This window comes from Burkholderia semiarida, assembly GCF_029268935.1.
Classification (GTDB): Bacteria; Pseudomonadota; Gammaproteobacteria; order Burkholderiales; family Burkholderiaceae; genus Burkholderia; species Burkholderia semiarida.
Genome location: NZ_JAHLCL010000005.1, coordinates 458,463 through 573,805, shown reverse-complemented (window position 1 = coordinate 573,805; position 115,343 = coordinate 458,463). Strand labels below are relative to the sequence as shown.

Sequence of the window (115,343 nt, the reverse complement as noted above, 5' to 3'; positions counted from 1 at the left end):
AGCGAGCCGGCCGGCCCGGCGCATTCGTCGGTGCGCGACGCATACCAGAAGCTGCGCCGCGAAATTCACCTGGCCGTGCTCGAGCGCGTGGAGCTCGAGCGCCTGTCGCGGCTGCATCAGGATCAGGTCCGCATGGAGATCGGCTCGCTGATCGCGCGCATCCTCGACGAGGAGCGGATGCCGGCGAACGACATCGAGCGGCGCCAGCTCGCGATCGACGTGTACGACGAGATGTTCGGCTTCGGCCCGCTCGAGGCGCTGCTGCGCGACCCCGGCATCTCCGACATCCTCGTGAACACCTATCGGCAGGTCTACGTCGAGCGCTGCGGGCAGCTCGAACTGACCGACGTGACGTTCTACGACGACGCGCACCTGATGAAGGTGATCGAGAAGATCGTGTCGCGCGTGGGGCGCCGCATCGACGAATCGAGCCCGATGGTCGATGCGCGGCTGCCGGACGGCTCGCGCGTGAACGCGATCATCCCGCCGTCCGCGATCGACGGGCCGCTGATGTCGATCCGGCGTTTCGCGGTCAACCCGTTGAAGATGGACGACCTGGTGCGCTTCCACAGCCTGACGCCGCCGATGGCCGAGCTGCTCGACGCGCTGTCGCGCGCGAAGGTGAACGTGCTGGTGTCGGGCGGCACGGGCAGCGGCAAGACGACGCTGCTCAACATCCTGTCCGGCTTCATTCCGCGCAACGAGCGGATCGTGACGATCGAGGACGCGGCCGAGCTGCAACTGCAGCAGCCGCACGTGCTGCGGCTCGAAACGCGTCCGCCGAACATCGAGGGCAAGGGCGAGATCACGCAGCGCACGCTGGTGCGCAACGCGCTGCGGATGCGCCCGGACCGGATCATCCTCGGCGAAGTGCGCGGCGCCGAAGCGCTCGACATGCTCAACGCGATGAACACGGGCCACGAAGGCTCGCTCGCGACGATCCACGCGAACACGCCGCGCGACGCGCTGACGCGGCTCGAGAACATGGTCAGCGTGTCGGGCCTGACGCTGCCGCCGAAGACGATGCGTCAGCAGATCGCGTCGGCGATCTCGGTGGTCGTGCAGGCGGCGCGGCTGACCGACGGCAAGCGCAAGATCGTCAGCATCCAGGAGCTGACCGGGATGGAAGGCGACATCATCAACATGCAGGAGATCTTCACGTTCAAGCGCACGGGCGTGGACCGCGACGGCTCGGTGCGCGGCCACTTCTGCGCGACCGGCGTGCGGCCGAAGTTCGTCGAGCGACTGCAGGCGTTCGGCATCAACCTGCCGGATTCGCTGTACGACCCGTCCGTGCGTTACGAAACGGACTGACGACAGGCGCCGTGTGCTGCCGGGGAGGCCTCATGAATGCGATCTTTTACGGTTTTGTGATTCTTACCTTCGTCGCGGTCGTGCTGTCGATCGAAGGCATCTATCAATGGTGGAACGCGCGGCACGGCACCGCCGCGCGCCGGATCGAATCGCGCATTCGCGCGATGTCGGCCGGCGGCAACGTCCAGCAGGAGCGGCTGTCGATCCTGAAGAAGCGGATGCTCGACGAGTCGAAATCGTTCGACCGGCTGCTGCTGCGCATGCCGCGCGTGCACGCGCTCGATCTCGTGATCCAGCAGTCGGGCCTCGACTGGACGCTGCCGAAGCTGATCACGCTCAGCGCGACGTTCGCGGCGTTCGCGTGGTTCGCGGCGAGTTTCGCGCGCTTGCCGCAACTGGCCGCGGTGCCGATCGCGCTCGTCGCCGGCTGGATGCCGATGGCGTACGTGCTGCGCTGCCGCGCGCGACGGATGCGCAAGCTCGAGCGGCAGTTGCCGGACATCTGTGACATGATCGCGCGCGCGCTGCGCTCCGGTCATTCGTTCACGAGCACGCTCGGGATGGTCGGCGACGAGTTTTCCGAGCCGATGGGCGGCGAGTTCCGCGTCACGTTCGACGAGGTCAACTACGGCGTGTCGCTGCACGACGCGCTGATGAACCTCGCGACGCGCGTGCCGGTGCAGGACCTGCGCTACTTCGTGATCGCGGTGCTGATCCAGCGCGAGACGGGCGGCAACCTGGCCGAGCTGCTCGACAGCATCGCCGGGCTGATCCGCGAGCGCTTCAAGCTGTTCGACAAGGTGCGCGTGCTGTCGGCGGAAGGGCGGCTGTCGGCGTGGATTCTCGGGCTCTTGCCGTTCGGCACCGCGGCGGTGATGGCGCTGCTGAACCGCGAATTCCTGTCCGTGCTCTGGGAGGATCCCGCGGGCATCCGGATGGTCGGCACGATGCTGGTGTCGATGCTGTTCGGCCTGTTCTGGATCCGCCGAATCGTGCGCATTCGCGTCTGACGCGCGCCGAATAACGAACCGTTGCGAGGTTGTCATGCAAAACCTGAGCGTGGTCCAGGCCGTGATGCTGGGCGGCTTGTTCATCTTCGTGGCCGGCGGCGTGCTCGTCGCGATGCTGCTGTTCGCGCCGCGCAGCATCCAGCGCCGAATCGAGCAGGCCGGCGGAGCCGGGGCGGGCGCCGTCGCCGGCCCGGGCGACGGCGACGACATGGCGTCGCGCTGGGTCGCGAAGCTGGTCGAGCTGTCCACCCCGATCTCGAAGCTGTCGGTGCCGAAGGAAGGCTGGGAGAGTTCGCCGCTGCGCATCCGGCTGATGAATGCCGGCTGGCGCAACCAGAGCGCGGCCGCATTGTATTTCACCGCGAAGACGGTGCTCGCGCTCGGCCTGCCGTGCGCGGCGCTGCTGGCGCTGATCACGACGTCGCTCGGCGACGAGCGCGCGCTGCTGTCGCTGATCCTCGTCGCGCTCGCCGGCATCGGCTACTACATCCCGAACGTCGTGCTGTCGCAGCGGGTCAAGGTGCGCCAGCAGAAGATCTTCGAGGATTTCCCGGACGCGCTCGACCTGCTGACGGTGTGCGTCGAAGCGGGGCTCGGGCTCGACGCGGCGCTGATGAAGGTGAGCGAGGAACTGCGGTTTCGCAGCGAGGTGGTCGCGAGCGAACTCGATCTGCTGCTGCTCGAGATGCGCTCCGGCTTCACGAAGGAAACGGCGCTGCGCAATCTCGCGCTGCGCACCGGCGTGGAGGACATCGAATCGTTCTGCGCGATGCTGATCCAGGCCGACCGGTTCGGCACGAGCATCAGCGAATCGCTGCGCGTGCTGTCGGACATGCTCCGCACGCGGCGCCGGATGCGCGCGGAGGAACGCGCGGCGAAGATCGCGCTGAAGCTGCTGTTCCCGCTGATCTTCTGCATTTTCCCCGCGCTGATGGTGGTGCTGCTCGGCCCGGCGATGATTCACGTGTATCGCGTGCTGCTGCCCACGTTCGTCGGCATCGCGCAATGAGCGATGCACGGATGCGGCTGCGTTCGCATCGATACAGGCTACGTGTGCCGGCCTCCGGTCCAATCGGCGGCCGGCACCGCGACAGGCTTCATGGAGGCTCCCTCCCCAGGCGGCGCCGCGAGACAGATCGACCATAGCGGCGACAATGCATCCTGGACCCATGGTCGATCATGGAACAAGCCGTAGTCCACCGCCTTCACGGCTGCCCCCTACTGCTAACCGTTTGACACGGCGTGCGCCGGATCGGGGCGGCCGGCGCGCGGTGCGTCACTGAAAATGATGCACGTAGCGCAGTACCATCCGCGTCCCCTGGGGCCGGTTGCGCGCATACGTCTCGAAGTACGCGTTGAACAGCAGGTGATCGTGCGGCGAGAAGCTGACCATCGCCCCCGGCCCGATCGCGAATACCGCTTCCCGCGTGCCCGGCACCTCGTGCCCGTTGGCCTTCATGTCGGTGGTCTGGCGCAACCAGTAGCCGTTGAGGCCCAGCCGCAGGCCGGGCCGCACTTCGTACTCGGTCGCGAAGTTCACGTGGATCGCCTGGCCGGCCTGCGTCGACGTCACGTCGGGCCCGAGTGCCGTGGCCGGCCGATGGTTGGTCGCGTTCCACAGATAGTGCAGCCGCCACGATACGGTCCATTTCGGCGTGAGCCACAGCGTCGCCGCCCAGTACGGATCGAACGACCAGAAATGGCTGCCCGGATTGATCGCGCGCGACGGATCGTACGCGCCGGTCGGCACGATGAACTGGAATTCGACGCGCTGCGCGAAGCGCGGGCCCTGCGCGCCCATCACCGGGTCGAACTGGACGAACGGGCCGATCAGCAGATCGCCGAAGCCGGCGCGCGCATTCAGCGCGACGTTGCCGATGCCGTCGTCGGTCCGCGCGGACGCGATCCACGGCAGGATCACGTCGAGGCCCGGATGCATGCCGGCGAACGTCAGCGGCGACTGATAGACGAGCTGGCTCAAGCCCGCGAACAGGTCGATGTCCTGCTTCGGCAACCCGACCTTGTTGCCCGCATTGTCGTTGACGCGGCCGGCCGTGTAGTACTGCAGGTATTGCGTGCCGTACCAGCCGGCGCCGGCCGGCGGCATGCCGTCGAGGAAACTCGTCATGCCGAGGTTGACGGCCGGCAGGTCGGCCGCAAGGGCCGGCGCGTGGCCGGCGAGACCGACGAGCGCGAAGCCCGCGGCGACGAGCAGGCGAGAGCCGAATTTCATGTTCACCACCTCCTGGATATTATTTGTATGTACTAATCAAAACGCGCGCGAAAGATCGGGGTGATCGGCGATCGCGCGATACTGGCCGGCATGGAACACGAGCGGCGCCTTGCCGAACGCGTCGAATTGCTCGATCTCGCCGATGAAGAGCAAATGATCGCCGCCTTCGTAGTGGCCGACGTTGCGGCACACGAAGCGCGCGCTCGCGCCGTCGAGGCAGGGCACGCCGCCGCTTTCCGACTCCGCGTGCGGCACGCCGTCGAACTTGTCGGCGCTGGGCGTCGCGAAGCGGCGCGACAGGTCGATCTGGTCGTGCGCGAGGATGTTGATCGCGAAATGGGTCGCCGCGACGAAATCCGGGCGGCTCGGCGCGACCTTGCGCAGGCTCCACAGCACGAGCGGCGGATCGAGCGACAGCGACGAGAACGAATTCGCGGTGAGCCCCACCTTGCGCCCGTCGGCCGCGCACGTGGTGATCACGGTGACGCCGGTCGGGAACTGTCCGAACGCGGCGCGCAACTGCATCGGGTCGAGGGCCGGACGGTCGGTAACGGTCGTTTCCATGACGGTTACTCCGCTCGCACGCTGTGTTGCCGGATCAGCGCCGCGCACGCCGACGGCTCGAACCACCACGGCGAGAACCGGCGCGGATCGTCGAAGCCGTCGACGATCACCTTGGCAAGCGACGGCGACTGGCCGGCCGCGCCGAGCAGTTCGAGGATGTGCGGCGGCGGCGGGGTGAGCAGCGAGTTGGTCCAGCGCACGACATGCTGCGCATAGGCCCAGTAGCTTTCGAACGTCTGCTGCATCCAGTCTTCGCCGAACGGCGCGGCGTCGCGCGCGACGATCGCCGCGAAATACGCGTTCGCGCATTTCGCGGCGTTGTTCGAGCCCTGGCCGGTGATCGGATCGTTGACCACCACCGCGTCGGCCATCCCGAACACGGTGCGGCCCGACGGCAGCCGGAAGAACGGCTTGCGTACCGTCGGCGCGAAGCGCCCGGCCAGCGTGCCGTTCGGATCGGTAAGCTCGACGTCGCGGCAGCGCTCGAATTCCCACGGTACGTACTGCTGCAGGAACGACAGGCTCCGGTCCAGATGCTGCTCGGGCGTCTTCACGTCGGCCCAGCAGTCGAGCGGGCCGCCCGGGATGCCTTCGAACACCATGATTTCGCACGGGCCGGTGGTGGTCAGCGCGGGAAACACGAAGTACTCGCCGATGCCCGGCAGCAGGTTGAAGCGCACGCGCGAATACGGCTCGCTCGGCGTCATCCCTTTCACGTAGGTGAGCGCCAGCGCGCGCTGGGGGCGGTCGAACGGGCTGCGCGCATCGTCGCGGCCGAGCAGGTTGACGATGTCGCCCTTGCCCGCCGCGAGCAGCACGAGGTCGTGGCTGCTCGCGAGTTCATCGAGTTCGGGCACGCCGATGTCGCCGATCCGCACGTCCGCGCCGCGGCGGCGGACGCCGTCGAGCCAGTCGGCCATCTTCACGCGCTGGTCGACCGACTGCGCGTAGCGGGTCAGCCGCGACGACCAGTCGATCACCTTGCGGCCGTTGCCGTCCGGGTGCGGCACCGCGATGCCGATGCCTTCGACGGACGGGCACGCTTCCTCCCACGTATTCAGGCCGAGATCGCGCTCGATCTGCAGCGACGTGTGGAACATGCACTGGCTCGACATGACCTTGCCCGAGCGGATCTGCTCCGCGTCGCGGTTGGTCGCGAGCGTGACGTGGTAACCCTGGTCGAGCAGGGCGAAGGCAAGTTGCAGGCCGGACTGGCCGGCGCCGACGATAGCGATGCGTCTCATGGGAGTGTCCTTGGTTGGCCGTGTGGCGGCCGGAATGATTGCGTGAAGGGGCGGCGCGAAGCGGTCATTCCGCGAGCCGCGGAATCGCCGGTACCGCCTGTTCGGGGCCCATCGCGGCATAGCCGCCGTCCACCGCGTAGTCGGCGCCCGTCACGAAGCTCGCGGCGTCGCTGCACAGGAACGTGACGACCTGCGCGACTTCCGACGGATCGCCGACGCGGCCGAGCAGGTGGAACGGCGCGGCGACGCGATCGGTCTTCGCGCGGTCGCCGTGCGTCAGCTCGTCCATCACGCGCGACCAGGTCCAGCCCGGCGACACCGAGTTGACGCGAATGCGATCGGGCGCGAGATCCATCGCCATGCTGCGCGTGAGCTGTCGGATCGCGGCCTTGGAGGTCGGATACAGCCAGCGGCCGGTCTGCGCGCACTGCGCGGAGATCGAGCTGAAGTTGACGATCGCGCCGCCGCCGCGCCGGGCCATGTGCGGATGCACGGCCTTCGCGAGCATCGCCGCCGACACGACGTTGACGTCCATCGCCGCGAGCCAGTCGTTGCGGGTCGCGTGGATGCCGTTGTCGACGTAGCTGCACGCGAGGTTGACGAGCACGTCGATCGCGCCGAACCGTTCGACGATCGTCGCGATCGCGCGCTCGATCGCGCGGTCGTCGGTGATGTCGAGCGCGAGGAACAGCGCCCGTTCGCCGAGCGATGCGGCAACGCGTGCGCCGTTGTCCGCATCGAGATCGAGGATCGCGACGCTCGCACCGGCGCGGCTCAGGTCCTGCGCGACCGCGGCGCCGATCAGCGTGGCGCCGCCGGTGACGAGCGCGACTTTGCCAGCAAGGGCATTCATGGGGTGTCTCCGGGAATCGTGGGGTGAGGATGGGGCCGCGTCAGCGCGCCTTCGTCGACGGTGCGCTGTCGTGCCAGCGGCGCATCAGGCCGTTGGACGGCACGGTTTCGTCGAGCAGCTTGCGGGCCGTGTCGACGCCGGCGACCGGCAGGCCGGACGGGTCGAGCAGGCCGATCTGCACGAGCACGCTCGCCTGATCCCAGTAAATGTGCTCGTGATAGAGCTTGTCGCCGCGAAACTTGACGATCGCGACGAGCGGAATCTCGACGCGCTTGCCGGTCGGCGCGACGCCCGGCAGCATCCAGTCGATCTCGGTGGTGTGCGTGAAGCGGAACAGCAGCTCGTCGACGATCTGGCTCGCGCCGATCGTGCGCGAGATCGGCGTGATCGTCGTGTCGGGCGGGTTCGCATGCACGAAGTGATGCGTGTAGAAGCGCTTGAGCTCGTCGTGGCCGACGCCGCCCGTCAGCGTCGGAATATGGTTGACGTACGGCTCGGCGACCATCGTGGCCATCGTCGCGTCGACGTTGCGCGTGTCGAACTCGTGCTTCAGGTGCGTTTCCCACAGCGCGGACAGGTCGTAGTGCGGGCCGAGCGCGGCGCGGAACGCGGCGATCGCGCGCTGGTGAGCCATGACCGCGGCGGCCTTGTCGAAATGATCGCCGCCGGCGCGGGCGAACGCGTGATCGACGCCGGGGTAGACGTACACTTCGACGCCGTCGCGGCCCGACAGCGCATCCGCGATGCGCTGCTGTGCGTCGGGGGGGCAGAAGCGGTCCTGCGCGGCGATCTGCAATACGAGCCGCCCGCGCAGGTGCGCCGCTTCGTCCAGCGCATGCTCGATGCCCACGCCGTAGTAACTGACCGCCGCGGCCACGCCCGGCAGCCGGCACGCGGCGAGATAGGCGAGCTTGCCGCCGAGGCAGTAGCCGAGCACGCCGGCCTCTCCCGTGCATTCCGGCCGCTGGCGGAGCATGTCCAGCGCGGCGCCGATGTCCTCCACGCCCTTGTTTTCGTCGAATTCGCGATAAAGGGCCATCGCGCGCTCGAAATCGGCCGCCGCGTAACCGAGCTCGATCCCCGGCGACTGGCGCCAGAACAGGTCCGGCACGAGCACGGTATAGCCTTCCTCGGCGTAGTAGTCGGCCACGTCGCGCATCGTCGCGTTCGCGCCGAAAATTTCGTGACAGAGCACGATGCCCGGCCCGGTTCCGCCGGCCGGCGTGCTCAGGTACGCGCGGAACGCGCCGCCGTCCGGCGATGGAACCTCGATGTGACGTCCGTTCATGTGTCCCTCCATGCTGTGGGTTTCGGTGACGGGCCCAGTATTGGCGGACGAAATGCGCGCTTCTATCCGCTTTCTTCGGCCGTTATCCGCGAACTCCGGAAACCTGCGACAGCGGCCGCGGCGGGCCGGCGGGCCTCGGCGGACCGCGGGTATGTGCGGATGCGGACAGCCCGCACAGTTTTCTACGATGCGCGAACGGTCCGCTTCTTGCGTGGCTTGGGCTGGACTTGCGTGTTTCGCGGGACGGACTGTCCGGATACTGCGAGCGCTGTCCGGATCGTGCGACGGATTCCCCGAGATCGGGAATGCGTGCACGGCGCGAGTGCGATCGAGCACGACGGGAGAACTTCGATGGCGCAATTTTCCGAAACCGGCTGGCTGGCCGACGCCGCCTGTTTCAATCACGACACGCTGCTGCTGGAGTCGAACGACGTCGACGAGGTGCGCGCGCGCGTCGCCGACGTGTTCAAGCCGCACCGGCTCACGCCGACCGGCGAATCGCGCGCGCTGCACAGCTGCATGCATCATGCGCGCTGGGGCAACCTGTCGTTGAACCTGCTCGATTACGGCGGCGGCGTCAGCATCGAGCCGGGGCCGCTCGAACATTTCTTCCTGCTGCAGATTCCGCTGCGCGGCCACGCCGAGATCGAATGCGGCGCGACGCGCTTCGTGTCGTCGCCGGGCACCGCGTCGCTGCTTTCTCCGACGCTGCCGCTGAAGATGCGCTGGGGCGATGCGTGCCCGCAGGTCATCCTGCGCATCGAGCGCGAAGTGATGGAGCGCCACGCGCAGCGGCATTTCGGCGACGACCGGCGCGCGAGCGTCGAATTCGAACCGGAATTCGACCTGGCGTCGCCGCAGGGTACCTGTCTCGCGCAATTGCTGCCGGTGCTCGCCGGCGCGATCGCGACGGACGCGCATCCGCTGCGTCATCCGCTCGCGTTCGAGCAGCTCGAATCGACGCTGCTCAACCTGCTGCTGCACGGCCACCCGAACAGCGCGCGCAACGGCACGCGACACGTGCCGACGGCGCTTGCGCCGTTCTACGTGCGGCGCGTGGAAGAATACATTCGCGCGCATCTCGACGAGCCGCTGACGATCGAACGGCTCGCCGAACTCGCGGGCGTCAGCCCGAGCACGCTGTTCGCCGGCTTTCGCCATCGCCACGGGATCACGCCGATGGGCTTCGTGCGACAGTTGCGGCTGCAACATGTGCGCGAGGAACTGCTGGCCGGCGACACGTCGGGGCTCGCGTCGGTCACCGACGTCGCGCTGAAATGGGGCTTCGCGCACCTCGGGCGGTTCGCGATCGAGTACAAGCGGGCGTTCGGCGAATCGCCGTCGGCGACGCTCAGGATGCGGCGCGGGCGGAGTTGAACGCAACGGCGGGAACGATGCCCCGCCGCCGCGCCGGTCGGTGCGGCGGCTGGTCCGGAGGCGCGTGCCGTGCCGCCTAGGTCACCGTTCCTTTCTTCAGTTCGTCGATGCACGGGATGCCCGCGCGCCGTTTCGGCCGCAGGAATTTAGGCACCGTGCTCGCCTGGCCGACGCCTGCGTGGCTTTGATCGGTCCTCGGCTTCGACGCGACCGGCTTGGCCTTGCGCGGCATCCGGCAGCCGCCGGCCGGCAGGTCGCCGTATGGGTCCTCGTCGACGGCGGCCGCAGGGGCCGCCGGCATCGCGGGGGTGGCCGATGCGACCCGCATCGGCGCGAACGGTAACGCATGCAGCCGCTCGCCCGTCAGCACGAACGCACCGTTGGCCACCGCCGGCGCGATCGGCGGCACGCCGGCGTCGCTCAACCCGGTCGGCCGAGCGTCAGACGGCACGAAGAAGACATCGACCGGCGGCGCTTCCTGCATGCGCACGGGCGGATAGTCGGCGAAACCGGCGTTGCGGACGGCGCCATGGTCGACGTCGATCGCAAAGCCCGGCTTCGTCGTGGAGAGGCCGAACAGCGCGCCGCCCTGAATCTGCGCTTGCGCGCCGGTCGGGTTGACGATGCGGCCCGCATACACGCCGGCCGTCACGCGATGCACGCGCGGCTGCTGCGCTTCGATCGACACGTCCGTGACGTATGCGACGACCGAACCGGCCGTTTCGTGCATCGCGACGCCCCACGCGTGCCCGGCCGGCAGCGTGCGCGTGCCGTAGCCGGACTTGTCGACGGCCAGCGCGAGCGCCTGGCGATGGGGCGCGTGCTCGGGGCCGGCCAGCCGCGCCATCCGGTAGGCGACCGGGTCCTGCCGCGCCGCGTGCGCGAGTTCGTCGACCAGCGTTTCCATCACGAACGCAGTATGCGTATGGCCGCCCGAACGCCATGATTGGACCGGCACGTCGGCGTCGGTCTGATGGACCGATACCTGCATCGGGAAGCCGTACGGGTTGTTCGCGACGCCTTCGGTCAGGCCGGGATCGGTGCCATGCTCGAGCATCGTCGTGCGCTCGAGCGGCGAGCCCTTCAGCACCGACTGGCCGACGACGACGTGCTGCCAGTCGCGCACGGCGCCGCTGCCGTCCACGCCGATGTCGACGCGATGCAGCACCATCGGGCGGTAGTAGCCGCCGCGCAAATCGTCCTCGCGCGTCCAGATCGTCTTGACCGGGCCGAGATGGCCGGCCGCGAGATACGCGGCGGACACGCGGGCGGCTTCGACCACGTAGTCCGACGTGGGGGTCGAGCGCCGGCCGTAGTCGCCGCCCGACGTCATCGTGAAGATCTGGACTTTCTCCGGCGCGACGCCGAGCGCTTTCGCGACCGCGGCGCGATCGGCCGTTTGCAGCGACGAGCCGCCCCAGATCTTGATCCCGCACGCGCAGTTCGCCGGCCCGACGTCGACCGTGCAGCTGAGCGGCTCCATCGCCGCGTGGGCGAGATACGGAAATTCGTAATCCTTCGCGATTCGCGTGGCCGCCGGCGGCGCGCCGCCGGCGTCGGCCGTGCGCACCAGGGTTCCCGGCGTGCCGGCGAGCTGTTTGTACGCCTGCATCTGTTCGGCGGACGTGACGGTCGAGCCAGCGTCCTTCCACGTGATCTTCAGCGCATCGCGGCCGAGCTTGGCCGGCCAGTAGCCGTTCGCGATGACGGCCACGCCGGTGCCGCCGCGATCGGTCTGGATCTCGACGACCTCGACCACGCCCTTGACGGCTCGGGCCGCCGCCGCGTCGTAGCTCGCGACCTGCCCGCCGAAGCGCGGCGGGCGCGCGACCAGGGCCACCTTCATGTCCGGCAGGCGCCAGTCCATCCCGTACTTGAGCGTGCCGTCGAGCATCGGGCGTGCGTCGATGCGCGGTGTCGGCTTGCCGATGAGGCGAAACTGGTCCGGCGACTTCAACGGCACCCGCCGCGGTACCGGCATCGCCATCGCGGCGGGCGCGAGCTCGCCATAGGTCGCGCGGTAGCTGCCGGACGTGACGACGCCATTCGCGGTCCGGCACGTGGCCGGATCGACGTTCCAGCGTTGCGCGGCCGCGGCGACGAGCATCGCGCGGGCGGATGCGCCGAGTTCGCGATATTGCGTGAACGAGTGATTGACCGACGTCGAGCCGGCCGTCATCTGGATGCCCGTTACAGGGTCCTTGTACGGCTCGCCAGCGGGCGCGAGCACGGTGCGCACGTTGCGCCAGTCGGCATCGAGTTCGTCGGCCAGCGCCATCGGCAGCGCGGTGCTGACGCCCTGGCCGGACTCGGTGCGGTTGACGGCAACGGTCACGGTGTTGTCCGGCGCGATGATCAGGAATGCTTGAGGTGGTGAAAACTGCGGGGCTTTGCCCGCTTCGGCCGTGGCCCGGGTCGGCGCGATGCCCAGCGCCAGGCAGCCGCTTGCCGCCATCGTGAGCTTCAGGAAGCCGCGCCGGCCGAGTTTCGGAGAACCTGTTCCGGCGGCCGGCGAAGCGTCGGAGTGGGGGGTGTCGGTGCTCGCCGGGCGCCCGGCAGTGCGAGTACGCATGGTCAATGTCTCCCGGCAGGCTCAGGCAAGCGCGCCGGCCGCATCGTGAATCGCGGCGCGGATGCGCTGGTAGGTCGCGCAACGGCACAGGTTGCCGGCCATCGCGCGGTCGATGTCGGCATCGGTCGGCGCCTTGTTGCTCCGCAGCAGGCCGGCCGCACTCATCATCTGGCCGCTCTGGCAGTAGCCGCATTGCGCGACGTCGTGCCGGATCCACGCGTCGAGGACCGCCTTGCCGACCGCATCGTCGGCGAGATGTTCGGATGTCGTGATGCGCGCGCTGCCCACCGCCGACAGCGCCAGCGTGCAGCTTCGAGCGGGGCGGCCGTCGACGTGAACGGTGCAGGCGCCGCAGTCGCCGGTGCCGCATCCGAACTTGGTGCCGGTCAGCCCGAGATTGTCGCGCAGCACCCAGAGCACCGGTGTCGACGGATCGGCATCGATCTCGGCCGGCCGGTCGTTGATGTTCAACGTCACCATCGTGAAGTTCTCCCTTGGACACCTCGTTATCGTTCGAGAAACCAAACCGCTGCGCGGCGGATGTGAATTCATTAAAGCAGATTGGCGAATAAATCAGTGTCCCTGAAACTGGTTTTTTTCCTTTCTTAATAATTTCCCTGCTTCGGTTAAAGCGTGAAATTAACATCCATCATACGAATCGATGAATATTCGAGAAAGATTGTTGAGTTTTGACAAAAATATGTTTATCGCGTGGAAAACGTTTGCGGGTCGTGTCTATATTTGTCTCGAGATCACACCGGGAGGCTTATGGACCGGATATTGGGCGCCAGAAAACCTGTACGCGAATCATTCGCAATAGGGTTGATTCGGCGTCCGGTTATTCAGTGTTCGTTTACGACGACAGAAGGGGTTGATGGAAATGGAGCACAGCGCGTTCGTCGTTTGATCTGTACAGGTACAGATGCCATGCGTGCGGATTCACGAGTCAGCGTGTGCTTTACCTCCGTGAAGCAGGAGTCTCCAATAACTGAAAAAATTACCGGGCAGGGGTCAAAAGTAAAAGATGCCGATTAAATAATACTGGTTGATTAATTCCTGATTGTTTTTAATTCGGCCATCCGCATCGGACTGATGGCGGGGCGGCGTTTTTCCAAAAAACATCGAATGGCGTATTCCGGTATTTGCCTCCGGCATTTTGAATGCGTGGACGGAATACCCGCTGTCGTCGATTCTCTTATGGGAAGGTGTGATTATGCGTATGCGCATGGGATCGAACAAAAAGCGCGCGGAAGCACGTCCGAAGCTCCTCGTTCCGACCGGCGTGCTGGTCGCGCTGGTCGGCGCCGGGATCGTCCCCGTCGACGCGCTGGCGGCCTGCACCGGAACCACGACCGTCAGTTGCAGCGGAGCCAGCACGTCCTATTCGAACGGCGCGAACAATCTCAACCTGACCGTCGAGCCCGGCGCGACCGTCTCCGTGGTGCCGTTGATCGGCGGCACCGCGCTGTCGCTGACGGGCAGCGGCGTCACGCTGACCAACAACGGCAGAATCGACCCCGCATTGTCCGGCTTGAGCCTCGTGTCGAACGGCACGGTGGTCGGCAATATCGCGTCGGCGAGCACGGTCAACGTCACGAACGCCAGCTCGGGCGTGATGATGGGCTCGACGAGCTCGCTGCTCAACGGCCCGGCGTTGACGGTGTACAACGGCATCGGCGGTACGACGAACATCACGAATGCCGGCACGATCGGCACGACCGGCCTGCTGGGCTTCAGCGCGGGGCCCACCGCGCAGGTCGTCACCACGTCGGGCGGAGCGCAGGCCAACTTCACCAACGCGAGCGGCGGCACGATCAACGGTTCGGTGGTGCTCGCGCCCAGCGGGACGGCGGGCGCCGGCAACACGTTCACCAACGCCGGCACCGTGACGGGCAACGTGTCGCTCGGCGCGTCCGCCGGCACGTCGAACACGTTCAATGCGCTGACCGGATCGTCGGTCGGGCTGGGCGTCGATGCCGGGCTGGGCGGCAACAATACGCTGAACCTGCAACTGAACACCGCGACCGGGAGCCCCGCGAGCGGCGCCATCGCGGTCGATACGTACGGCAATTTCACGCATCTCGCGGTTCAGGGCGGCACGTGGAACATCACCGGCGCGTCGAGTGCGGCCGACGCGTCGCTGGCCGGCGGCACCGCGATCATCAACAACAGCGCGGGGCTGGGCGTGGGGACGATCGTCGCCGGCGGCGGCACGCTGGAGGCCGGCGCGGCCGGCCTCAACCTCCTCAACGACGTGACGCTCGGCGCGGGCTTGACGGTGGACGGCGCGACCGGGCTCGCGCTGTCGGGTACGATCGCCGGCGGCGGCGCGCTGAACGCGAGCGGCACCGGCACGCTCGCGCTGAACGGCGCCAATTCGTTCACGGGAGGAACGAATCTGACGGGCGGCGGCGGGCTCGTCGTCGGCACCGGCACGGCGCTCGGCACGGGCGCGCTGAACGTGAGCGGCGCGGGCGGCACGCTCGGCACCAGCGTCGGCGGCACGTTGCTCGGCAATGCGGTGAATATCGATACCGGCGTGACGCTGGGCCTGACCGGTTCGGCCAACCTCGGCCTCGGCGGCACGATCGCCGGCAACGGCAGTCTCGCGCAAAGTGGCACGGGGACGACGACGCTGCTCGGCGTGAACACGTTTTCGGGCGGCACGGCGCTGAGCGGTGGCGGACTGATCGCCGGCAATGGCGCGGCGCTCGGCAGCGGCGCGCTGCATGTGACGGGGGCGGGCGGCGCGCTGGCGACGAATGTCGGCGGCACGCTGCTCGGCAATGCAGTCAATCTCGATGCAGGCGCCACGCTTGGCCTGAACGGCGCGGCCGATCTGAGCCTCGGCGGTGCGATCGGCGGGAACGGCGGCCTCGCGCAAAGCGGCACGGGCGTGACGACGCTGCTCGGCGTGAACACGTTTACGGGCGGCACGGCGCTGAGCGGCGGCGGGTTGATCGCCGGCAATGGCGCGGCGCTCGGCACGGGGGCATTGAACGTGTCCGGCGCGGGCGGCACGCTCGCGACGAGCGTCGGCGGCACGCTGCTCGGCAATGCAGTCAACCTCGGCGCGGGCGCGACGCTCGGCCTGAACGGCGCAGCCGATCTGAGCCTGGGCGGCGCGATCGGCGGGAACGGCAGCCTGGCGCAAACCGGCGCCGGCACCACGACGCTGCTCGGCGCGAACACGTTTTCAGGCGGCACGGCGCTGAGCGGCGGCGGATTGATCGCCGGCAACGGCGCGGCATTGGGCACGGGCGCACTGAACGTGGTCGGCACGGGCGGCACGCTCGCGACGAACGTCGGCGGCACCGTGCTGGGCAATGCAGTCAACCTCGGCGCGGGCGCGACGCTCGGCCTGAACGGCGCAGCCGATCTCGGCCTGAGCGGCGCGATCTCGGGCGCGGGCGGCCTGGCGCTCGGCGGTACCGGCGCGACGACGCTGTCCGGCGCGAACACGTTCACGGGCGGCGCGAGCCTGACGGGCGGCGGCAGCCTGATCGTCGGCGGCGGCACGGCGCTCGGCGTAGGCGGCGCGTTGAACGTGAGCGGCCTCGGCGGTTCGCTGAGCGCGGATCTGGCCGCCGGCGCGGCGCTTGCGAACGGCATCAACCTGAACGGCGCATCGTTGACGCTGAACGGTGCGAACGACCTCGGCCTGAGCGGCGCGATCGGCGGCACCGGCGGCCTCGTGCTGAGCGGCACGGGCACGACGACGCTGTCGGGCGCGAACACCTTCGGCGGCGGCACGACCCTGAGCGCCGGCACGCTGCTCGCCGGCAGCAATACGGCGCTGGGCGCCGGCGCGCTGAACGTCACGGGCACGGGTGGCGCGTTGGGCGCGAGCGTGAGCGGCACCACATTGGGCAACGCGGTCAACCTCGGCACGGGCGCGACGCTCGCGTTGACCGGCGCGAACGATCTCGGCCTGAGCGGCACGATCGCCGGTAACGGCGGTCTCGCACACATCGGCTCGGGCATCACGACGCTGCTCGGCGCGAACACGTTCACGGGCGGCACGACGCTGAGCGGCGGCGGCATCCTTGCCGGCAACGGCAGCGCACTCGGCACGGGCGCGCTGAACGTGACGGGCGCGGGCGGCTCGCTCGGTACGACCGTCGGCGGCACGGTGCTCGGCAACGCGATTCAGCTCGGCGCGGGTGCGGCGCTGACGGTTGGCGGTGCGAACGATCTCGGGCTGAGCGGGATCATTTCCGGTACCGGCGGCCTGTCCGTGAACGGACCGGGCACGACGACACTCACCGCGGCCGAGACGTTCACTGGCGGCACCACGATCGGCGGCGGCACGCTGGCGATCGGCGCGGGTGGCAGTCTCGCCGCGTCGAGCCCCGTGAACCTGACGGGTGCGAGCGCGCAGTTCAGCATCGCCGGCGCGACCACGCCGCAGTCGATCGGCACGCTGTCGGGCGTCGCGGGTTCGGCGATCGATCTCGGCGCGAACAACCTGACGCTGGCCGGCAGCGGCAGCGGCGTCTTCGCCGGCAACATCGGCGGGGCGGGCGGGCTGACGCTTTCCGGCACCGGCTCGCAGGCGCTCACCGGCAACAACACGTATGCGGGCGGCACGGCGCTGACGGGCGGCAGCCTGCTCGTCGGCAGCGGCGCGGCGCTCGGCCTCGGCGCACTCGATGTCGACGGTTCGGCTTCGCTCGGCGCGAGCGTGCCGGGCGTGACGATCGGCAACGCGATCAATCTCGGTACCGGCGTCACACTGGGGCTGAACGGTGCGAACGATCTCGGCCTGAGCGGCACGATCGCCGGCAACGGCAGCCTTGCGCAAACCGGCTCGGGCACGACGACGCTCGGCGGCACGAACACGTACACGGGCGGCACGACGTTGAGCGCCGGCGGGCTGATCGCCGGCAACGGCAGCGCGCTCGGCACCGGTGCGCTGAACGTGAGCGGCGCGGGCGGGACGCTCGCGACGAACGTCGCCGGCACCGTGCTGGGCAATGCGGTGAACCTCGGCGCTGGCGCGGCGCTGGGGCTGAACGGCGCGGCCGACCTGAGCCTCGGCGGCGTGCTGTCGGGCGCCGGCAGTCTTGCGCAAACCGGCACCGGCACGACGACGCTGCTTGGTGCGAACACCTTCACGGGCGGCACGACGCTGAGCGGCGGCGGGCTCATCGCGGGCAACGGCAGCGCACTCGGCACCGGCGCGCTGAACGTGACGGGCGCGGGCGGCACGCTCGGCACGAGCGCGGGCGGCACCGTGCTCGGCAATGCGGTGAATCTGGGCGCGGGCGCGACGCTGACGGTTGGCGGTGCGAACAATCTGGGCCTCGGCGGCGCGATCTCGGGCGGCGGCAATCTGTCGGTGAACGGCCCGTCGATCACGACGCTGACCGGCGCCGGCACGTACACCGGCAACACGACGATCGGCAACGGCAGCACGCTGGCGGTCGGTGCGGGCGGCAGCCTGTCGGGCGCCAGCCTGTTCGATCTGGCCGGCACGGGGGCGACGCTCGACCTGAGCGCGGCCACGTCGCCGCAGACGACGGGCGGGCTGGTCGGCACGGCCGGCGCGGCGGTGAATCTCGGCGGCAATACGCTGACGCTCGGCGGCGCCGGTAACGGCACGTTCGGCGGCACGATCGGCGGTGCGGGCGGGCTGACGCTGTCCGGCACCGGCACGGAGACGCTGACCGGCGCGAACACTTACACGGGCGGCACGACGATCAACGGCGGCACGCTGGCGATCGGCGCGGGCGGCAGCCTCGCGGCAGGCGGCGCAGTGAATCTGGGCGGAGCCGGTGCAACGTTCGACCTGAGCGGTGCAGCGCTGCCGCAGACGATCGGCGCGCTGTCGGGCGTGGCCGGTTCGACGGTGAATCTCGGCGGCAACGGCCTGACGCTCGGCGGCGCCGGCAGCGGCACGTTCGGCGGCACGCTCGCGGGCGCGGGCGGCAGCCTGACGCTGGCGGGCACGGGCACCGAAACGCTGACCGGGGCCAACACGTATACGGGCGGCACGAACCTGACCGGCGGCGGCACGCTGGTCGCCGGCAGCGGAGCGGCGCTCGGTACCGGCGCGTTGAACGTCGCCGGCGCGGGCGGCACGCTGGCCGCGAGCGTTGCCGGCACGACGCTGAACAACGCAGTGACTCTCGGCACGGGCTCGGCGCTGACGCTCGGCGGCACGAACGATCTGGGCCTCGGCGGCATCATCGCAGGCGGCGGCAGCCTCGCGCAAACCGGCAGCGGAACGACCGCGCTCACCGGCGCGAACACCTACACGGGCGGCACGACGCTGAGCGCCGGCGGCCTGTCGGTCGGCGACAACCTGGCGCTCGGCACGGGCGCACTCAGCGTCACCGGCAGCGGCGGCACACTCAACGCGAGCACGGCGAACCTGCTGCTGGCGAACGCCGTCGATCTGGGCGCCGGCTCTGCGCTGAATCTCGGCGGCGCGTTCGACTTCGGCTTGAGCGGCATGATTTCCGGCGCAGGCGGCGTGGTGCAGTCCGGCTCGGGCACGACCACGCTCGGCGGCGCGAACACCTATGGCGGCGGGACGACGTTGAGCAGCGGCGGGCTGAGCGTCGGCAGCAATACGGCGCTCGGTTCCGGCGCATTGAACGTGACCGGCAACGGCACGCTGAACGCGAGCGTGAGCGGCACGACGCTCGGCAACGCGGTCACGCTCGGCGCGGGCGCGACGCTCGGGCTGAACGGCGCGAACGATCTCGGGCTGAGCGGCACGATTTCCGGCAGCGGCGGCCTCGCGCAGACCGGCGCGGGCACCACGACGCTCACCGGCACGAACACCTATGACGGCGGCACCACGTTGAGCGGCGGCGGGCTCATCGCCGGCAACGGCAGCGCGCTCGGCACGGGCGCGCTGAACGTCACCGGCGCGGGCGGCTCGCTCGGCACGAACACGGCAGGCACGACGCTCGGCAATGCGGTGAATCTCGGCGCGGGATCGACGCTGACCGTTGGCGGTGCGAACGATCTCGGGCTGGGCGGCGGGATCTCGGGCAGCGGCGGCCTGTCGGTCAGCGGCCCGTCGACGACCACGCTCACGGGCGTGAACACCTATACCGGCAACACGACGATCGGCGGCGGCAGCACGCTGGCGGTCGGTGCGGGCGGCAGCCTGTCGTCGGGCAGCGCGCTCGATCTCGCCGGCACGGGCGCGACGCTCGACATCAGCGCGGCGACCACGCCGCAAACGAGCGGCATGCTGTCCGGCGTAACGGGCACGAACGTGAACCTCGGCGGCAACACGCTGACGCTGGCCGGCACCGGCAACGGCACCTATGCGGGCACGATCGGCGGCACCGGCGGGCTGACGATGTCGGGCGCCGGCACCGAAACGCTGACCGGCACCAACACGTACACCGGCGCGACGACGATCAACAGCGGCACGCTGGCGATCGGCGCGGGCGGCAGCCTGTCGGCGAGCAGCCCGGTGAACCTGGCCGGTGCGGGTGCGACCTTCGACGTCAGCGGTGCGACCACGCCGCAGACGACGGGCACGCTGTCGGGCGTGGCGGGTTCGACCGTGAACCTCGGCGGCAACAACCTGACGCTCGGCGGCACGGGCAACGGCACGTACGGCGGCACGATCGCCGGCGCGGGCGGCAGCCTCACGCTGTCGGGCAGCGGCACCGAAACGCTGACCGGCAACAACACGTACACGGGCGGCACGAACCTGACCGGCGGCGGCACGCTGATCGCGGGCGGCGGTTCGGCGCTCGGAACGGGCGCGCTGAACACGAGCGGCGCGGGCGGCACGCTCGGCACGAGCGTCGCAGGCACGACGCTGACCAATGCGATCAATCTCGGTTCGGGCTCGACGCTGACGGTCGGCGGGGCGAACAACCTCGGGCTCGGCGGTGCGATCGGCGGCAGCGGCAATCTCGCCGTGACTGGTCCGTCGACGACGACGCTCACCGGCGCCGGCACGTACACCGGCAACACGACGATCGGCGGCGGCAGCACGCTCGCGGTCGGCGCGGGCGGCAACCTGTCGTCGGGCAGCGCGATCGATCTCGCCGGCGCGGGCTCGACGCTGGACGTGAGCGCGGCCACGTCGCCGCAGACGACCGGTACGCTGTCCGGCGCAGCGGGTTCGGCGGTGAATCTCGGCGGCAATACGCTGACGCTCGGCGGTTCGGGCAACGGTACGTTCGGCGGAACGGTCGGTGGCACGGGCGGGTTGACGCTGTCGGGCACCGGCACCGAAACGCTGACCGGCAACAACACGTACACGGGCGCGACGACGATCAACAGCGGCACGCTCGCGATCGGCGCGGGCGGCAGCCTGTCGGGCAGCAGCCCGGTGAACCTGGCCGGTGCGGGCGCGACGTTCGACGTGAGCGGCGCGACCACGCCGCAGACGACGGGCTCGCTGTCGGGCGTGGCCGGCTCGACGGTGAACCTTGGCGGCAACAACCTGACGCTCGGCGGCACGGGCAACGGCACGTACGGCGGCACGATCGCCGGCGCGGGCGGCAGCCTCACGCTGTCGGGCAGCGGCACCGAAACGCTGACCGGCAACAACACGTACACGGGCGGCACGACTCTCGCCGGCGGCGGCACGCTGATCGCGGGCAGCGGTTCCGCGCTCGGCACGGGGGCGCTCAACACGAGCGGCGCAGGCGGTACGCTGGCCGCGAGCACGCCCGGGACGACGCTTGCCAACGCGGTGAATCTCGGCAGCGGCTCGACGCTGACGGTGGGCGGCGCGAACGATCTCGGCCTCGGCGGCGCGATCGGCGGCAGCGGCAACCTCGCGGTGAATGGTCCGTCGACGACGACGCTGTCGGGCGCGAACACCTACACCGGCAGCACGACGATCGGCGGCGGCAGCACACTCGCGGTCGGCGCGGGCGGCAGCCTGTCGGCTGGCAGTGCGATCGACCTCGCCGGCACCGGCGCCACGCTCGACCTGAGCGCCGCCACTTCGGCGCAGACGACCGGCGCGTTGTCGGGCGGCACGGGCACGAACGTCAACCTGGGCGGTAACACGCTGACGCTCGGCGGCGCAGGCAGCGGCACCTATGCGGGCGTGATCGGCGGCACGGGCGGCCTGACGTTGTCGGGCACCGGCACCGAAACGCTGACCGGCACCAACACGTACACGGGCGCGACGACGATCAACAGCGGCACGCTCGCGATCGGCGGCAACGGCAGCCTGTCGTCGAGCAGCCCGGTCAGCCTGACGACGGCCGGCGCGACGCTCGACCTGAGCGGCGCCGCGTCGCCGCAATCGACGGGCGCGATCTCGGGCGTGGCGGGTTCGACCGTGAACCTGGGCAACAACAACCTGACGCTCGGCGGGTCGGCCAGCGGCACGTACGCGGGCAACATCGCCGGCACGGGCGGCGTGACGATGTCGGGCACCGGCACGGAGACGTTGACGGGCAGCAATACGTACACGGGCGCCACCACGATCAACAGCGGCACGCTGGCGATCGGCGCGGGCGGCAGCCTGTCGGGAACGACACCCGTGAGCCTGACGGGTGCGGGCGCAACCTTCGACCTGAGCGGCGCGACGACGCCGCAGACGACGGGCACGCTGTCGGGCGTGGCCGGCTCGACGGTGAATCTCGGCGGCAACAGCCTGACGCTCGGCGGCACGGGCAGCGGCACGTATGACGGCACGATCGCCGGTGCAGGCGGCAGCCTGACGCTGGCTGGCACGGGCACCGAAACGTTGAATGGCGCCAACACGTACACGGGTGGCACAAGCCTGACCGGTGGCGGCACGTTGATCGCGGGCAACGGCTCGGCGCTCGGCACGGGTACGCTGAACACGAGCGGCGCGGGCGGCACGCTCGGCACCAGCGTGGCCGGCACGACGCTGACCAACGCGGTGAACCTTGGCGCGGGGTCGACGCTGACTATTGGCGGTGCGAACGACCTGGGCCTGGGCGGCGCGATTTCCGGCAGCGGCAACCTCGCGGTGAATGGTCCGTCGACGACGACGCTTACTGGCGCCAACGCGTACACCGGCAACACGACGATCGGCAACGGCAGCACGCTGGCGGTCGGCGCGGGCGGCAGCCTGTCGGGCGGCAGCGCGGTCGATCTGGCCGGTGCGGGCGCGACGCTCGATCTGAGCGCGGCCACGACGCCGCAGGCGACGGGTGCGTTGTCGGGCGTGTCGGGTTCGACCGTGAACCTCGGCGGCAATGCGCTGACGCTCGGCGGTTCCGGCAGCGGCACGTACGGCGGCACGATCGCGGGCGCGGGCAGCCTCACGCTGGCGGGCACGGGCACCGAAACGCTGACCGGCACGAACACGTACACGGGCGGCACGAGTCTGACCGGCGGCGGCACGCTGCTGGCCGGCAACGGCTCGGCGCTCGGCACCGGTGCGGTGACGACGAGTGGCGCGGGCGGCTCGCTGGGCACGAGCGTGGCCGGCACGACGCTGACCAACGCGATCGATCTCGGCGCGGGTTCGACGCTGACGGTCGGCGGCGCGAACAACCTCGGCCTTGGCGGCGCGATCTCGGGCAGCGGCAATCTCGCGGTGAACGGCCCGTCGACGACGACGCTCACCGGCGCCGGCACGTACACCGGCAACACGACGATCGGCAACGGCAGCACGCTGGCCGTCGGCGCGGGCGGCAGCCTGTCGGCGGGCAGCGCGCTCGATCTCGCGGGCACGGGGGCCACGCTGGACCTGAGTGCCGCGACGACGCCGCAGACGACGGGTGCGCTGTCGGGTGTGTCGGGTTCGACCGTGAATCTGGGCAGCAACACGCTGACGCTGGCCGGTTCCGGTAACGGCACGTATGGCGGCACCGTGGCCGGCACGGGCGGTTTGACGCTGTCGGGCAGCGGCACGCAAACGCTGACGGGCACCAACACGTACACCGGGGCGACGACAATCAACAGCGGCACGCTCGCGATCGGCGCGGGCGGCAGTCTGTCCGGCAGCAGCCCGCTGACGCTGACCGGTGCGGGCGCAACGTTCGACGTCAGCGGTGCGACCACGCCGCAAACGACGACCGCGCTGTCGGGCGTCGCGGGTTCGACGGTGAACCTCGGCGGCAACAACCTGACGCTCGGCGGGGCGGGCAGCGGCACGTTCGGCGGCACGATCGCCGGCGCGGGCGGCAGCCTCACGTTGTCGGGTACGGGCAGCGAAACGCTCACGGGCGCCAACACCTACACGGGCGGCACGAACCTGACGGGTGGCGGCACGCTGATCGCGGGCAGCAACACGGCGCTCGGCACGGGCGCGCTGAACACCGGCGGCGCGGGCGGCACGCTGGCCGCCGGCACGCCGGGCACGACGCTGACCAATGCGGTGAACCTCGGGACGGGGTCGACGCTGACGGTGGGCGGCACCCATAGCCTCGGCCTGAGCGGCCCGATCTCCGGCAGCGGCACGCTCGCGCTCGGCGGCCCCGCGACGACGACGCTTTCCGGCGCCAACACCTACACCGGCGGCACCAGCGTCACGGGCGGCGGCACGCTGGTGGCCGGAACGTCGACCGCACTCGGCAGCGGCACGCTGACTGTGGGCGGCAACGGCGGCACGCTCGGGACCAGCGTGCCCGGCACGACGCTCGCCAATGCCGTGAATCTCGGCACGGGTTCGACGCTGACGGTGGGCGGCGCGAACAACCTCGGCCTGAGCGGGCCGATTTCGGGCGGCGGCAACCTGGCGGTGAGCGGCCCGTCGACGACGACCCTCAGCGGCGCGAACGCGTACACGGGCGGCACGACGATCGGCAACGGCAGCACGCTCGCGGTCGGCGGCAGCGGCAGCCTGTCGGCCGGCAGCGCGCTGACGCTGGCCGGCAACGGCGCGACGCTCGACGTCGGCGCGGCCACGACGCCGCAGACGACGAGCGCGCTGTCGGGCGCGGCAGGTTCGACCGTGAATCTCGGTGGCAATACGCTGACCGTGGCGGGTCCGACGGGTGGCACCTTCGGCGGCACGATCGCGGGCACCGGCGGCTTCGCGGTGCAGGGCGGCGGCACGCAGACGCTGACCGGCGCGAACACGTACACCGGCGGCACGACGATCGGCAGCGGCAGCGCGCTCGCGCTCGCCGGCGCAGGCAGTCTCGCGCCGACGAGCCCGGTGATTCTCGCGGGCAGCGGTGCGACGCTGAACCTGGCGGCTGCGGCCGCGCCGCAGGCGATCGGCACGTTGTCGGGTACGACCGGCTCGAACGTGAATCTCGGCAGCACACCGCTGACGGTCAACACCGCCGGCACCAGCACGTTCGCCGGCACGCTGTCGGGTACCGGCCCGCTGACGCTGGCCGGCACGGGCGCGCAGGTGCTGAGCGGCACGAACACGCTGTCGGGGCCGACCGCCGTGACGGGCGGCACGCTCGCCGTCACCGGTTCGCTGGCCAACTCGCCGGTGACGGTCGGCAACGGCGCGACCGTCACCGGGACGGGCACGATCGGCGGCCTGGTCGTATCGGGCGGCGGCACCGCATCGGTCCTCCAGCTCGGGCAGCCGCTGAAGGTCGCGGGCAACGCGACCTTCCAGCCCGGCTCGACGCTGCAGGTCGGCGCCACGCCGCAACAGAGCGGCGGCCTCGACGTGACCGGCTCCGCCGCGCTCAACGGTGGGTCGGTACAGGTCGTCGCGGCGACCGGGCAATACCAGCCGGGCAAGCTCTACACCATCGTGAATGCCGGCGCGGGCGTGCAAGGGCAGTTCAGCGCGGTGAACTCGACGTATGCGTTCCTCACGCCGACGCTCACGTACAACCCGGCGCAGGTGCTGATGTCGCTGGCGCCGAACGGCACGCCGTTCTCGTCGGTCGCGACGACGCCCGACGGGCAAGCGGTGGCGGGCGCGGTCGGCACGCTCGGCGCCGGCAACCCGCTGTTCGATACGGTGCTGACGTCGGATGCGCCGACCGCGAACCGCGCGTTCACGCAACTGGCCGGCGATCTGTATCCGAGTACGCGAAGCGTGCTGCTGTCGGATAGCCGCTACGTGCGCGACGCGGTGCTCGATCGTGCACGGCTCGGTTCGCAGCCGGGCGGGGCGCTCTGCGGATGCGAGGCGCCGGTGTCGGCGGACGATCACGCGGCGGCGCTCGACCGGCGCATGGCCGCGGAGAACGGCTGCACGCCGGCCAAGTCGTACAAGCCCGCGGTGTGGGGCCGACTGTACGGCTCGCATAGCCGGTTCGACGGCGACGGCGTCGCTTCGATCGATCGCAACCTGTACGGCTTCATCGTCGGTACGGATGCGGAAGTCAGCAGCCACTGGCGCGTCGGTATCGCGGGCGGCGCGTCGCGCAGCCAGCTCAATACCGACCAGAACGAGTCGGCGAAGGTCAACGGCGGGACGATCGCGCTGTACGCCAGCGGCCGATACGACGCGTGGAACGTGCGCGGCGGCGTGTCGCAGTCGTGGTACCGCGTGCATAGCGCGCGCAATCCGTCGTTCGGCAGCTTCGCCGATCACGATACCGCGAGCTACGACGCGAGCGCGACGCAGGTGTTCACCGAGATCGGCTACTCGACGGCGATTCGCAACGTCGCGCTCGAACCGTTCGTCGGGCTCGCGTATGCGAGCCTGCACACCGGCGGCTTCAAGGAGAACGGCGGCGCGGCGGCGCTGCAGGGCGATTCCGACACGACGGGCCTCGGCTTCTCGACGCTCGGCGTGCGGGCGTCGACGGACGTCGCGGTCACGACGAAGGGCAAGATCACGACCTTCGGCACGATTGGCTGGCGGCATGCGTTCGGCAACACGCAGCCGGGTTCGACGCTGTCGTTCGCGAGCGGCGGCGCACCGTTCAGCGTGGTCGGCGTGCCGATCGCGCGCGATGCGGCCGTGCTCGAGGTCGGTGTCGATGCGGCCGTGACGAAGAACCTGTCGATCGGCCTGTCGTATAGCGGCCAGCTCGGCGGCAACATCAGCGATCACGCGCTGTACGGCAATCTGCTGTGGAAGTTCTAAAGGGAGGGCGGCGGCCGCTTGCGATGAAGTCGTCGTGAGCGGCCGATCGTTTGTCGATGGTTCGATGAGGGTGGGTTTTCAGATTCGCATTACAGAAGTTTCGTGATGCGAATCACTTTTCAAGAAGTACGTCACGTGGTGTCTGGTATCCCGTTGTATCAGCCTGTTTTAACTTGTTTCAACGCCTTGCCGTATCGGGCAATCCGCGAACGATTCGCGCCGCCTTCGGGCGACGGGGTCCATGCGTCATCGCTCGAGCTGTTCCGCGGTTTTCCAACCGAAATGAGGTTATTCATGAAAACGAAAACGAATGTGAAACTGACAGGCATCGCCTTGTCGGTCGCGGCTTTGTTCAGCCTGGCCGCCACGGCGTCTCAGGCGGGGGTGCTGGCTTCTCCGCTGGGAAGTGTCAGCAAATCCGACGGCCTCATCGTCGGAGGCGGATTGCCCGCGCCCGGGGAACTCGTCGGTACCGTGACGGGATGGGGGAACGGAGTGGTGACGGTCGGCAACCCGAATGCAGGCGGTATCTCGATCGGGCTGGCGGGGACCGGGACGGGAAGCGCGACCATCGATATCGGTAGCGGATTGCTCGAGCCGGTCGCCGGGGTGGCCGGTACGGTGACGGGGGCGTTGGGCGGTGTCGGTAATCCGACCGGTGGGCTTGGTGGTGTGGTTGGCACGGTAACCGGCGCACTGGGCGGCATCGGTGGCGGCGGGACCGGTGGTCTCGGCGGCATTGTCGGCACGGTGGGCAACGCGGCAAGCGGCGCAGTCGGTACGGTGACGGGCGCCTTGGGTGGTGTCGGTAATCCGACCGGTGGGCTTGGTGGCGTAGTTGGCACGGTTGGCGGCGTCATCGGAACGGTAGCGAACACGGCAACAGGTGCAGTCGGAACGCTGACTGGCGCACTGGGTGGTGTCGGCGGTGGCGGGGCCGGCGGTCTCGGCGGCGTTGTCGGAACGGTGGGCAATGCGGCAAGCGGCGCAATCGGTACGGTGACGGGTGCCTTGGGTGGTGTCGGTAATCCGACCGGTGGGCTTGGTGGCGTCGTTGGTACGGTAACCGGCGCACTGGGTGGCATCGGTGGTGGCAATCCGACGGGCGGGCTTGGCGGCGTCATCGGAACGGTAGCGAACACGGCAACAGGTGCAGTCGGAACGCTGACTGGCGCACTGGGTGGTGTCGGCGGTGGCGGGGCCAGCGGTCTCGGCGGCGTTGTCGGAACGGTGGGCAATGCGGCAAGCGGCGCAGTCGGTACGGTGACGGGCGCCTTGGGTGGTGTTGGCAATCCGACCGGTGGTCTCGGTGGCGTTGTTGGCACGGTAGCGAACACGGCAACGGGTGCAGTCGGAACGCTGACTGGTGCCCTGGGCGGTGCCGGCGGCGCGACCGGTGGCCTCGGTGGTCTCGGCGGCGTCGTTGGCACGGTCGGCAACACGGCAACCGGTGCAGTCGGAACGTTGGCCGGCGCAGTGGGCGGTGTCGGCGGCGGCGCGACCGGTGGCCTCGGTGGTCTCGGCGGCGTTGTTGGCACGGTAGCGAACACGGCAACCGGTGCAGTCGGAACGTTGGCCGGCGCAGTGGGCGGTGTCGGCGGCGGCGCGACCGGTGGCCTCGGTGGTGTCGGCGGCGTCGTTGGCACGGTCGGCAACACGGCAACCGGCGCAGTGGGAACGTTGGCTGGCGCAGTGGGCGGTGCCGGCGGCGCGACCAGCGGTCTCGGCAGCATCGTGGGCACGGTCGCCAATGCCGGCACTGGCGTCGTCAACGCCGTCACCGGTGTCGCAGGCAACGGCGGCGCGCTGATCACGCCGATCACGAGCATTGTCGGCAATCTCGGCGGCTCGCTGCCGATCGGCGCAGCCACCGGTGCAATCGGCGCAACGTCCGGCGCGATAACCGGCATCGCCGGCAGCGGCACGGCGGCCATCACACCGATCGCCTCGACCGTCACGTCGCTGATCGGATCCGCCACCGGCGGCGCCGGCAACGTCGTCGGCTCGGGAACCGGCGTCCTCTCCGGCGCAACCGGTGCGACGGGATCGCTCGCGACGGTCACCACCGGCCTGGCAGGCTCGCTCGCGCACACCGTGACCGGCACCGCCGGCGCGGTCGCCGGAACGCTTCCGGCACTCAGTGTCGCGCTCAACGGCGGCACGGCAGCCGGTGCGGTCGGCGGGGTGACGAACGCCGCCGGGGCGCTCATCTCCGGCGGTGCGACGATCGCCAACGCGGCGGTGCAATCGGTCGGTTCGGCCGTCGGTTCGGTGGCCGGCATCGTTCCCGCGCTGGCGGTTTCGCTGAACGGCAATTCCGCGCAAGGGGGTGGTAGCGCGTCGGGCGGTCTGCTGGCGCCCGTGACGTCGCTCGTCAGTTCGCTCACCGTCCCGGTGATCAAGAAGTAGTCGACGTCGATACCGCGGCCGCCGCATGCTCGGGCGGCCGCGAATCTTCACGCGTCACGCGCGTCGCCCACGACCCCGGCGGAACGACGAATCGTCTCGAATCGCGCGGCGCCGTCTCGGTGACGCGTCCTTTTGTGTTTCGGGGAACTGCGGCATCGGATGCGGCCATCCCGCACTTCCCGATCTCTTCCCGTCCGCATCGGTTTGCCGCGCATCGAAGGTCGCGATGTGCCGCTTTCCGCCGTCGTCGTCGAATGAGAGAACGGAACCCGCGCGACCGACGCCACGTCGTTCATTCCCGACGCATACGCCGCATGCACAAGCGCGTGCGTATCGAACCGTCAGTCCGGCGCCGTCCCGGTCGATTCGCGCACGACGAGCTCGGGCGCGCCGATCGTATGCACGGCCACGGCCGGCTCGATTCCGTCGATCATGTCGAGCGTCAGCGCGATCGCCCGCGCGGCGATCTGCGCGGTCGGGAACCGCACCGTGGTCAGCGCGGGACGGAACTGGTGGGCGAGCTGGATATCGGTCATGCCGACGACCGACAGATCGGCCGGCACGCGCAGGCCGAGATCGGCGGCGGCCTGCATCGCGCCGATCGCCATCAGGTCGTTGGTCGCGAACAGCGCGGTGAGGCCAGGCTGCTCCCGCAGCAACGCGGCGGCCGCTTCGTAGCCGCCTTCGATCGAGTCGTGCGCCGATACGGTCGTCAGCGCATTCGCGGGGTGGCCGCGTGCCGCGAGTTCGTCGGCGAAACCGCGCAGCCGCACCGACTGCGGACCGCCCGACCCCTTGCCGACGAGCGCGCCGAACGCCCGATGTCGCAGCCCGGACAGATGCGCGGCCGCCAGCGCGCCCGCCGCCGCGAAATCGACGGTCACGCACGGCAGCGTACGCGACGCATGCACGTGTTCCCACATGCACAGCACGATCGATGCGCCGTGGCGCGCGATGTCGGCGAGTTCGGCTTCGGCGAGATCGGTGTTCATCACGATCGCACCGGCCGCGAGCGTCCCCGCGATCCGCTCGAGGTAGTTGCGGGTGATCGCCGGATCGTCGTCGGTATTGGACACGAGCAGGTAATGGCCGCGCTTGCGCGCCTCGCGCTCGGCTGCCAGCACGAATTCCGGATAGAACGGGTTCGTGATGTTCGACAGCATCAGCGCGAGCGTCGACGTGCGGCCCTCGGCGAGCGCGCGCGCGGTCAGGTTCGGCCGGTAGCCGAGTTCGCGGATCGCCGCCATCACGCGTTCGACGGTCGCCGGCTTCACCTTCTGCGGATTGCGCAGCACGTTCGAGACGGTCGCCGCCGTGACGTTCGCGCGCTGCGCGACTTGCGCGAGCGTCACCATACGCGGCCTCCGATCGGCCGGCTGGCGTGATGCAGCGGAAGTGAAGCGGGAGAGTGTCTGCTCATATTCTGGGAGTGCGTCCCACAAGTTGCACGGGGACAGCCGATACGCTAATTTCTCGATACATCAGAGGAAGGAGACGACATGGTACGGCGAAGCGGGCGAATCGCGCCATTAAAATTTAAGCGTTTAAATTTTCCGATCCGATGCGTGTGACGGACGACTGGAGAGCGCGATGACCGCCATTTCAATGAAGGACGTCTCGAAGCGCTACGGCGACCATGCGCCGGTGCTGCGCGACGTGAACCTCGAGATCGCGTCGCACGAATTCTGCGTGTTTCTCGGTCCGTCGGGCTGCGGAAAATCCACGCTGTTGCGGATGATCGCCGGGCTCGAGGACGTGACAGAGGGCGAGCTGCGGATCGGCGGCGCGCGGATGAACGACACGCCGCCCGCGGAGCGCGGCGTCGCGATGGTGTTCCAGAGCTATGCGCTGTTTCCGCACATGACCGTGTTCGACAACATCGGTTTCGGGTTGCGGATCGCCGGCACGCCGAAGGACGAGATCCGCCGCCGCGTGACCGAGGCCGCGCGTGTGCTGCAGCTCGAAGCGCTGCTCGATCGCAAGCCGAAGGCGTTGTCCGGCGGGCAGCGGCAGCGCGTCGCGATCGGCCGTGCGATCGTGCGCGAACCGCGCGTGTTTCTGTTCGACGAGCCGCTGTCGAATCTCGACGCGACGCTGCGCGGCCAGACGCGGGTCGAAATCGCGCGGCTGCACGCGCGCTTCACGCAATCGAGTTCGGTCTACGTCACGCACGACCAGATCGAGGCGATGACGCTGGCCGACCGGATCGTGCTGCTGCATGCGGGCGACGACGTCGCGCGCTTCGGCAGCATCGCGCAGGCCGGTGCACCGCTCGAGCTGTATCACCGGCCGGCCAACCGCTTCGTCGCGGGCTTCATCGGCTCGCCGCGGATGAACTTCCTGCCGGCCGTCGTCGAGGCGGGCGAGGTGCACGGCTGCCGGCTGACGCTGGAAGGCACCGGCGAAACGCTGACGCTGCGCGATCGCGCGTTGCCGCGCCACGTCGGCCGCGGTGCGCGCGTGACGCTCGGGATTCGTCCCGAGCACCTGCTGCTCGCCGCGTCCGGCGATGCCGGCTTGCCGTCGATCGTGCGCGACATCGCGCTCGTCGAGCAGCTCGGCGAAGCCGCATACGTGCATCTCGACCAGCCCGACGGTGTGCCGCTACTCGCGAAATTGCCGGGGCAGGCCGCGTTGCGGCGCGGCGAACGGCATGCGTTTCTCGTGCCGCCGTCGAGTTGCCATCTGTTCGACGAAGCCGGCATCGCGTTGCCGGCCATTCACGCCGAAGCGGCGTTCGCGTAGCGGCGCCATGCCGACCGGCCGCGTGCGACGCGGCATTCAACACACCAATATCAGGAGACAACGATGAGACTTCGTGCGAGCCGACTGCTGCTTGCCCTGACGACTGCCGCGGCGTGCGCCGCGGGCGCAGCCGACGCGGGCACGCTGAAAGTGAACGTTGCCGCGCGCGGCAACCAGCGCGCGACGTGGCAGGCCGCGTTCGACCAGTTCCGCAAGGCGAATCCGGATATCGACCTGAAGGTCAGCTACGTCGGCGAGGAGGCGTACAAGGTGCAGATGTCCGGCTGGCTCGCGACCGATCCGCCGGACGTGCTGAGCTGGAACAACGGCGAGCGGCTCGCGTATTTCGCGAAGCGTGGGCTGATCGAGGATTTGAGCGCGGACTGGCAGAAGAACGGCTGGAACGACACGTATGCGTCCGTCAAGCAGTCGTCGACCTACGGCGGCAAGCTCTACAGTTTGCCGCTCGGCTATGACGCGTACGGGCTGTTCTATCGCAAGGACCTGTTCGAGAAGGCCGGCATTCACGGCGAGCCGGCCGACTGGCCGCAGTTTCTCGACGCGTGCCGCAAGCTGAAGGCGGCCGGCATCGCGCCGATCGCGGTGGCCGCGCGCGATGCATGGACGCTCGCCGCGTGGTTCGACTACCTCGACCTGCGGATCAACGGCTATGCGTTCCACCAGAAGCTGATGGCCGGCGACGTCGCCTATACCGATCCGCGCGTGCGGGCCGTGTACGCAGCATGGAAGAAGCTGATCGACGACAAGTATTTCATCGACAACGCATTGTCCTACGACGTCGATTCGCTGAGCCCGCTGATCGTCAACGGTCAGGCCGCGATGACGCTGATGGGCACCTGGTATTCGGCAGGACTGCTGAGCGCGACGCGCAACCCGATCAGCTTCTTCCGCTTTCCGGTGATCGACGCGTCGGTGCCGCTTGCCGAGGACGGCCCGGTCAACGTGCTGATCGTGCCGGCGAAAGCGCACAACAAGGCCGATGCGCGACGCTTCCTCGCGTTCATGGGGCAGCCGGCGGTCAGCGGCGAGTTCGCGAAGGGGATGGGGCAACTGCCGTCGAACAACAAGGCGCCGGAGCCGCAGGACCCGATCTCGAAGATCGGATTCCATACGCTCGCGACGACGCCGGGCGGCATCGCGCAGTTCTACGATCGCGACATGACGAAGGAAATGGCGGACGAGGGGATGAAGGCGATGCAGCAGTTCCTGTCCGATCCGACGCAGCTCGATGCGATCCTGCAGCGCCTCGAGCAGACGCGCAAGCGCATCTACCGGAAGTAATGCGCCGCGCGGCCGGGCCGGCGAGGATGTCGGCCCGGTGCTGCGTCGTCACCGTCACGTTCGTTTCATCGAAGGTCATCTCATGTCAATCAGCCTGTCCGAAAGCGCCGCGCGCCGCGATGCCGGCCCACGGCGGCCTGCGCGCGCGTCGCTCGCGCGGCGGCGCAATCGCGCGGCCCTGTGGTTCGTGCTGCCGGGTTTCGCGCTCTTCACCGTGTTCGTGCTGTACCCGATCGTCAGCAGCATCTGGCTGAGCTTTCATCAGTGGGACGGGATGACGCCGATGACGTTCGCCGGACTCGACAACTATCGCGAGCTGCTGCAGTCCGATACGTTCACCGTCGCGCTGAAGAACAACGTGTTGTGGCTCGCGCTGTTCCTCGCCGCGCCGCCGCTCGGCCTCGCGCTCGCGCTGTACCTGAACCAGAACGTGTTCGGCATCCGGCTCGTGAAGTCGCTGTTCTTCGCGCCGTTCGTGCTGCCGGGCGTCGTCGTTGGCCTCGTGTTCTCGTGGTTCTACGACCCGACGTTCGGGCTGCTGAAGCTGATCGTCGGGCACGGGATCCCGGTGCTCGGCGATCCGCGCTATGCGACCTACGGCGTGATCGTCGCCGCGCTGTGGCCGCAGATCCCGTTCTGCATGATCCTGTACCTGACCGGGCTCACCGGCATCAACGGCGAGATCGTCGAAGCGGCGCGGATGGAAGGCGCGCGCGGCTTCACGCTGCTGTGGCACGTGATCCTGCCGCAACTGCGGCCCGCGACGTTCATGGCGGTCGTGCTGACCGTGATCGGCGCGCTGCGCAGCTTCGACCTGATCTCGGTGATGACGGGCGGCGGCCCGTTCGACAGCTCGACCGTGCTCGCGTACTTCATGGTCGACCAGGCGATCAAGTACTACCGCGAAGGCTATTCGGCCGCGATCGCCGTCGTGCTGTTCGCGATCATGCTCGTCTATATCGTGTGGCAGCTGCGCAAGCTGGTGCGCGTCGAATCGTAAGGATCGCAAATGTATCCGATGCCCGTGTCCCGCTGGGGACGTCCCGCCCGCCTGCTGTACCGGCTGTCGCTGCCGTGTGCGCTCGTGCTGTGGCTCGTGCCGCTGCTCGCGGTGCTCGTCACGTCGATCCGCTCGACCGACGAGATCATGGCCGGTCATTACTGGAGCTGGCCGAGGCAGTTCGCGCTCGTCGACAACTACGGCGCCGCGCTCACGCAGACGCCGATGCTCCACTACTTCTCGAACAGCCTCCTGATCACGGTGCCGTCGGTCGCCGCGTCGATCCTGCTCGCGTCGCTCGCCGGGCACGCGCTCGCGAACTACCGGTTCCGCGGCAATCTCGTGCTGCTCGGGCTGTTCGTCGCCGGCAACTTCGTGCCGATCCAGATCCTGATGATCCCGGTGCGGCAGATCATGCTCGCCGTCGGCCTGTACAACACCGTATGGGCGCTCGTGCTGTTCCACACCGCGTTCCAGACCGGCTTCTGCACGCTGTTCCTGCGCAACTTCATCCGCGAGCTGCCGTTCGAGCTGATCGAGGCCGCGCGCGTCGAGGGCGCGTCCGAGTGGGCGATCTACTGGCGCGTCGTGCTGCCGCTCGTGCGGCCCGCGCTCGCGGCGCTCGCGATCCTCGTGTTCACGTTCGTGTGGAACGACTACTTCTGGGCACTGTGCCTCACGCAAGGCGACGACGCGGCGCCGATCACCGTCGGCGTCGCCGCGCTGAAAGGGCAGTGGACGACCGCCTGGAACATCGTGTCGGCAGGCTCCGTGCTCGCCGCGCTACCGTCGGTGCTGATGTTCTTCGCGATGCAGAAGCACTTCGTCGCAGGGCTCACGTTCGGCGCGACCAAGGGCTGACCCGTCCATCCTCTTTCTCCAAGGAATCCACGATGCACCTCGGCGTTTGCTACTACCCCGAACACTGGCCGCGCGAACAATGGGATCGCGATGCGCGGCGCATGGCCGAACTGGGCCTGACGCGCGTGCGGATCGCCGAATTCGCGTGGAGCCGGATGGAGCCGGAGCCCGGCCGCTACGACTGGGCATGGCTCGACGACGCGATCGACACGCTCGCACGCCAGCAGTTGAAGATCGTACTCGGCACGCCGACCGCCGCGCCGCCGAAGTGGCTCGTCGATCGTCATCCGGAGATTCTGCCGGTGGGTGTCGATGGCGCGGTGTGGCAGTTCGGCTCGCGTCGCCATTACGACATCGCGAGCCCCGTGTATCGCGAGCACTGCGTGCGCATCGCCGACGCGATGGCGCGGCGCTACGGCGCGCATCCGGCGGTGATCGCGTGGCAGACCGACAACGAACTCGGCTGTCACAACACGTTGCCGAGCTATACACAGGCGGCACTCCAGGGTTTCCGCACGTGGCTCGCCACGCGTCATGGCGATATCGACGCGCTGAACCGCGCGTGGGGCAACGTGTTCTGGAGCATGGAATATCGCGGCTTCGACGAGATCGAACTGCCGCGTCATACGCCGACCGACGCGAATCCCGCCCACCTGCTCGACTTCCGGCGCTATCAGTCCGACGAGGTCGCGCGGTTTCATGCCGCGCAGGTCGACGCGATCCGTCCGCACGCGCCGGGTCGCGACGTGCTGCATAACTTCATGGGTTTTTTCGCCGAGTTCGATCATTACGCGTTCGCACGCGGTGGCCTCGACGTCGCCGCGTGGGACAGCTATCCGGTGCCGCGCACCGAAGTGCTGCCGCTCGATGAAGCGGACAAGCAACGCTGGGCCCGCACCGGGCATCCGGACGTATCGGCGTTCTCGCACGACCTGTATCGCGGGGTCGGCAACGGCCGGATGTGGGTGATGGAGCAGCAGGCAGGGCCCGTCAACTGGGGGCCTTACAACCCGGTGCCGCACGCGGGCGCGGTGCGGCTGTGGACGTGGGAAGCGTTTGCGCACCGCGCGGAGCTCGTGTCGTATTTCCGGTGGCGGCAGTATCCGCATGCGCAGGAGCAACTGCATTCGGGACTCAACGCGCCGGACGACCGGCTGTCGCCGGGCGGTCACGAAGTGGCGCGCGTCGCACGCGAGATCGCCGCGCTGGATCCCGCGCTCGTCGCCGGCGAGCGTGACACGGCCCGCGTCGCGCTGCTGTTCGACTACGAGGCCGACTGGATGATCCGGATCCAGCCGCACGGCGCCGATTTCGACTATCAACAGCACGTGTTCGACTGGTATCGCGCGCTGCGCGAGCTGGGCCTCGACGTCGATATCGTCGCGGCTGGCGCCGACGTGTCGCGTTATGCGTTCGTCGTCGCGCCGACGCTGCCGGTCGTCACGGATCGCATCGTCGAGCAGGCCGCGAGCGGACACGCCCACTGGCTGTTCGGGCCGCGCACGGGTTCGCGCACCGCGGAATTCGCGATCGCGCCGGGTCTCGCACCCGGCAAGCTGCGCAACGTGCTACCGGTTCGGATTGGCCAGGTCGAGTCGCTGCGGCCGTCGCTCGCGCCGCGTGTGTCGTTCGACGGCGTCGATGGTCATGCGCTGAAATGGCGCGATCACGTCGATATGGACGCGGCGCCGGGCGTCGACGTACTGGCCGCATGCGACGACGGTGTGCCGGCGCTCGTGCGGCGCGCTCACGTGACGATGGCGACTGCCTGTTTCGATCGGACGCTGTTGCGCGCGATCGTTGCCCGCTGCGCACGCGATGCGGGGTTGCAAGCGTACGCGCTGCCGGACGGTGTGCGGTTGCGTCGACGCGGGCGCGTCACGTTCGCGTTCAACTACGGTGACACGCCATGCATGCTGCCCGCGCCGGGCGGTGCGCGCTTCGTGCTCGGCAGCCGCGACCTCGGCGCGGTCGACGTGGCCGCCTGGGTCGAGCCGGACTGACGCGATGCAGTCGTTGCGGTCGCCGCGGTTGCATTTCGCGCGCCTTGCGGGAATCGCGTACTTCGTGCCGCTTTCCGCGGCGGCGCTGATGCTCGGCGTCGCGATGTCGTTCACCGCGCCGTACCTGTCGCTGTTCGGCGTCGAGGCGGCGGGGATGTCGCCGTTTCTGGCCGGCGTCTTCCTGACGATGATCGCGGCGAGCGGCGTCGTCGCGAGCACGTGGGCCGGACGCTGGTCCGACCGTCGCGACCGGCACCGGCCGCTGCTCGTGGTGTCGCTCGCGGCTGCCGCGCTCGGCTTTGCGCTGCTGTGCGTGCTGCGCGCGCATGGGCCGGTGATCGCCGCCGGCACGATCCTGCTCGGCGCGGGCGCCGTGTCGCTGTCGCAGATCTTCTCGTTCGCACGCGCGGTGCTGCCCGTCGCCGACGATGCACAGCGCGAGCTTGCATCGGCCGCGCTGCGCACGATGCTGTCGATCGCGTGGGTGTTCGGTCCCGCGCTCGGTGCGCTGATGCTCGCGCAGACGGGTTTTACCGGACTCTTTCTTGCGGCTTCCGCGGGCTTCGTCGCATGCGCGGCGATCGTCGCACGGATTCCGGAGCCGGCGCGGCGGCCCGCGGCCGTGCACGTGCGGGCAATGGATCGCGCCGGGCCACCGCGTGACGATGCGCGTGCGGCGATGGCCGTCGCGCCGCGCGCCAGCGTGCTGCGCACCCTCGTCGCGCTCACGCTGATCGGGCTCGCGGCGAACGCGACGATGATCGTGCTGCCGCTCTATATCGTGCGCGCGCTCGGCGGCACGCCGGCGAACGTGTCGGCCGCGCTCGGGCTGGCCGCGCTGCTCGAGATTCCGATGATGCTGTGGCTCGGCATGCGCTCGACGCGCCTCGACAAGGCGCGCTGGCTGACCGCGTGCGCGCTCGTGCATGCCGCATATTTCATCGGGCTCGCGGCGGTGACGCGCGCGAACCTGATCCTGCCGCTGCAACTGCTGAGCGCATGCGTGGTCGCGATCACGTCGTGTCTCGGGATGACGCGCGTGTGCGACCTGATGCCCACGCGCCCCGGCACCGCGACCGCGATGTTCTTCAGCACGGCGCGGGTCGGCTCGATCGCATCGGGGGTGCTGTCGGGCGCGTGCGTCGATCTGTTTGGCTATCGCGCGACGTTCGCCGGATGCTGCGGGCTCGCGCTCGTGGCGTGCGCGCTGCTCGCCGTGGATGCGTACGGCGAGCGGGGCGGCGCCGACGGTGAGAGCGGTACGGGCAGTGCGCGCCGCGGCTTCGATTCACCGCACTGACGCGGCATGCGCCGGTGCGGTGAAGCAGCGATGCCGTGACGCGTCAGCGCTGCCGGAATGCGTCGAGCGACGGCAGTGCGTGACCGTGGAAATCGAACAGCGTGTTGTTGTCCCATTGGTCGCCCGCACCGAGCTTCCAGCCGACACCCGGCGTCGGAATCCATTCCGGCTCCCACCAGAATACGCCCTTACCGCGATTGCCCGGCACGCCCTTCACGATATCGACGACCGCCGCGAGGAATTGCGCCTGGCCGGCCGGCGACGGCGGGAAGGTCGTCGACCCGGTGTTCGTCATCGCATTCGGCTCCGAATCGCCGTCGCTCGTGGTCCACGGATAGGCGGTCTCCACGACGATCAGTTCCTTGTCGTAACGCACCGCGAGATCGTTCGCGTTGTTGCGCAGATCGTCGAGCGCGCCTTGCCATTGCGGGTAGTACGACAGGCCGATCACGTCGAACGCGACGCCGCGCTGCGTCGCGCTGTCGAACCACCAGCGGCTCTTGCCGTTGTCGCCGCCGCTGTCGATGTGCAGCATCACCTTGATGCGGGGATCGACGGCCTTCACCGCGTCGTGGCCGGTTTTCAGCAACTGCGCGAGGTTGTCCCACTGGTCGTAGCGGCCGAGCGGCCACAGCATGCCGCCCGTGATCTCGTTGCCGATCTGCACCCACTCCGGGCGCACGCCGGCGCGTTGCAGCCGGCGCAGCACGTCGGTCGTGTACGCCGAGAGCAGCGCGCAGGTTTCGGTCAGGCTCTTGCCGGCCCATGCATGCGGCGGATACTGCTTGCCGGGGTCGGCCCACCAGTCGCTGTAGTGGAAGTCGATCAGGATGCGCATGCCGAGCGCGGCTGCGCGCTGCGCGAGCGCAACGGCGTGCGCGGCATTGTTGTAGCCCGCTGCAGCGCTCTGGTTCGCGGGGAAGAAATCCGGATTGCCGGGATCGTTCCAGACCTTGATCCGGATCGAGTCGACGCCGTGCGCGCGGAGAATCTTCAGGCAGTCGCGCGGCGCGCCGCCGCGGTCGAAGAAGGCCGCGCCATGCGCTTCGAGTTCCGGCAACGTCGAGATGTCGGCCCCCATCGCGAATGGGCTCGCCGCCGCACGGCGCGGGGCGGGTTGTGCGAAGGCGGGCAGCGGGCCAGCCAGGTCGAGGCACGCAAGCGCCGCGCTCGACATGCTCCAGCGCAGCATCGATCGTCTGTTCATCGTCATCCTCCGTGTGATGGACCCCGCCGGACGCGGGGTCGGCTTCTGGGTGTTTAAGCGCTTAAATTTTGACCCGCGATACGAGGTCGAATGGAGCGTAGCGCACCTGTCGCCGCCGATGCAAAGAACGCACGCGTTGCCTACTATCTGGCGCGCGCCGTCGCGCACCGCGCCTCATCGCACCGCGGCCCGACGCATGGAACGCTTGGCGCGGACGCGGCCGTCGGCGTGCATCCGGCACCGCACCGCGGTCAGCGTGGTCACCGCGATCAGCGAGCGCGTGGCATGCGCGCCGCGCTACGACCGGTCGCGATTCCGGGCGCGCGTCGCGCCCGTGATGACCGCGATGCCGAACAGGATGACGGCCACGATCTCGATGACGTACTGCGCGACATGCAGCGTCATCAAACCCCAGGCGACGCCGCCGATGAAAATGATCCATCCCACCAGATAGATAAGCAGGGTCATCGCTTTTCTCCTTGCAGTGTTGGCCCATGGCGCCGGTTACCGGTCATGCAAGATTTACCGGGCGCACACGGCGGGCGCGATGAAGGGCGCGAGCCGGGAGAGCCGGAGCATATTGCGCGCCTGCCCGCGCGGTGCCCGGACGGCATGCCCGATGCCCGCGGCGCGCCGAGCATTTCATTCGGTTACCGCATCATGCGCATGCAGCCCGAGCCGCGCCATCAGCCGCCCGGCATCGAACGGCGCCTGCGTTTTCGTGTCGTTGTCGAAATAACAGTACACGTCGCGCGTCTGCGCACGCGGCGGTTGCAGCGCCGGTGCGGCGAGGCGCGCATCGTCGGGCTGCGTGCCCCGGCTCCACGCTTCGATTCTGCGCGCCCATCGTTCGAGCGCCGAATCGGCGTATTCGCCCGAATACTTCGTTTCGGTGCCGTGCAGCCGGATGTAGACGAACCGCGCGCTCAGATCCTCGAACTGCGGCCACGCCTCGGTCGAATCCGACACGACGAGCGCGACCTTGTGGCGACGCAGCAGCTTCACGAATGCCGGGTCCACGAAGCTGTCGTGGCGGACTTCCACCGCATGACGCAACGGCCGCTTGCGGTCGATCCGCAAATACGGCTCGCGCACCCGCCCGTCGTGCCGGCCGGCGAGTGCGAGCGCGGCCTCCGTGTCGGGCGGCAGCAGGCTCAGGAAGCGCTCCATGTGCGCCGGGTCGAACCGCAGCGACGGCGGGAACTGCCACAGCAGCGGCCCGAGTTTCTCCTTCAGCGCGAACAAGCCCTGAGCGAAAAAATTCGCGCACGCGATCGTGGCCGTTTCGTCGCGAAAGCGGAGCATGTGCGTCAGATAGCGCGATCCTTTCACGCTGAAAACGAATCCGGGCGGCGTATCGGCATACCAGCGCCGCCAACTGTCGGGCGCTTGCAGGCTGTAGTGCGTGCCGTTGATCTCGATCGTCTGCATCCGGCCCGACGCGTACCGCAGCTCGGCCGCCTGCTTCAGGTCGTCCGGATAGAACGTGCCCCGCCAGCCTGCGTAGCGCCAGCCCGAAATGCCGATGTGAATTTTGCCGGATGTGCGTGTCACGTCGATGCCCGGCTGCGCCGGGGTGCCTGATGCGATCGCGGCGATGCGCAAGATGCGTGCCGCGGCGCGCATCTTCTGCGCGACGGGCATGGGTTGTTCCGCCGGCGGCCGGTGCGGCGGGCCACCTGCGTGAACCGGCGACCGCGATGACGCCGCCGCCCGCATGATCGACAATGCGCCACTTTGAACCTGCGGGCAGTGCCGACCGGATTATTTTTTAAAGACCGCGTCACGTTCGGCCGGTATGATCGCTGCGCTCGCGAACGACGCAATCGGCCCGTGCTTGCCGGGCCACGCGGCAGCGTCATCGCGAGCACGACAATCACGACATCATCGGGCGGCCCTCCGGCGACATACGGTCCGCCGATCCGGCAGAACGGGCCAACCCAGCACGACGGAGTATCGACACGATGTGGACGGAGACAGGAGCGCGGCGGCGCGCGCGGGCGATCGCGGCCGGCGGGGCATTGTGCGTGGCCGCCGCGGGCGGCGCGCACGCGCAGGCATCGGCGCCGGGCGCGGCGGCCGTGCTGCCGGCCATCGACGTGCGAGGGCCGACGGACGCTTCGTCCGTCGGGCTCGTCGGGCGGCGCACCGCCACCGGCACGAAGACCGACACGCCGATCGACGAGATTCCGCAAACGATCAACCTCGTGACCGCGCAACAGATCGACATGACCGGCGCGGCCGACCTGAACCAGGCGTTGCGCTACGTGTCGGGTTTCGCGACGTTCGGCGCCGACAGCCGCACCGACTGGTATGCGGCATTGCGCGGCTTCACGCCGACGCTGTACGTCGACGGGCTGCCGGCGCCGGACACGGCCGTGATCGCGAACTGGCGGGTCGATCCGTACACGATCGATTCGATCGCGGTGCTGCGCGGGCCGACGTCGGTGCTGTACGGCGCGGGCGAGCCGGGCGCGATCGTCGACGCGCACACGAAGCTGGCCAACGGCGAGCGCGTGCGCGAAGCCGGCGTGCAGATCGGCAACGATGCGCGCAAGCAGGCCATGCTCGACGTCGGCGACAGGCTCGACCCGGACGGCAAGTATGCGTACCGGTTCGTCGGCGTCGCGCGCGACGGCAATGCGGTGACCGGCCCGAACGGCGACCGGCGCGTCGCGCTCGCGCCGTCGTTCCGGTGGCGGCCGAACGCCGACACGTCGCTGACGTTCTCCGCGACGTTCCTGCAGGATAGCGGCGACATCTCGTCGAACTTCCTGCCCGCGTCGGGCACGGTGCTGCCGAACCCGAACGGCCGCCTGTCGCAGGACCTCTACATGGGCGACCCGTCGTTCAACGACTATCGCAAGAAGCAATGGTCGCTCGGCTACGCGCTGGAACACCGCGTGAACGCGATCTGGACGCTGCATCAGGACGTGCGCTGGTCGCATCTGTCGCTCGACGACGCGACGGTGTTCGGCAACGGCCTCGCGCCGCGCAGCACGACGAACATGATGCGTTTCGCGGGGCTGTTCCAGCTCAACTACAGCCGGCTCGACGTCGACAATCACGCGCAGGCGCGCTTCGGCACGGGGCCGCTCGAACACACGCTGCTGTTCGGCGTGCAATTCGACCGGCAGACGACGACCAACAGCGTATGGCTCGCGCTCGCCCCGTCGCTCGACCTGTATCACCCCGTCTATCGGCCCGTGACGGCCGCGATCTTCGCCGGGCCGACGTCGCTCGGCCACGTCGATCAGTACACGGCGATGAACTCGGTTGGCGTGTACGCGCAGGACCAGATCCGCTGGCGGCGCTGGACGCTGACGCTCGGCGGCCGCGAGGATTTCGTGAATGCGCGCTTCGACGACCGCACCGCCGGCACGCATGCCCAGCAGGACGTCAGCGCGTTTTCCGGGCGCGTCGGGCTCACCTATCGCGGCGACGCCGGGTTGTCGCCGTACGTCAGCTATTCGACGTCGTTCGATCCGGTCATCGGCGTGCGGATGTTCGGCGGCGGCCTGCCGAAGCCGACGCGCGGCGCGCAGACCGAGGCCGGGCTGCGCTGGGAGCCGTCCGGCTGGAACCTGATGCTGAATGCGGCCGTGTATCAGATCGACCAGACCAACGTCGTGACGCCGACGCCGGCGACTCTCGACCCGACCGCCACGACGTCGGTGCAGACCGGCAAGGTGCGCTCGCGCGGCATCGAGCTGAGCGCGGTCGGCAAGGTGACGCGCGAGCTGTCGATCGTCGCGTCGTATGCGTATCAGGACGTCAAGAACGTGCAGGCGAACGACGCGTCGCTGAACCACTGGCCGGTGTCCGTGCCGCTGCCGCGGCAGATGGCGTCGATGTGGGCCGACTGGACCTGGCGCACGGGCGCGCTGGCGGGCCTCGGCGTCGGCGGCGGCGTGCGCTACCAGAGCGCGTCGGCCGGCGCACCCGACAATTCGCTGACGGTGCCGAGCGCGACGCTTTACGACCTCGCGATCCATTACGACCTGCCGCGCTGGCGTTTCGCGGTGAACGTCGCGAACCTGTTCGACCGGCGCTACGTGAGCGGCTGTCAGTCGTATGCCGTATGCGTGTTCGGCAACGAGCGGACCGTGCTGGCCAGCGCGAAATACAACTGGTAGGCGTGAGCGTGCCGCATCGGGCCTACGCGCGGCGTTGCGGCTGCCGGGTAGCGGCGCGCGCGCCCGTATCGCGCTGGCGCCGCCATTCCGTTGGCGTGATGCCGAACCGTTCGCGGAACGCGGTCGCGAAATTGGCCGGCGTGGAAAAGCCGATTTCCTTCGCGATGCTGGCGATGCTGAGCGTGGTCGAATCCAGCAGATCCTGCGCGATGCGCAGCCGTTCGTAGCGCAGATATTCGAACACCGTCTGGCCGAGATTGTCGCGAAACGCGCGCGACAGGCGCTTCTCGTGCGTGCCGACCGCGCGCGCCAGTTCCTCCACCGTCGGCGGATCGTTCAGCCGGCGCGACAGGTGGCGAATGGCCGCGCGCACGATGATGTCGTCGTCCTTGCCGCCGGCGAACGGGTTTTCCGCCGGTTCCGGGTCGGCCGGCCGTTCGCGTCGCGTCCGCGAGAGCTGCACGCGAATCCGCGCGATCACCTCCGCTGGCTCGAACGGCTTCACCACGTAGTCGACGCCACCGATCTCGAGCCCCTCGAGCCGCTCGTGCAATGCGCCGGCCACGGTCAGGAAGATGACGGGGATCGCGCACGTCAGCGGATCGGCGGCCAGCAGGCGGCACGCGGTGAAGCCGTCCATGCGCGGCATGCGCACGTCCATCAGGATCAGGTCGGGCCTCAGCGCCTGCGCGCGCTGGCACGCCTGCGCGCCATCGAATGCGATGCTGATTCGGCATCCCGTGCTGCGCAGGATGTCGGTCAGCAACCGGAGCTGGTCGGGTTGATCGTCGACGATCAGGATATGCGCGTCGCTCAATGCGGAGATCGATGAAGGCATCGTGCACCTGTGGTGAAAAGGCGGTTGGCTGCGTTTCCGCGGGTGGCCTGCCCGGTGCGGAGGAAACGTCGGAGCCCGCTCTGTGGCGATGCATCCGTCGCATCGCACGCTCGCATCGATTCCGGCACGGGCGGACCCGCGCGGCACGCAACCGTTCGACGTATCGCGCGGCGTTCGTCGTCTGGATCGCCGAGCCGGTCGGGACGCGAGGGATTGCCGTGCTCGCGTCGAGAATGGCCGCGGCTGCCGGAATCGGTGCGAGCGGAATTGTAGGAGCATATTTCGAATCCGGCCAGCCATGGCGGCGCCATTCTCGCAATTCCTCCTTTTCGATTATCGAAAATGGCGGTTTTCGACAGGAAACATGAAGCGTCGATGCGCGTCGCGCCTCGTGGTTTACGCGTATTTTTCGTCGCGAATGCGCAGCTGCGGCCGGCTTGTCGATTGTCTATTTCAGAAAAAACATCATTTGAATCCGCTTGGGCAAAGTATTTATCCGCTCGATAAAAGATCTGGATTAATTGCATCGTCGCGAAATCGTTTGCGGAATGAGCGTATTTAGTCTAACTCATTGAATATTTTGAATTTTACAATCTATAAAGAATGCCGCCTTTAATAATTCAGGCACGTGTCTCATAATTCGTCCGAACTTTGAATGACGGGTGGAGCAGGGCAGCGCAAGCGGTGACGGACGTTGCCCGACCCGGGGGGCTGCGCATCGATTGATGACGGTCCAGGCAAGTGCTCGCCGCACGGCAATGAAACTCCGGTTTCCGGAGATGAAATAAAAGAAGCGGGGTAGGTCGCGGTCGGCGCGGCAAAAAAATCGGAGATGTCACGACGGCGGATTGAATCTCGGGATTCAGTCGGGGAAAAAGCTCGTCCACAAGAATCAATATGTATTCCTGATGAAGTTGTCGAATTAACGGAACGGAGCATCGATCCGGCGTCATGCCCGGGGCCCTCGAACGCCCCGCCGAAACGGGTGCTCGATACGCGTCGTGTCGACATGGCCAGCCCGGCGGCGGAATCCGTTTCAGAACCGAAGTCGCAATCGAAGTCGAAGCTGTCAATAAAAGTAAGTAGTCCGTATTCAAACCAGACGCTACACAACGGAGCAGAAGACCATGAAGAGGAAGCAGATTTCGGCGCTCGCCGCCGCGATGTTCACCGGCGCGGGTGTGCTGATTGCCGGCGCCGCCCACGCGGACAATTTCGTCGACCGCGGCAACCCGGACAACGCGCTGAACGGCCAGTGCATCGACGGCACCAACCCGCTGTGCGTGGCGACGAAGAACGGCAGCTACGTGGCCGTCAGCACCACCAACGTGACGCAAGGCACCAACGCGAAGGCCGGCGCCAGCGGCATCGCGATCGGCGACCAGTCGAACGCGGGCAGCAAGGGCAGCAGCGGCAGCGGCGGCGCGATCGCGATCGGGGTCGGCTCGCAGGCGCTGGCGAACTCGGCCACCGCGATCGGCACGGTGGCGGTGGCACAAGGCAATACGTCGCTGGCGGTCGGCCGCCAGTCGGCGGCGGTCGGCGATTTCTCGATGGCGCTCGGCAACGTCGCCGATGCGCACGGCACGAGCTCGATCGCGCTCGGTCACTCGGCGCTCGCGAGCGGCGACCGCTCGGTCGCGATCGGCGGTGCGAATCCGACGTCGAGCGACGGCGTATCGGCCGGCGCATCGTACGACGCGGCCACGCAGACGCGCGCCGGCGGCACGCAGTCGGTGGCGATCGGCGCCGGCGCGCAGACGAACGACAACAACCAGGTGGCGATCGGCTCGGGCAGCATCGGCGCGAACAACGGCGGCACGCCGGTGTTCGGCGGCACGGCCGCGCCGGTCGGCGGCGCGGTCTCGTTCGGCGCGCTCGGCAGCGAACGCCAGCTCAAGAACGTCGCGGCGGGCGCGGCCGATACCGACGCCGTCAACGTCCAGCAACTGAAGAACGTGAACAGTACGCTGAGCACGGGCATCGGCAACGTCGACGCACGCGTGACGTCGGTCGGCAATGCGCTGTCGACCACGATCTCCAACGTCGACCAGCGCGTGACCAGCGTCGGCAACAGCTTGAGCACGAGCATCGTCACGGCGACGCAGAACGTCGTCAAATACACCGACGACTCGCATGCGGCGATCGCGCTCGACGGCGCCACCGGCACGACGATCGGCGGCGTGGCTGCCGGCGTCGCCGATACCGATGCGGTCAACGTCGGGCAGTTGAAGGGCGGCATCGAGCCGCTGCAGACGTCTCTTTCGACCGCGACGTCGAACATCACGAACCTGCAGAACAGCGTGACCGGCATCAACGGATCGCTGAGCACGGCGGCCTCGAACATCGCCGGCCTGCAGGCGGCCGATACTCGCAACGTGAAGTACGACGGCGCGAGCGGCTTCGACTCAGTGACGTTCGCCGGCCGCGACGGCACCACGCTGCGCAACGTCGCGGACGGCAAGGACGCGCACGATGCGGTGAACGTCGGCCAGTTGAACGGCGGCCTCGCGTCGCTGAGCACGAGCGTGACGAACAACCTGAGCACGACGCTCGGCAACCTGAGCACGTCGATCGCGAGCCAGATCGGCAACGCGACGAAGAACGCGGTGCAGTACGACGACGATGCGCACGGCGGCGTCACGCTCGGCGGCACGGGTGCAACGGCGCCGGTCGGCCTGCACAACGTGGCGGACGGCGTGGCCGCGAACGATGCGGTGAACGTGGGCCAGCTCGGCAAGGCGACCGACGCACTGAACCAGTCGATCACGGCGGTCGGCAACCAGGTGACGACGAATACCGGCAACATCGCGGCGCTCCAGCAGGACGCGCTGCAGTGGAACCCGGCGCTCGGCGCGTACGATGCGAGCCACGGCGGCCACGGCCCGCAACTGATCAGCAACGTCGCGGCCGGCAAGAGCGGCACCGATGCCGTCAACGTCGATCAGTTGACCGCGGCGATTCACGACGGGACGAGCCAGCTCGACGCGCTGGCGGTGAAGTACGACGATGCGAGCAAGCAGCAGGTGTCGCTCGGCGCGGGCAACGGCGGCAGCCCGGTGCGCGTGACCAACGTCGCACAAGGCAACGTGGCGGCCGGCAGCACCGATGCGGTGAACGGCGCGCAACTGCGTCGCACGACCGACGGCGTGGCGGCCGCGCTCGGCGGCGGCGCGACGGCGAACGCGGACGGCTCGATCGGCGCACCGGACTACAGGATCGGCGGCAACGCGTTCAACAACGTCGGCGACGCGCTGACGAACCTCGACGGCCGTGTCGGCAGCAACACGACGACGCTCGCGAATCACGAAACGCGCCTCGGCAATGCCGAAACGAACATCGCGGGCAACACGGCCGCGATCGCCGGGCTGCAACAGGATGCACTGCAATTCGACCCGACGCTCGGCGCGTTCAACGCCGCGCGCGGCGGTGCGCCGACGAAGCTGACGAACGTGGCCGACGGCAACCTCGCAGCAGGCAGCACGGACGCGGTCAACGGCGGCCAGTTGTCGGGCGTGAAGACCGCGCTCGAACAGCAGATCACGAACGTGTCGAACCAGACTGGCGAAGCGGTGAAGAACGTCGTCAAGTACGACGTCGACCCGAGCGGCAACCGGCTGAATTCGGTGTCGCTCGTCGGCGGCGACACCACGTCGGCGGTCGTGCTGAAGAACGTCGCGGCAGGCACGAGCGATACCGACGCGGTGAACGTGAAGCAGTTGAAGGACGTGCAGTCGAACCTGAACCAGCTCGGCGCGCTCGCGGTGCAGTACGACGACAGCTCGAAGAGCACGATCACGCTCGGCGGCGCGGGCGGCACGCGCATCACGAACGTGCAGGCCGGGACGCTCGGCGCGACCAGCACCGACGCGGTGAACGGCTCGCAGCTCTACGCGACCAACCAGCAGGTGGCGAAGAACACCACCGACATCTCGAACCTGCAAGGAAGCGTGACCAACATCGCGAACGGCAAGGCCGGCCTCGTGCAGCAGCAGGATCCGAACGGCGCGATCACGGTCGGCAAGGACGCGGGCGGCACGAGCGTGAACTTCTCGGGCACGGCGGGCGACCGCGTGCTGACCGGTGTCGCGGCGGGCGTGAACGACAACGACGCGGTCAACGTAGGCCAGTTCAACAACGCGCTGAAGAACGTGGCGGCCAACGACCGAATCCGCGCGGTCGCGACCGATGCGAATACCACGTGGATCGCACGTGCCGACGCGGGCGCGATCGGCTCGACGGCGACGGCAACCGGCAAGAACGCGGTGGCGGTCGGCCAGGGTTCGGTCGCCGATCGCGACAACTCGTTCTCGGTCGGCGCGAAGGGCAGCGAGCGCCAGATCACGAACGTCGCGGCCGGCACGGCGCCGACCGATGCGGTGAACGTGCAGCAACTGAACGACAATCTCGCGACGGCGTCGACGCAGGCGAAGGGGTATACCGACCAGCGCATCGGGCAGGTGTACAACGCGTTCAACGACCTGAAGAAGGACATGTACGGCGGCGTCGCATCGGCGATGGCGGTGGCCGGCTTGCCGCAGCCGACCGGCGCGGGGCGCTCGATGGTGTCGGCGGCGACGTCGAACTATCACGGCCAGCAGGGCTTCGCGGCCGGCTACTCGTACGTGACGGAGAGCAACCGCTGGGTCGTCAAGGCATCGGTGACGGGCAACACGCGGTCGGACTTCGGCGCGGTGGTCGGCGCGGGTTATCAGTTCTGATGCAGCTTGCATCGCGTTGAGCGATGCGCGGTGCCGGGCAACGCATGCGACGCCCGGCATCCGCTGTCGATCCGCGGCCCGGGATTCGTTCGCGAATCCCGGGCCGTCGTCGTTCGTCGTCGCCGGCCGATCGCGCATTTCGCACCGACGATGCCGTCGCGAATGCGAGCAGCGCCTTCCGCCGTGCTCGTCGCCATCCCGTAACGCCCGGCCCCGCAAGGGTTTGCACGCGCCCGCGGCGGAACGTCCAATGCGAGTTGTGGAATGCGAGCTTGCGCTCGTATTCTGAAGTCCTCGGGCGGCACGGCATGGGGCCTGCGCCCATCATCGCATCGGAGCACGCGACAATGACCGACACCACACAGACGATGAAGCTCAACCACCTGAGCTTTCCCTCCGCCGACACGCTGGCGACGGCCCGATTCTTCGAGCGATACCTCGGCTTCACGATCGCGGGAAGCTGGGACAAATCCTGGATCCTCAAGCGCCCGGGCTTCGACGTCGTGATCGATCACGTCGGCGACGGCGTGCCCGCGTGGCCGACCAATTTCCACGTCGGCTTCGAGCTGCCGAGCCTCGATGCCGTGCAAGCGCTGTTCGCGCGCTTCAAGGAAGAGGGCGTCGCGATGGAGACCGACGTCTTCAACAACGGGCGCGGCTCGCGCTTTTTTTGCCGCGCGCCGGGCGGCGTGATGTTCGAACTGAACACGCGCGCGGATGCGGCGCCGGAATATCAGGGCACCTTCGACGACTGACGCGACGCGGTTGCGGCCGCGCATGGGCGTGACCACGGGCAGAAGGTGAAGCCGCGCGGTATGCCCGATGCGCGACGGCCGCCACGCGGCCGTCGTCGCTCGTCGCGACGTGTCGCGCCGTCAGCGCGGCTGAAAGCGGATCCATGGCGTCGAGTTGTTGGTCGGATAGACCACCCACCAGTGCGCGTACACGTCGACCCGCAGCTCGTTGGCCAGCGCCTGCGCGAAACCGAAGCGGCCTGCCATCCCCGCGAAGCAGGTGACGAGCTTGATCGGCCTGCCCGACGCCGCGGGAAAGTTCGTATCGGCCGCGCCGTAGCCCTGCGCGCGCAGGAACCGCGCCAGCGTGGACGCGGAGATCGGCCGGTTGATCTGCACGCCGTTGTTGCCCGTCCACTCGACCATCGCGCTGCGCGAGATGCCATGCGTCGCCACGACGTCGACGTCGAGGTTGCCGATCCGGGTGAGATTCTGCGCGAACTGCTGTCGCTGCAGATCGGTGGTGAACGCATCCCACCTGCGTTTCACGCTGGTCGTGACCGGATCGTTCGGCATCAGGATCCGCACCTTCCCCACCAGGCCGCTCTGGCCGGGCTCGCTCGGCAGGCCGGGCGTGTTCGGCGGCGGATAGTTCGGGATTTCGCCGGCGTTCTCCAGCGGCGTCGGGTTGACGCCGAGCGATTCCTTGCCGGTGAAGAACGTGAGGTGCGCGCCCGCCGCCATCAGCCCGGCGCCGCCGCCCGCCACCGCGCCGATCGCGATGTTCAGCGCGGTCGCGCGGCTGAAGAACGGCTGCCCGGTCATGCCTGCCGTCACGCCGGCCCCGGCCGCCCCGCCGGCCACGCCGCCCGCGATGCCGGAGACGAGCGACACCGACAGCGTGGTGGCCACCTTGCCCGCGCTCAAGCCGAGCGCCGCGCGCGCGGTCAGGGCGCCGGCGCCGCCGCCGGCCAGCGCACCGGCCGCGCCCGCCGCCGCGCCGGCCAGCGCGTCGATGCCGAACTGCTTCCAGCTGATCTGGTCGCCGGTGGCCATGCTCATGAGGTCGCCGGCCATCGACCCGACCGCGCCGGCCACCACGCCCACCAGGATCGCCGCGCCGATGCCGGTGCCGAGCAGCACCACGCCGGCCACGCCCACCACCAGCGTGACCAGCGCGCCGACGATGATGCCCCACACGTTCATGCCGCTCGGATCGGTGAAGACGAGCGGGTTGTTGCCGACATAGACGTACGGCGACGGCGTTTCCAGCATCGGATCGACGCTGAGATAACGGCCGTATCCGGGGTGGTAGAAGCGCGCGTTGCAGTCGTAGAAACCGGAATCCGCGTCGTAGTTGTGGCCGGTAAACAGCCGCGGCCACGCAAGCGGCGCGGCCACGAGCACGGTGGGCTGGCCGTATACGTCGTACTGCCACGCGCCGACGGTCTCGCCGCTCGCGTCGAGCAGCACGCGCACGCTGCCGAGATGGTCGAGCAGCCCGAAGTAGAAGCGCCCGTCGTGCCACGCCACCTGGACGTCGAGCGCCGCGATGAAGCGGGTCGGCTCGCTCGCGCCGTTTGCCGTATCGATCACGACTTCGCCGTCGGGCATCGACATCTGGAAGCGCTGCGTGGTCGCGCCGCCGCTCGTGCGGGTCAGCGCCGCGCGATTGCCGTCCGCGTCGCGCAGGATCGACAGCGACACGCCCGGATTGGCGTAGCTGACGGGGCGCCCGGTGCCGGCGTCATAGCCGATCTGCCAGCGCGCCGCACCGGCGCCGTCGCTCGCGCCGACGATCCCGCCCGCATGGTCGTACGCGAACGTGGTGGTGTCTTGCGCGGCCGTGTAGCCGGTCAGTCGGTTGGTGCCGGCCGCATACGTGTAGCCGGCCGAATCGGCGCCGCGCGTGTGCCGCTCGAAGTTGCCGTTCAGGTCGATGTCCCAGCGTTGCGCGTCTGCGCCGGCGCCGAACGCGGTCAACTGGCCGAGCGAATCCATGGTGGTGCAGGCCGGCCCGAGCGACCCGCCGGGTACGTCCGCCGTGACGGTCTGACTCGCGACTTCGCCATTGTAGTAGCCGCCGCCCTGACAGGCGCCGGTGTCGTAGCCGAGCGTTTCCCTGAGCACCGCCCCCGCATCGCTGAGGGTGGGCCAGCCGGGCGGCGTGTACGCGAAGCGCCGGGACAACATCGCCGAACCGTTGCCGTCGGGCAGCAGCCGGGTGAGCGCCGGCTTGCCGTTCGGCTCGTACTCGTGCGCGATCAGCACGGTCGTCGTGCCGCCGGTGTCGGCCGCGACCTCGAGCACGCGGCCGAGCGCATCGTAACGGCGCAGGCTGACGAGCCCCGTGGCCGAATCCGTGCTCGACAGCAGGTTGCCGCCGGCCGACCACGTATTCGCGATGACGCAGTCGCCCGCGGGCATCCCGGCGAATTGCCGGCGCCGCGCGAGCACGCGCCCGGCCCGGTCGTACGCGACCGTCTCGGTCAAGGCGGCCAGCCCGGCGTTGCCCTGGTTGACTTCGACCTTCCAGAGCCGGCCGACGAGATGGTCGTCCTGCGTCGCATCCGAGCCGTCGCCGTCGTAGTGGCGGCGCACGCTCCAGGTGGGCGGCGACGGCGGCCAGTCGGCGTCGTCGGCATGCTGCTGAAGCTGCGTGCGATCCCACGCGACGGCGAAGGTGCCTTCCTCGATCACGCGGCTCAGCGTGTCGTATTTGCGATAGGCGACGTAGCCGCCGTTCAACGCATTGCCGTCGGCGAGGAAGCGCATCAGCCCGGCGCTGCTGTAGACGATCTGCGTGGTGCCGCTGTCGGGGTCGGTCGAGCTGAGCCGATGCCCGGCGAAGTCGTATTCGGCGGTGCTGCTGCCGGCCGGCACGGTTTTCGTGCCGGCGCCGCCCGCCGCGTACGACGCGGGCGGCACCGACGCGACGGTGCGGCCCTGCGCGTCGTGGATCTGGCTCATGCGCCAGTCGAGGCTGTCGTCGGTGGCCGAGTTCTGCACGACGCGGCCGATCAGGTGCTCGGCCGTGTCCGACCAGGTTTGCGTGAGCGCGCCGTTGGGATCGACGTCCACCGTCAGGTGATACTCGCCGAGCGGCAACGGGTACGCGAAGCGCCCCGCATCGGTATTGACGCCGTAGCCGCGCGTCGCGTAATGCGTGTTGCCGGGCCGGATCGCATAGTCGTAGCCGGGCTGGCCGAACGCCACCGGCCGGCCGAGCGGCGCGTTTTCGTACGCGGTGCGCGAGAACGGATAGCCGCCGGCATCGGGGTGCCAGGCGGCCAGCGCGCCCTCGAGCGGCGCGCCTTCCCAGAGGCTGCCACCGGCGCCGCCGTTGGTCACCAGGCCGTCCTGGTAGACGAACAGCGCCTGGGCGCCGGACACCGTGACGCGGCTCGTGAGCGCCTGGATCGCGCTGTTGCCGCGCTCGTCGTACACGCCGGTGTCGAGCACGGCGCTATCGGCCGATTCGAGCTTGAGCGTCTGCAGGCTGCGCGCGAGGCCGTCCCGGTACTCGACGCTCAGGCCGACGTCCTCGGCCACGGCCAGCGCCGAGAAGCTGCCGGGCGCCGTCATGCCGAGCTGCAGGCCGAACGGGGCGGCGACCGCGGCGTTCGCATATTCGAACACCTTGCGCCCGTCGGCGAAGAACAGCACGCGGCCCGTCACGGCCACCAGCAGCCATTCCCGTGCGGCCGGCGCGCCGCTGTCGGATTGCAGCAGCACCGCGTTCGCGCCGTCGAGCCGCCACAGACGCCAGCCCTGCGCCTGGCTGAAGCCGACGAACCACGTGCCGGTGCCGAGCACCGCGTCGCCGAGCGTGGCGCGATCGACCACCACGCGCGCGGCGATGCTCGTCGCCGCGAAGCCGGTGCGTTCGAGCCGCGCGCCAAGCGGCCCGCCGGCCTCGCCGTGATAGCTGAGCAGGCCGCCGCCCGCGGTCCAGTCGGCCGCATTGCCCGACGCGGCCGTGTAGAACGCCAGCGCGCCGTTGCAGAAGCCGTCGTACACGCCGGTCCCCTGGCCGGTGACGTTGATCGCCGCGTTCGGCGTGGCGCGCGGAAACGGGGCGGCCGGGCCGATCGTCGTGTCCTGCGCGGCGAACCAGGTCATGCTGATCAGGCTCGGATTGTCCCAGGGGCCGACCGTCACGGACGGCTCGGCGAACGGGTTGTAAAGCGTGCGCGAGCGCACGCCGTTCGGCGCGGTGGTGCCGAGCGTGCGCAGCCGTGCGCCGTCGTACGCGATCGACTGGAACTGGCAGTCGAGCGGCGTGAAGAACACGTCGTCGAGCCGCAGCCACGCCGCGCCGCCCGCCGGCAGTTCCGCCTGAATGCCGAGCGTGACGGCGGCGTTCGCGCCGAGGCCCAGCGACGACGGATCGACGGTCCATTGCTGCGGTTGCCACTGGCCGGCGGTGGGCGCGAGGCGCCGGCTCACCTGCGCGCCGCCCGGCGCGGTGAGCGTCAGCGTCACGGCGAAGTCGCGCGCGGTCGCGCCGGGCGGGCTCTTGAACCAGAGGCCGAACAACTGCCGCGCGCGGCCGTCGGTCAACGTCACGGCGCGGGTGAGCGTCGCCGACGCGGTGATCTGCAGGCACGCGGTGCCGCTGGCCGCGTCGTCGCGATAGACGGCCGCGCCGGCCGGCAGGCTCCAGGTCGGCCGCTGGTAATCCTCGAAACTGTCGTACGCATTGCCGCTGGCCGAATTGACGAAGCCCGCGATCCGAAAACGCCCCGCGTCGTCGAACAGCGAAGCCATCGGCCGGCCGGTGACGTCGTGCGACAGCAGCACGTTGCCTTCGCCGTCGCGGGTGTCGATACGCTCTTCCAGCAGCCAGCCCGCGCCGGGCTGACCGCCGTTCCACGCGGCGAACGGCGGCGCATCCGCGTCGACCGCGACCCAGCTGTCGGCTTCCGCCAGATAGGTGGTGCCGTCGTCGCGGGCCCAACTGCGGAAGGTCTGCGCCTTCGCGGCCTGCAACAGCCAGCCGCCGTCCGCCTGCACCCGCGTCGACGCACTGGCCACCGGCGCGAGAATGTGCGCGCTCCACATCGCCGGGTAGACCTCGAAACCGAACAGCGACGTGCGCTGCGTGACGTTGAGCTCGCCCCGGCTGTCGTAGTAGGCGGTCTGCACCGTGGCCGGATAGCCCGAGGCCGCGTTGTACGCATAGCTCATGGTGCGCTCGACGCCCTGCAGGCTCTCGATCGACGTCGCGATCTGCGGCACGGCGTCGTAGAGATTGCGCAGCGCGGTGCCGTTCGCGTCGCTCGCGACCTGGTCGGTGTAGGTCCAGTCGCTGGTGGTGGACGACAGCAGCGTGCCGTCGCGGTCGTACACCGAGGTCGACAACAGCAGGCCGGCCGCGAGCGAATACGCGTCGTCGACGGGCGCGGCCGTACCGCATGCGCCGGCGCGGACGCGGCAATCGTCCGGCAACTGCAGCGTGCGCGCGGGCAGGCCGTTGTAGAAATGGCTCGTGGTCCAGCCGTAGCGCTGCGCCTGCGGCGTCTCGCACGCCTGGTATTCGGACACCGTCGAGAATTGCACGATGCTGCCCGACGGATCGGTGTTGGCCGACACGTCCGCGTACGCATAGCAGCGCAGCATCGTGTCGTAGCCGCTGTCCATCGCCAGCGCGGTCACGACGAAGGCCGCGAGCGGCGCATGCAGCGAGTGATTCGCATAGCGGTGCAGCGTGACGTGGGTCGATGCGTCGATCTCGTTGCCCGACGGGAAGGTCACGAAGCCCGACGGAATCGCCGGCAGCTTGCCCGAGATGGCCGTCTCGTACTGCAGCGTGCTGTTGAGCAGGCGGAACATCTGCTGCCCGGGGAACCGCTCGACCACCGGCTCGCCCTGCGCGTCCCGCAGCAGCCCGCCGTTGCTGAAGAAGCGCACCTGCGTGTCGAGCGGCGCGCCGTCGGCGTCGAGCGTCATGAACGCGAGGAAATCCGGCGCCTGGTTGATGACGGTCGTGCTGTCGAAGCGATCGACGGTGATTTCGCCCAGCCGGAATCCGGCGATCGGGTTCCACGCGGGCCAGACCGAACGGCCGTAGAGGTCGCGGTTCTGCGACAGGAATTCGCCGGCCAGCGTCGGGAAGCCCTGCGTCTGGCGATCCGCGGGCGCCGGATCCTCGTCCTGCAGCACCTGGGTGACCCAGGGCGTGTCGGCATCGGGATCGAAACTGTCGAGCGCGGAGTAGAGCGCCGACGTCGTGTTCTCCGTCTTCAGCACGCCGAGCGGGTCCCACGCGTACCAGTAGAACTGGCGGTTCGCGTCGCTGCCGGGCGGGTACTGGATGCCCGCGAAGTGGTAGGACCAGCTCACGCCGTCGAACACCAGCACGTTCGGGCCCGAGCCGATCAGACTGTTGCCGGTGATCACGGGGCCGAGCGTCTGCATGAACGCGGGCGACAGGTTCGTGAAGCCCGGGCCGTCGAATACGTCGGGCAGCGGGCGCAACGCGAGGTTGCCGTAGTCGTCGTCCCACGCGGGCACCGCCAGGCGGTAGTCGAAGGCCTTCACCACGCCGCCCGACGACGCATAGCGGTCGATCCACGCGGCTGCCGCGAAGCCCTGGCCCATCGACAGCTGGAAATACGACGTGGCGCCGACGGCCGGAATCGTGATCGCGTCGGTGTCCAGCGTGCTGCCGAGCCGCCACGCGAGCGTCGCCGCATCGCGGACCATCAGGCTGAACCGGCCGCGTGCCGTGTCCGCGTCATAGCAGAACACCAGATAGTGATTCGTGGCCGCCGCCACGTACGATTGCGTATTGATGCTGCCGGACGGGCAGCACGTGCCGCTCGCGAGCGCGGGGGCGACGTCCCAGCCGCGCGTCTGCCAGTTCAGCGCGTAGCGGTCGACGCGGCGATCGTCGTTGTCGATCACGACGAAGAAGTCGGCGCCGTTGGCGATTCGCAACTGGCTGCTGGCGTAGCGGTACGGCGTGGGCGCGCCGGGCTCGCCCGCGAAACGCCAGTCCGCGTTCGCGACCGGCCGGCGCGACGCGAGATAGAGCGTCGATTGCGTGTCGTCGAGGCTCGCCAGCATGAGCACGAAGCTGTCGGCGCTGGTCGTGGCCACCGTCCGGTCGAGATCGAGCGCGCCGTCGAAGCGCTGCCAGTCCGTCCAGGCCGGAATCCAGCGGCCCAGCCACGTGTAGACGTTCGCCAGCAGCGCGTTCTCGCTGGCCTCGTACCACGCGACGACCACGTAGTCGGCGCCGTACCAGATGCGCGGCGCGCCCGGCCGGCTCGCGCCGAACGGATTGTCGACGGTGAGGTTGCGCGAGCCCGGATCGACGTTCTCGTCCGCGCCCACGTCGATCTCGGCGTACGTGTAGCGCAGCACGCCGCCGGTGGGCAGCGTCATCGACGTCATCGCGCCCGGGTTCGGCGCGCCGCCGGCATCGAAGTTGTAGTCGAACGCGATGCCGGGGCGGGCCGCGCCGCCGCTGAACGTGTCCGTCACGCTCTTCAGATAGCGTTTGTAGCAGGCGCCGGTGGCGAGCGGATTGGCGGCGTCGCGCGGCGCGAGAAGGGTCAGGTCGTACCAGTCGAAATCGAGGCGCGTCTGCTGCGCGCCCGAGCCGTCGATCACGTCGACGTGGTCGAGATAGCGCGTCTCGTAACGGTCCTGCCACGCGTTCGGCTTGTCGCCCGGCACCTGGGTCGGGTCGCCGTGCGCGGCCAGGTATTCCTTCGGCGCGTCGAGCGAGCGGGTGTCGTAGGTCATCGGCTGCCACGCGAACCGGCACGACCAGCCGAGATCGTTTTCCATGCTCGCGATCTGGCATTCGCGCGTGTAGGTCAACGTGCCGTCGCCGACCGCCTGCTCGATCGTGCTGTACGAAAATTCGATCCAGTGCCCGAGCGTGTTGCGCAACTGCGCGAGATTCCACGCCACCGCATAGCGCTGCTGGTTTTCCGCGCGGCGGCTCGGGCCGACCCAGTTGCCCCAGCGGATGCCCCACTGGATCAGGTTGCGCGCGGCGGCGGCCGCATCGGAGCCGCCGTAGGTGGCGACCGTGCCGTCCGGGCGGACGACTTCCCAACTGTCCCAGGCCGGGTAGTGCGTGATCTGCCAGAACTGGTAGGGCGCCGTTTCATAGGACTGGCCGTCGGTGGTCACGGCGATCGTGCCGTCCGCTTGCCGGCGCAGCAGATGCGAGCGGCGCAGCGGCGCATCGTCGAGGCGCCACTCGCCGGGGCGGCCGGTGGGCGAGACACGCGCGTCGCCCGACGGGCGCCAGCCGTGTCGCTCCAGCGCGGACGCGAGTGCCGCCGGCACGCGGTCGCTCGCGAACGGCGCCGCGCTCGCGGCGTCGTCGAACGCGTCGGCGGCCAGCGTGCCGCGGCCCCACGCCGTGGGGATCGGCACGAGCTGCATCGCCTGGCCCTGGCTCATCAGGTAGTACTGCACGTCGAGCGGGCTGCCCGTGCCCTGCGTTTCCGCGACGATGCGCTCGAGCGGCATGCTCCAGCCCACGCCGAGCGCGCCGCTCGGGTTCGTGAGGTTCCATTGCGAGACCTGGTCGGCGACGTTGCTCTGGTACAGCAGGGTCAGGTCGAACGCCAGCCCGCCACGCGCCGGCAGCGTCAGCAGCTTGAGCGGGAAGGCGAGATTGCCGCGGAACAGGTTCACGGCGGAACCGAAGCTGCCGGCGTCGAACTGGAGCACGCCCAGGGCGGGAATGTCGGCCTGCTGGCTGGCGCTGGTGGACATGGCGACTCCTCGAGAAAATGGTCCCCGGCCCGAACGCCGGGCGGAGGACCACGAAAGGCCCGACCGCAAACCGGGCAATGGAAACGACGCCGCCGCTCACCGCGGCGGCGCGGCGGCGAACGCCGCTTATTGCGCCCAGGCAATCACCGACGCGATCAGCGAGCAACTGCTCGGATTGAGCTCGTTGCTGCTGTTGTCGATCAACTGGAGCGAGCCCGTGATGGTCACCGTCGGCGAATTGTTCTGCGTCTGCACCTGCACGCTCGCGCCTACCGTGCGCAGGTGGTGGTCGGTGTTGCCGAACGAGACCGAGTAGCTGGCCACCGACGCGCCGGCCGCAATCACGTTGGTCGGGAAACTGTAGGTGGCCTGGGCCGTGATGACGCCCGAATCGGACGGCTTGGCGTCGCTCAGGGGAATCGAGATGTTCTGCACGTAGACGGACGGCATGAAAGACTCCTGTCGATCGGTAAGGTGGGGAAGACACGCTGCGCGCCGGATGACGCGCACGGGCCGTGCGACTGCCGATTGCCAACTGCCGCGGCGCGGCGGCCCGTCCCGCGCGCGGAACGCGGTTCAGGGCAGGGTGACGCCGTGAGAATCGTTCTCGCCGGTCACGCCCGACTGCGATTCGCTGTTGCGGGTCCAGAAGATGTACAGGTACTTGCGCTCGCCCGGGGCCGGATCGCCCCATTGGTTGCTGGCCGTGAATACGCGCTGGCCGTTCTGGTAGGCCGCCGCCACCTGGCTCGTGACATCGATGGTCGAGTTGTAGACCCCGTAACCGGCACTTTCGATCGTCGTGGTACTCATTTTTATTCCTTCATCAATATATGAAATATCGAAGCGACAGATTTAAGAAAATCCCGAATTGATAATACATCGCCGGTGAAATTCGGGATCCACCGGATTTTTAAAATGGATATTCCGCGAACATGCCGTCTCGCATTGAATCCCGACGCATGAGCGATGCGATTCGGGTGGGCGACGCGCGTCACGGCACCGCCCCGGTTCTGTCGGAAAACCGGCGGCAGGCCTGCGGGGTCGGATGGCTGAATGGCGGGAATCAACCGCCAGGCGGCGGTTTGGTGGTAGCGGACATGGACGTGGCCCCCGGTCGGATCAAGCCTGTTTTACTTCTCGGTCTTGCATTTCGCCGACGCGTATTGCTGCGCGCCGCTGCAAATGCAACTCTCAGTCCTGTTTTTCGTCGTGCGGTTTTTCGTATTGCATCGATTGCAATGGCAGTAAATACCACGCGATTCGGCATGTCAAGGATGCGTTTATGAAAAGCGTTCGTAACCGGCGGTAATTGAATATGCCCGTTTTTTCCGTGGCTCGGCGGGCGTGGTGTGCGTGCCGTCGCCGGTCGCGCATTCTCGAACGATGACGATGTGAAGCGGGTGCCCGAAGGGCGACGCGGGGGCTGATTCGTGCCGGTGAACGCCGGCGCCTCAATCGAGCGGCGGCACCGCGCCATCTTGCAAGGTCTTGATGAGCCGCGCACGCCGCTTTTCCAGATCGGCGATCTGACGGTCGATCGCTTCGAGGCGTTCGCGCTGAACCTCGGAGATCTGATCGCACGAACGCGCGCCCTCGATCAGCAGCATGCAGTCCGGAAAGCCGCGAATGTCGTCGAGGGTGAAACCGGTCGCGATCATGCGCTGGATCTGTCTGACCTGCGTCACCGCGTTGTCGGGGAACAGGCGGTAGCCGTTGGCCGCGCGCACCGACGCGAGCAGGCCGTGCTCGTCGTAGTGCCGGATCGAGCGCACGCTCGCGCCGGTGAGCTGCGCGAGTTTGCCGATGGTCAGCAGCGGCTGCGGAGGCGGGTTTTTCATGCGGGGCAGGTTAGCACGATTCGCTTGACTCTCACATCAGTGTGAGGGTTGAGACTGTGCGTCCGTTCATGCCTGGAGGAAAAATCGTGACTACCCGAGTGCTGATCCGCTGGCTGCTGGCCGTGGTCTGGTGGGCGACGCCGTTCGCGTCGGCGTACGATGCGGCGGCCGCGCCGCTCAGCTATACCGTGACGTCGACGGACGGCGTGAAGCTGGCCGTCCAGGAAAGCGGCGACCCCGACGGCGTGCCGGTCATCCTGATTCACGGCCTGCTCGGCAGCCGCCTGAACTGGGACGCGCAGGTCGCGAGCCCCGAGCTGCGCGGATTCCGGATCATCACGTACGATCTGCGCGGCCACGGGCTGTCGGACAAGCCGTCCGGCGCGCGGCCGTATCGCGACGGAACCCGCTGGGGCGACGATCTCGCCGCGGTGATCGACGGCGCGCATGCGCGCAAGCCCGTCGTGGTCGGCTGGTCGCTCGGCGGCGTGGTGATCTCGAACTACCTCGCCAGATACGGCGACGGCGCGATCGCGGGGGCCGTGTACGTCGACGGCGTGGTCGAGCTCGCGCCGGGCCAGATCGTCGATCACCCGGACGTGTACCGCGACATGAATGCGCCGGACCTGAAAACGCATCTCGACGGCGAGCGCACGTTCGTCGGTCTGTGCTTCAACCGTCGGCCGGATGCCGCCACGTTCGAGCGGCTGCTCGCCAATGCCGCGATGGCGTCGTGGGACATGCAAAAGGCCATCCCGACGATGTCGGTATTCGCCGCGGCGGGGCTCGGCCACGCGCGCGTGCCGCTGCTCTTCATCTACGGCGGGCGCGATGCACTGGTCGATACGCCCACGACGCTGGCTCGCGCGGCCGAGCTGAATCCGCGCATCGCCAGCAAGGTGTATGCGGAGTCGGGGCACGCGCCGTTCATCGAGGAAGCCGAGCGGTTCAATCGCGATCTGGCCGCGTTCGTGCGGTCGGTGTCCGCGCGATGAAGTCGTGTGCGGTGCGGGCCGGCGATGTCAGTCCGGCGTGGCCGCCGTGTCGCCGGCCGCGCGATCGTGAAAGCGCTGGAACGCATCGAGCAGCCGCGCGCGCAGCGCGGCCAGCGACGGATCGCGCCGATCGCGCGGCCGCGCGATGTCGACGTGGAGTTCGTCGTCGACGCGGTCCGGGTTCGGCGCGAGCATCAGCACGCGATCGCCGAGATACAGCGCCTCGTCGAGATCGTGCGTGACGACGGTCGCGGCCATCCGGCGCCGCTGGACGACATCGAGTAGCAGCGTCTGCAGGCGCATCCGCGTGATCGCGTCGACCGCGCTGAACGGCTCGTCGAGCAGCAGCAGGTCCGGCTCGCCGAACAGCCCGCGCGCGATCACGGCGCGCTGCGCCATTCCGCCCGACAACGTGGCCGGCAGTTGCCGCGCGACGCCGGCCAGACCGACTTCGTCGAGCAAGCGCGCGACGCTCGGGTCGCGTCCGCCCCGCGCACCGGCCGCGAAGCCGACGTTGTCGGCGATCGACAGCCACGGCAGCAGCCGCGGCTCCTGAAAGATCACGCCGACGCGCGCGGACGGCCCGGCGAGCGCGCTGCCGTCGAGCGTCACGCTGCCGCGGAAGTTCGCGTCGAGGCCGGCGACGATCCGCAGCAGCGTGCTCTTGCCGCAACCGCTCGGGCCGACCACGCAGACGATCTCGCGTGGCGCGACCTGCAACGCGATGTCGGCGAGGACCGTGCGATCGCCATACAGCTTGCGGGCGATCCGCCGGTCGAGCAGCGGTGCGGCGAGGCCGGCCGCCGGGCGGCCGGAAGGAGATAGCACGGCCCGCGCAACTTTATGACGCACGCCGATTAATTTATCGGTTTATATCGCTTGGGATTGCCGGGCCTGGAGAACAGAATTTCCGGTGCCGGCAAGCGACGCATTCGACGACGGCCGGAACGCATTCGTTCGACGGCCCGGGCCGCGATGCCCCTGTCGCGGCGGCCGGCATCCTGCAAACTTCGCCGCTCATTCGCCGGCCATCCGGCGACACACTAAGGAATCCGATGAGTTCGATCGACCTGAGCCCCGTTACGCCGGTTTCTTCCCCCATCCGCTCGGCCAGCGACGTCGCGCGCCTGATCAACACGGTCGACAGTTCGGTCAGCCATGCACGGATGATCGTGCTGCTGGCGCTCGGCGGCGTGTTTCTCGACGCGTACGACCTGACGACGCTGTCCTACGGCATCGACGACGTGACGCGCGAATTCGGGCTGACGCCCGCGCTGACCGGGCTCGTCGGGTCGGCGATCATGATCGGCACGATCTTCGGCAGCCTGATCGGCGGCTGGCTGACCGACCGGATCGGCCGCTACCAGGTGTTCATGGCCGACATGCTGTTCTTCGTGGTCGCGGCGATCGCGGCCGGGCTCGCGCCGAACGTCTGGGTGCTGATCGCCGCCCGCTTCGTGATGGGGCTCGGCGTCGGCATCGACCTGCCGGTCGCGATGGCGTTTCTCGCGGAATTCTCGAAGTTCAACGGCCGCGGCAACAAGGCGTCGCGGCTCGCCGCGTGGTGCCCGATGTGGTACGTCGCGTCGTCGGTGTGCTTCCTGCTGATCTTCGGCCTGTACTTCCTGCTGCCGGCCGAGCATGCGGGATGGCTGTGGCGCGCGTCGCTGATCTTCGGTGCGGTGCCGGCGCTCGTCATCATCCTGTTCCGCAACCGCTTCATGAACGAATCCCCGCTGTGGGCCGCGAATCAGGGCGATCTGGCCAACGCCGCGCGCATCCTGCGCCAGTCGTACGGCATTCACGCGCACGAAGCGCAGGACGTGCGACGCGAGCCGAGCCCGCCGCCGGTGCGGATTCGCGTGCTGTTCCGGCGCCCGTATCTCGGGCGCACGATCGTCGCCAGCGTGATGAACCTGTGCATCCCGTTCGAATACACGGCGATCGCGTTCTTCCTGCCGTCGATCCTGTCGCAATTTCTCGGCGCGGGCGTGTTTGAGACGATCGCGGCATCGCTCGCATTGAACGTGCTGTTCGCGTTCACCGGCGGCTTGCTCGGCATGCGTCTCGCATATCGGTATGCGTCGCGTCATGTCGCGATCGCGGGGTTCGCGCTGCAAACGGTCGCGCTCGTCGCGCTTGCGCTCGCAGGCCATCCGCACGGGGCGATCGCGGTCGGTGTCGTGTTGCTGATGCTCGGTACGTGGTTGTTCGCCGAAGGCTTCGGCCCCGGCGCGCAGATGATGATCTATCCGACGCTGTCGTATCCGGCCGCGATCCGCGGCACCGGTGTCGGCTTCGGGCGGTCGCTGTGCGGCATCGGCCAGGCGCTCGCGCTGTTCGTGCTGCCGATCCTGCAAGCCCGCCTCGGCACCGACATGTTCTGGGTCGTCGCGATCAGCGCGGTCACGCCGATCGTGTTCCTGCTGATCGTGAGGTATGAACCGACGGCGCACGACGTCGACGACGAAAGCGCGGCGTAAGCGCTGACCGGGGCGCTCGCCGTTGCCCCGGAAAATACGCACGGCTTCGTCGAACTGCACGAAGCCGTTTGTGGTGAAGCTGAAGCCGGTCGCCGCGCGAATGCGGACAGCCCGGCTTCGACGTTGTTGGACGTGCCGTTAAGCGCTGACCGCTTCGCGCTCGGCCGCGCGCTTGACCTGTTCGATATCGCGAAACCGCGCGGCGGGATGCTCGTCCGGCAACCGCGCCGTGCCGCCGAACAATTTTTCGCGCAGCGTGCCCGGCGCATACGCGGTCGGATACACGCCGCGCCGCTGCAACTCCGGCACGAGATGGCGCACGACATCCTCGAAGGTTTCATGCGCGACCGCATACGCGAGATTGAAGCCGTCCACGTCGGTCGCTGCCACCCATTCCTGCAGGATGTCCGCGACGGTCGCCGCCGACCCGGCGAACACCGGGCCCATGCCGCCGATGCCGCCCCAAGCCGCCAGCGCCTCGATCGTCCACGCGGTGTCGCCGCCCGACAGGTGCTCGACCGCCGACACGATCGCGTTCGTGTCGACGCGCCGGACGGGATCGGTCGGCGCGTACTGGCCGAAGTCGATGCCGGTCCAGCCGGACATGAACACCAGCGAGCCGTCGTACGACACGTAGCGGCGATACTCGTCGAACTTGGCCTGCGCCTTCTCGTCGGTCTCGTCGACGATCACCGTGACGAGGTTGTAGATCAGCACCTTCGCCGGGTCGCGCCCGGCGGCCGCGGCCTGCGCGCGCACGTCGGCCACGTAGCGCGCGAGCTGATCGCGGGTCGGCGCGGCGACGAACACGCATTCGGCGTGCTGCGCGGCGAACGCCTTGCCGGGGCCCGACGCGCCGGCCTGGAACAGCACCGGCGTGCGCTGCGGCGACGGCTCGCACAGGTGATAGCCGGGCACGTCGAAGAAGCGGCCCTTGTGGCCGATCTCGTGCACTTTCTCCGGATGCGTGAACACGCGGCCGTCGCGATCGCGCACCACCGCGCCGTCTTCCCAACTGCCTTCGAACAGCTTGTACAGCACCTCGACGTACTCGGCCGCGACCGCATAGCGGTCGTCGTGCGTGCGCAGCCCGTGATCGCCGACGTTCTTCGCGCCGCTCTCCAGATACGACGTGACGATGTTCCACGCGAGCCGGCCCTTCGTGTGATGGTCCGCGGTCGACAGCCGGCGCGCGAACGTGTACGGGTGCTCGAACGTCGTCGACGCGGTGATGCCGATGCCGAGATGCTCGGTCGCCATCGCGATCGGCGCGGCCAGTTGCAGCGGATCGTTGACCGGGATCTGCGCGGCCTGGTGCAGCGCGTGATAGTTGCTGCCCTTGTACACGTCGTAGTAGCCGATCACGTCCGCGATGAAGATCGCATCGAAGATCCCGCGTTCGAGCACGCGCGCGAGGTCGGTCCAGTAGTCGAGATCCTTGTACTGCCACGAGCGGTCGCGCGGATGCGCCCACAGGCCGGGCGACTGGTGACCGACGCAGTTCATCTCGAACGCGTTGAAGCGGATGGTCTTGCTCATCGCGCGGCTCCGGTTTCCGCACCGGCGCCTGCGCCGTTACCCACGCGCCACACGAACGGCGGCGTGCGGCCGTTGATGATCCAGTCGCCGACGATGCGCGCCTTGTACACGAGCGGGTTGTGCGACGACACCGTGCGGGCGTTGCGCCAGTGGCGATCGAGCGCGGTCGTGCTGCGGGTCGCGGACGCGCCGAGCGCGTCGAACAGGCGCGTCGCCGCGCGCAGCACGAGTTCGGACACGACGAGCTGGCTCTGCGCGGATTCGATTTCGGCCGCGACGTTCGCGGTCTGCTCGGCCGCTTCGTCGCCGCCGAAGCGCGCTTCATAGGCTTGCTGAAGCGGCTGCGCGGCGCGCAGCGCGAGCGCGTCGGCCGCGTACGCCCATGACGCGATCTCGCCGATTACCTGCTGCAACTGCGCATCGTCGCCCGCACGCTGCGCATTGCCGTGGCTGTACACGCGCGTGCGGTTGCGCACGAGCTCGCCCGCGTCGCGCACGATCGCGTGGCCGATCCCGGCCAGCGTCGCGACGTGGAACAACTGGTAGAACGCGGTCTGGTACTTGAAGCGGCGCGCGAAATCGATCACGTTGTCCGGGTCGACCGCCGCATTCTCGAAACGCGTCGTGCCGCTGCCGGTGGTGGTCTGACCGAAGCCGTCCCAGTCGTCGTCGCGGATCACGCCGGGCTGCGCGGTCGCGACGGCGACGATCACGTCGCTGCCGTCGTGCGCGCGCTGCGCGAACACGTCGATCCAGTCGGCGAACAGGCTGCCGGTGCTGTAGAACTTCCGGCCGTTCAGCACGAGCCGGCCGTTCTGCTCCGACACCTTCGTGACGGTCTGGCCGAGCGGCACGTCGCCGGCTTCCGACCACGCATTGCCGACGAGCTGGCCGCTCGCGAAGCGGTCGAACCAGGTCGTGCGCCGCGGCCCGGCCGGCGCATTGAGCCAGTCCTCGACGAACGCGAAGTGCCCGCGCAATGCCTGCGGCAAATTGGAATCGGCGGCGGCGAGCTCGGTCAGCAGCCGGAACAACTGCGGCAGCGATGCGCCGGCGCCGCCGGCGCTCACAGGCAAACGTATCGCGCCGAAGCCGGCCGATTTGAGCCAGCCGATCGCCTCGTGCGGCAATTCGCGGCGGCGATCGCGCTCGGCGGTGCCGGCGGCAATGCGCTCGAAGATCGGCCGGAACCGGCTCGCGAGTGCATCGTAATCGGTACCGGTGGAAAGGTCGGGAACTGCGTGCGATGAAGTCATGCGGATTTCCTCGAAGAGCGTGGCCGTTTGCGCCGGGAGCCCAGTATAGGAAGCGCGACGCGGGCGTTCCAATAACGGATTCTCGGATCGTTATCGTCGCTGCGTATTACCGTCGCCGCGCGACGCGTATCGACGTTCCGGCATCGATTGCGACGTCAAAACGCGCAATCGCCTTCGCCATTCGCGCATCGTTTGTTATCCAAAGGAATATCGTTTCGAGAATCGCTCGGTTTTCCGGCCCGCGCGGCGCTGCTAGATTGAATGCTTTGACCATTCGACAGGAGAGCCCGATGTCAGACACGAGCGCGACGATTCAGGAACGGCCGGCCGATGCACGACCGCAGGCAGCCCGCGTGATCGCCGACGATGCGGAGGCGATCGAGGTCGCGCATGCGCTGGCGCAACGCCTGGCGCAAGGGGCCGCCGAACGCGACCGCGAGCGCCGCCTGCCGCGCGAGGAAATCGAATGGTTCTCGCAGTCGGGGCTGTGGGCGATCACGGTGCCGAAGGCATACGGCGGCGCGGGCGTATCGCATGTGACGCTCACCGAGGTGATCAAGATCGTCGCCGCGGCCGACGCGTCGCTCGGGCAGCTTCCGCAGAATCACTTCGGGCTCGTCGACGTGATCGCGCTCGTCGGCACCGACGCGCAGAAGCGTCATTTCTTCGCCGAAGTGCTGAGCGGCAAGCGGTTCGGCAACGGCTTCTCGGAGAAGGGCACGAAGCACGTGCTCGACCTGAAGACGCGCGTGCGCCGCGACGGCGACGACTATGTCGTCGACGGCACCAAGTTCTACTCGACGGGTGCGCTGTTCGCGCACTACGTGCCGGTGCTCGGGCTCGACGACGCGCGGCAGGCATGGCTTGCGTACGTGCCGCAGCCGACGCCCGGGTTGACCGTGATCGACGACTGGTCGGGCTTCGGCCAGCGCACAACCGCGAGCGGCACGGTCGTGCTCGACGCGGTGCGCGTGCCGGCGTCGCACGTGCTGCCCGCGCAGCGCGTGTCCGACGTGCCGACGCTCAACGGCCCGCTGTCGCAGATCATCCAGGCGGCGATCGACGCGGGTATCGCGAAGGCGGCCATCGACGATACGCTCGCGTTCGTGCGGACCCGCGCGCGGCCGTGGGTCGACAGCGGCGTCGAGCGGGCCGCGGACGACCCGCTGACGATTCGCGAAATCGGCCGGCTGCACATCCAGCTGCATGCGGCCGACGCGTTGCTCGAACGCGCGGCGCGCACGCTCGACGAGATCACGGCAAAGGGCGATGTGACCGAGGACGACGTCGCGCGGGCGTCGGTGGCGGTGGGCGAAGCGAAGGTGCTGACGACCGAGGTCGCGCTGCTCGCGGGCGAGAAGCTGTTCGAGCTGGCCGGCACGCAATCGACGCTCGCCGAGCACAACCTCGACCGCCATTGGCGCAACGCGCGCACGCACACGCTGCACGATCCGGTGCGGTGGAAATATCACCTCGTCGGCAACTACTATCTGAACGGCGCGCGCCCGGCGCGCCATGCGTGGAATTGACACGCGGGCGGCAAGCGGCTCGTCCGGCCGCCGCGCATCGCGCTAGCGGTCGGACGCCAGCAGCGCGCGGGTCAACCCCCGCGCGATGCCGTCGAGCGTGAAGCCCAGTGCGCCGATCACGACGATCACCGCGGTCAGTTCCGCATACGCGAGCCGGTCGCGCGTGTCGAGGATCAGGTAGCCGAGGCCCGCGTTGACGCCGAGCATCTCGGCGGGCACGAGCACGATCCACAGGATGCCGATCGCGAGCCGGATGCCGTTGAGCAGCGGCCCCGCGATGGCGGGCAGCACGATGTGCACCAGCAGCTCGCGGCGGGTGGCCGCGAGGCTTGCGCCGAGCTGCAGCCAGCGCCGGTCGATCTGCGCGACGCCGGCCGCCGTGCTCATCAGCACCGGCCACAACGCGGCGAACCCGAGCAGGAAGTAGATCGCGCGATCGCCGATGCCGAACGACATGACCGCGAGCGGCATCCACGACAGCGGCGACACCATGCGCAGAAACTGGAACGTCGGCGACAGCATCCGCTCGACCCATCGCACGCGGCCGAGCAACAGCCCGAGCGGGACGCCGGCCAGCAGCGCCGCGCCGAGCCCGACGCCGATGCGTCGCAGGCTGACGAGCGCGTGTTCGACGAGATGATCGTCCGCGCACAGCGATCGCAGGCTGGTGAACGCGCTGTCCGGCGCGAACTGCCGGCCGAGCGAGCCGGGCTCGGTCAACACGTGGATCGCGGCCCACCAGACGACGATCGTCGCCACGAGCCCGGCGACGCCGAGCCATCCCGCGGCAACGCGTGCCGGGTAGCGGGAGCCGCCGCTGCGGCGCGTGTCGGGTGCGGCCGAGCGGCGGGTGGCGAGCGCGTCAGACAACGATGATCTCCTCGCGCTGGAACGCGCCCGGCTGACCGAACGCGGTCAGCCCGCCGACCGCGTCGATGCTCTTGCGCACGAACCGGTCGTCGACGAGATCGCGGGCCGCGAATGCCGGGTCCAGCGACGCGAGGAAGGCGCCGTCGCCGTCGACCACCGTGCGTTTCAGCCGTTGAACCAGCGCCTCGGTATAGCTCGGGAACGGATACGGCTGGAAGTCGATCCGCTTCGCGTGCCAGTCGGCATGGCGGATCGCGCCGCTCGCCCGATACGTGTCGGCCAGCGACGCCGACGGCACGAGCACGCGGTCGAGCGACGCGAGCGTATGCGGCGAATAGCGGTGCGTGCCGTCCTTCGACAGCAACTGCGCGGTTTCCTGCGAATGCGCGCGCGCCCACAGCTGCGCCTTCACGATCGCGTTGACGACCTTTTGCGACCACGCGGGGCGCTGCGTCAGATCGTGCTCATGCATGAACACGACGCAGCATGCATGGTTCTTCCAGACATCGCCGGTAAAGCGCAGGATCTTGCCGATCTTCATCAGTTCCGCGGTCGCGTTGAACGGCTCCGCGACGATATACCCGGCGATCTGGCGCGCGGCGAGCGCGGGCAGCATGTCCGACGGCGCCATCACGACGAGGTTGACCTCGTTCGCCGCGGGCGTGCCGCGCCGCTTGAGCACGGGCACGAGCCCTTGCTGACGCAGCAGGTCCTGCAGCACGACGTTGTGAATCGAGTACCAGAACGGAATCGCGACGGTCTTGCCGCCGAGATCGCGCAGCGAATCGATGTCGGGCGCGACCGTGATCCCGGAGCCGTTCACGTGGTTCCAGGCGACCACCTTCGCCGGTGCGCGGCTGCCGTAGCGCGCCCAAAGCGTCATCGGCGACAGCAGATGCACGACGTTGACCTGGCCCGACAGGAATGCCTCGACGAGCTGCGCCCAGCTGCGCAGCAGCTTCGGTTGCTCGACGGTCAGGCCTTCGGACGCGAAATAGCCGTTGTTGTGGGCCACCAGCAACGGGGCCGCGTCGGTGATCGGCAGATAGCCGATCCGGACCGGCGCATCCGGTTCGGCCGCGGCGTGCGCGTTCGCCATCGAGAGCAACGGGGCGGCGCCCGTCGCGGTGAACAGGGCCGCGAGCTTCAGCCATTCGCGGCGCGACATCGGAATCTGGCACATGGATAGGCGGGTCAGGTCAGTCAGTTCAGGGAATGAAGTTCGGACGCGTGCGGGCGCTTCATGCCGGCCTGCAACGCCTTCAGGATGTCGATGCGCATCGTGCCGAGTTCGCTGACGAACGCGTCGCGCGGATGCGGTAAATCGACCCGCCACGCGTCGATGAAGCGCCCTTGCGTGCCGAGCAGCACGATGCGATCGGCCACGAGCAGCGCTTCGTCGATGTCGTGGGTCACGAGCACCGTCGCGCAGCGTGTCGTCGACACGATGTTCACCAGCAACTGCTGCATCGCGGCGCGCGTGACTTCGTCGAGCGCCGAGAACGGCTCGTCGAGCAGCAGCGCGTGCGGCTGACGCGCGAGTGCACGCGCCAGCGCCGCGCGCTGCGCCATCCCGCCCGAGAGCTGGGCCGGGCGCAGCGACGCGGCGGCTTCGAGCCCGACCGCGCGCAGCGCCGCGCGGACGCGCTCGCGTTGCTGATCGCGCGTGAGCCGAGCCTGATGCGCGAAGGCGAGGCCGAACGCGACGTTCTTTTCGGTCGACAGCCACGGCAGCAGGCACGGGTCCTGAAACGCGATCGCGATCCGCGGGTGCGGGCCCCGCAGCGTCGTGCCGTCGAGCGACACGGTGCCGGATTGCGGTTGCTCCAGCCCGGCCAGTGCGCGCAGCAGGCTCGACTTGCCGGTCCCGCTCGGGCCGATCAGCGCGACGATTTCGCCGCGATCGACCGACAGCGACACATCGGCAAGCACGGGAGTGCGCCGCTCGCCGCCGTAGCCGAGCGTCAGATGGCGCGCGTCCAGCAGCGGCGGCGTCATGCGGCGATGCTCCGCGTCCGCGCGGCGAGTTGCGCCTTCAGTTGCACGACGCTCGGCGTGACGATCGGAATGAACGCCGCTTCGCGCCAGCGTCGCTCGAAGCCGAGCCCCGCATCGCGCAGATAGCCGCGGCCGCCGCTCGCCTCGAGTTCGAGGTTCGCGGCCGTGGCCACGTGCGTCGCGAGCGCGATGCGCAGCTCGAACAGGCGGTTCGGGTGCAGGCGCAGGCTGCCGTCGGCGATGCCGGACGACAGTTGCGCGCATGCGGCGGCCAGTCCGGCCGCGCAGGATTCGACTTCGGGGCCGAGAATGCCGCGCGTCGTCTCGGCCGCGCGCCGCGCTTCGGCCAGCGCGCGCCGCGCGAGCCCGATCGACAGCCCGCACTGCAAGCCGAGGAAGGCCGGTCGCACCGCGGGCAGGAACGTTTGCGCATCCGGATGGATCAGCCACGCGGTGTCGCTCGGCACGTCGTCGAGATGCAGCGCGGCGGTGTTGCTGCCGCGCAGCGCGATCAGGTCGAGATCCGTGCTGCGCGTCAGGCCGGGCGCGTCATCGGGAATCGCGACGATCGCGGACGGCCTGCCATCGCCGAACGCAACCGCGGCCGCCACGACGAACCGTTCCGTGCGCAGGTTCGTCACCCACGCCATCCTGCCCGTCAGCCGCCAGTCGTCGGCGCTTTCCGCGTGCGGCGTCGCGTCGATCTGAAGCGACTCGATGCCGGACAGATACTTCATCGCGTTCGACAGGCCGCTCGCGCCCGCGCAACGGCCGTCGAGCAGCGCCGGCAGCCAGCGCTCGCGCAGCGCGGCGTTCGGGCTTTGCAGCAGGTATTCGATGAAGCTGCGCTGGCCCCACAGCACGAAGGCCGCGGTCAGCGAACGTTCGGCCACCGCCGCGATGCCCGCGATGGCGTCCGTGGTCGTCCCGCCCGCGCCGCCGAGGCTCGCCGGCACGCCGGTCCGGAACAGGCCGGCCGCCGCGAGACGCGGCACGACGTCCGCCTTCAGCGCGGCGCTCGTGTCGAGCTGCGTGGCGTTCGCGTCGAGCCAGTCGGCGAGCGACGCGTCGAGTGCGGGCGCCGTCAGGCGGCCTGTGTCCGGGGTTCCCATCGGTATGCGGCCAGTTCGGGGTTGAGTTCGTTGCGCGCCAGGTTGTTCGCGAAGTTGCACAGCGTCGCGAGGCTCACGCCCAGCACCACTTCGAGCGCGTTCGCTTCGGTGAAGCCGGCGGCCAGGAATGCGTCGAGCGCGTCGTCGGTCACGCCGCCGCGCGTCGCGATCACGGCGCGCGTGAAGGCCGCGACCGCGTCGAGCCGCGGATCGGCAACCGGCTCGCCGTCGCGCAGTGCGTCGACGTCGGCGCGATCGACATGGGCTTTCTTCAGCGCGGCGGCGGTGTGTCCGGCCACGCAGAACGCACAGCCGTGGACGGCGGCCGCGGTGATCTGCACGGCTTCGCGCTCGGCGAACGTGAGGCCCGCGCGGCTGTTGATCTCCGCGACGGTCAGATAGGTTTCGAGCGCGACCGGCGCATTCGCGAGCGAGCGCACGAGGTTCGGCAGGAAACCGTTCGCGCGCTGCGATTTTTCTAGGAAAGGCTGGCTGGGTGCGGGCGCGGTTTCGACGGTAGGCAAGGGCAGGCGGCTCACAGGATTCTCCGGAGGGGCAGTGCGATCATTGTCGAGGCGGCGCCCCCGCCGGACAATGCGCGAACATCCGCGATTCCTGTGCGTTCGTCCCGCGTCGTGCGTTTCGACGGCGCGCCGGGCCCGTCGGCTAGTGCAGGCGCGCCGCCGATTGCGACGCGTCGTCGCGCCCGCGCCGCCACGCGCCGGGCTGCATGCCCATCGTGCGCTTGAACGCATGCGCAAAGGCCGACTCCGACTGATAGCCGACGAGTTCGCCCGCACGCGAAATCGGCAGGCCCTGTTCCAGCAGGTCCGCCGCGAGCCGCATCCGCACCAGCGTGACGAACTGCATCGGCGGATGGCCGGACGCTTCGCTGAAGTGCTTGCAGAACGCGGTGCGCGACATGTTCGCGAACGCGGCCATCGAGTCGGTGGTCCACGCGTCGGCGGGCGCGTCGATGATCGCGGCGACGAGCGTGCCGAAGCCGGTCCGCTGCATCAGCGACGCGAGCCCGCTGGCGACGGTATCGTGCCCGGCGGCGTCCCGTACCGCATAGAACAGCAGCAGTTCGACCAGCTTGTCGATCAGCGGGGACGGCGCGTCGACGCCGTGACGGCCTTCGGCGCGAATCAGCTCGAACAGCCCGTGGATGCCGCGATAGGCGTCGTCGCCGCGCCGCACGATCAGGTACTCGGGGAAGAGCGACACGATCGCGCGCGACACGGTGGAGTGGAATTCGATGAAACCGCAGGCAAGGCCGACGCTGCCGTCGACCGACGCGTCGAGCGGCTGCATCGACCCGCGTCGCTCGAGCGGGTGGCTGCCCGCGACCGCGCAGGCCTGCGGGTTGACCGGGCTCGGCGACAGCCCGTGCGGCACGTCGCGCAACAGAAAGACGGCTTCACCGGCGGCAACCGGAATGCTGTCCCGCCCGTCGGCGAAGTGAAGCCATGCCGATCCATGCAGGAGGATGTGGAAGCTCGCCTTCGCACGGCCGGCGGTGGACGCCTGCCAGTCGCCGCAATACTGGCCCACGTGGAAAAGCTGGCTTTTCGGCTCCAGGCTGGACAGCAGCCAATGGACGACCTTGTCTGTTTGCGCGGACATTCCGATGCTGGAGGATGGGTGACGCGCCCATGCTACGGGCTGCGCCGCGCCGCTCAAACCAACGAATCGTAGAAAGCATTTTCCTGCCGTCGCAATGTCACGGGAAGCGGCGCGGCATCGCGATCGGCCGGAATTCGCACGGCGCTACCCGGGCGCCGGCGATGCAGCCCGCCCGCTATGCATGCACCCCCACCCGATACCGCGTGGTCTGTCGATACACGTCGCCCGGATGAACGATCACGTCGTCGCGCAGGCCGTCCATGTTGACCTGATTCGGGAAGCCGCCCGCCTCGACGCACAGCGCCGCGTGCCGCACGCACGGCGTGCCGCCGCTCACGCGCAGGCCGTCGAGATAATTGCCCGTATAGAGCTGCAGGCCGTGCTGATCGGTCGATACGGTCAGCTCGCGGCCGCTTTCCGGATCGTAGATTCGCGCGACGGGCCGGACTTCGCGCGCGCCGTTGCCGACGACGTAGCAGTGATCGAAGCCGCGCGCCCGCGCCAGTTGCGCATGCGGCCAGTCGAGGCGCGCGCCGAGCGGCGCGCTGTGCCGGAAATCGAACGCCGTGCCCGTCACGTCGGCCGTGCCGGTCGGGATCAGCGCGTCGTCCACTTCGAGGAACGCGTCGGCGTCGATGTGCAGCAGATGGCCGCGCACGTCGCTGCCCGCGCGCCCGTTCAGGTTGAAGTAGCTGTGATTCGTCAGGTTCAGCGGCGTCGGCGCGTCGGTCCACCCCGTGTAGTCGATCGTCAGCGTGCCGTCGTCGTCGAGCGTGTAGCGCACCTGCACGCTCACGTTGCCGGGGAATCCCGCGTCGCCTTCCGGCGAATCGAGCCGCAGCGTGAGCCCGCCGCCATCGTCGAGCACGTCCCACCGCGCGCGATGAAAGCCGTTCGCGCCGCCGTGCAGCAGATTGCCGTTCTCGTTGCGGTCGAGCAGGTAGTCGACGCCGTCGAGCGTGAAGCGCGCGCCGGCGATCCGGTTCGCCCAGCGGCCGACCGTCGCGCCGAGATAGGCGCCGGATGCGAGGTATTCGGCCGGCGTATCGTGCGCGAGCACGATATCGGCCAAGCGCCCCGTGCGGTCGGGCGCGAGCCACGACACGACGGTCGCGCCGAGGTCGCTGACGACGACGCGCATTCCATGCGCATTGCGCAGCGTATAGCGCCGCACGGGCTCGCCGTCGGGCAACGTGCCCCACGGCTCGGCGTGCACGCGTGCGACGCCGGGCGTCAGGTATGAGGAATCGGTATCGATATGCATGAGTGGAGGTCGGGTGGGCGGCGGGCGTCAGTTCGTGGCGGCCGCGCGTTCCTGATATTCGCGCGGCGTGCAGCCGAGTTCGCGCCGGAACACCGCGTACATGTATTGCAGCGACGTGAAACCGCAACGGATCGCGACTTCGGCGCTCGACGCCTGCCGGCCGGCAAGCAGCGCCTGCGCGGCTTCGAGCTTGTGGCGCAGGATCTCCTGGTGCACGGTGCGCTGCAGTTCGCGCCGGAAGTGCTCCTCGAGCAGCGAGCGCGACACGCCGACATAGTCGGCGACCTGTTCGGTCTTGATCCCCTGGCACGCGTACTGGCGGATGAAATGCCGCGCGCGCATCACGTGCGGGCTCGCCAGCGGCTGGTGGCGCGTCGATTCGAGCACGTTGATGCCGACCGGCGGCACGAGAATGCGCTGCCCGGGAAAGCGTGCGCCGCGCAGCATCCGGTGCAGCAGATGCGCGGCGGTGCGGCCCATTTCCTCGGTGCCCTGGATGACCGACGACAGCGGAATGCGCGTCAGCGTGCGCGTGAGCGGATCGTTGTCGATGCCGATGATCGCGACCTGTTCCGGCACCGCGATGCCGGCGATCAGGCAGGCCTGCAACAGATGCCGCGCGCGTGCATCGGTCACCGCGATCACGCCGACGGGCTTCGGCAGCGCATGCAGCCAGCCGATCAGTTGCTCGATCGCGTGATTCCAGCCCGACGCGCTCGTCGACAGCCCGCGATAGATCGGCGCGTCGAGCCCGTCCGCGTGCGCGAGCCGGTCGAACGCGATCTCGCGCTGCTGCGCCCAGCGGTTCTCCTGCGCGACCGGCAGGCTGTACATCGCGAAGTGCGCGAGTCCCGCGCCGATCAGGTGCGTATAGGCGAGCGACACGAGCTTCGCGTTGTCCGTCGCAATATATGGGACATCGTCCGGGTATTGCGCCGGGTCCTCGTACGACGAGCCGATCGCGACGATCGGCAGCGGCGAGCCGGCGAGCGCGTCGGCGACGGCCGGATCGTCGAAGTCGGCGATGATGCCGTCGCCGTCGAAACGCTCGATGCCGGTGAGCCGGCAGCGGAAATCGTCTTCGAGGAACAGGTCCCACACGACGCGCGTCGTGTGCAGGTACTGGCCGATGCCGCTGATGATCTCGCGGTCGTAGACCTTGTTCGCGTTGAACAGCAGCGCGATGCGGTGCGGTGTCTGGGCGGAAGGGGCGCGTGTCATCTCGGTGTCGGGGCGCGCGCCTTGCGGGCGCGGTGCCATTGTCTCCGGGGCGCGCCCGGGACGGCGGCGCGCGGGTTGGTGTACGGCGATTGTAGGACGGAACGCGCGCCGCACGCAGCGGCTGGCAAGAAACATCAAGCGTGCTGCGCAATTTCGCAATTGCCGGGCGGCAGGCGCGGGGGCACGATCCAGCCAACCGAATTCGGCCGCGTGCGTCGTCGCGATGCACGTTGCGCCGCAACAAGAACCTGCACGGAGACGCCATGTCGTATTTCGAACACATTCCCGCGATTCGCTACGAAGGCCCGCGGTCGGACAACCCGCTCGCCTATCACCACTACGACCCCGAGCGGCGCGTGCTGGGCAAGACGCTCGCCGAGCATCTGCGGATCGCGGTCTGCTATTGGCACACGTTCGTGTGGCCGGGCCACGACATCTTCGGGCAGGCCGCGTTCCAGCGGCCGTGGCAGCAGCCCGGCGACGCGCTCGAGCGCGCGCGGCAGAAGGCCGATGCGGCGTTCGAGTTCTTCACGAAGCTTGGCACGCCGTTCTATACGTTCCACGATACCGACGTCGCGCCGGAAGGTGACAGCCTGCGCGAATACGCGGCCAATTTCGCGCGCATGGTCGACTATCTCGGCGAGCGCCAGCAGGCGAGCGGCGTGCGGCTGCTGTGGGGCACCGCGAACCTGTTCTCGCACCCGCGCTTCGCGGCCGGCGCCGCGACGAACCCGAACCCCGACGTGTTCGCGTGGGCCGCGACCCAGGTGTGCCATGCGCTCGACGCGACCCACCGGCTCGGCGGCGAAAACTACGTGCTGTGGGGCGGCCGCGAAGGCTACGAAACGCTGCTCAATACCGACCTGAAGCGCGAACGCGAGCAGTTCGCGCGCTTTTTGTCGATGGTCGTCGAGCACAAGCACCGGATCGGCTTCAAGGGCGCGCTGCTGATCGAGCCGAAGCCGCAGGAGCCGACCAAGCACCAGTACGACTACGACGTCGCGACCGTGCACGGCTTCCTCGTGCAGTACGGATTGCAGAACGAGATCCGCGTGAACATCGAGGCGAATCACGCGACGCTCGCGGGCCATTCGTTCCATCACGAGATCGCGAACGCATTCGCGCTCGGCGTGTTCGGCAGCGTCGACGCGAACCGCGGCGATCCGCAGAACGGCTGGGACACCGACCAGTTCCCGAACAGCGTCGAGGAACTGACGCTCGCGTTCTACGAGATCCTGCGCCACGGCGGCTTCACGACCGGCGGGATGAACTTCGACTCGAAGGTGCGGCGCCAGAGCATCGACCCGGAAGACCTGTTCTACGGTCACGTCGGCGCGATCGACGTGCTCGCGCTCGCGCTCGAACGCGCGGCGGTGCTGGTCGAGAACGACCGGCTCGACGCGCTGCGCCGGCAGCGCTACGCGCAGTGGGACGACGCGTTCGGCCGCAAGATCCTGTCGGGCGGCTATACGCTGGAGTCGCTCGCGGCCGACGCGCTCGCGCGCGGCGTCGACCCGCGGCACGTGAGCGGCGCGCAGGAGCGGCTCGAGAACATCGTGAACCAGGCGATCTACGGGCTGCGCTGACGCCATGTACATCGGACTCGATCTCGGCACGTCCGGCGTGAAGGCGGTGCTGCTCGACCGCGACGGCGCGGTGCGCGCGAGCGCGAACCGCCCGCTGACGGTGAGCCGGCCGCAGCCGCGCTGGTCCGAACAGGCGCCGCGCGACTGGTGGGACGCCGCATGCGGCGCGCTCGCCGCGCTCGTGGCGGATGCACGCGCGGCCGGCATCGACCCGCGCGACATCCACGCACTCGGGTTGACCGGTCAGATGCACGGCGCGACGCTGCTCGATGCGCATGGCGACGTGCTGCGCCCCGCGATCTTGTGGAACGACGGCCGGGCGGACGCCGAGTGCGAGGAGCTCGAACGGCTCGCGCCCGCGCTGCGCACGGTGGCCGGCAACGTCGCGATGCCGGGCTTCACGGCGCCCAAGCTGCTGTGGGTGCGTCGGCACGAACCCGACGTGTTCGCGCGCATCGCCTACGTGCTGCTGCCGAAGGATTATCTGCGTTACCGGCTGACCGGCGCGTTCGCGACCGATCCGTCGGATGCCGCCGGCACGCTGTGGCTCGACGTCGCGAAGCGCGACTACGACGACACGCTGCTCGCTGCGTGCGGGCTGTCGCGCACGCAGATGCCGGCCGTGTTCGAGGGCAACGCGGTGACCGGCACGCTGCTGCCGGCCGTCGCGCGCGCGCTCGGATTGCGCGAGATTCCGGTGGTGGCCGGCGGCGGCGACAACGCGGCCGGCGCGGTGGGCGTCGGGATCGTGCGGCCCGGCGACGCGCTGCTGTCGCTCGGCACGTCGGGCGTGTATTTCGCGGTGTCGGACGGGTTTCGCGCGAATCCCGAATCGGCGGTGCACAGCTTCTGTCATGCGCTGCCCGATACGTGGCACCTGATGTCCGTGATGCTGAACGCGGCCGGCTGCGTCGACTTCACCGCGCAACTGGCCGGTTACGACGGCGTCGCGGCGCTGCTCGACGATGCGCAGACCCACGCACGCGAGAGCCGGCCGTGGTTCCTGCCGTACCTGAGCGGCGAGCGCACGCCGCACAACGACGTGAACGCGAAGGGCGTGTTCTACGGGCTCACGCCCGACACGCGGCGCGCGGATCTCGCGAACGCGACGCTCGAAGGCGTCGGCTTCGCGCTGCTCGACGGCATCGACGCGCTGCATGCGGCCGGGCTCGCGCCCGAGCGCATCACGGTGATCGGCGGCGGCTCGCGCAGCGCGTACTGGACGCAGATGCTCGCCGACCTGAGCGGCCGTGCGCTGACGCTGCGCGCGGGCGGCGAGATCGGGCCGGCGCTGGGCGCCGCGCGCCTCGCCCGTCTCGCGCTCGAACCGGATGCGGCGCTTGCCGACGTGTGCCCGCAGCCGAGCGTCGTCGCGGTGCGCGAGCCCGATGCCGGGCGGCACGCGTGGTATCGCGACGTGCGGCGGCCGACGTTTCGCGCGCTGTACCGTGCGCTCGAACCGGTATTCGCGACGGGCGCTTGACCGGCGGTGCGCCGGCGCGAACCCGCGCGCGGCAGTGACTCGATGCGGGCGGTGCAATCCGGCGGCCGCCCGCGATTCGTGAGGTGGTTCCATAACAAGGAGTGGAGACATGAAATCCGTGACGCGTCGTACCGTACTGAATTCCCTTGCCGGCGCCGCCGCGCTGGCGATGTTCGCGCTGGGCACGCCGCTCGCGCACGCGAGCAAGGACAAGCCCGAGATCGGCTTTTGCATCGACGACTTGCGCGTCGAGCGCTGGTCGCGCGATCGCGACTATTTCGTTGCAGCCGCAACCAAGCTCGGCGCGAAGGTGTCGGTGCAGTCGGCCGATGCGAGCGAGGCGCGGCAGATTTCCCAGATCGAGAACCTGATCTCGCGCGGCGTCGACGTGATCGTGATCGTGCCGTTCAACTCGAAGACGCTCGGCAACGTCGTGGCCGAAGCGCGCAAGGCCGGCATCAAGGTCGTGTCGTACGACCGCCTGATTCTCGACGCGGACGTCGACGCGTATATCTCGTTCGACAACGAGAAGGTCGGCGAGCTGCAGGCGCAGGGCGTGTTCGACGCGAAGCCGAAGGGCAACTACTTCCTGCTGGGCGGCGCGCCGACCGACAACAACGCGAAGATGCTGCGCGAAGGGCAACTGAAGGTGCTGAAGCCGGCGATCGACCGCGGCGACATCAAGGTCGTCGGTCAGCAGTGGGTGCCCGAGTGGAGCGCGTCGACCGCGCTGCGGATCGTCGAGGACGCGCTGACCGCGAACAACAACAAGATCGACGCGATCGTCGCGTCGAACGACGGCACGGCCGGCGGCGCGATTCAGGCGCTCGCCGCGCAGCATCTGGCCGGCAAGGTGCCGGTGTCCGGGCAGGATGCGGATCTGGCCGCGGTCAAGCGCGTGATCGCCGGCACGCAGACGATGACCGTCTACAAGCCGCTGAAGCTGATCGCGAGCGAAGCCGCGAAGCTTGCCGTCGATCTCGCGAAGGGGACGAAGCCCGCGTTCAATGCGCAATACGACAACGGGAAGAAGAAGGTCGATACGGTGCTGCTGCAGCCGACGCTGTTGACCAAGCGCAACGTCGACGTCGTCGTGAAGGACGGCTTCTATACCCAGGCCCAGCTGGCGAGCCAGTAAGCGGGCGACGGACGCGACGCGCGGCCGCCGCGACGGCGGCCGCGTTTACTGCGAGGCAATGAACGAATGACGGAACCCTTGCTGACGATGCGCGGCATCGTCAAGGCCTTCGACGGCGTGAAGGCGCTCGACGGCATCGACCTGAGCGTGCGCCCCGGCGAATGCGTCGGGCTGTGCGGCGAGAACGGCGCCGGCAAGTCGACGCTGATGAAGGTGCTGTCGGGCGTGTACCCGCACGGCACGTGGGACGGCGAGATCCGCTGGGAAGGCGCGCCGCTCGTCGCGTCCGGCGTGCGCGACACCGAGCGCGCGGGCATCGTGATCATCCATCAGGAGCTGATGCTCGTGCCCGAGCTGTCGGTCGCCGAGAACATCTTCCTCGGCAACGAGATCACGCTGCCGGGCGGGCGCATGCACTACGCGGAAATGGTGCGACGCTCGGAAGCGCTGCTGCGCGAGCTGCGGATCGATGCGATCAACGTCGCGCAGCCGGTGATGAACTACGGCGGCGGCCACCAGCAACTGATCGAAATCGCGAAGGCGCTGAACAAGCGCGCGAAGCTGCTGATCCTCGACGAGCCGTCGTCGTCGCTGAGCGCGTCGGAAACGCGCATCCTGCTCGACATCGTGCGGGACCTGAAGCGGCGCGGCGTCGCGTGCGTCTACATCTCGCACAAGCTCGACGAGATCGACGCGGTGTGCGACACCGTGACCGTGATCCGCGACGGCCGCCACGTCGCGACCGAACCGATGCGCGCGCTGACCACCGATCGGATCATCGCGATGATGGTCGGCCGCGAGATCCGCGACCTGTATCCGCGCGAGCCGCACGAGATCGGCGACGTCGTGCTCGACGTGCATCACGTCACCTGCCACGACGTGACGAATCCGCGCCGCAAGCGTGTCGACGACGTGTCGTTCAGCGTGCGGCGCGGCGAGATTCTCGGCGTTGCCGGGCTGGTCGGCGCGGGCCGCACCGAGCTGATGCAGGCGATTTTCGGTGCGTATCCGGGCGACTGCACGGCGAGCGTGCGGATGAACGGCCGGCCGCTCGCGATCCGCTCGCCGGCCGATGCGATCCGTGCGGGTATCGCGATGGTGCCGGAGGACCGCAAGCGCCACGGGATCGTGCCGCAGCTCGGCGTCGGCCACAACATCACGCTGGCGGTGCTGCGCCGGTTCGCCGCGCGCGGCCGGATCGACGCGGCCGCCGAACTCGACGCGATCCGCACCGAGATGCAGCGGCTGTCGGTGCGTGCCGCGCATCCGTTCCTGCCGATCGCGAGCCTGTCCGGCGGCAATCAGCAGAAGGCGGTCCTGGCCAGGATGCTGCTGGCCGACCCGCAGGTATTGATTCTCGACGAGCCGACCCGCGGCGTCGACGTCGGCGCGAAGGCGGAGATCTACCGGCTGATCTTCGCGCTCGCGAAGCGCGGCGTCGCGCTGATCGTCGTGTCGTCGGAGCTGCCGGAAGTGCTCGGGCTCGCCGATCGCGTGCTCGTGATCGGCGAGGGCGAGCTGCGCGGCGATTTCGTCAACGACGGCCTCACGCAGGAACAGATTCTCGGCGCCGCGCTGACGCCCGCGCGGCGTCCGGCCGAACCCATTGCAGCGAGCACGACATGAACACCGAACTTTCGTCTTCCCGGCCCGTGTCGCCGGACACCGATACGCGCGTCGCGCGCGGCCATCCGCTGCGACGCATCTTCGTGCGCTACAAAATCCTTGCGCTGCTGTTCGCGGTGGCCGCGATCTGGGCGTTCTTCTCGGTGCTGACGGACGGCGCGTTCGTCACGCCGCGCAACCTGTCGAACCTGCTGCGGCAGATGTCGATCACCGGCATGCTCGCGTGCGGGATGGTGTTCGTCATCATCGCGGGCGAGATCGACCTGTCGGTCGGCTCGCTGCTCGGGCTGCTCGGCGGCGTCGCCGCGATCCTCGACGTCAACCGCCACTGGCCGGTGGCGGCGACGGTCCCGGCCGTGCTCGCGCTCGGCGTGCTGATCGGGCTCTTCAACGGCTGGTGGTCGACCTATCGGCGCGTGCCGTCGTTCATCGTCGGGCTCGGCGGGATGCTCGCGTTCCGCGGCATCCTGCTCGGCGTCACGGGCGGCTCGACGATCGCGCCGGTGTCGGACGGCTTCGTGTTCATCGGGCAGGGCTATCTGCCGCGCGTGGCGGGGGACGGCCTCGCGATCCTGCTGTTCGCGCTCGCGGCGCTGCTGGTGGTGCGGCAGCGCGGCACGCGGCATCGCTACCGGCTCGCGGTCGCCCCGCTGTGGCAGGACGTCGCGAAGATCGTCGGCGCCGGCGCCGTGCTGTTCGCCTTCGTCGCGACGCTCGACCGCTACGGCGGCATTCCGGTGCCGGTGCTGCTGCTGCTCGCGTTGCTCGGTGTGTTCTCGTGGATCGCGACGCAGACGGTATTCGGCCGGCGCATCTATGCGGTGGGCTCGAACCTGGAGGCCACGCGGCTGTCGGGCGTGGACACCGATCGCGTGAAACTCGCGATCTTCGAGCTGATGGGGCTGATGTGCGCGTTTGCCGGCCTCGTGAACACGGCGCGGCTCGCGGCCGGGTCGCCGTCCGCCGGCACGATGGGCGAACTCGACGCGATCGCCGCGTGCTTCATCGGCGGCACGTCGATGCGCGGCGGATCGGGCACGGTGTACGGCGCGCTGATCGGTGCGCTCGTGATGGCGAGCCTCGACAACGGGATGTCGATGCTCGACGTCGACGCGTACTGGCAGATGATCGTCAAGGGCGCGGTGCTGGTGCTGGCGGTGTGGATCGACGTGGTGTCGCGGTCGAACCGGCGGTGACGGGCCGGCCGGTCGCGTGCCGGAAAAGGGGAGGACCATGGAACGAAACACGATGCGCGTGCCGGATGTTTCCGTGCGGGCGGCCGGGCCGTTCGCGATGCGCATCGACGACCAGTGCGGCCGTCCCCCGCCCGACGTGGCCGACTTCGCGCTGACCGACATCATTCGGCTGGCGCGCATCGTCGAGCGGATCGAGCGGGACGGCGCGTAGAAGCGCGCTGCCGTATCCGCGGGTGCGCGCCGACGGCCGCGCGTGACGTCGATGGTGCGGCCGTTCGGCAGCACGATCGACGCGTTTCTCTCCCTGGCGGCTCGGTTCCACCGCAAACAACCGGATCGGGCGCTCCTCGTTCGAGGCCGATCCGGCGGCTCGCCTCGTACGATGCATGGCGGCCGTGGCGGCTTCACGTCGCATGCAATACGCTATGCTGTCGTCCTCGACCGCCAGCCTGATCCGATGAAGCGTCCGTCGTTTTCCACCCAACTCGTCATGCTCTGGGCACTCGTCGCGGCGCTGTGCGCGACGCTGGTCGCGGTCGTCTGGGTCACGGCGAACTCCGCCGAGAGTCAGCAGGTGGCCAGCGCGAAGGCCGCCGGCGCGTCGGCGTGCGAAGCGGTCGCGTCGCGTTACGGCGCTTCCGCTTCGGCGGGCGCCGAGCCTGCCCCCGAGCTGATGCACGCGATCCTCGACATCGTGCTCTCGCGTGCCGCGGACATGGAGGGCGGGTTCTGGATGCCCGGCGCCGCGCCTGCCGCGAGCGGCTTTCTCGCGTATTCGTTTCCTACTTATCAGGGCAGCGGCGTCAAACGCGACGTTCCGGAAGCGGAAACGCCGCTGATTCTCCGCACGCTGCGAGCCGCGGCCGCGACGCATGCCGCGACCGCGAACGTCGTCGAAGGCGCGCAGGACGCCGTGATCGCGGCGGCGTGTCCGGTGCGCGGCGGATCGGGGCTGTACGTGTGGATGCTGACACGCGCGCGCCCGCCGCTGGGCCGGCACGGGGAATTGCTGGCAACGGGGCTCGCCGCCGTGCTCGCGGTGATTCTCGCGATCGCGGCGGCGCTGGCCGTGGCGCTGCGCCGATGGAAGCGCAATCTCGCACGGATCGAGAGCGGGCTGGGGCCCGACGGTCGCGAGCATCACCTGCCGTACGTCGGCGAACCCGATCTCGACCGCGTCATCGATGCGTTCAACGAGCGGGCGCGGCGCGCCGACCTGCTGCAACGGCAGGCCGCCGAGCTCCGCACGCGCCTCGCGCAGGCCGAACGCTTCGGGATGCTGGGCAAATTGGCCGCGCAGGTCGCGCACGAGATTCGCAATCCGATGGGCGCGATGCGGCTGAAGGCGGAAAACGCGCTGGCCGGCGACAGCCGGCGGCAGCAGGATGCGCTGCGCGTGATCCTCGCGCAGATCGAGCGCATCGATGCGCAGTTGTCGAGCCTGCTCGCGCTGACGCAGCCGGTGCGTCCGCATGCGACGCGTGTCGACGTCGACGCGTGGCTCGCGCAGGTCGTCGACGCGCACCGCGAGCTGGCGCAGCGGCAGGCGATCGACTTGACGCTGTCGCTCGCGGGGCAGGGCGAACGGCTCGCGTGGCCGTCGGACTTTCCCGCCTTCGATCCCGACCAGATGCGGCGCGCGCTCGACAATCTGCTGCTCAACGCGCTGCACCACGCGGGCGCGGGCGGCGCGGTCACGCTCGCGGCCGAACGATATCCGTTCGCCGGGCGCGACTGGTTGCGCATCACCGTGTCGGACAGCGGCCCCGGCGTGCCGGCCGCGCAGCGCGAGCGAATTTTCGAGCCGTTCGTGACCGGGCGCGCGGACGGAACGGGCCTCGGTCTCGCCGTCGTCCGCGAAGTGGCGGCGGCGCACGGCGGGCACGCGCGCCTCGACGAGGGCGCCGCATTCGTGATTGAAATTCCATGGCAAACATCCTCATAGTCGACGACGACGCGGCATTTCGCGACGGCCTCGCCGAAACGCTCGTCGATCTCGGCCATCGGGCCGTCGAGGCCGCATCCGGCCGGGCCGCGCTGAGCGCGCTGCGCGACGGCGGCAACATCGAATGCGTCTTCCTGGATTTCCGCCTGCCGGACCTGGACGGGCTGGCCGTGCTGGCGCAATTGCGCGACGATCCCGCCCTGGCCGCGATGCCGGTCGTCATGCTGACGGCCCACGCGACCAGCGACAACACGATCGAAGCGATGCGGCTCGGCGCATTCGATCATCTGACGAAGCCGATCGGGCGCCGGGACATCGCGCAACTGCTCGAACGCATCGTGTCGGCGAATCAGCCGCCCGCGCTCGCGCCGGTGGAAGGCGGTTTCACGGGCGAACCTTCGGCGGACCGGCCGCGACTGCTCGGCTTGAGCGCCGCGATGCGCGACGTGCAAAAGCAGGTCGGCCGGGCCGCGATGAGCGACGCGACCGTGCTCGTGACCGGCGAGACGGGTACGGGCAAGGAAGTGGCGGCCCGCGTACTGCATGCCGCATCGGCACGGCACGCGGGGCCGTTCGTCGCCGTCAACTGCGCGGCCATTCCGGCCGACCTGCTCGAAAGCGAGTTGTTCGGGCATCGTCGCGGCGCGTTCACGGGCGCGCATGCCGATCGCGCGGGGCGCCTCGTCGAGGCCGACGGCGGGACGCTCTTTCTCGACGAGATCGGCGACATGCCCGCCGCGATGCAGGCCAAGCTGCTCCGCGCGCTGCAGGAGCGCCAGGTGACGCCGCTCGGCGCGGATCGCGCGACGGCGATCGACATTCGCGTCGTGGCCGCGACGCACCGCGACCTCGCCGCGGCCGTCGCGAACGGTACGTTCCGCGAAGATCTCTTCTATCGGCTGAACATCATTCCGCTGCACCTGCCGCCGCTCGCCGATCGCGTGGCCGACATTCTTCCGCTCGCCGCGCATTTCCTGGGTAGCGCGGCTGGCATGCGGCCGTTGCACCTGACGAACGACGCGCAACGGGCGTTGCTCGATCACCGCTGGCCGGGCAATGTCCGCGAACTGCGCAACGTGATGGAGCGCGCGGCCGCGCTCGCTCCCGGGCCGGCCGTCAGTGCGGCCGATCTCGGCCTGCCCGCCGTGCCCGCGCGCCAGCCGGGCGCCGATGCGGTGCCGGCGCACCTGCTCGACATGCCGCTGCCCGATGCGCTGGCGACGGTCGAGCGCGCGGCGATCCTGCGTGCGCTCGAGCGCGCGAACGGCAATCGCGCGGAAGCCGCGAGGCAGCTCGGGATCGGCCGCCAGTCGCTCTACGCGCGCATGGCGAATCTCGGGATCGAGCGCGACGACTAGGGCGTGTTCACGCTAATAACGGGCTTGCGAACGTGCCTTTCCGCCCGCAGTGCAAGGAGTAAGGAGCGCCGTTTGGCCGTGCCAAACAAGCGACGCACGACGCCGCAATGTGGGCGGAAAGGCACGTTCCCCTGTCTGAAAAATGCATTCGTGGGGCTGGCCCCCAGAAGGGCCGATCGCTGCGTCATGCTCCTCGCGAATACGTCGAGTATTCGCTTCGTCGCAATCCTCGCGCTCGGCCCTTCTGGGGGCCAGCGCAAGCCCGTTATTAGCGTGAACACGCCCTAGGCGTCGAGTCGCGCGGTTTCCACTGTCGGAATGGCCGACAGCCGGTGAAGCCACGTGTCGGAAAACCCGACACGTTGGGTGTACGTCGGCGCTCGGCGCACGGCCACGCGGTGCGTCGCGGGTTGGCACGGGTATTGCGGATATCGATGCATCGCAACCCGTCGCCGGAACCCGTCATGAAGCCGTACCCGCCTGTCGTTCGATCGTGGCCGCGAGGCCGCGCCGCCGTTCGCCGTTCGTCTCGCATGCTCTGCGCCGCCGCGTTCGTTGCCGTCGCAACGGTCAGCGTGGCACAGGTGCCGCCGGCACCGCGCGCGCAAGATCCGGCGGGCGCCATGCCGCCTCCACCTCCGCCTCCGTCCGGGCCGCGTGCGCTTTTGCCCGTCGGGCCCGGCAACGACACCGGATCGGATGCGCTGGTTTCCGGCACGCTGTCGCGCCTGACGATCAATCCGGAAGGGACGGTCGACGGCTTCGTGCTGACCGACGGCACGCTCGTCCGTCTGCCGCCGCATCTCGGTTCGCAACTGGCTGCGCTCGTGCGGTCGGGCGAGCGTGTCACGGTGGCCGGCGAACGGCGCTTCGACGATGAAATCCATGCACGCGTGGTCCGCAACGACGGCACCGGCGCGTCGCTGTCCGATCAGCCGCCCGCGCCCGTCGCGCCCGTGCCTGCCATGCTGCGCGGCGTCAACCTCGCGCGCCTGAGCGTGTCCGGCGTCGTGCGCCGCGTGACGCACGCGCCGCGCGGCGAGCCGGACGGCGTGATGCTCGACGGCGGCGCGATCGTCAAGCTGACCGTGCCGGCCGCCCGGCAATTCGGCGCGCTGCTTGCGCCCGGGGAGCGCGTGGCCGCGATCGGCTACGGCACGCGCAACGCATACGGCGAAGCGCTGCAGGCCACGGCGTTCGGCGCGCCGGGCCATGTCGTGAATCTCTATGACGATGTCGCGCGCTGAAACGCGCGGCGCCGTTCCGCAATCCATCGAAAGGAGTCCTGTCATGCACTGGATCGATCCCGCCTGCCTCCCCGAAACGCGCGGCCGCGTCACGCAGTTCCTGCTCGATCCGCACGGAGAAATCGACGGCCTGATCCTGAACGGCGACCTGCAGGTTCACGTGCCGCCGCATCTGGGCCGCGAACTGGTGCGCCATGTCGCGGTCGGCGACCGCATCCGCGTGCGGGGCATCAAGCCGCGTCGCGCGGCGATGATCGCGGCCGTGCAACTGACCGGGCGTGGCGGCGTCGACATCGTCGACGCCGGGCCCGAGCACGCTGTCCCGAAGCCGCCGCGACCGGCTCGACGGCCGATGGAATTCAGCGGAGAAGTCGCGTTCGGGCTGTACGGCCCGAAAGGCGAGTTGAACGGCGCGTTGCTGACGAGCGGCGTCGCGTTGCGGCTGCCGCCGCATGCGGCGCAAGCATTGCACGACTACCTGCAGGCCGGCATCCATGTGCAGGCGTGGGGGCACGGCGTCGTCACGCCGCACGGTGCGACGCTCGACGTGAGCGACATTGCCGAGCTCGTCGATGCGGATGTCGCATGACGGTGCGGCGACCGTGAGACCGGCACGCGCGCTCGAGGCGCTCAACTTCTTCGTGGCCGACGTGCAGGCCGGCATCGGCCCGTTCATCGGCGTCATCCTGCTGTCGCGCGGCTGGGGCGCCGATGCGATCGGCTCGGTCATGACGCTGGCGGGGCTCGCCGCGATGGCCGCGACGCCGCTGGCCGGCGCGCTCGTCGATGCGGTGCGTGCGAAGCGGGCGCTGATCGTCGCGGCGACCGCGGCGACGGCACTCGCGTCGCTGGCGCTGATGTTCGTGCGCGGCTATCCGGCGGTGGCGGTGTCGCAGATCCTGGCGGCGGTCGGCGGCGCGGTGCTGGCGCCCGCGGTCGCGGGCGTGACGCTCGGCATCGTGCGTCGCCAGGGTTTCGATCGGCAGTTCGGGCGCAACCAGATGGCGAACCATGCCGGCAACGTCGCCGGCGCGGCGCTCGCGGGGTGGCTCGGCTGGCATGTCGGATTCGACGCGGTGTTCGGGCTCGTCGCCGTGTTCACGGTCCTTGCGGTTGCGAGCACGTTGGCGATTCCCGGGCACGCAATCGATCATGCTTGCGCACGTGGTCTCGAGCCTGATGGCCGCGCATCGGGAACGGATGCTGCGCATCCGCATGCGTTGGACGCGGCGTCGACGTCGCGCGTCGGCGGCCTGCGCACGCTCGCCGAAAACCGGCCGCTGGTACTGCTCGGCGCGTCGCTCGCGCTGTTTCATCTCGGCAACGCCGCGATGCTGCCGCTCTACGGGATGGGCGTCGTCGTCACGCATCGCAGCAACGCGAGCGCGTTCACCGCGCAGACCATCGTCATCGCGCAGTGCGTGATGATCGCGGCGGCCTGGCTCGCGCCCCGGCTGATTCGCGCGCACGGCTACTGGCGCGTGCTGCTGTTCTCGTACCTCGTGCTGCCGGTGCGCGGGGCGGTCGCCGCCGCGTGGATGAGCGAAGCGGGTGTATGGCCGGTGCAGGCGCTCGACGGCATCGGCGCCGGCCTGCAAAGCGTGGTCGTGCCCGCGCTCGTCGTTCGCCTGCTGCATGGCTCCGGCCGCGTGAACGCCGGGCAGGGCGCCGTCGCGACCGCGCAGGGGATCGGCGCGGCGCTCAGCCCCGTGCTCGGCGGCGTGCTCGCGCAGCACTTCGGCTATCCGGCCGCGTTCGTCGTACTGGGCGCCGTGTCGACGGGCTCGCTCGCGCTGTGGCTCGGTCATGCGCGATCGCTGAGCGGCGCGTGCGGCAAGCCCGCCGATCTATCGGCGACATCATCGTGAAAGCGATTTCGATTTCCATGCCTGTGTCGACTTGCCCATGAATCCTGTTTCGCTTGCCTGGCTGATTTCCGCGCTTGCCACCGCGGGCGTCATCACGCGTCCGTTCGGTTGGCCCGAGGCCACGTGGGCCGTGAGCGGCGCGCTGCTGCTGGTCGCGTTGAACCTGTTGCCCGTCGCTCAGGCGCTGGACGCCGTCGCGAAAGGGGGCGACGTCTACCTGTTCCTGACGGGCATGATGCTGTTGTCCGAGGCGGCCCGTCGCGAAGGGCTGTTCGACTGGGTCGCGACGCACGTCGTCAATCTCGCGCAGGGCTCGCCGCGGCGATTGTTCGCGCTGATCTACGGGGTCGGTGTCGTCACCACCGTGTTTCTGTCGAACGATGCGACCGCCGTCGTGCTGACGCCCGCGGTCCTTGCCGCCGCCCGCCGCGCGAAGGCCGACCCGATGCCGCTGCTGTACAGCTGCGCGCTCGTCGCCAATGCCGCGAGTTTCGTTTTGCCGATTTCGAATCCGGCGAACCTGGTGCTGTACGGCGCGCACATGCCGGCGCTCGGCGTATGGCTCGCGCATTTCGCGGCGCCGTCCGTCGCGTCGATCGCCGGTACGTTCGTGATGCTGAGGATCGTGCAGCGACGGGCGCTTGCCGGCCGCTGTGAATCCGGGCTGCCGGTGCAGCCGCTGACGGGCGGCGGGCGCATCGCGCTCGCGGGCATCGCGGCAACGGCCGTCGCGCTGATGGCGGTGTCGGTCCTCGATCGCCCGCTCGGGTTGCCGACCGCGCTCGCGGGTGTCGTCACGGTCGCATGCGTGGTGATGCGGGATCGCGCGGCGTGCGTGCCGATCGTTCGCGCGATTTCATGGAGCGTGCTGCCGCTCGTCGCGGGGTTGTTCGTCGTCGTCGAGACGCTCGACCGGACCGGCGCGGTGCGCGTACTGGCGGGGCTGCTGCACGCGTTGATGCAAAGCGGAGAGCACATTGCCGCCGCCGCGGCCGGCGTCGCGGTCGCGCTCGTGTCGAACGGGGTCAACAACCTGCCTGCCGGGCTGATCGCGAGCTCGACGATCCAGGCTGCGCACAGCCCGCAAACGGTGATCGATGCGATTCTGATCGGCGTGGATCTCGGCCCGAACCTGTCGATCACCGGATCGCTCGCGACGATCCTGTGGCTGGCGGCGATCCGGCGCGAAGGGTTGCAGGTCGGTTTCCGCGCATTTCTCGCGATCGGCGCGTGCGTGATGCCGCCTGCGTTGCTGCTCGCGCTGGGCGCGCGATTCGTGGTCGGCGGCTGACGCGCGATGCGCGTCGCGTCAGCCGTCCTGGTCGTGCTAGAACGAGTAGGCGAGCGACGCGAACAGGCTGCGCGGCGCGCCCGGCGTGACCCACAGGCTGTTGTACGAGCTGACGTATGTGGTGCGATTGAACAGGTTGTTCAGCACGACCGACGCACGAAGGTGCTTGTTGACCTGAAGATAGCCGTTGAGCTGCACGGTCGCGTAGGCCGGCAGCTCGAAGCCGTCCTGCGTGTTGGCCGTGTTGCCGGCGCGGCGCCCGACGTAGATCACGCCGGCGCCGGCACCCGCCTTGTCCGCGAACGGCAGGGTCGTCTCGTACATCAGCAGTGCGCTGCCGCTCAGCCGCGGTACGTCGACGAGGCGCGAACCGGGCGCGAGCACGGTGTCGCGTGTGACCTCCGCGTCGACGTACGCGAGATTGGCGATGCCGCGCAAGCCGTGACCGAGGTCGCCGCTCCATTCGAATTCGATGCCGCGACTGCGTACTTCGCCGGCCGCGCGCGAGAAGCCGGCATTCGCCGGATCGGCGGTGAGCACGTTGCGCTTGGTGACGTAGAACGCCGCGACGGTCGTGAGCGAGCGCGCGCCCGCCCATTTCGCGCCGGCTTCGTAGCCGCGGCCCTTTTCGGGATCGAACGCGCGGCCGCCGACGTCGGCGCCGTTGTTCGGCCGGAACGAATACGCGGTGTTCGCATACAGCGACAACGCCGGGCTCATTTCATACACGACGCCGAGACGCGGGCTCAGCGCGGTCTGCAACTGGCTCGTCGTCACGCCCTTCAGGCGGTTGTCGATCGACTGGTGGAAGCGATCCCAGCGCAGGCCGGCGAGGATTTTCCAGTGCGGCCCGAACGCGAGCGTGTCCTGCGCGTAGACGCCTTGACCGTCGTCGCGCTCGAGCAGGTTGGTCGCGGTGCGCGGCGTGGGCGCGGGCTGGCCGTAGACCGGATCGAAGATGTCGATCGCATACGGTGCGGCGGCGCTCGGCGTGGAGCGCGTGACGAACTGGTCGTAGTTGAAGCGGTACGCGTCGACGCCCATCACGAGCGTATGGCCGATGCCGCCCGTGCGGAACGCGCCGGTCGTCTCGAGGCGGCCTTGCAGGTCGTTCGAATGAAACGCGACTTGCCGGTAGCGCCGCCACAGCGTGCGGCCGTCCGGCTGCAGCGCGAACGCCTCGGACGAGCGCCCGGACAGGTCTGTGTTGCGTTGCGCGACGCCTGCGTTGATTGACCAGCTTGAATCGATGCGATGCTCGAGCGTGAACTGGTGGCCCGTGTTGCGCACGTCGTAGTCGCCGTCGCGCGGCTCGCCGAGGAAGCGCGACGCGGGGATCACGCCGAGCTGGCCGTTGACCGCCAGCACGCCGCGATCGAGCGGCGCGCGCTGACGCGCACTCTCGAATTCGTAGTGCAGTGTTGTGTCCGCGCCGATGTCCCAGGTGAACGACGGCGAGAACAGGTAGCGTTTGCTTGACACCGTGTCGCGAAAGCTGCCGTTGTTCTCGTTCATCGCGACGAAGCGGTACGCCAGCGATTTCGTGACGGGTCCGGTCGAATCGAGCGTCTGGCGCAATGCGCCGTAGCTGCCGGCCGACACGCCGATGGTGTTCGCGCGGGTGAACTGCGGCTGCTTCGTCGTATAGCTGATGATCCCGCCCGGATCGCCGCGGCCATACAGTGCGGATGCCGGCCCCTTGAGCACTTCCATGCGCTCGAGGTTCACGGTGTCGCGCGGCACGCTCATGCCGCGATTCCACGAAAAGCCGTTGACCAGGTAGTCGGTGCCGGACGTGTTGCCGTCGCCGGCGAAGCCGCGCACCGCGTAGTTGTCCCACAGGCCGCCGAAGTTGTTCTGGCGCGAGACGCCCGCGACCCAGTCGTAAAGATCGTCGCCGCGTGTCGCGGCCACGGTCTGGATCAGCTTCGTATCGACGCTGCTGACCGCGAACGGAATCTCCATCACGTCCGCCTCGCTGCGCGTCGCGCTCGTCGATTCGCGCGTGCGGAACGGCGCCGTCGCGCGTTGCGCGGACACCTCGATGGTCGGCAGCGCCGTTTCCTGCGCGTCGGCGGCGCCCATGCCGGCCGTGCCGACGACGATGGCCATCGGTGCGGCCGCCCAGTTCCTCCTGCTCATACTCCTCCCTTTTGATGTGCTTCGCGTTCGGGCACGGCGGGCGGCCTTGCGCCGACATCTGTGTTCCAAACAGTACATTCGCGCGGCAATTTAATGCAAATGAGAGGCATTTGCAATCGTAATTTTGAGATTGAGTGCGGGAAGCAAAACGGCACGCCCGACGGATGCGATCGATCTGATGTGTCGATTTCGTTAAATTCCGAATTGTGGGAAATAGGTCGTTGGTTGATGGAGGCTGAACAGTTCGCCTGTCTTGTTACTTGCAGAATTGAACGGTGAGATTACGGGTAAACGCGGGCCTCGATGGAGTGCGAAATTGAAACTGGATGGTTTGACAAATCCCGTAATTCGGGATTACAGTAAAAACACTTCAGCCAAACCCGTCGAGCAGCCGCATGAACATTCCAGCGTTGAACAGCGATATCGAAGCAACAAGCGGGGCGAGCGTCGTGCTCACCACGGCGCGTGATGCCGGCGTCGACGTCTGTTTCGCCAATCCCGGCACGACCGAGATGCCGTTCGTCGGTGCGCTCGACACCGTGGCGGGCATGCGCTCGATCCTCGGGCTGTTCGAGGGCGTGTGCACCGGCGCCGCGGACGGCTATGGCCGCATGGTCGGCAAGCCCGCGATGACGCTGCTGCACCTCGGGCCCGGCCACGCCAACGGCATTGCCAACCTGCACAATGCGCGCCGCGCCCGCACGCCGATCCTGAACATCGTCGGCGATCACACGCGCGAGCATCTGAAGTACGACGCGCCGCTGACGTCCGACATCGAATCGCTCGCCCGTCCGGTGTCCGTGTGGTATCGCAGCGTGGCGCGCGACGCGGACCTCGCGACGGATACGGCCGACGCGATTTCGGCCGCGATGGGCGCGCGGCGCGGCGTCGCGACGCTCGTGCTGCCCGTCGATCTCCAGTCGGCCAAGGTGCGCGGCGCTGCGTGGCCCGCCGTCGTGCGCCCGGCCGCGGTGTCGTTCGATGCCGCTCGCGTCGAACAGGTTGCCGATCTGCTGCTCGGCGGCCATCGCGCCGTCCTGCTGATGGGCGCCCGCGCGCTGTCGGCGCGCGGCCAGCGTGCGGCGGCGCGCATCGCGGCGGCAACCGGTGCGACCTGCTTCAGCGAGACGTTTCCCGCGCGGGCGGAGCGCGGCGGCGGCCTGCCGGACATCGACCGCCTGCCGTATTTCCCCGAGCCGGCGCTCGCGGCGCTGGCCGGCCGGCGCGTGGTGCTGGCCGGCGCGCTCGCGCCCGTCACTTACTTCGGCTACGAAGGCATTCCGGGCGAACTCGCGCGGCCGGAGGACATCGTGACGCTGGCGGCGCCGGGCGACGCGGCGGACGACGCGCTGGAGGCGCTGGCCGATCGCATCGGTGCGGCGGCAACGAATGACGATGGCGTGCGCGTCGAGCGCTGGCGCGTGGAGGACGGGCCGCTCACACCGCAGGCCGTCGGCCGCGTGCTCGCGAATGCACTGCCCGACGATGCGATCGTGTCGATCGAGGGCGGCACGTGCGGCTACCCGTTCGTGACCGCGTCGGCACGCGCGCGCCGCCACACCATTCTCACGAACACGGGCGGCGCGATCGGCCAGGGGCTGCCGGTGGCGCTCGGCGCCGCCGTCGCGTGCCCGGCGCGCCGCGTGTTCGCGCTGCAGTCCGACGGCAGTGCGCAGTACACGATCCAGTCGCTGTGGACGATGGCGCGCGAGCGTTTGCCGATCGTGATGCTGATCGCATCGAACCGGCGCTACGGCATCCTGCAGACCGAGCTCGCGCGCAGCGGCCTGCCGGCCGACACGCCGCACGCCAGCCGCCTGACGCTGCTGGACGATCCGCCGATCGACTGGCTCGCGCTGTCGCGCGGCTATGGCGTGCCGGCCCAACGCGTGAGCGACACGCATGCGCTGGTGCAGGCGCTCGACGGCGCGCTCGCGCGCACCGACGGGCCGACGCTCGTCGAAATGCGGTTGTCCTGATCGCGTCACGCGCTCGTTTCCTCAATCCCGACTCTCACCTTTCATCGACATGGATCTGCAACTGCACGGAAAAGCCGCGTTCATCACCGGCGGCAGCATGGGCATCGGCAAGGCCGTCGCGCTCGAACTGGCGCGCGAAGGCGTCAACGTCGCGATCGCCGCGCGACGCATCGAACACCTCGAAGTCGCGGCCGCCGAGATTCGCGCGGCGCTCGCGCCGCTGGGCAGCGCGGCCGGCGCCATCGTGCCCGTCACGGTGGACACGACCGACATGGCGTCGGTCGAAGCGGCGATGGCAGCGAGCGTCGAGCGCTTCGGCCGGCTCGACATCCTGCTGAACGGCGCGGCGCACCCGGGCGGGCTCGTGCGGGCGGAGCTGGAGCATGCCGATCCGCAAGGGTTGCTGCAGGACATCGATATCAAGGTGGTCGGCTACCTGCGTTGCGCGAAGGCGGCCGCGCCGTACATGCGGCGCAACGGCTTCGGCCGGATCGTCAATATCGGCGGCCTGACCGGCCGCGGCAGCAAGCAACTGTCGGGCATGCGCAACGTGGCGATCGTCCACCTGACCAAGACGCTGTCCGACCAGCTCGGCCCGTTCGGCATCACGGTCAACACGATTCACCCGGGCGTCGTCGAAACGCCGCACATCCACGAGCTCTACGAGACGGAGGCGCGCAAGCAGGGGCTCACGGCCGCGGAGGTCGAGGCCAACTACGTGAAGGTCACGCCGATCCGCCGCGTGCTGCAGCCGGAAGAAATGGGGTGGATCGTCGCGTTTCTCGCGTCGCCGAAGTCCGGCTCGATCACCGGCGAATCGATCGGCTGCGACGGCGGGCTCACGCGCGGCATTTTTCTCTGACACGAGGAGCATTTCATGACCGCAACCGTACTGGTCGCCACCGCGGGGCAAGGCATCCTGCGCTCGAACGACGACGGCAAGACCTGGCATCGCCTCGGGCTCGCCGAACCGATCGAGTTCGACGGCATCGTGCGCTCGCTCGCGGTGGATCCCGCGACGCCGTCGCGCGTCTATGCCGGCGCCGATTCGGGGCTGTGCATCAGCGAGGATGGCGGCGCGCACTGGTTTCGGCCGGACAACCTGCTGAACGGGCAGACGGTCTGGTCCATCGCGATCGATCCGGCGAACCCGGCGGTGCTCTATGCCGGCACCGGCGCGCCGTCGCGTGCCGCGCTTTACAAGTCGAGCGACGCGGGCTTGACCTGGGCGAGAACGGCCCCCGAGCTGCCGGAGTTCTGCTCGGGCGTCAACCGTCCGCGGCTGCTGACGATCTGCGTGGATTCGGACGACAGCAGCAACGTCTGGTACGGCGTGGAGGAGGGCGGCGCGTGGCGCAGCCGGGATGCCGGTGCGAGCTGGGCGCGCGTGGACGGCCCCGGCAGCGCGATCCGCAACAGCGACATTCACGCGATCGCCGTGCTGCCCGCCGCGCAAGACCGGCCGAAGACCACGGTGCTGCTGACGGTCAACGCCGTGTACGTGAGCGAGGACGACGGCCGGACCTGGGACGGCAAGCTGTCGCGCGACCGCTTCGACGGGCTGTACTACACGCGCACCGTCGTACAACTGCCGGAGCCGGAAGGCGACCTGCTGATGGCGATCGGCGACGGCACGCCGGGCACCCGCAGCCGAATCTACCGCTCGGCCGATCGCGGCCACGCGTGGCGCGAGATGGACCTGCACACGCCGCCGAACTCCACGTTCTGGGCGTTCGGCGTGCATGCGGCCCGGCCGGCGCTCGTCTATGCGGGCACCAAGTATGGGCACCTGTTCCGTTCGAGCGACGGCGGCCGGAACTGGATCAAGGAATGGCGCGATTTCAGCGAGATCACGGCGGTGGCGTGGACGCCGTTCGAGGCGCCGCTGGCCGCCCACGCGCAGTCGACCCACTGAGCGGAGCGAACGATGACACCGTCCGATATCCGGCAACACGCCGAGCGCGCGAACGCGAGCGGCCTGCCGCTGCCGACGCCGCGCGTGCAGCGCACGCACCTGTCGCTGTTCGTGCGCGACCCCGTCCGTTCGAGCACGTGGTACGCCGAGGTGCTCGGCATGACGGAAACCGCGCGCGGCGAGCAGTGGGTGTTCATGTCGTTCGGCCAGAAGCACCACGACATCGCGCTGATTCGCGCGGCGTCCGATGCGGAGCTCGGCACGATCGGCCTGCAGCACTACGGCCTCGAGATCGCCGGCGGGCTGACCGAATTGCGTCGCCTGTACGGGATGCTGCTTCGCCGCGGCGTGCCGATCGTCAAGATCACCGATCACAAGGTCGGGATCGGCGTGTATTTCACGGACCCCGACGGCAACCGGCTCGAATTCTTCTGCGAGACCGTCACGGACGACGAAGAGGGCAAGCGCGTGCTGCATCGATACAACGCGCCGAGCGATCCGTTCCAGCTCGAACCGTTGTTCGACTGAAGCGCCGCGTCTCAATCCGCATCATCGACGTTTTATAAAGGAATACTGATGAGCAAGACCGCCAATTTCGAAGGCTTTCATATCCGCAAGTGGTACACGCAGATCGAGGATTCGCTCGCGAACGAAACCGGCCAGCTCGCGGATGGCGAGCCGCTGCGCAAGATCGTGATCGCCGCGGCCGTTCACAACCCGTACGCGGGACGATTCAGCGAAAACCTCGACGATCTCGTGCGCCCGTCGCCCGCGCTCGGCAAGGAATTCGCGCGACGCATCGAATCGCTCGCCGCCGGCCGCGCGATCGAGAGCTACGGCAAGGCCTGCCTGGTCGGCTCGGCCGGCGAATACGAACACGGCAACGCGTTCCTCACGTCGATCTTCGCCGAGCCGATCCGGGCGGCGCTGGGCGGCGGGAAAGCGTGGGTGCCGTCGAGCGGCAAGCGCGGCCCGATCAATACGGTGATCGACGTGCCGCTCGCGCACAAGGATGCGCTCTACGTGCGCTCGCACTACGACACGGTGACGTGCCTGTTTCCCGATGCACCCAACGACGACGAAGTGCTGGTGATCTTCGCGTTCGCGACGCGCGGCCGGCTGCATGCGCGGCTCGGCGGCCTGAAGGCGAGCGAGATCGTCGGTCGCGACGGTCTGGTCTGATCGCGCATGCCGGCCGGGGAGCACATGATGAACGCGGCATCCGCCAGGGATGGATGGATCGACAACGATGGATTGCGGCTGCACTACGTGAGCTGGGGGCGTGACGATGCGCCGGCCGTGGTGATGCTGCACGGCTTGCGCAGTTACGCGCATACCTGGGCGAGCGTCGCCGATGCGCTGGTCGACCGCTACCGGGTCGTCGCGCTCGATCAGCGCGGGCGCGGGCTGAGCGACTGGGATCCTCGGCGGGACTACTACGCGGCGGCCTACGTGCGCGATCTCGACGCGCTGGTGCGGGCGCTCGACCTGCGACGGTTCGTGCTGGCCGGGCACTCGATGGGCGGGGCCAACGCGTTCGTCTACGCGGCGGCACGACCGGAGCGGCTCGCCGGTCTCGTGATCGAGGACATGGGCCCCGGTGCGTCGGCCGGATCGCCGGGTTCCGAGCGCATCAAGCGCGAGCTGCGGGACACGCCGGACGCGTTCGCGTCGTGGGACGACGCGCGCGCGTTCTGGCGACGCCAGCGGCCGAACGTCGCGGAATCCGCGCTCGACTCGCGCCTCGCACACTCGCTGAAGGCGGACGCGCGCGGCCGGATCGTATGGCGGCACGACGCGCAAGGGATCGCGGCGGCCCGGCTGGCCGCGACACCGGCGCAACTCGTCCATCTTTGGCCGCTGATCCTCAATCTGCACGTGCCCACGTTGTTGTTGCGCGGCGGAGACTCGGATTTCCTGTCCGCGGACGTGGCGGCCGAAATGGCGGCCGCCAATGCGGAGATCGAACGGATCGACATACCCGGCGCGACGCATTACGTGCACGACGATCGGCCCGATGCATTCAATCACGCGCTGCGCACCTGGCTCGATCGTCTCGACGACGCCGCATGGCGCGCGGGAGGCGCCGGCGAATGAAAGCGAACAACCGGAACCGGACCAAGGTCGCCATCGTCGGCGCGGGGCCGAATGGTGCGGCCATGGCCAACCTGCTCGGCCTGTATGGCGTCGATACGATCGTCGTCGAACGCGAGGCGCGGATCGTCGAGTTCCCGCGTGCGGTCGGCATCGACGACGAGGCGCTGCGGCTGTTTCAGACGGCCGGTCTGGCCGACGAGCTGAGCCGCGACATCATCCAGAACGTGCCGCTGCGCATGTTCAAGGCGAACGGCGAATGTTTCGCCGACATCCGTCCGTCGATACGCGAGTTCGGCTGGTGGCGACGCAACATCTTCATGCAGCACCTGGCCGAGCGTACGCTGCGCGACGCGCTGGCGCGCTATCCGCACGTGTCCCTGCGCACGGGCGAAGAGGTGGTCGGCCTGGAGCAGGACGACGAAGGCGTGACGCTTCAGGTGCGTGCCGCCGACGGGCGGCAATACGAACTCGATGCCGACTACGTGGTGGCGGCCGACGGCGGACGCAGCCCCGTGCGCGAGATGCTCGGCATCAGGCTGGCCGGTACGACGCATCCGATCAAATGGGTCGTGGTCGACGTGAAGAACGCGCAGCTCGACCAGCCGTGTACCGCGCTGAACTGCGACCCGCGACGCCCGAACGTCTGCATCTATCTGCCGTTCAACTACCGACGCTGGGAATTTCTCGTGTTTCCGCACGAGGACGAAGCGGCGATCGCGCAACCGGAGTCGATCCGCGCGCTGATCGAACCGTACGTCGACGACGTCGATCGCATCGAGATCGTGCGTGCGCGCACCTACACGCATCACTCTCGCGTGGCCGAACGTTTCGTCGCCGGACGCGTGGCGCTCATCGGCGACGCCGCCCACCTGAGCCCGCCGTGGATCGGCCAGGGGCTGAACGCGGGGCTGCGCGACGTGGGCAATCTCGCATGGAAGCTCGCGGGGGTCGTGAACGGCACGTTGCACCGGAGCGTGATCTCGACGTACGAATCGGAGCGCCGCGATCACGCGAAGGCGATGATCGATCTCGCGGACACCTTCGGCGCGATGCTGATGCCGACCAGCCGTCTGGTCGCGTTCCTGCGCGACCGGTTCCTCGGGCTCGCGCGCCATGCGCCCGGCCTGAAGGATTACGTGCTGCAGATGCGCTTCAAGCCGATGCCGAGCTATACGCACGGGATCGTGGTCACCGGCGCGTCGGGCGCCGTCGGGCGCATGATCGTCCAGCCCGACGTCGAAACGGCCGACGGCGCCCGTCGCAAGCTCGACGACGTGCTCGGCCCGTGGTTTTCGGTCATCGGCTGGCGATGCGACCCACAGGCGTGCCTGAGCGACGACGATCGCGCGTTCTGGGCCGCGCTGGGCGCGAAATTCGTGCAGATCGTCCGTTCGCGCAGCGGAACGTGCCGCGAGCAGCGCATCGCGAGCGCGCACGGCAGCGAGTGCGTCGAGGACGTCGACAACGCGATGGCCGAATGGTTCGACAGGCACGCGGGGCCGCTCGTCGTCGTCCGTCCGGACCGCTATGTGGCGGCGCAGACGGACGCGGCCGGCATGGCGGGCGTGACCGCGGCATTCCACGCGTTTGCGGCGCGACAACGGGAGAGCGCGCATGTTTGTTGAGCAACGCACGTACACGCTGGTGCCGGGCGGCGTCGCCGAGTATCTGCGGCTGTACGCGGAATGCGGTCGCGCACCGCAGGAGCACGCGCTCGGCACGATGGTCGGGTGTTTCGCGACGGAGATCGGACCGCTGAACCAGCTCGTCTATCTGTGGGCGTTCGATTCGCTGGACGATCGTGCCCGGCGTCGTGCGGTGCTGATGGCCGATCCCGAATTCAGGACGTTTCGCGGCAAGGTCCGGCATCTGCTCGTCCGGCAGGAAAACCAGATCCTCCGACAGGAAATCGGCGGCCTGCTGCGCGCACCGCCATCGGCCGCGTGATGCGATCGTCGCGTTGCCCGGCCCATCGTGCAGTTTCTACCGAGGTATCCGTCTTGATTCCGTTTACGCCCTTGACCTCCCACATAGCACCCGATGTGCGGCGCGATTACGCGTCGCTCCATCTGTATATCGACGGCCGGTTCTTTCAGGCCGACGGCCGGCGCACGCAGCCCGTTCTCGATCCGGGCACCGGCGACGTGCTCGGCGACCTGCCGCATGCGACGCCGGCCGATATCGACGCCGCGGTGCGCGCCGCGCATCGCGCGTTCGCGACGTGGCGCCGCGAGTCGCCGCTCGCGCGCTCGGACATCCTGCGCCGCGCGGCTGCGCTGGTGCGCGAGCGCGCCGACGCGATCGGACGTCACATCACGATGGACCAGGGCAAGCCGCTTCGCGAGGCGATCGCCGAGGTCGTGTCGTCCGCCGAGCAGCTCGAATGGCACGCGGAGGAAGGACGTCGCACGTACGGCCGCGTCGTGCCGTCGCGCTCCCCGGACGTCGCCCAGACGGTGCTGCGCGAACCGATCGGCGTGTGCGCGGCGTTCTCGCCGTGGAATTTCCCGTTCAGCCAGGCGATGCGCAAGATCGCGGCGGCGCTTGCGTCCGGGTGCACGCTGGTGCTGAAAGGGCCGGAGGAATCGCCGAGCGCGATCGTCGCGCTCGCGCGCATCTTCCACGACGCCGGATTACCCGCGGGCTGCCTGAACATCGTCTGGGGCGTGCCGGCCGACGTGTCCAGGCAACTGATCGAGTCGCCGCTCGTGCGCAAGATCTCGTTCACGGGTTCGGTGCCGGTCGGCAAGCAACTGGCGGCGCTTGCCGCGTCGCACATGAAACGCATGACCATGGAACTAGGCGGCCATGCGCCGGTGCTGGTCTGTGCGGACGCCGACGTCGAACGCGCGGCGACGATGCTGGCCGCATACAAGTTTCGCAACGCCGGGCAGGTCTGCGTATCGCCGACGCGTTTTTTCGTGCAGCGCCCGGTGTTCGACCGGTTCGTCGCCGCATATCTCGAGGCGGTCGGCAAGATCCGCGTCGGCTACGGGCTGGAAGAGGCGACCACGATGGGGCCGCTTGCGCATGCGCGACGCGTAGCCGAGATCGACGCGTTCGTCGCCGACGCGAAGGCAAAAGGGGCGGAGATTGCCGCAGGCGGGGCGCGCCTGCCGACGGCGGGGCCGGGGCACTATTTCGCACCGACGGTCGTGCTGGGGCCGGCGCGTGATACGCGGCTGATGAACGAAGAGCCGTTCGGGCCGATCGTCGGGATCGTGCCGTTCGACGCGCTCGACGATGCGCTCGACGAAGCCAACCGCTTGCCGTTCGGCCTCGCGTCGTACGCGTTCACGACGTCGGCGCGCCATGCGCACCGGATCGGCCGTGCGCTCGAAGCCGGCATGGTCAACATCAATCACTTCGGCATGGGGCCGGCGGAGATCCCGTTCGGCGGCGTGAAGGACAGCGGCTTCGGCAGCGAGGGCGGAACGGAGACGTTCGACGGCTACCTGGTCACCAAGTTCATCACGCAGATGAACTGACCGCGCACGTGGGCGTTTCGGATGCGGCATCGTTCGCGATGCGATGCCGCGCGAATGCTCAGGTGGCGTCGCCGATCCGTGCGGTGGCGTCGATCAGGAGCTTGCCGAGTACGTGTTCGTCGAACAGCGCGAAGTGTTCGGCGCGAAAGATCAGCGACAGGCTGCTGTTGACGTCGCCGCTGCTGGCCGTGCGAATCGGTGCGGCGATGCCGACGAACCCGGCGTCGAGCTCGCCGCGCGAGATCCAGTATCCGGCCTCGACGATCTGCTGGCAGGCGCGCCAGAACTGCGTCCAGTCGGCGGCGAACTCGCCCAGCTCGGCGTTGTGCCGTTCGTGCAGGCGCTTCAGCCGCGCGCGCGACATCGCGGCGACGATCACCTTCGACGACGCGCCCTGGAACAACGGCATGATGCGGCCGCGGCCGAAGCCCAACTGCAGATTCTCGGCGCCGGTCTCGTGCATCACGTTGATGATCTGCTCGTCGAACAGCGTCGAGACGAGCGCATCGCCGCCGGTGACCTGAACCAGTTTCTGGATGACGGGTTTCGCGGCGGTGAGCGTCGGGTCCGACTGCCGCATGTTGTAGTCGAGATGGATGATGCGCGGGCCCAGCGTATAGCGGCCGTTGGTGCCGACGAGCAGGCCGACGGACGCCAGTTCCTTCACGTAGCGATAGCACGTGGTGCGCGAAAAGCCCATGTGTTCGGCGATTTCCTCGGCGGTCATCGACGTCGCGGACGAAGAGAAGACGTCGAGGATGGACAGCATTTTGGTGAGGCTCGACATGACGTGATCCGGGATTCAGACGGCTTGCGGCAATGGAACGGGAAGGACGCACGCGCTGCGGGCTGCCGGGGTGCGGCACGGCATGCGCCGCCGCGGGCGACAGGCCGTAGTCTAACTTATGTCGTGCGGGCGGCGACCGGGACCACGGCGGCGAATGGGCGCGGTGCGGGCCGGCCGCGTCGGGGAGGATCGTTTCACCTTGAATGATATGGATTCCTATTTTAATGGAAGAAATCGCACCCGGTCGAGGTTGCTGCCGAGCCGGTCGGATCGCGCGCGCATCGGCCGGGAAGTTTCGATGAGGAGAAGACGATGAAAGGGTGGTTTCGGATGATGGCTTTATGCGGCTGCGGAACCGTCGCACCGACGTTCGCGCAATCGAGCGTGACGCTCTACGGTTCGCTGGACACGGGCGTGACCTATACGAGCGACGTGGCGTCCGCCCCGCATGGCGGGCGTCAGGTCGCGTTGCAGGCCGGCGTGTCGCGCAACGACGTGTGGGGCCTGACGGGCAGGGAGGATCTCGGCGGTGCCGGCTACGCGGTGTTTCGGCTCGAAAGCCAGTTCCAGACGTCAGACGGCGCGCTGACCGTGCCGGGCTCCGCGTTCAGTTCGCAAGCGTACGTCGGGCTCGGTGGCGACTGGGGGACCGTGACGCTCGGGCGGCAGTTCGATTTCGTCGGCGATCTCCTGCCGGCGTTCGCGATCGGTGCGAACACGCCGGCCGGCCTGCTCGCGTGGGGCTTGCCGGCGAACGCATCGGCGGGCGGCGCGCTCGACAACCGTGTATGGGGCGTCCAGGTGAACAACGCGGTGAAGTACGTGAGCCCGTCATTCGGCGGATTGTCGTTCGGCGGCATGTGGGGGTTCGGCAACGTGCCCGGGACGGTCGCGCGCGGCAGCGTGCAAAGCGCGATGCTGTCCTACGCACAGGGCGCGTTCAGTGCCGCCCTCGCTTATTTCGGCCAGCACGACGTGACCGCCGGCGGCAATCTGCGCAATTTCTCGGTCGGGGCCGGCTACAACGTCGGTCCGCTCCGCGTCTTCGGCATGGTGTCGGACGTGCGGATCAGTGCCGCCGCGCCGCTGCGGGCCACCACTTGCGACGCCGGGCTGACCTATGCCGTCACGCCGTCGTTGCAACTGGGCGGCGGGTTCCAGTACCAGCAGCGCGGCGGCGACGTCGGCTCGGCCAATCAGGTCACGTTGAGCGCCGACTATTCGCTGTCGAAACGTACGGGCCTGTACGCGGTATTCGCACGCGGGCACGACGGTGCTTACGGCGCCCAGGTCGAAGCGGCGCTTGGCGGGCCGGCGTCCGGTGCGGCGCAGACGGCGGTTCGGCTCGGCGTGCGGCATCAGTTCTGACGGTTCGGGAAAGCACGGGCTGCCGCGCACGCTGCGAGCCCGTGTGGTCCGCCGGGTTCAGAAGCGATGCATCATCCCGACGCGCAACGCCAGCTGATTGCGGCCCGACGACTGCCCGGCCGTGCCGAGCACGTGTGCGTAGTCGAAGTCGGTGCCGGTATTGCCGGTTGCATGCTGATACGCGCCCTGAATGTACGTCGAGGTCCGCTTGCTGAGATCGTAGTCGAGCATCATCGATAGCTGGTGCCAGCTCGGCGACGCATCGCCCGCCGCCGTCGCGACATGTGCATGCGTGTAGGTATAGGCCGCGCCGAGCCAGACGTCCGGCCGGAAGAAATACTGGCCGTTGACCTCGAAGTTGTCGAATTTCCACGCGTGCTGCGAGCCTGCCGCCGGCTGGTTCGCGAAGTAGAGATTCAATTCCGGGTTGGTCACGTCGACATGCGAATACGCGGCGGACAGCGTCAGCTTGTCGCTGAACTTGTACGATGCGCCGGCATCGATGTTCTGCTGCGAGCGGCCGCTGAAAACCGTATCGTCGCTCGACAACGCGCCGCCCGCGGTTGCGCCGCCATTGTCGGCCTTCAGGTACGCGACGGCAGCGGAAAATGCGCCCGCCTGGTACTGCACGGCGGCGCTGTACACGCGGTTCCGCGCGAAGCCGCCCGCCTGATTCGCGAGCCCGTACAGCACTTCGCCCTTGAAGCCGCCGTACATCGGCGACACGTACTTGATGCTGTTCTGGATGCGGTAGTCCCAGTCGGCGTTGTCGTTGTCGTACGGATGCGCGCCGAAGTCGCCGAGCCAGTTTCCGGTGGCCGTGAAAGGGCTCCATATGTCGAGCGTGGGATCGTACTGGCGGCCGAACGTCAGCGTGCCGAACCGATCGGAATCGAGCCCGACGTAGGCCTGCCTGCCGAACATCCGCGACGTGACCCCGAGCGCACCGGTGCTCGCGTTGAAACCGTTCTCGAGCTGGAACAGCGCTCTCAGCCCGCCGCCGAGGTTCTCGGTCCCTTTCAGGCCCCAGTTGCTGCCGACGGTATCGCCGCTGACCATCTGGTAAGCGTGGCTGCCGCCCGCGTTGCTCGTGAAATTGACGCCCTCGTCGATCAGGCCGTACAGCGTCACCGTGCCTTGCGCATGGGCCGTCAGGCCGAAACCCATGGCGCTCGCGGCCGATACGGCCGCCATTATCTTTTTCATCGTCGATCTCCAGGTGTGGGCGGCCCACGCGGCGCGGTTTCCGACGGCGTGCGACGGCGCCGGACGCGTGCGGCGGGTCCGCTTGTCGTTAGTAAAACGAAATATTTATGGTGAAGAAGATCGGCCCGCCGCGATCGGGCGGACCGGATGCGGAAGCTCACCGGGCGCGAGGTTTCCGCGTGGCGGCGTTACAGCATTCGCCGCAGCACGTCGTTTTCCGGGTTGCGGTCGAAGAATCGGTGCTTCAGCGCGCCGAGCACATGCAGCACGACGAGCGCGAGCAGCGTGTAGGCGAGCGTCCTGTGCAACCACTGAAACGCCTCGAACCAGTGGTCGTTCTTCGGCAGCAGCTCGGGTACGCGGAAAAAGAAGAACGGCACGCCGTCGCTCTGTGTAAACGTGCTCGACATCGAATAACCCATCAGCGGCACGACGATCGCCAGCGCATACAGCAGGTAGTGGCCGATCTTCGCGAGCTTGCGGTCGAGCGTCGGCAGGGTCGAAGGCAGCGGCGGCAACGGCTTCATCGAACGGATTGCCAGTTGCGTGACGACCACCAGCAGCGTGAGCACGCCGAATTCCTTGTGCGTCGGGTAGTACCAGTCGAACTTGGCCGGCAGGTTGTCGTCGAGCCGGACCATCGTCCAGCCGGTCCAGAGCTGCGCGCCGATCAGGATCGCCCTGACCCAGTGCAGCAGTCGAAGCGCGAGCGGGTATTTCTCCACCGTGAATGCAACGGCCCGGTTTTCCATTTGACTTGTCTTCCTTTAAAACGAAACGGGAACAGGCGGGATGCCGATCGTCGACTTCGGCGCCCCGCGGCGATCGTCGTCGAACCGAAGCCGGACGGCGACGCGCACGAACCTTCGACGAAAAGCCCGTGCGCCGGGCCGGTTCGCGCTCAGGCGATCGCCAGCGAATCCGCGCAGCATTCCTGCAGCGCTTCGCGCAGCGTCACCGCGATGAAGTCGGCTTCGTCCTGCCGCAGCGTCAGCGGCGGCGACATCACGACCTTGTTCGCGATCGCGCGGACCAGGACGCCGCGCCGGCGCGCGGCATCTGCCACGCGGGCGGCGAACCCCTTGCCCGGATCGAGCGGCGTGCGGCTGGCCTTGTCGGTCACCAGGTCGAGCGCCAGCATCAGCCCCTTGCCGCGGACGTCGCCGACGGTCTCGAAGTCTGCCTTCAGCGGCAGCAATTGCTCGAGCAGGCGCTGGCCGACCCGCGCCGCATTGCCCGGCAGATCCTCGGCCTCGACGATGTCGAGCACCGCGAGCGACGCGGCGCAGGCGAGCGGATGGCCGCTGTACGTATAGCCGTGCATGACCACGTGCGAGAAGCCCGCCCCATGTTCGATCGCGTCGGCGATCCGCCCGTTGTACAGCGTCGCGCCGAGCGGCACGTAGCCGGCGGAAATGCCCTTGGCGACGCACAGGATGTCGGCGGCGACGCCCCAGCCGCGGCTGCCGAGCAGGCTGCCGGTGCGGCCGAAGCCGGTGACCACCTCGTCCGCGATCAGCAGGATGCCGTTGCGGTCGCATACGGCGCGCACGCGAGCCCAGTAATCGGCCGGCGGGACGATCAGGCCGCCGGCGCCCTGCACGGGTTCGGCGACGAACGCGGCAATGGTCTGCGGGCCGTGGAACGCGATCGTTTCCTCGATCTGCCGGATGCAGTGCTCGACGAGCTGTTGCGGATCGTCGCAATTCCACGGATTGCGATAGAGCCACGGCGTGTCGAGCAGCACGCAGCCGGGCAGCAGCGGGCCGTGATTGTAATGGTAGACGCCGTTGCCGCCAATCGACGTGCCGCCCATGTGCACGCCGTGATAGCCGTTGCGCAGCGACAGGAATTTCGTGCGCGACGGCTCGCCCGCGGCGACCCAGTACTGGCGCGCCATCTTGAGCGCGGTCTCGATCGCGTCGGACCCGCCGCTGCCGAACATGACCCGCTGCATGTCCTCCTGCGCGAACATCGCGCACAGGCGGTCGGCCAGATCGTAGACGCGCGGATGGGCGACGCCGTCGAAGGTCTGGTAGTACGACAGTTCGTCCATCTGCCGGGCGATCGCGCTTTTCACTTCCGGCCGGTTATGCCCGACGTTGACGTTCCACAGGCCGCCCACGCCGTCGAGCATGCGGTGGCCCTCGACGTCGTACACGTAGTTGCCGTCGCCGCGCGCGATGATCACGGTGGGAGTCGTATGCCCGGCGGCCGCCGAGCTCATCGGGTGCCAGAATCGTTTTTGACGCTTTTGATAGTCCATGGTGTCTCTCGTCTCTCTTGCGAAGTGCTTGAACAGGGTTGTGGCGCGGTGCGCGCCGTCGGGTCACAGGGCTGCGGTGACGATCTTTTCCTCGAGGTACGCATCGAGCGCGGCCTTCGACAGGTCGCGCCCGATCCCGCTTTGCTTGGTGCCGCCCCACGGCAGGCGTGCGTCGATCGGGCTCCACGCGTTGATCGCGACCGCGCCGACGTCGAGCCGTTCGGCGACGCGGTGCGCGGTGCCGACGTCCTGCGTCCACACCGAGGCGGACAGACCGAACGGCGTGTCGTTGGCGATGCGAACGGCGTCGTCCTCGGTGTCGAACGGCATGACCATGCCGACCGGGCCGAATACCTCGTCGCGGGCGATCCGCATGCCCGGATGGACGCCGCCCAGAATCGTCGGGCGCATGAAGCACCCGCGCGGCGGCACCTGTTCGTCGCCGGCGAGCATCACCGCCCCTTCGGCGAGCGCGCCGTCGACGAGCGCTCGCACGCGTGCGAGGTGCCGCGGGTTGATGAGCGCGCCCATCTGCACGCCGGGCTCCGATGGCGGACCGACGCGCATCGCCCGGGCCGCGTCGGCAAGCCGTTCTTCGAGCGCCTGGGCGATCGAGCGGTGCGCGAGCACGCGCGAGCCGGCCGCGCACGTCTGCCCCTGGTTCGCGAACATGCCGGCCATCAGCGACGGAATCGCACGGTCGAGATCGGCGTCCGCGAAGACGATCTGCGCGGCCTTGCCGCCGAGTTCCAGCGTGACGCGCTTGAAGGTCCTTGCTGCCACGCCCGCGATCGCGCGGCCGACTTCGGTGCTGCCGGTGAAACTGATCTTGCTCACGAGCGGGTGCGCGACCAGCGCGGCGCCGACTTCCGCGCCCACGCCGTGGACGATGTTGACGACCCCGGCGGGAAGGCCGGCTTCGCAGACGAGTTCGCCGAGCCGGGCGACGGCCAGCGGCGTGTCCTCCGACGGCTTGACGACCACCGGGCAGCCGGCCGCCAGCGCCGGCGCGAGCTTCCACACGGCGATCATCAACGGCGCGTTCCACGGGATGATCAGACCGGCGACGCCCACCGGCGCACGCCGCGTGTAGCTGAGCGTCGGGCGGCCCATGAAGCCGTCGGTCGGAATCGTGCGGCCCTCGAGCTTGTCGGCCCAGCCGGCGAAGTAGCGCAGCGTGTCGATGCACATCGGGAGGTCCATCATGCGCATCTCGGCAAGCGGACGTCCCTGTTCGACGGCCAGCAATTCCGTCAGCGCATCGGCGTCGCGCTCGACCAGGTCCGCCAGCCGAAGCAGCCAGCGGGCGCGGGCCGCGCCGCCCGCGCGCGCCCAGGCGTCGTCTTGCAGCGCCGCGTGCGCGGCGCGCACCGCGCGATCGACGTCCTCGGCGGTCGATGCGGGCACGGCGGCCACGTAGTCGCCGGTCGCCGGCGCCAGTTTGTCGAAGGTGCGGCCGGCCGCTGCGTCGCAATGCCTGCCGTCGATCAGATTCTGAATTTTCATCATGGTGTCCGTGTTTCCAGGGGCGAATCGTCGGGCGGAACGGGGCGGCGGCGGGGGCGGCCGCCGCCGTGCTGCTTCGACGTCGCCTTTACTGTATGTCGATGGAATCGCGCGCCTTGTCCGCTATCGGCAACCGTTGCGGCGCGATCGGGATAGGGAATACCCGTGCCGGCGCGACACGTCGCATGGCGCGTGGGCGGCGGGAAAGCGTCGGGGCGGCGACGGGACGGCGGTGCGGCACCGTCCGGGCGGCGGTTATTGGACGGCGCGTCCGAGTGCGCGGTACAGGTCGGGGTCGCTGCGTTTCAACCGCAGCGCGGCGCGGATGCCGAGCGCGCCGACGGCGGCGAGGAAATACGGAAACATCGCGACGAAGGTCGAATCCGATCCGCTCAGCACCGACAGGTTGCGCACGACCAGCACGAGGCAGGCGCCGAGCGCGATCACGCTGACGAGCGGCGCGATCAGGCGGTGCACGAGGCTGGCGTCCCGATGGTCGCGCGCGAAGAACGCGATCACCGAGGCCGCCACCAGGATCTGCACCGCGATGATGCCGATCGTGGCCAGCGCGCTCATCCACGAGAACACGACCGCGAACGGGTCGAGGCGAAAGGCCGCCGATCCGGCGATGGCCGCGAGCGCGATCAGCGTCTGCACCTTGCCGGCGACGTCCGGGCAACGATGCACGGGGCACGTATGGCCGAGCTTGCGCCACAGCACGCGTTCGCGGCCCATCGCGTAGAAATAGCGCGTGATCGTGTTGTGGAACGACAGGATGGCCGCGAACAGGCTCGTGACGAGCAGGACGTTCATCGCGTCCGTCGCGATGCCGCCGAGCAGTCGACCGCTGACGGCGAACCAGAGGTTGGCCGGATCGCGTGCGGCCTGCGCGGCGATCGCGCGCTCGCCCCAGGCCTCGACGATCGCCCACGACGACAGCGCGTAGAACGCCATGATGAGGATCACGGCCACGTACGTGGCGCGCGGAATCGTGCGCTTCGGGTCGCGCGCCTCCTCGGAGAAGATCGCCGTGGCCTCGAAGCCCATGTACGAGCCGAGCACGAACACGAGCGCGGTGCCGAGCCCGGGCGCGAACACCATTGCCGGGCTGAACGGTTTCGCGCTGAAGCCGCCGGCGCTCGCGCCGTGCGCGATGATCGCGAGATCGAGCAGCATCACGATCGCGATCTCGCCGATCATCAGCATGCCGAGCAGCCGGCCGCTGAACTCGATGCGTCGCGCACCGCAGAAGTGCACGGCGACGACGCATGCGAGCGCGAATGCCCACCACGGCACGTCGACGCCGTAGTGCCGCTGGATGCTGTCGTTCAGGAAGAAGCCGAACATGCAGTAGATCGCGATTTGCACGGCGTTGTACGCGACGATCGCGACGAACGCGCCGCCCACGCCGGCGGGGCGCCCGAGCCCGTTCGCGATGTAGGCATAGAATGCGCCCGCATTGGAGATGTGCCGGCTCATCGCCGCATAGCCGATGCTGAAGATCAGGTACATGACGCCCGCCAGCACGAAGACGCCGGGCACGCCGGGGCCGTTGCCGAGCGAGAACGCCGCGGGCGTCGCGCCGACCATCGCGGTGAGCGGCGCGGCCGCGGCGACGACGAAGAAAACGATGTGTGAAAGTCCGACGGCGTTCTTGCCGAGCCCCGCTTCGGACCGGGGTGACGATTCGTTCATGAGTAGTCCCGCTGGCCGGATCGTCCGTCAGGAATCGACACCGGCATGCCTGATCGATATCCCCGTGCCGCGCGCCGATGCTGACGAGCCGGCAATCGCTGCCGACGTTCATCGACGACACGGGTATGCGCTTGGACGGCCGCTCCATGCGGTGCAGCGGGCATGCGAGCGGAGCCGACGACAAAATTTACGGTGCCGAAAACACGGGCGTTGTCCGTTATCGGCAATCCGCATGCACCACGCGGCAGGGGATTACCCGGATGAGGCGGCGCGTGCGGTGCGCTCAGCTCAGCCGCGGCGTGTGCGACGGCAACTCGTGGAAATGCTGGTGGTAATACGCGGAGAAACGCCCGAAATGGCAAAAGCCGAATTGCGCTGCCGCGTCGCCGATCCGCATCGTCTCGGGCGTCGTCATCAGGAAGCGCCGCACCGCGTTCAGCCGGATCGAGCGGAGGTAGGCGGTCGGCGTGGTGCCGACCACGTTCTGGAAGCTGTATTGCAGCGTGCGGCGGCTGATTCGGAGGTGGTGACAGAGATCGATGACCGTCGGCACGTCGTCGCACTCCAGCGCGATTTCCTGGCTGCGGCGAACGATGTAGCTTTGCGTCGACGCCGACGGCAGCGCACCGGCATCCGGGTCGTCGGGCTGCACGAGGTCGAGCAGGATGCCGACCACACTGTGCGCGAGCACGCGTTCGTCGAACGCATCGCGCGCGGTGAGCGAGTCGCCGTCGAGCGCTTGGCGCAGCACGCGCTCGAGGCCGTCCAGCGCATTGCCGTAGCGTGCGGGCGAGATCGGCAGCACCGGCTGCTTCAGGATGCGGGCGGGCAGGTTCGCGAGTTCGTCCAGTTCGCGATCGGCGGTGAGCGTGCGGTCGATCGTGAAGGCGAGCACCTCGGTGTCGCACGGCAGGTGGGCGACGAATTCCTCGCCGCCGCGCAAGGTCAGCAGGCTCGGTCGCTCGACGGTGCGACCCTGGACCACGGGCGCGACCGCGCTGGCGATCGGCAGCGCGAAGCAGAGCCGGCCGCGCGGCGCGAGGCCGTGCTGCATCACGCGCTGGTTGATGCGTTCGCGAAAGACGTGGAAACGCTGGCCGGCGACCTGACGCAGCGTGGTCGTGGCGGTGCCCGGACTGATCTGGTCGTAGTGCTGCGACCAGTTCACGATCGCCTGGGAATGGAGGAACACATCGGAGAAGCACAGTGTTTCAGCGTGCAGGTTCATGGCGTGGCTAACGCATTCCGTCTGAAATTCGATGCCGGCCGAAGCCGGCCCATGTTGCCCGGGCGCGGGCAGCGCGCTCGCGCCATGCGCGCGGGTCGACTGGACTCGCCCGGATGGACGGCTTCCGAAGGCGCCGTGCCACGCGGCTAGTCCCGCCGACGATCATATCCAGAAAAAAACACCGGGTGACGCGATCGAAACCCGATCGGCGCTCGCTTGAAGGATGTTTTTGCAAATCTCATTATAGGGGATTGAATTTATCTTTATGGTGGGGTTTACATAGGGTGCGACGTGAGACCTTGCAGTAAGGGCAAAGCAGCGATTGGATGAGCATTGACCCGGTGCTTTCTTAAAAATCTGACGAATGTGGGTTGGAGGCATGACACGGTTAGCGTCCGAGGCGTTTTCTCGTGTTAACTACCAATGAATCCCGAATTGTGAGATTCGTATAATTCCCTCGCGACGCTTCGCGCAGCCTCTGTGCGCGCAACGCGTGGCGGCGCCACCGACGGCGGCCGCGAGCAACCCACGCGACGGCCGACGCATGTCCACATACCGGGAGCGGTCCATGTCCGAGTCACCCCCTGCCGTCTTGTATCGCCGGATCGCGCTGCGCGTGATTCCGTTTCTGTTCCTCTGCTACGTCGTCAACTTCGTCGATCGCGTCAACATCGGGTTCGCCAAGCTGCAGTTCCTGCAGGACCTCGGCTTGAGCGAAGCCGTATTCGGCTCCGCGACGGCGATCTTCTTCATCAGTTACGCCGCGTTCGAGGTGCCGAGCAATCTGGTGCTCGCGCGCATCGGCGCGAGCCGCACGCTCATGCGAATCATGGTGCTGTGGGGGCTTTGCACGGTGGCGCAGATGTTCGTGACCGGCAGCGTGTCGCTGTACGTGGTGCGCTTTCTGCTCGGCGCCGCCGAGGCCGGCTTCTTTCCGGGCCTGATCCTGTACCTGTCGTACTGGTTTCCGGATACGGTGCGCGCCCGTGTCAACAGCGTGCTGCTGCTCGCGGTGCCGGTCGCCGGCATGATCGGCGGGCCGCTGTCCGGCTGGATCATGGCGCACATGCAGGACGCGATGGGCATGCGCGGATGGCAGTGGCTGTTTCTGATCGAGGGATTGCCGGCCATCGCGCTCGGGCTGGTTGCGCTGCTGATGCTGAGCGACCGGCCGGAACAGGCGGCATGGCTGTCGCCTGCGGATCGGCGGGCGCTGTTGCGCGATCTCGACGCGGATCGGGCCGCGGCAGTGGTCGGCCATGATGGGGCCCGCGTGCTCGACATCGTTCGCAACGGTCGCGTGCTCGGGCTTGCCGCGATCTATTTCTGCGTCTACGTCGGGATGGGGACGGTGACGTTCTGGTCGCCCACGGTGCTGAAGGCGGCCGGGGTGTCGAGCGTCTCCGGAATCGGTTGGTTGTCCGGACTGATTTCCGTATTCACGATGATCGGCAACGTGGCGATCGCATGGAGTTCCGACCGATACGGCGAGCGCCGATGGCATACGGTGGCCTGCATGCTCGTCACCGCGTGCGGTTTGCTGCTTCTGCGCTTCTCGGTCGGCCACGTCTGGATCACCGTGACCTTGCTTGCGATCGCGCAGTTGTGCGCATTCACCGTGCCGATCGTTTTCTGGACGATTCCGGCGGCCCAACTGACCGGCCGCGCGGCGGCGGCGGGCATCGCGGTGATCAGCATGCTCGGTTCGCTCGGCGGCGCGTTCAGTTCGTGGCTGGTCGGTGCCCTGTTCGTGCGTACCGGCGCGCCGTATGCCGGGTTCGGCGTGGTCGCGGGGCTGCTGGTGGTCGGCTCGGTGCTGGTGACGAGCCTAGTGCCGCGCACGCTGCCGCCGCGCCGCACGGCGAGCGATCGGGCAGCGTTGCAGGGCGTTGAATAGCGCGTTGCCGGCGCCCGTGCGCCGGTCAATCCGGCTCCGAATCCGGCTCGGCTTTCAGCCCGCCCTCGATCCACCGCGCTTCGGACGCGCGAAGATGCGCGCGAATGGCCGTCTGGGCCGCGATCGGATCGCCGGCCTGCAGCGCGAGCAGCACGTCCTCGTGCTCGCGCACGGCGGCGGTCCACGTCTGCGGATTTTCCGCGTGGCCGCGCATGGCGGCCGCGATCGGGTCGTGGCGGCTGTCGAACAGCTCGCCGACGAAGCGCGTGAGCACCGAATTGCCGGCGGCTTCCGCGATCAGCATGTGGAATTGCCGGTCGGCCTCGACGGGCGATTTGCCGGCCTCCGCGAGCCGCTTCATGCGCTGAACCGTGCGGCGCAGGCGTTCGAGCATCGCGGCCGTCATCCGTGCGGCGGCCAGCGCTGCCACGCTGCCTTCGACGGCCGCGCGGGCCTGCATCAATTCCGACGGACTGTCGCCGAGCGTGGCCATCGGGCCGACGGCGTCGGCCGCCGTGTCGCGGACATAGACGCCGGAGCCCATCCGGATTTCGATCTGGCCGCCGATTTCCAGCGCGATCAGCGCCTCGCGAAGCGACGGACGCGATACGCCGAGCGTCAGCGCCAACTCGCGCTCCGGCGGCAGCCGCTCGCCGATCGCGAATTCGCCCTGGCGAATCAACGCGACGATCTGGGCCGCGACCGATTGGTAAAGCCGCTTGGGTTCTGTCGATTTCATCCGATCGATTGAGGTCAATGCGCTCTCGGCACAAGCGCGTGTCGCGGAGTCTATCACGCCTGCCTCATTGCCCCATGCAGCGGCTCATTCAGCCGGGTGTCCGGGTTTTTACCATTGGTAAGATCAGATTGAAATAGATAAATTGGCTTGACCAAAACGGGTTCGATTGCTGTAA

The 115,343-nt window shown here is 68.8% G+C and carries 78 protein-coding genes (1 of these 78 only partly in view); 42 read left to right on the top strand and 36 right to left on the bottom strand.

Going from position 1 to position 115,343, the window contains the following annotated elements; translation table 11 throughout:
• The 3 genes in view from KPB06_RS09335 to KPB06_RS09325 are tightly spaced (at most 34 nt apart) and all read left to right on the top strand, a layout consistent with a single transcriptional unit that may run on beyond the window.
• A protein-coding gene (locus tag KPB06_RS09335; protein WP_059577652.1) for a TadA family conjugal transfer-associated ATPase crosses the window boundary here: on the top strand, positions 1-1,314 show its 3' portion. Its footprint begins 54 nt before the window's first position; 1,314 of the gene's 1,368 nt are visible here — the last part of the coding sequence; its start codon lies off the left edge, out of view; the stop codon is at positions 1,312-1,314.
• Positions 1,315-1,346: 32 nt separating this feature from the next.
• The gene (locus tag KPB06_RS09330; RefSeq protein WP_059577655.1) at positions 1,347-2,324 is read left to right on the top strand and encodes a type II secretion system F family protein; all 978 of its coding nucleotides are present in this window, start codon (positions 1,347-1,349) and stop codon (positions 2,322-2,324) included.
• A gap of 34 nt (positions 2,325-2,358) precedes the next feature.
• Positions 2,359-3,333: a type II secretion system F family protein gene (locus KPB06_RS09325; protein WP_059577657.1), complete on the top strand. Its 975-nt coding sequence runs from the start codon at positions 2,359-2,361 to the stop codon at positions 3,331-3,333.
• Between the two features lie 267 nt (positions 3,334-3,600).
• Here KPB06_RS09325 and KPB06_RS09320 read toward each other — a convergent pair whose 3' ends face one another.
• From KPB06_RS09320 to KPB06_RS09300, 5 genes are all read right to left on the bottom strand, one after another.
• Positions 3,601-4,557 carry a SphA family protein gene (locus KPB06_RS09320; RefSeq protein WP_059578017.1) on the bottom strand — a complete coding sequence of 319 codons (957 nt, stop codon included), beginning with the start codon at positions 4,555-4,557 and terminating at the stop codon, positions 3,601-3,603.
• Between the two features lie 36 nt (positions 4,558-4,593).
• Positions 4,594-5,121: a flavin reductase family protein gene (locus KPB06_RS09315; RefSeq protein WP_059577660.1), complete on the bottom strand. Its 528-nt coding sequence runs from the start codon at positions 5,119-5,121 to the stop codon at positions 4,594-4,596.
• Positions 5,122-5,126: 5 nt separating this feature from the next.
• Positions 5,127-6,365: a styrene monooxygenase/indole monooxygenase family protein gene (locus KPB06_RS09310; protein ID WP_275905515.1), complete on the bottom strand. Its 1,239-nt coding sequence runs from the start codon at positions 6,363-6,365 to the stop codon at positions 5,127-5,129.
• Positions 6,366-6,429: 64 nt separating this feature from the next.
• On the bottom strand, positions 6,430-7,218 hold the full coding sequence (locus KPB06_RS09305; RefSeq protein ID WP_059577664.1) for an SDR family oxidoreductase: 789 nt from the start codon (positions 7,216-7,218) through the stop codon (positions 6,430-6,432).
• Positions 7,219-7,258: 40 nt separating this feature from the next.
• Entirely contained in the window at positions 7,259-8,506 is a 1,248-nt protein-coding gene (locus KPB06_RS09300; protein WP_275905516.1) for a dienelactone hydrolase family protein, read from the bottom strand.
• Between the two features lie 351 nt (positions 8,507-8,857).
• Between KPB06_RS09300 and KPB06_RS09295 the strand changes: the two genes are divergently transcribed.
• On the top strand, positions 8,858-9,883 hold the full coding sequence (locus KPB06_RS09295; protein WP_059577669.1) for an AraC family transcriptional regulator: 1,026 nt from the start codon (positions 8,858-8,860) through the stop codon (positions 9,881-9,883).
• A gap of 76 nt (positions 9,884-9,959) precedes the next feature.
• On the opposite strand, the gene KPB06_RS09290 is transcribed toward KPB06_RS09295, so the two are convergent.
• Positions 9,960-12,455: a xanthine dehydrogenase family protein molybdopterin-binding subunit gene (locus KPB06_RS09290; protein WP_275905517.1), complete on the bottom strand. Its 2,496-nt coding sequence runs from the start codon at positions 12,453-12,455 to the stop codon at positions 9,960-9,962.
• Between the two features lie 21 nt (positions 12,456-12,476).
• Positions 12,477-12,935, bottom strand: coding sequence for a (2Fe-2S)-binding protein (locus KPB06_RS09285; protein WP_059577675.1), 459 nt, complete (start codon positions 12,933-12,935; stop codon positions 12,477-12,479).
• 733 nt (positions 12,936-13,668) lie between these two features.
• On the opposite strand from KPB06_RS09285, the gene KPB06_RS09280 reads away from it, so the two are divergent.
• Both KPB06_RS09280 and KPB06_RS09275 read left to right on the top strand, forming a co-directional pair.
• On the top strand, positions 13,669-26,382 hold the full coding sequence (locus KPB06_RS09280) for an autotransporter-associated beta strand repeat-containing protein (protein WP_275905518.1): 12,714 nt from the start codon (positions 13,669-13,671) through the stop codon (positions 26,380-26,382).
• 282 nt (positions 26,383-26,664) lie between these two features.
• Entirely contained in the window at positions 26,665-28,791 is a 2,127-nt protein-coding gene (locus KPB06_RS09275; protein WP_476695708.1) for a beta strand repeat-containing protein, read from the top strand.
• 341 nt (positions 28,792-29,132) lie between these two features.
• On the opposite strand, the gene KPB06_RS09270 is transcribed toward KPB06_RS09275, so the two are convergent.
• Positions 29,133-30,146: a LacI family DNA-binding transcriptional regulator gene (locus tag KPB06_RS09270; RefSeq protein ID WP_059577678.1), complete on the bottom strand. Its 1,014-nt coding sequence runs from the start codon at positions 30,144-30,146 to the stop codon at positions 29,133-29,135.
• Positions 30,147-30,381: 235 nt separating this feature from the next.
• Between KPB06_RS09270 and KPB06_RS09265 the strand changes: the two genes are divergently transcribed.
• From KPB06_RS09265 to KPB06_RS09240, 6 genes are all read left to right on the top strand, one after another.
• The gene (locus KPB06_RS09265; protein ID WP_275905315.1) at positions 30,382-31,536 is read left to right on the top strand and encodes an ABC transporter ATP-binding protein; all 1,155 of its coding nucleotides are present in this window, start codon (positions 30,382-30,384) and stop codon (positions 31,534-31,536) included.
• A 63-nt stretch (positions 31,537-31,599) separates the two neighbouring features.
• A complete protein-coding gene (locus KPB06_RS09260; RefSeq protein ID WP_275905316.1) occupies positions 31,600-32,838 on the top strand; it encodes an ABC transporter substrate-binding protein in 1,239 nt (412 codons plus the stop codon).
• 82 nt (positions 32,839-32,920) lie between these two features.
• Positions 32,921-33,838, top strand: coding sequence for a carbohydrate ABC transporter permease (locus KPB06_RS09255; protein ID WP_060967104.1), 918 nt, complete (start codon positions 32,921-32,923; stop codon positions 33,836-33,838).
• 9 nt (positions 33,839-33,847) lie between these two features.
• Positions 33,848-34,699, top strand: a complete 852-nt coding sequence (locus KPB06_RS09250) for a carbohydrate ABC transporter permease (protein WP_275905317.1) — start codon at positions 33,848-33,850, stop codon at positions 34,697-34,699.
• A 32-nt stretch (positions 34,700-34,731) separates the two neighbouring features.
• The gene (locus KPB06_RS09245) at positions 34,732-36,702 is read left to right on the top strand and encodes a beta-galactosidase (protein ID WP_275905318.1); all 1,971 of its coding nucleotides are present in this window, start codon (positions 34,732-34,734) and stop codon (positions 36,700-36,702) included.
• A 4-nt stretch (positions 36,703-36,706) separates the two neighbouring features.
• A complete protein-coding gene (locus tag KPB06_RS09240) occupies positions 36,707-38,002 on the top strand; it encodes a sugar efflux transporter (RefSeq protein WP_059577692.1) in 1,296 nt (431 codons plus the stop codon).
• 43 nt (positions 38,003-38,045) lie between these two features.
• On the opposite strand, the gene KPB06_RS09235 is transcribed toward KPB06_RS09240, so the two are convergent.
• The 3 genes from KPB06_RS09235 to KPB06_RS09225 all read right to left on the bottom strand — a co-directional run bounded on the left by KPB06_RS09235 (position 38,046) and on the right by KPB06_RS09225 (position 40,763).
• On the bottom strand, positions 38,046-39,209 hold the full coding sequence (locus KPB06_RS09235; RefSeq protein WP_059578019.1) for a glycoside hydrolase family 53 protein: 1,164 nt from the start codon (positions 39,207-39,209) through the stop codon (positions 38,046-38,048).
• Positions 39,210-39,506: 297 nt separating this feature from the next.
• The gene (locus tag KPB06_RS09230) at positions 39,507-39,677 is read right to left on the bottom strand and encodes a hypothetical protein (protein ID WP_167351632.1); all 171 of its coding nucleotides are present in this window, start codon (positions 39,675-39,677) and stop codon (positions 39,507-39,509) included.
• A gap of 174 nt (positions 39,678-39,851) precedes the next feature.
• Complete coding sequence (locus tag KPB06_RS09225) at positions 39,852-40,763, bottom strand: DUF72 domain-containing protein (RefSeq protein WP_059578022.1); 912 nt, start codon at positions 40,761-40,763, stop codon at positions 39,852-39,854.
• Between the two features lie 410 nt (positions 40,764-41,173).
• On the opposite strand from KPB06_RS09225, the gene KPB06_RS09220 reads away from it, so the two are divergent.
• Positions 41,174-43,345: a TonB-dependent siderophore receptor gene (locus KPB06_RS09220; protein WP_059577695.1), complete on the top strand. Its 2,172-nt coding sequence runs from the start codon at positions 41,174-41,176 to the stop codon at positions 43,343-43,345.
• Between the two features lie 22 nt (positions 43,346-43,367).
• Here KPB06_RS09220 and KPB06_RS09215 read toward each other — a convergent pair whose 3' ends face one another.
• Complete coding sequence (locus tag KPB06_RS09215; RefSeq protein ID WP_059577696.1) at positions 43,368-44,183, bottom strand: response regulator transcription factor; 816 nt, start codon at positions 44,181-44,183, stop codon at positions 43,368-43,370.
• A 1,127-nt stretch (positions 44,184-45,310) separates the two neighbouring features.
• Here KPB06_RS09215 and KPB06_RS09210 point away from each other — a divergent pair.
• Together KPB06_RS09210 and KPB06_RS09205 are read left to right on the top strand one after the other, a co-directional pair.
• Positions 45,311-48,904 (top strand): YadA family autotransporter adhesin, encoded by a 3,594-nt coding sequence (locus KPB06_RS09210; protein WP_059577699.1) that lies wholly within the window; start codon positions 45,311-45,313, stop codon positions 48,902-48,904.
• Positions 48,905-49,251: 347 nt separating this feature from the next.
• Positions 49,252-49,659, top strand: a complete 408-nt coding sequence (locus KPB06_RS09205; RefSeq protein WP_179231829.1) for a VOC family protein — start codon at positions 49,252-49,254, stop codon at positions 49,657-49,659.
• Positions 49,660-49,779: 120 nt separating this feature from the next.
• Here KPB06_RS09205 and KPB06_RS09200 read toward each other — a convergent pair whose 3' ends face one another.
• The 3 genes from KPB06_RS09200 to KPB06_RS09190 all read right to left on the bottom strand — a co-directional run bounded on the left by KPB06_RS09200 (position 49,780) and on the right by KPB06_RS09190 (position 59,196).
• Positions 49,780-58,383: an RHS repeat domain-containing protein gene (locus KPB06_RS09200; protein WP_275905319.1), complete on the bottom strand. Its 8,604-nt coding sequence runs from the start codon at positions 58,381-58,383 to the stop codon at positions 49,780-49,782.
• Between the two features lie 126 nt (positions 58,384-58,509).
• Positions 58,510-58,833, bottom strand: a complete 324-nt coding sequence (locus KPB06_RS09195; RefSeq protein ID WP_059577704.1) for a hypothetical protein — start codon at positions 58,831-58,833, stop codon at positions 58,510-58,512.
• A gap of 126 nt (positions 58,834-58,959) precedes the next feature.
• A complete protein-coding gene (locus KPB06_RS09190) occupies positions 58,960-59,196 on the bottom strand; it encodes a DnaJ-like protein C-terminal domain-containing protein (RefSeq protein WP_059637675.1) in 237 nt (78 codons plus the stop codon).
• Positions 59,197-59,345: 149 nt separating this feature from the next.
• Here KPB06_RS09190 and KPB06_RS09185 point away from each other — a divergent pair, with 149 nt between their 5' ends.
• Complete coding sequence (locus KPB06_RS09185; RefSeq protein ID WP_155720444.1) at positions 59,346-59,672, top strand: hypothetical protein; 327 nt, start codon at positions 59,346-59,348, stop codon at positions 59,670-59,672.
• 165 nt (positions 59,673-59,837) lie between these two features.
• Here KPB06_RS09185 and KPB06_RS09180 read toward each other — a convergent pair whose 3' ends face one another.
• Positions 59,838-60,224 (bottom strand): MerR family transcriptional regulator, encoded by a 387-nt coding sequence (locus KPB06_RS09180; protein ID WP_059637673.1) that lies wholly within the window; start codon positions 60,222-60,224, stop codon positions 59,838-59,840.
• A gap of 86 nt (positions 60,225-60,310) precedes the next feature.
• On the opposite strand from KPB06_RS09180, the gene KPB06_RS09175 reads away from it, so the two are divergent.
• Complete coding sequence (locus KPB06_RS09175; protein ID WP_275905320.1) at positions 60,311-61,219, top strand: alpha/beta fold hydrolase; 909 nt, start codon at positions 60,311-60,313, stop codon at positions 61,217-61,219.
• Positions 61,220-61,246: 27 nt separating this feature from the next.
• Here the strand turns inward: KPB06_RS09175 and KPB06_RS09170 are convergent, their stop codons facing one another.
• Positions 61,247-62,047 (bottom strand): ABC transporter ATP-binding protein, encoded by an 801-nt coding sequence (locus tag KPB06_RS09170; RefSeq protein WP_060010497.1) that lies wholly within the window; start codon positions 62,045-62,047, stop codon positions 61,247-61,249.
• Between the two features lie 227 nt (positions 62,048-62,274).
• Between KPB06_RS09170 and KPB06_RS09165 the strand changes: the two genes are divergently transcribed.
• Positions 62,275-63,702, top strand: a complete 1,428-nt coding sequence (locus tag KPB06_RS09165; protein ID WP_060010494.1) for an MFS transporter — start codon at positions 62,275-62,277, stop codon at positions 63,700-63,702.
• A 138-nt stretch (positions 63,703-63,840) separates the two neighbouring features.
• On the opposite strand, the gene KPB06_RS09160 is transcribed toward KPB06_RS09165, so the two are convergent.
• Both KPB06_RS09160 and KPB06_RS09155 read right to left on the bottom strand, forming a co-directional pair.
• Complete coding sequence (locus KPB06_RS09160) at positions 63,841-65,241, bottom strand: LLM class flavin-dependent oxidoreductase (RefSeq protein ID WP_275905321.1); 1,401 nt, start codon at positions 65,239-65,241, stop codon at positions 63,841-63,843.
• Complete coding sequence (locus KPB06_RS09155; protein WP_275905322.1) at positions 65,238-66,497, bottom strand: acyl-CoA dehydrogenase family protein; 1,260 nt, start codon at positions 66,495-66,497, stop codon at positions 65,238-65,240. The genes KPB06_RS09160 and KPB06_RS09155 overlap by 4 nt, the downstream gene beginning before the upstream one ends.
• 290 nt (positions 66,498-66,787) lie before the next feature.
• Here KPB06_RS09155 and KPB06_RS09150 point away from each other — a divergent pair, with 290 nt between their 5' ends.
• A complete protein-coding gene (locus KPB06_RS09150; RefSeq protein WP_275905323.1) occupies positions 66,788-68,026 on the top strand; it encodes an SfnB family sulfur acquisition oxidoreductase in 1,239 nt (412 codons plus the stop codon).
• Between the two features lie 42 nt (positions 68,027-68,068).
• Here the strand turns inward: KPB06_RS09150 and KPB06_RS09145 are convergent, their stop codons facing one another.
• The 8 genes from KPB06_RS09145 to KPB06_RS09110 all read right to left on the bottom strand — a co-directional run bounded on the left by KPB06_RS09145 (position 68,069) and on the right by KPB06_RS09110 (position 76,117).
• Positions 68,069-68,896: an ABC transporter permease gene (locus KPB06_RS09145; protein WP_059577726.1), complete on the bottom strand. Its 828-nt coding sequence runs from the start codon at positions 68,894-68,896 to the stop codon at positions 68,069-68,071.
• On the bottom strand, positions 68,889-70,079 hold the full coding sequence (locus KPB06_RS09140; RefSeq protein WP_275905324.1) for an ABC transporter substrate-binding protein: 1,191 nt from the start codon (positions 70,077-70,079) through the stop codon (positions 68,889-68,891). Before KPB06_RS09140 ends, KPB06_RS09145 begins: the two co-directional genes overlap by 8 nt.
• A 20-nt stretch (positions 70,080-70,099) precedes the next feature.
• Positions 70,100-70,894, bottom strand: coding sequence for an ABC transporter ATP-binding protein (locus KPB06_RS09135; RefSeq protein WP_275905325.1), 795 nt, complete (start codon positions 70,892-70,894; stop codon positions 70,100-70,102).
• Positions 70,891-72,006, bottom strand: a complete 1,116-nt coding sequence (locus KPB06_RS09130) for an acyl-CoA dehydrogenase family protein (protein ID WP_275905326.1) — start codon at positions 72,004-72,006, stop codon at positions 70,891-70,893. The genes KPB06_RS09135 and KPB06_RS09130 overlap by 4 nt, the downstream gene beginning before the upstream one ends.
• A complete protein-coding gene (locus tag KPB06_RS09125; RefSeq protein ID WP_059577736.1) occupies positions 71,979-72,545 on the bottom strand; it encodes a carboxymuconolactone decarboxylase family protein in 567 nt (188 codons plus the stop codon). Before KPB06_RS09125 ends, KPB06_RS09130 begins: the two co-directional genes overlap by 28 nt.
• A 127-nt stretch (positions 72,546-72,672) precedes the next feature.
• Entirely contained in the window at positions 72,673-73,632 is a 960-nt protein-coding gene (locus tag KPB06_RS09120) for an AraC family transcriptional regulator (protein ID WP_059637641.1), read from the bottom strand.
• Positions 73,633-73,807: 175 nt separating this feature from the next.
• The gene (locus KPB06_RS09115) at positions 73,808-74,896 is read right to left on the bottom strand and encodes an aldose epimerase family protein (RefSeq protein ID WP_275905327.1); all 1,089 of its coding nucleotides are present in this window, start codon (positions 74,894-74,896) and stop codon (positions 73,808-73,810) included.
• Positions 74,897-74,923: 27 nt separating this feature from the next.
• Positions 74,924-76,117, bottom strand: a complete 1,194-nt coding sequence (locus tag KPB06_RS09110; RefSeq protein ID WP_275905328.1) for a XylR family transcriptional regulator — start codon at positions 76,115-76,117, stop codon at positions 74,924-74,926.
• Between the two features lie 263 nt (positions 76,118-76,380).
• Here KPB06_RS09110 and xylA point away from each other — a divergent pair, with 263 nt between their 5' ends.
• From xylA to KPB06_RS09050, 12 genes are all read left to right on the top strand, one after another.
• The gene (gene xylA / locus KPB06_RS09105) at positions 76,381-77,703 is read left to right on the top strand and encodes a xylose isomerase (protein ID WP_059578027.1); all 1,323 of its coding nucleotides are present in this window, start codon (positions 76,381-76,383) and stop codon (positions 77,701-77,703) included.
• A 4-nt stretch (positions 77,704-77,707) separates the two neighbouring features.
• Positions 77,708-79,186 (top strand): xylulokinase, encoded by a 1,479-nt coding sequence (gene xylB / locus KPB06_RS09100; protein WP_275905329.1) that lies wholly within the window; start codon positions 77,708-77,710, stop codon positions 79,184-79,186.
• A gap of 109 nt (positions 79,187-79,295) precedes the next feature.
• Complete coding sequence (gene xylF, locus KPB06_RS09095; RefSeq protein ID WP_226232926.1) at positions 79,296-80,324, top strand: D-xylose ABC transporter substrate-binding protein; 1,029 nt, start codon at positions 79,296-79,298, stop codon at positions 80,322-80,324.
• Positions 80,325-80,390: 66 nt separating this feature from the next.
• Positions 80,391-81,950, top strand: coding sequence for a D-xylose ABC transporter ATP-binding protein (gene xylG, locus KPB06_RS09090; protein WP_226224247.1), 1,560 nt, complete (start codon positions 80,391-80,393; stop codon positions 81,948-81,950).
• Complete coding sequence (locus KPB06_RS09085) at positions 81,947-83,146, top strand: sugar ABC transporter permease (protein WP_275920436.1); 1,200 nt, start codon at positions 81,947-81,949, stop codon at positions 83,144-83,146. The genes xylG and KPB06_RS09085 overlap by 4 nt, the downstream gene beginning before the upstream one ends.
• A 37-nt stretch (positions 83,147-83,183) precedes the next feature.
• On the top strand, positions 83,184-83,357 hold the full coding sequence (locus KPB06_RS09080; RefSeq protein ID WP_275905331.1) for a hypothetical protein: 174 nt from the start codon (positions 83,184-83,186) through the stop codon (positions 83,355-83,357).
• 246 nt (positions 83,358-83,603) lie between these two features.
• Positions 83,604-85,091 (top strand): sensor histidine kinase, encoded by a 1,488-nt coding sequence (locus KPB06_RS09075; protein WP_275920435.1) that lies wholly within the window; start codon positions 83,604-83,606, stop codon positions 85,089-85,091.
• The gene (locus KPB06_RS09070) at positions 85,073-86,449 is read left to right on the top strand and encodes a sigma-54-dependent transcriptional regulator (protein WP_275905333.1); all 1,377 of its coding nucleotides are present in this window, start codon (positions 85,073-85,075) and stop codon (positions 86,447-86,449) included. The genes KPB06_RS09075 and KPB06_RS09070 overlap by 19 nt, the downstream gene beginning before the upstream one ends.
• Positions 86,450-87,072: 623 nt before the next feature.
• Positions 87,073-87,696, top strand: coding sequence for a hypothetical protein (locus KPB06_RS09065; protein WP_275905334.1), 624 nt, complete (start codon positions 87,073-87,075; stop codon positions 87,694-87,696).
• A gap of 43 nt (positions 87,697-87,739) precedes the next feature.
• On the top strand, positions 87,740-88,285 hold the full coding sequence (locus tag KPB06_RS09060) for a hypothetical protein (RefSeq protein ID WP_060310308.1): 546 nt from the start codon (positions 87,740-87,742) through the stop codon (positions 88,283-88,285).
• A 13-nt stretch (positions 88,286-88,298) separates the two neighbouring features.
• Entirely contained in the window at positions 88,299-89,564 is a 1,266-nt protein-coding gene (locus KPB06_RS09055) for an MFS transporter (protein ID WP_124657484.1), read from the top strand.
• Between the two features lie 37 nt (positions 89,565-89,601).
• On the top strand, positions 89,602-90,855 hold the full coding sequence (locus KPB06_RS09050) for an arsenic transporter (protein WP_099318518.1): 1,254 nt from the start codon (positions 89,602-89,604) through the stop codon (positions 90,853-90,855).
• A gap of 36 nt (positions 90,856-90,891) precedes the next feature.
• On the opposite strand, the gene KPB06_RS09045 is transcribed toward KPB06_RS09050, so the two are convergent.
• Positions 90,892-92,997 (bottom strand): TonB-dependent siderophore receptor, encoded by a 2,106-nt coding sequence (locus KPB06_RS09045; protein ID WP_124860577.1) that lies wholly within the window; start codon positions 92,995-92,997, stop codon positions 90,892-90,894.
• Between the two features lie 395 nt (positions 92,998-93,392).
• Between KPB06_RS09045 and KPB06_RS09040 the strand changes: the two genes are divergently transcribed.
• From KPB06_RS09040 to KPB06_RS09000, 9 genes are read left to right on the top strand one after another with little or no spacing between them, the layout of a single operon-like run.
• Positions 93,393-94,976, top strand: coding sequence for an acetolactate synthase large subunit (locus KPB06_RS09040; protein ID WP_275905335.1), 1,584 nt, complete (start codon positions 93,393-93,395; stop codon positions 94,974-94,976).
• 49 nt (positions 94,977-95,025) lie between these two features.
• The gene (locus KPB06_RS09035; RefSeq protein WP_059577770.1) at positions 95,026-95,838 is read left to right on the top strand and encodes an SDR family NAD(P)-dependent oxidoreductase; all 813 of its coding nucleotides are present in this window, start codon (positions 95,026-95,028) and stop codon (positions 95,836-95,838) included.
• A gap of 15 nt (positions 95,839-95,853) precedes the next feature.
• Entirely contained in the window at positions 95,854-96,891 is a 1,038-nt protein-coding gene (locus KPB06_RS09030) for a WD40/YVTN/BNR-like repeat-containing protein (protein WP_059577773.1), read from the top strand.
• A gap of 12 nt (positions 96,892-96,903) precedes the next feature.
• Complete coding sequence (locus tag KPB06_RS09025) at positions 96,904-97,419, top strand: VOC family protein (RefSeq protein ID WP_059577776.1); 516 nt, start codon at positions 96,904-96,906, stop codon at positions 97,417-97,419.
• Between the two features lie 48 nt (positions 97,420-97,467).
• Positions 97,468-98,073, top strand: a complete 606-nt coding sequence (locus KPB06_RS09020) for an amino acid synthesis family protein (protein ID WP_059577779.1) — start codon at positions 97,468-97,470, stop codon at positions 98,071-98,073.
• A 27-nt stretch (positions 98,074-98,100) separates the two neighbouring features.
• Positions 98,101-98,988: an alpha/beta fold hydrolase gene (locus KPB06_RS09015; RefSeq protein WP_179231827.1), complete on the top strand. Its 888-nt coding sequence runs from the start codon at positions 98,101-98,103 to the stop codon at positions 98,986-98,988.
• On the top strand, positions 98,985-100,613 hold the full coding sequence (locus KPB06_RS09010) for a bifunctional 3-(3-hydroxy-phenyl)propionate/3-hydroxycinnamic acid hydroxylase (protein ID WP_099318606.1): 1,629 nt from the start codon (positions 98,985-98,987) through the stop codon (positions 100,611-100,613). Before KPB06_RS09015 ends, KPB06_RS09010 begins: the two co-directional genes overlap by 4 nt.
• A complete protein-coding gene (locus KPB06_RS09005; protein WP_059577785.1) occupies positions 100,603-100,935 on the top strand; it encodes an NIPSNAP family protein in 333 nt (110 codons plus the stop codon). The genes KPB06_RS09010 and KPB06_RS09005 overlap by 11 nt, the downstream gene beginning before the upstream one ends.
• Before the next feature lie 53 nt (positions 100,936-100,988).
• Complete coding sequence (locus KPB06_RS09000) at positions 100,989-102,476, top strand: NAD-dependent succinate-semialdehyde dehydrogenase (protein ID WP_059577788.1); 1,488 nt, start codon at positions 100,989-100,991, stop codon at positions 102,474-102,476.
• 58 nt (positions 102,477-102,534) lie between these two features.
• Here the strand turns inward: KPB06_RS09000 and KPB06_RS08995 are convergent, their stop codons facing one another.
• On the bottom strand, positions 102,535-103,263 hold the full coding sequence (locus tag KPB06_RS08995) for an IclR family transcriptional regulator (RefSeq protein ID WP_059577791.1): 729 nt from the start codon (positions 103,261-103,263) through the stop codon (positions 102,535-102,537).
• A gap of 312 nt (positions 103,264-103,575) precedes the next feature.
• Between KPB06_RS08995 and KPB06_RS08990 the strand changes: the two genes are divergently transcribed.
• Entirely contained in the window at positions 103,576-104,631 is a 1,056-nt protein-coding gene (locus tag KPB06_RS08990; RefSeq protein ID WP_059577793.1) for a porin, read from the top strand.
• Between the two features lie 57 nt (positions 104,632-104,688).
• On the opposite strand, the gene KPB06_RS08985 is transcribed toward KPB06_RS08990, so the two are convergent.
• The 6 genes from KPB06_RS08985 to KPB06_RS08960 all read right to left on the bottom strand — a co-directional run bounded on the left by KPB06_RS08985 (position 104,689) and on the right by KPB06_RS08960 (position 112,532).
• Positions 104,689-105,837, bottom strand: a complete 1,149-nt coding sequence (locus tag KPB06_RS08985; RefSeq protein ID WP_059577796.1) for a porin — start codon at positions 105,835-105,837, stop codon at positions 104,689-104,691.
• Between the two features lie 188 nt (positions 105,838-106,025).
• Positions 106,026-106,589, bottom strand: coding sequence for a cytochrome b (locus tag KPB06_RS08980; RefSeq protein WP_059577799.1), 564 nt, complete (start codon positions 106,587-106,589; stop codon positions 106,026-106,028).
• A 149-nt stretch (positions 106,590-106,738) separates the two neighbouring features.
• Positions 106,739-108,103 carry an aspartate aminotransferase family protein gene (locus KPB06_RS08975; RefSeq protein WP_099318514.1) on the bottom strand — a complete coding sequence of 455 codons (1,365 nt, stop codon included), beginning with the start codon at positions 108,101-108,103 and terminating at the stop codon, positions 106,739-106,741.
• A gap of 63 nt (positions 108,104-108,166) precedes the next feature.
• Positions 108,167-109,612, bottom strand: coding sequence for an aldehyde dehydrogenase family protein (locus tag KPB06_RS08970; protein ID WP_226224262.1), 1,446 nt, complete (start codon positions 109,610-109,612; stop codon positions 108,167-108,169).
• A gap of 252 nt (positions 109,613-109,864) precedes the next feature.
• Entirely contained in the window at positions 109,865-111,304 is a 1,440-nt protein-coding gene (locus KPB06_RS08965) for an APC family permease (protein WP_059577807.1), read from the bottom strand.
• A gap of 283 nt (positions 111,305-111,587) precedes the next feature.
• Positions 111,588-112,532 (bottom strand): helix-turn-helix domain-containing protein, encoded by a 945-nt coding sequence (locus tag KPB06_RS08960; RefSeq protein WP_059577810.1) that lies wholly within the window; start codon positions 112,530-112,532, stop codon positions 111,588-111,590.
• Between the two features lie 568 nt (positions 112,533-113,100).
• On the opposite strand from KPB06_RS08960, the gene KPB06_RS08955 reads away from it, so the two are divergent.
• Positions 113,101-114,429, top strand: coding sequence for an MFS transporter (locus KPB06_RS08955; protein ID WP_059577812.1), 1,329 nt, complete (start codon positions 113,101-113,103; stop codon positions 114,427-114,429).
• Between the two features lie 25 nt (positions 114,430-114,454).
• Here KPB06_RS08955 and KPB06_RS08950 read toward each other — a convergent pair whose 3' ends face one another.
• Positions 114,455-115,168 (bottom strand): FadR/GntR family transcriptional regulator, encoded by a 714-nt coding sequence (locus KPB06_RS08950; RefSeq protein ID WP_059577814.1) that lies wholly within the window; start codon positions 115,166-115,168, stop codon positions 114,455-114,457.
• Positions 115,169-115,343: the final 175 nt, after the last annotated feature.

Coding starts and splice junctions, on each gene's coding strand:
- KPB06_RS09190 (WP_059637675.1), bottom strand. CDS start 59,196: ATGAGTACCACGACGATCGAAAGTGCCGGTTACGGGGTCTACAACTCG.
- KPB06_RS09200 (WP_275905319.1), bottom strand. CDS start 58,383: ATGTCCACCAGCGCCAGCCAGCAGGCCGACATTCCCGCCCTGGGCGTG.
- KPB06_RS08970 (WP_226224262.1), bottom strand. CDS start 109,612: ATGATGAAAATTCAGAATCTGATCGACGGCAGGCATTGCGACGCAGCG.
- KPB06_RS09130 (WP_275905326.1), bottom strand. CDS start 72,006: ATGGGAACCCCGGACACAGGCCGCCTGACGGCGCCCGCACTCGACGCG.
- KPB06_RS09285 (WP_059577675.1), bottom strand. CDS start 12,935: ATGGTGACGTTGAACATCAACGACCGGCCGGCCGAGATCGATGCCGAT.
- KPB06_RS09265 (WP_275905315.1), top strand. CDS start 30,382: ATGACCGCCATTTCAATGAAGGACGTCTCGAAGCGCTACGGCGACCAT.
- KPB06_RS09205 (WP_179231829.1), top strand. CDS start 49,252: ATGACCGACACCACACAGACGATGAAGCTCAACCACCTGAGCTTTCCC.
- KPB06_RS09260 (WP_275905316.1), top strand. CDS start 31,600: ATGAGACTTCGTGCGAGCCGACTGCTGCTTGCCCTGACGACTGCCGCG.
- KPB06_RS09040 (WP_275905335.1), top strand. CDS start 93,393: ATGAACATTCCAGCGTTGAACAGCGATATCGAAGCAACAAGCGGGGCG.
- xylF (WP_226232926.1), top strand. CDS start 79,296: ATGAAATCCGTGACGCGTCGTACCGTACTGAATTCCCTTGCCGGCGCC.
- KPB06_RS08955 (WP_059577812.1), top strand. CDS start 113,101: ATGTCCGAGTCACCCCCTGCCGTCTTGTATCGCCGGATCGCGCTGCGC.
- KPB06_RS09070 (WP_275905333.1), top strand. CDS start 85,073: ATGGCAAACATCCTCATAGTCGACGACGACGCGGCATTTCGCGACGGC.
- KPB06_RS09255 (WP_060967104.1), top strand. CDS start 32,921: ATGTCAATCAGCCTGTCCGAAAGCGCCGCGCGCCGCGATGCCGGCCCA.
- KPB06_RS09015 (WP_179231827.1), top strand. CDS start 98,101: ATGAACGCGGCATCCGCCAGGGATGGATGGATCGACAACGATGGATTG.
- KPB06_RS09025 (WP_059577776.1), top strand. CDS start 96,904: ATGACACCGTCCGATATCCGGCAACACGCCGAGCGCGCGAACGCGAGC.
- KPB06_RS09245 (WP_275905318.1), top strand. CDS start 34,732: ATGCACCTCGGCGTTTGCTACTACCCCGAACACTGGCCGCGCGAACAA.
- KPB06_RS09185 (WP_155720444.1), top strand. CDS start 59,346: ATGAGCGATGCGATTCGGGTGGGCGACGCGCGTCACGGCACCGCCCCG.
- KPB06_RS09035 (WP_059577770.1), top strand. CDS start 95,026: ATGGATCTGCAACTGCACGGAAAAGCCGCGTTCATCACCGGCGGCAGC.
- KPB06_RS09240 (WP_059577692.1), top strand. CDS start 36,707: ATGCAGTCGTTGCGGTCGCCGCGGTTGCATTTCGCGCGCCTTGCGGGA.
- KPB06_RS08980 (WP_059577799.1), bottom strand. CDS start 106,589: ATGGAAAACCGGGCCGTTGCATTCACGGTGGAGAAATACCCGCTCGCG.
- KPB06_RS09010 (WP_099318606.1), top strand. CDS start 98,985: ATGAAAGCGAACAACCGGAACCGGACCAAGGTCGCCATCGTCGGCGCG.
- xylB (WP_275905329.1), top strand. CDS start 77,708: ATGTACATCGGACTCGATCTCGGCACGTCCGGCGTGAAGGCGGTGCTG.
- KPB06_RS09020 (WP_059577779.1), top strand. CDS start 97,468: ATGAGCAAGACCGCCAATTTCGAAGGCTTTCATATCCGCAAGTGGTAC.
- KPB06_RS09155 (WP_275905322.1), bottom strand. CDS start 66,497: ATGACTTCATCGCACGCAGTTCCCGACCTTTCCACCGGTACCGATTAC.
- KPB06_RS09115 (WP_275905327.1), bottom strand. CDS start 74,896: ATGCATATCGATACCGATTCCTCATACCTGACGCCCGGCGTCGCACGC.
- KPB06_RS09230 (WP_167351632.1), bottom strand. CDS start 39,677: ATGACCCTGCTTATCTATCTGGTGGGATGGATCATTTTCATCGGCGGC.
- KPB06_RS09220 (WP_059577695.1), top strand. CDS start 41,174: ATGTGGACGGAGACAGGAGCGCGGCGGCGCGCGCGGGCGATCGCGGCC.
- KPB06_RS09180 (WP_059637673.1), bottom strand. CDS start 60,224: ATGAAAAACCCGCCTCCGCAGCCGCTGCTGACCATCGGCAAACTCGCG.
- KPB06_RS08995 (WP_059577791.1), bottom strand. CDS start 103,263: ATGTCGAGCCTCACCAAAATGCTGTCCATCCTCGACGTCTTCTCTTCG.
- KPB06_RS09150 (WP_275905323.1), top strand. CDS start 66,788: ATGTCAGACACGAGCGCGACGATTCAGGAACGGCCGGCCGATGCACGA.
- KPB06_RS09280 (WP_275905518.1), top strand. CDS start 13,669: ATGCGTATGCGCATGGGATCGAACAAAAAGCGCGCGGAAGCACGTCCG.
- KPB06_RS09290 (WP_275905517.1), bottom strand. CDS start 12,455: ATGCGTACTCGCACTGCCGGGCGCCCGGCGAGCACCGACACCCCCCAC.
- KPB06_RS09210 (WP_059577699.1), top strand. CDS start 45,311: ATGAAGAGGAAGCAGATTTCGGCGCTCGCCGCCGCGATGTTCACCGGC.
- KPB06_RS09250 (WP_275905317.1), top strand. CDS start 33,848: ATGTATCCGATGCCCGTGTCCCGCTGGGGACGTCCCGCCCGCCTGCTG.
- KPB06_RS08985 (WP_059577796.1), bottom strand. CDS start 105,837: ATGAAAAAGATAATGGCGGCCGTATCGGCCGCGAGCGCCATGGGTTTC.
- KPB06_RS09270 (WP_059577678.1), bottom strand. CDS start 30,146: ATGGTGACGCTCGCGCAAGTCGCGCAGCGCGCGAACGTCACGGCGGCG.
- KPB06_RS08975 (WP_099318514.1), bottom strand. CDS start 108,103: ATGGACTATCAAAAGCGTCAAAAACGATTCTGGCACCCGATGAGCTCG.
- KPB06_RS09060 (WP_060310308.1), top strand. CDS start 87,740: ATGCACTGGATCGATCCCGCCTGCCTCCCCGAAACGCGCGGCCGCGTC.
- KPB06_RS09275 (WP_476695708.1), top strand. CDS start 26,665: ATGAGGTTATTCATGAAAACGAAAACGAATGTGAAACTGACAGGCATC.
- KPB06_RS09330 (WP_059577655.1), top strand. CDS start 1,347: ATGAATGCGATCTTTTACGGTTTTGTGATTCTTACCTTCGTCGCGGTC.
- KPB06_RS09305 (WP_059577664.1), bottom strand. CDS start 7,218: ATGAATGCCCTTGCTGGCAAAGTCGCGCTCGTCACCGGCGGCGCCACG.
- KPB06_RS09165 (WP_060010494.1), top strand. CDS start 62,275: ATGAGTTCGATCGACCTGAGCCCCGTTACGCCGGTTTCTTCCCCCATC.
- KPB06_RS09005 (WP_059577785.1), top strand. CDS start 100,603: ATGTTTGTTGAGCAACGCACGTACACGCTGGTGCCGGGCGGCGTCGCC.
- KPB06_RS09075 (WP_275920435.1), top strand. CDS start 83,604: ATGAAGCGTCCGTCGTTTTCCACCCAACTCGTCATGCTCTGGGCACTC.
- KPB06_RS09315 (WP_059577660.1), bottom strand. CDS start 5,121: ATGGAAACGACCGTTACCGACCGTCCGGCCCTCGACCCGATGCAGTTG.
- KPB06_RS09235 (WP_059578019.1), bottom strand. CDS start 39,209: ATGAACAGACGATCGATGCTGCGCTGGAGCATGTCGAGCGCGGCGCTT.
- KPB06_RS09050 (WP_099318518.1), top strand. CDS start 89,602: ATGAATCCTGTTTCGCTTGCCTGGCTGATTTCCGCGCTTGCCACCGCG.
- xylA (WP_059578027.1), top strand. CDS start 76,381: ATGTCGTATTTCGAACACATTCCCGCGATTCGCTACGAAGGCCCGCGG.
- KPB06_RS09140 (WP_275905324.1), bottom strand. CDS start 70,079: ATGTGCCAGATTCCGATGTCGCGCCGCGAATGGCTGAAGCTCGCGGCC.
- KPB06_RS09320 (WP_059578017.1), bottom strand. CDS start 4,557: ATGAAATTCGGCTCTCGCCTGCTCGTCGCCGCGGGCTTCGCGCTCGTC.
- KPB06_RS08950 (WP_059577814.1), bottom strand. CDS start 115,168: ATGAAATCGACAGAACCCAAGCGGCTTTACCAATCGGTCGCGGCCCAG.
- KPB06_RS08960 (WP_059577810.1), bottom strand. CDS start 112,532: ATGAACCTGCACGCTGAAACACTGTGCTTCTCCGATGTGTTCCTCCAT.
- KPB06_RS09325 (WP_059577657.1), top strand. CDS start 2,359: ATGCAAAACCTGAGCGTGGTCCAGGCCGTGATGCTGGGCGGCTTGTTC.
- KPB06_RS09195 (WP_059577704.1), bottom strand. CDS start 58,833: ATGCCGTCCGTCTACGTGCAGAACATCTCGATTCCCCTGAGCGACGCC.
- KPB06_RS09300 (WP_275905516.1), bottom strand. CDS start 8,506: ATGAACGGACGTCACATCGAGGTTCCATCGCCGGACGGCGGCGCGTTC.
- KPB06_RS09310 (WP_275905515.1), bottom strand. CDS start 6,365: ATGAGACGCATCGCTATCGTCGGCGCCGGCCAGTCCGGCCTGCAACTT.
- KPB06_RS09110 (WP_275905328.1), bottom strand. CDS start 76,117: ATGACACGCGCCCCTTCCGCCCAGACACCGCACCGCATCGCGCTGCTG.
- xylG (WP_226224247.1), top strand. CDS start 80,391: ATGACGGAACCCTTGCTGACGATGCGCGGCATCGTCAAGGCCTTCGAC.
- KPB06_RS09045 (WP_124860577.1), bottom strand. CDS start 92,997: ATGAGCAGGAGGAACTGGGCGGCCGCACCGATGGCCATCGTCGTCGGC.
- KPB06_RS08965 (WP_059577807.1), bottom strand. CDS start 111,304: ATGAACGAATCGTCACCCCGGTCCGAAGCGGGGCTCGGCAAGAACGCC.
- KPB06_RS09080 (WP_275905331.1), top strand. CDS start 83,184: ATGGAACGAAACACGATGCGCGTGCCGGATGTTTCCGTGCGGGCGGCC.
- KPB06_RS09085 (WP_275920436.1), top strand. CDS start 81,947: ATGAACACCGAACTTTCGTCTTCCCGGCCCGTGTCGCCGGACACCGAT.
- KPB06_RS09215 (WP_059577696.1), bottom strand. CDS start 44,183: ATGCCTTCATCGATCTCCGCATTGAGCGACGCGCATATCCTGATCGTC.
- KPB06_RS09295 (WP_059577669.1), top strand. CDS start 8,858: ATGGCGCAATTTTCCGAAACCGGCTGGCTGGCCGACGCCGCCTGTTTC.
- KPB06_RS09160 (WP_275905321.1), bottom strand. CDS start 65,241: ATGAGCAAGACCATCCGCTTCAACGCGTTCGAGATGAACTGCGTCGGT.
- KPB06_RS09030 (WP_059577773.1), top strand. CDS start 95,854: ATGACCGCAACCGTACTGGTCGCCACCGCGGGGCAAGGCATCCTGCGC.
- KPB06_RS09135 (WP_275905325.1), bottom strand. CDS start 70,894: ATGACGCCGCCGCTGCTGGACGCGCGCCATCTGACGCTCGGCTACGGC.
- KPB06_RS08990 (WP_059577793.1), top strand. CDS start 103,576: ATGAAAGGGTGGTTTCGGATGATGGCTTTATGCGGCTGCGGAACCGTC.
- KPB06_RS09065 (WP_275905334.1), top strand. CDS start 87,073: ATGCCGCCTCCACCTCCGCCTCCGTCCGGGCCGCGTGCGCTTTTGCCC.
- KPB06_RS09120 (WP_059637641.1), bottom strand. CDS start 73,632: ATGTCCGCGCAAACAGACAAGGTCGTCCATTGGCTGCTGTCCAGCCTG.